107 protein-coding genes, 1 tRNA gene, 1 pseudogene and 1 riboswitch are annotated in these 115,343 nt (G+C 31.0%); of the genes and pseudogenes, 85 read left to right on the top strand and 24 right to left on the bottom strand.

Features of this window, described 5'->3' with window-relative positions; translation table 11 throughout:
- The first annotated feature begins 83 nt into the window (after positions 1-83).
- The 4 genes from C1I91_RS22040 to C1I91_RS22025 all read left to right on the top strand — a co-directional run bounded on the left by C1I91_RS22040 (position 84) and on the right by C1I91_RS22025 (position 5,524).
- Entirely contained in the window at positions 84-2,090 is a 2,007-nt protein-coding gene (locus tag C1I91_RS22040) for an ATP-dependent helicase (RefSeq protein ID WP_128214818.1), read from the top strand.
- 87 nt (positions 2,091-2,177) lie between these two features.
- Positions 2,178-3,128, top strand: coding sequence for a tyrosine-type recombinase/integrase (locus C1I91_RS22035; protein ID WP_128214817.1), 951 nt, complete (start codon positions 2,178-2,180; stop codon positions 3,126-3,128).
- Between the two features lie 346 nt (positions 3,129-3,474).
- Positions 3,475-4,242 (top strand): FxLYD domain-containing protein, encoded by a 768-nt coding sequence (locus tag C1I91_RS22030; RefSeq protein WP_128214816.1) that lies wholly within the window; start codon positions 3,475-3,477, stop codon positions 4,240-4,242.
- 490 nt (positions 4,243-4,732) lie between these two features.
- Positions 4,733-5,524: an HNH endonuclease gene (locus C1I91_RS22025; RefSeq protein WP_128214815.1), complete on the top strand. Its 792-nt coding sequence runs from the start codon at positions 4,733-4,735 to the stop codon at positions 5,522-5,524.
- Between the two features lie 285 nt (positions 5,525-5,809).
- Here C1I91_RS22025 and C1I91_RS22020 read toward each other — a convergent pair whose 3' ends face one another.
- The 4 genes from C1I91_RS22020 to istA (C1I91_RS22005) form a co-directional block, all read right to left on the bottom strand.
- The gene (locus C1I91_RS22020) at positions 5,810-6,736 is read right to left on the bottom strand and encodes a hypothetical protein (RefSeq protein ID WP_128214814.1); all 927 of its coding nucleotides are present in this window, start codon (positions 6,734-6,736) and stop codon (positions 5,810-5,812) included.
- A gap of 554 nt (positions 6,737-7,290) precedes the next feature.
- Positions 7,291-7,737 (bottom strand): hypothetical protein, encoded by a 447-nt coding sequence (locus C1I91_RS22015; RefSeq protein WP_128214214.1) that lies wholly within the window; start codon positions 7,735-7,737, stop codon positions 7,291-7,293.
- 17 nt (positions 7,738-7,754) lie between these two features.
- The gene (gene istB / locus C1I91_RS22010) at positions 7,755-8,501 is read right to left on the bottom strand and encodes an IS21-like element helper ATPase IstB (protein ID WP_128214813.1); all 747 of its coding nucleotides are present in this window, start codon (positions 8,499-8,501) and stop codon (positions 7,755-7,757) included.
- A 2-nt stretch (positions 8,502-8,503) separates the two neighbouring features.
- Complete coding sequence (gene istA / locus C1I91_RS22005) at positions 8,504-9,970, bottom strand: IS21 family transposase (protein ID WP_128214812.1); 1,467 nt, start codon at positions 9,968-9,970, stop codon at positions 8,504-8,506.
- A 152-nt stretch (positions 9,971-10,122) separates the two neighbouring features.
- On the opposite strand from istA (C1I91_RS22005), the gene C1I91_RS22000 reads away from it, so the two are divergent.
- Positions 10,123-11,241, top strand: coding sequence for an ankyrin repeat domain-containing protein (locus tag C1I91_RS22000; protein ID WP_128214811.1), 1,119 nt, complete (start codon positions 10,123-10,125; stop codon positions 11,239-11,241).
- Between the two features lie 116 nt (positions 11,242-11,357).
- Here the strand turns inward: C1I91_RS22000 and C1I91_RS21995 are convergent, their stop codons facing one another.
- Positions 11,358-13,001, bottom strand: coding sequence for a DUF262 domain-containing protein (locus tag C1I91_RS21995; RefSeq protein WP_128214810.1), 1,644 nt, complete (start codon positions 12,999-13,001; stop codon positions 11,358-11,360).
- A 220-nt stretch (positions 13,002-13,221) separates the two neighbouring features.
- On the opposite strand from C1I91_RS21995, the gene C1I91_RS21990 reads away from it, so the two are divergent.
- Together C1I91_RS21990 and C1I91_RS21985 are read left to right on the top strand one after the other, a co-directional pair.
- Complete coding sequence (locus tag C1I91_RS21990; protein WP_128214809.1) at positions 13,222-13,452, top strand: methionyl-tRNA formyltransferase; 231 nt, start codon at positions 13,222-13,224, stop codon at positions 13,450-13,452.
- 533 nt (positions 13,453-13,985) lie between these two features.
- Complete coding sequence (locus tag C1I91_RS21985; RefSeq protein WP_128214808.1) at positions 13,986-14,381, top strand: 3'-5' exonuclease; 396 nt, start codon at positions 13,986-13,988, stop codon at positions 14,379-14,381.
- 456 nt (positions 14,382-14,837) lie between these two features.
- Here C1I91_RS21985 and C1I91_RS21980 read toward each other — a convergent pair whose 3' ends face one another.
- On the bottom strand, positions 14,838-15,401 hold the full coding sequence (locus tag C1I91_RS21980) for a TetR/AcrR family transcriptional regulator (protein ID WP_128214807.1): 564 nt from the start codon (positions 15,399-15,401) through the stop codon (positions 14,838-14,840).
- A gap of 194 nt (positions 15,402-15,595) precedes the next feature.
- Here C1I91_RS21980 and C1I91_RS21975 point away from each other — a divergent pair, with 194 nt between their 5' ends.
- Positions 15,596-17,944: a YhgE/Pip family protein gene (locus tag C1I91_RS21975; RefSeq protein ID WP_128214806.1), complete on the top strand. Its 2,349-nt coding sequence runs from the start codon at positions 15,596-15,598 to the stop codon at positions 17,942-17,944.
- 199 nt (positions 17,945-18,143) lie between these two features.
- On the top strand, positions 18,144-19,046 hold the full coding sequence (gene murB, locus C1I91_RS21970; protein ID WP_128214805.1) for a UDP-N-acetylmuramate dehydrogenase: 903 nt from the start codon (positions 18,144-18,146) through the stop codon (positions 19,044-19,046).
- A 188-nt stretch (positions 19,047-19,234) separates the two neighbouring features.
- Here the strand turns inward: murB and C1I91_RS21965 are convergent, their stop codons facing one another.
- Positions 19,235-20,059, bottom strand: coding sequence for an alpha/beta fold hydrolase (locus tag C1I91_RS21965; RefSeq protein ID WP_128214804.1), 825 nt, complete (start codon positions 20,057-20,059; stop codon positions 19,235-19,237).
- A 677-nt stretch (positions 20,060-20,736) separates the two neighbouring features.
- Here C1I91_RS21965 and C1I91_RS21960 point away from each other — a divergent pair.
- The 10 genes from C1I91_RS21960 to C1I91_RS21915 all read left to right on the top strand — a co-directional run bounded on the left by C1I91_RS21960 (position 20,737) and on the right by C1I91_RS21915 (position 31,479).
- The gene (locus C1I91_RS21960) at positions 20,737-21,069 is read left to right on the top strand and encodes a PadR family transcriptional regulator (protein WP_128214803.1); all 333 of its coding nucleotides are present in this window, start codon (positions 20,737-20,739) and stop codon (positions 21,067-21,069) included.
- A gap of 2 nt (positions 21,070-21,071) precedes the next feature.
- The gene (locus tag C1I91_RS21955; protein WP_128214802.1) at positions 21,072-21,944 is read left to right on the top strand and encodes a permease prefix domain 1-containing protein; all 873 of its coding nucleotides are present in this window, start codon (positions 21,072-21,074) and stop codon (positions 21,942-21,944) included.
- A gap of 97 nt (positions 21,945-22,041) precedes the next feature.
- Positions 22,042-22,923: a permease prefix domain 1-containing protein gene (locus C1I91_RS21950; RefSeq protein WP_128214801.1), complete on the top strand. Its 882-nt coding sequence runs from the start codon at positions 22,042-22,044 to the stop codon at positions 22,921-22,923.
- A 209-nt stretch (positions 22,924-23,132) separates the two neighbouring features.
- Positions 23,133-23,477: a PadR family transcriptional regulator gene (locus C1I91_RS21945; protein WP_128214800.1), complete on the top strand. Its 345-nt coding sequence runs from the start codon at positions 23,133-23,135 to the stop codon at positions 23,475-23,477.
- Complete coding sequence (locus C1I91_RS21940) at positions 23,467-24,321, top strand: permease prefix domain 1-containing protein (protein WP_128214799.1); 855 nt, start codon at positions 23,467-23,469, stop codon at positions 24,319-24,321. Before C1I91_RS21945 ends, C1I91_RS21940 begins: the two co-directional genes overlap by 11 nt.
- Before the next feature lie 229 nt (positions 24,322-24,550).
- The gene (locus C1I91_RS21935) at positions 24,551-25,417 is read left to right on the top strand and encodes a permease prefix domain 1-containing protein (RefSeq protein ID WP_128214798.1); all 867 of its coding nucleotides are present in this window, start codon (positions 24,551-24,553) and stop codon (positions 25,415-25,417) included.
- Between the two features lie 222 nt (positions 25,418-25,639).
- Positions 25,640-27,631 carry a cell division protein FtsA gene (locus tag C1I91_RS21930; protein WP_238475865.1) on the top strand — a complete coding sequence of 664 codons (1,992 nt, stop codon included), beginning with the start codon at positions 25,640-25,642 and terminating at the stop codon, positions 27,629-27,631.
- 15 nt (positions 27,632-27,646) lie between these two features.
- Entirely contained in the window at positions 27,647-28,837 is a 1,191-nt protein-coding gene (locus C1I91_RS21925; RefSeq protein ID WP_128214796.1) for a M20 metallopeptidase family protein, read from the top strand.
- Between the two features lie 52 nt (positions 28,838-28,889).
- On the top strand, positions 28,890-29,855 hold the full coding sequence (locus tag C1I91_RS21920) for an RluA family pseudouridine synthase (RefSeq protein WP_128214795.1): 966 nt from the start codon (positions 28,890-28,892) through the stop codon (positions 29,853-29,855).
- A gap of 13 nt (positions 29,856-29,868) precedes the next feature.
- Positions 29,869-31,479, top strand: a complete 1,611-nt coding sequence (locus C1I91_RS21915) for a putative polysaccharide biosynthesis protein (protein WP_128214794.1) — start codon at positions 29,869-29,871, stop codon at positions 31,477-31,479.
- 235 nt (positions 31,480-31,714) lie between these two features.
- Here C1I91_RS21915 and spoVB read toward each other — a convergent pair whose 3' ends face one another.
- A complete protein-coding gene (gene spoVB / locus C1I91_RS21910) occupies positions 31,715-33,211 on the bottom strand; it encodes a stage V sporulation protein B (RefSeq protein ID WP_128214793.1) in 1,497 nt (498 codons plus the stop codon).
- Positions 33,212-33,337: 126 nt separating this feature from the next.
- Here spoVB and C1I91_RS21905 point away from each other — a divergent pair, with 126 nt between their 5' ends.
- From C1I91_RS21905 to def, 22 genes are all read left to right on the top strand, one after another.
- The gene (locus tag C1I91_RS21905; RefSeq protein ID WP_128214792.1) at positions 33,338-34,618 is read left to right on the top strand and encodes a PQQ-dependent sugar dehydrogenase family protein; all 1,281 of its coding nucleotides are present in this window, start codon (positions 33,338-33,340) and stop codon (positions 34,616-34,618) included.
- A 153-nt stretch (positions 34,619-34,771) separates the two neighbouring features.
- Positions 34,772-35,497, top strand: coding sequence for a zinc dependent phospholipase C family protein (locus tag C1I91_RS21900; RefSeq protein ID WP_128214791.1), 726 nt, complete (start codon positions 34,772-34,774; stop codon positions 35,495-35,497).
- A 90-nt stretch (positions 35,498-35,587) separates the two neighbouring features.
- Positions 35,588-36,136 (top strand): hypothetical protein, encoded by a 549-nt coding sequence (locus C1I91_RS21895; RefSeq protein WP_128214790.1) that lies wholly within the window; start codon positions 35,588-35,590, stop codon positions 36,134-36,136.
- Positions 36,093-37,772, top strand: a complete 1,680-nt coding sequence (locus C1I91_RS21890) for a B12-binding domain-containing radical SAM protein (protein WP_128214789.1) — start codon at positions 36,093-36,095, stop codon at positions 37,770-37,772. Before C1I91_RS21895 ends, C1I91_RS21890 begins: the two co-directional genes overlap by 44 nt.
- Positions 37,773-38,213: 441 nt before the next feature.
- The gene (locus C1I91_RS21885) at positions 38,214-38,543 is read left to right on the top strand and encodes an ATPase (protein ID WP_128214788.1); all 330 of its coding nucleotides are present in this window, start codon (positions 38,214-38,216) and stop codon (positions 38,541-38,543) included.
- Positions 38,530-40,479 carry a V-type ATP synthase subunit I gene (locus C1I91_RS21880; protein WP_128214787.1) on the top strand — a complete coding sequence of 650 codons (1,950 nt, stop codon included), beginning with the start codon at positions 38,530-38,532 and terminating at the stop codon, positions 40,477-40,479. Before C1I91_RS21885 ends, C1I91_RS21880 begins: the two co-directional genes overlap by 14 nt.
- A gap of 20 nt (positions 40,480-40,499) precedes the next feature.
- A complete protein-coding gene (locus C1I91_RS21875) occupies positions 40,500-40,994 on the top strand; it encodes a V-type ATP synthase subunit K (protein ID WP_128214786.1) in 495 nt (164 codons plus the stop codon).
- A gap of 40 nt (positions 40,995-41,034) precedes the next feature.
- Positions 41,035-41,631 (top strand): V-type ATP synthase subunit E, encoded by a 597-nt coding sequence (locus C1I91_RS21870; RefSeq protein WP_128214785.1) that lies wholly within the window; start codon positions 41,035-41,037, stop codon positions 41,629-41,631.
- A gap of 18 nt (positions 41,632-41,649) precedes the next feature.
- Entirely contained in the window at positions 41,650-42,651 is a 1,002-nt protein-coding gene (locus C1I91_RS21865) for a V-type ATP synthase subunit C (protein ID WP_128214784.1), read from the top strand.
- Positions 42,644-42,955, top strand: coding sequence for a V-type ATP synthase subunit F (locus C1I91_RS21860; protein ID WP_128214783.1), 312 nt, complete (start codon positions 42,644-42,646; stop codon positions 42,953-42,955). The genes C1I91_RS21865 and C1I91_RS21860 overlap by 8 nt, the downstream gene beginning before the upstream one ends.
- A 17-nt stretch (positions 42,956-42,972) precedes the next feature.
- A complete protein-coding gene (locus C1I91_RS21855) occupies positions 42,973-44,748 on the top strand; it encodes a V-type ATP synthase subunit A (protein WP_128214782.1) in 1,776 nt (591 codons plus the stop codon).
- Positions 44,741-46,123: a V-type ATP synthase subunit B gene (locus tag C1I91_RS21850; protein ID WP_128214781.1), complete on the top strand. Its 1,383-nt coding sequence runs from the start codon at positions 44,741-44,743 to the stop codon at positions 46,121-46,123. Before C1I91_RS21855 ends, C1I91_RS21850 begins: the two co-directional genes overlap by 8 nt.
- A 3-nt stretch (positions 46,124-46,126) precedes the next feature.
- The gene (locus tag C1I91_RS21845; protein WP_128214780.1) at positions 46,127-46,768 is read left to right on the top strand and encodes a V-type ATP synthase subunit D; all 642 of its coding nucleotides are present in this window, start codon (positions 46,127-46,129) and stop codon (positions 46,766-46,768) included.
- 350 nt (positions 46,769-47,118) lie between these two features.
- Positions 47,119-47,715 (top strand): hypothetical protein, encoded by a 597-nt coding sequence (locus C1I91_RS21840; RefSeq protein ID WP_128214779.1) that lies wholly within the window; start codon positions 47,119-47,121, stop codon positions 47,713-47,715.
- 25 nt (positions 47,716-47,740) lie between these two features.
- Positions 47,741-48,313, top strand: coding sequence for an ArsR/SmtB family transcription factor (locus C1I91_RS21835; RefSeq protein WP_128214778.1), 573 nt, complete (start codon positions 47,741-47,743; stop codon positions 48,311-48,313).
- A gap of 78 nt (positions 48,314-48,391) precedes the next feature.
- Positions 48,392-48,601: a hypothetical protein gene (locus C1I91_RS21830; protein ID WP_128214777.1), complete on the top strand. Its 210-nt coding sequence runs from the start codon at positions 48,392-48,394 to the stop codon at positions 48,599-48,601.
- 114 nt (positions 48,602-48,715) lie between these two features.
- Positions 48,716-49,669 carry an MraY family glycosyltransferase gene (locus C1I91_RS21825; protein WP_128214776.1) on the top strand — a complete coding sequence of 318 codons (954 nt, stop codon included), beginning with the start codon at positions 48,716-48,718 and terminating at the stop codon, positions 49,667-49,669.
- A gap of 267 nt (positions 49,670-49,936) precedes the next feature.
- A riboswitch (SAM riboswitch) is annotated at positions 49,937-50,116 on the top strand.
- Positions 50,117-50,345: 229 nt separating this feature from the next.
- Positions 50,346-51,230 carry a methylenetetrahydrofolate reductase [NAD(P)H] gene (gene metF, locus C1I91_RS21820; RefSeq protein WP_128214775.1) on the top strand — a complete coding sequence of 295 codons (885 nt, stop codon included), beginning with the start codon at positions 50,346-50,348 and terminating at the stop codon, positions 51,228-51,230.
- 375 nt (positions 51,231-51,605) lie between these two features.
- Positions 51,606-51,755 (top strand): hypothetical protein, encoded by a 150-nt coding sequence (locus tag C1I91_RS28360; RefSeq protein WP_164880618.1) that lies wholly within the window; start codon positions 51,606-51,608, stop codon positions 51,753-51,755.
- A gap of 460 nt (positions 51,756-52,215) precedes the next feature.
- Entirely contained in the window at positions 52,216-52,956 is a 741-nt protein-coding gene (locus C1I91_RS21815) for a hypothetical protein (RefSeq protein ID WP_128214774.1), read from the top strand.
- A gap of 2 nt (positions 52,957-52,958) precedes the next feature.
- Positions 52,959-54,233: a DUF4097 family beta strand repeat-containing protein gene (locus C1I91_RS21810; protein WP_128214773.1), complete on the top strand. Its 1,275-nt coding sequence runs from the start codon at positions 52,959-52,961 to the stop codon at positions 54,231-54,233.
- A 181-nt stretch (positions 54,234-54,414) separates the two neighbouring features.
- On the top strand, positions 54,415-54,900 hold the full coding sequence (def, locus tag C1I91_RS21805) for a peptide deformylase (RefSeq protein WP_128214772.1): 486 nt from the start codon (positions 54,415-54,417) through the stop codon (positions 54,898-54,900).
- Positions 54,901-55,040: 140 nt separating this feature from the next.
- Here def and C1I91_RS21800 read toward each other — a convergent pair whose 3' ends face one another.
- On the bottom strand, positions 55,041-55,502 hold the full coding sequence (locus C1I91_RS21800) for a DUF2383 domain-containing protein (RefSeq protein ID WP_164880617.1): 462 nt from the start codon (positions 55,500-55,502) through the stop codon (positions 55,041-55,043).
- Positions 55,503-55,846: 344 nt separating this feature from the next.
- On the opposite strand from C1I91_RS21800, the gene C1I91_RS21795 reads away from it, so the two are divergent.
- Positions 55,847-56,368 (top strand): ECF transporter S component, encoded by a 522-nt coding sequence (locus C1I91_RS21795; RefSeq protein ID WP_128214770.1) that lies wholly within the window; start codon positions 55,847-55,849, stop codon positions 56,366-56,368.
- 43 nt (positions 56,369-56,411) lie between these two features.
- Here C1I91_RS21795 and C1I91_RS21790 read toward each other — a convergent pair whose 3' ends face one another.
- Positions 56,412-57,248: an SDR family oxidoreductase gene (locus C1I91_RS21790; RefSeq protein WP_128214769.1), complete on the bottom strand. Its 837-nt coding sequence runs from the start codon at positions 57,246-57,248 to the stop codon at positions 56,412-56,414.
- A 242-nt stretch (positions 57,249-57,490) separates the two neighbouring features.
- Here C1I91_RS21790 and helD point away from each other — a divergent pair, with 242 nt between their 5' ends.
- The 5 genes from helD (at position 57,491) to C1I91_RS21765 (ending at position 62,503) form a co-directional block, all read left to right on the top strand.
- Positions 57,491-59,785, top strand: coding sequence for an RNA polymerase recycling motor HelD (gene helD / locus C1I91_RS21785; protein WP_128214768.1), 2,295 nt, complete (start codon positions 57,491-57,493; stop codon positions 59,783-59,785).
- 64 nt (positions 59,786-59,849) lie between these two features.
- The gene (locus C1I91_RS21780) at positions 59,850-60,080 is read left to right on the top strand and encodes a hypothetical protein (protein WP_128214767.1); all 231 of its coding nucleotides are present in this window, start codon (positions 59,850-59,852) and stop codon (positions 60,078-60,080) included.
- A gap of 128 nt (positions 60,081-60,208) precedes the next feature.
- Positions 60,209-61,375 (top strand): FprA family A-type flavoprotein, encoded by a 1,167-nt coding sequence (locus C1I91_RS21775; RefSeq protein ID WP_128214766.1) that lies wholly within the window; start codon positions 60,209-60,211, stop codon positions 61,373-61,375.
- Between the two features lie 461 nt (positions 61,376-61,836).
- Positions 61,837-62,094 carry a DUF1292 domain-containing protein gene (locus C1I91_RS21770; protein WP_128214765.1) on the top strand — a complete coding sequence of 86 codons (258 nt, stop codon included), beginning with the start codon at positions 61,837-61,839 and terminating at the stop codon, positions 62,092-62,094.
- Positions 62,095-62,107: 13 nt separating this feature from the next.
- Positions 62,108-62,503, top strand: a complete 396-nt coding sequence (locus tag C1I91_RS21765; RefSeq protein WP_128214764.1) for a hypothetical protein — start codon at positions 62,108-62,110, stop codon at positions 62,501-62,503.
- 143 nt (positions 62,504-62,646) lie between these two features.
- Here C1I91_RS21765 and C1I91_RS21760 read toward each other — a convergent pair whose 3' ends face one another.
- Positions 62,647-62,835 carry a hypothetical protein gene (locus tag C1I91_RS21760; RefSeq protein WP_128214763.1) on the bottom strand — a complete coding sequence of 63 codons (189 nt, stop codon included), beginning with the start codon at positions 62,833-62,835 and terminating at the stop codon, positions 62,647-62,649.
- A 349-nt stretch (positions 62,836-63,184) separates the two neighbouring features.
- On the opposite strand from C1I91_RS21760, the gene C1I91_RS21755 reads away from it, so the two are divergent.
- The 5 genes from C1I91_RS21755 to C1I91_RS21735 all read left to right on the top strand — a co-directional run bounded on the left by C1I91_RS21755 (position 63,185) and on the right by C1I91_RS21735 (position 67,431).
- Entirely contained in the window at positions 63,185-63,382 is a 198-nt protein-coding gene (locus tag C1I91_RS21755; protein ID WP_128214762.1) for a DUF896 domain-containing protein, read from the top strand.
- Positions 63,383-63,397: 15 nt separating this feature from the next.
- Positions 63,398-64,309: an HPr(Ser) kinase/phosphatase gene (hprK, locus tag C1I91_RS21750; RefSeq protein ID WP_128214761.1), complete on the top strand. Its 912-nt coding sequence runs from the start codon at positions 63,398-63,400 to the stop codon at positions 64,307-64,309.
- Between the two features lie 61 nt (positions 64,310-64,370).
- Positions 64,371-65,300, top strand: coding sequence for a magnesium transporter CorA family protein (locus tag C1I91_RS21745; RefSeq protein WP_128214760.1), 930 nt, complete (start codon positions 64,371-64,373; stop codon positions 65,298-65,300).
- A 240-nt stretch (positions 65,301-65,540) separates the two neighbouring features.
- The gene (locus tag C1I91_RS21740) at positions 65,541-66,944 is read left to right on the top strand and encodes an aminopeptidase (protein ID WP_128214759.1); all 1,404 of its coding nucleotides are present in this window, start codon (positions 65,541-65,543) and stop codon (positions 66,942-66,944) included.
- Between the two features lie 202 nt (positions 66,945-67,146).
- On the top strand, positions 67,147-67,431 hold the full coding sequence (locus C1I91_RS21735) for a phage holin (RefSeq protein WP_128214758.1): 285 nt from the start codon (positions 67,147-67,149) through the stop codon (positions 67,429-67,431).
- A 303-nt stretch (positions 67,432-67,734) separates the two neighbouring features.
- Here C1I91_RS21735 and C1I91_RS21730 read toward each other — a convergent pair whose 3' ends face one another.
- Entirely contained in the window at positions 67,735-68,583 is an 849-nt protein-coding gene (locus tag C1I91_RS21730; protein ID WP_128214757.1) for a PHP domain-containing protein, read from the bottom strand.
- A gap of 317 nt (positions 68,584-68,900) precedes the next feature.
- Between C1I91_RS21730 and folE the strand changes: the two genes are divergently transcribed.
- The 4 genes from folE to folK all read left to right on the top strand — a co-directional run bounded on the left by folE (position 68,901) and on the right by folK (position 71,789).
- The gene (folE, locus tag C1I91_RS21725; protein ID WP_128214756.1) at positions 68,901-69,458 is read left to right on the top strand and encodes a GTP cyclohydrolase I FolE; all 558 of its coding nucleotides are present in this window, start codon (positions 68,901-68,903) and stop codon (positions 69,456-69,458) included.
- A gap of 145 nt (positions 69,459-69,603) precedes the next feature.
- Positions 69,604-70,077 carry an HD domain-containing protein gene (locus C1I91_RS21720; protein WP_128214755.1) on the top strand — a complete coding sequence of 158 codons (474 nt, stop codon included), beginning with the start codon at positions 69,604-69,606 and terminating at the stop codon, positions 70,075-70,077.
- A gap of 63 nt (positions 70,078-70,140) precedes the next feature.
- The gene (gene folP / locus C1I91_RS21715) at positions 70,141-70,947 is read left to right on the top strand and encodes a dihydropteroate synthase (RefSeq protein WP_128214754.1); all 807 of its coding nucleotides are present in this window, start codon (positions 70,141-70,143) and stop codon (positions 70,945-70,947) included.
- Between the two features lie 17 nt (positions 70,948-70,964).
- Positions 70,965-71,789, top strand: coding sequence for a 2-amino-4-hydroxy-6-hydroxymethyldihydropteridine diphosphokinase (folK, locus tag C1I91_RS21710; protein WP_128214753.1), 825 nt, complete (start codon positions 70,965-70,967; stop codon positions 71,787-71,789).
- Positions 71,790-71,880: 91 nt separating this feature from the next.
- Here the strand turns inward: folK and C1I91_RS21705 are convergent, their stop codons facing one another.
- Complete coding sequence (locus C1I91_RS21705) at positions 71,881-72,345, bottom strand: DUF4883 family protein (RefSeq protein ID WP_128214752.1); 465 nt, start codon at positions 72,343-72,345, stop codon at positions 71,881-71,883.
- Positions 72,346-72,539: 194 nt separating this feature from the next.
- On the opposite strand from C1I91_RS21705, the gene C1I91_RS21700 reads away from it, so the two are divergent.
- Complete coding sequence (locus tag C1I91_RS21700) at positions 72,540-72,983, top strand: hypothetical protein (RefSeq protein WP_128214751.1); 444 nt, start codon at positions 72,540-72,542, stop codon at positions 72,981-72,983.
- Between the two features lie 108 nt (positions 72,984-73,091).
- Here C1I91_RS21700 and C1I91_RS21695 read toward each other — a convergent pair whose 3' ends face one another.
- Positions 73,092-73,544 (bottom strand): hypothetical protein, encoded by a 453-nt coding sequence (locus tag C1I91_RS21695; RefSeq protein WP_128214750.1) that lies wholly within the window; start codon positions 73,542-73,544, stop codon positions 73,092-73,094.
- A 120-nt stretch (positions 73,545-73,664) separates the two neighbouring features.
- On the opposite strand from C1I91_RS21695, the gene C1I91_RS21690 reads away from it, so the two are divergent.
- The 6 genes from C1I91_RS21690 to C1I91_RS21665 all read left to right on the top strand — a co-directional run bounded on the left by C1I91_RS21690 (position 73,665) and on the right by C1I91_RS21665 (position 82,144).
- Positions 73,665-74,702, top strand: coding sequence for a pyruvate kinase (locus C1I91_RS21690; RefSeq protein ID WP_128214749.1), 1,038 nt, complete (start codon positions 73,665-73,667; stop codon positions 74,700-74,702).
- A 74-nt stretch (positions 74,703-74,776) separates the two neighbouring features.
- Positions 74,777-75,193: a bacteriohemerythrin gene (locus C1I91_RS21685; protein ID WP_128214748.1), complete on the top strand. Its 417-nt coding sequence runs from the start codon at positions 74,777-74,779 to the stop codon at positions 75,191-75,193.
- Positions 75,194-76,236: 1,043 nt separating this feature from the next.
- Entirely contained in the window at positions 76,237-77,487 is a 1,251-nt protein-coding gene (locus tag C1I91_RS21680; RefSeq protein ID WP_128214747.1) for a DUF445 domain-containing protein, read from the top strand.
- A gap of 108 nt (positions 77,488-77,595) precedes the next feature.
- Entirely contained in the window at positions 77,596-77,964 is a 369-nt protein-coding gene (locus C1I91_RS21675; protein WP_128214746.1) for a hypothetical protein, read from the top strand.
- Between the two features lie 411 nt (positions 77,965-78,375).
- Positions 78,376-80,163, top strand: a complete 1,788-nt coding sequence (locus C1I91_RS21670) for a GGDEF domain-containing protein (RefSeq protein ID WP_128214745.1) — start codon at positions 78,376-78,378, stop codon at positions 80,161-80,163.
- Between the two features lie 130 nt (positions 80,164-80,293).
- Positions 80,294-82,144, top strand: a complete 1,851-nt coding sequence (locus C1I91_RS21665) for a glycoside hydrolase family 13 protein (RefSeq protein ID WP_238475864.1) — start codon at positions 80,294-80,296, stop codon at positions 82,142-82,144.
- Between the two features lie 8 nt (positions 82,145-82,152).
- Here the strand turns inward: C1I91_RS21665 and C1I91_RS21660 are convergent, their stop codons facing one another.
- Complete coding sequence (locus C1I91_RS21660) at positions 82,153-82,821, bottom strand: helix-turn-helix domain-containing protein (RefSeq protein ID WP_128214743.1); 669 nt, start codon at positions 82,819-82,821, stop codon at positions 82,153-82,155.
- A 1,045-nt stretch (positions 82,822-83,866) separates the two neighbouring features.
- Here C1I91_RS21660 and C1I91_RS21655 point away from each other — a divergent pair.
- Complete coding sequence (locus C1I91_RS21655) at positions 83,867-85,897, top strand: amylo-alpha-1,6-glucosidase (protein ID WP_128214742.1); 2,031 nt, start codon at positions 83,867-83,869, stop codon at positions 85,895-85,897.
- Positions 85,898-86,175: 278 nt separating this feature from the next.
- Here C1I91_RS21655 and C1I91_RS21650 read toward each other — a convergent pair.
- Positions 86,176-86,257 (bottom strand) — tRNA-Leu (locus C1I91_RS21650).
- A gap of 909 nt (positions 86,258-87,166) precedes the next feature.
- Between C1I91_RS21650 and C1I91_RS21645 the strand changes: the two genes are divergently transcribed.
- From C1I91_RS21645 to C1I91_RS21635, 3 genes are all read left to right on the top strand, one after another.
- A complete protein-coding gene (locus C1I91_RS21645) occupies positions 87,167-87,859 on the top strand; it encodes an iron-sulfur cluster assembly scaffold protein (RefSeq protein WP_128214741.1) in 693 nt (230 codons plus the stop codon).
- 26 nt (positions 87,860-87,885) lie between these two features.
- Entirely contained in the window at positions 87,886-88,887 is a 1,002-nt protein-coding gene (locus tag C1I91_RS21640) for a GGGtGRT protein (protein ID WP_128214740.1), read from the top strand.
- A gap of 266 nt (positions 88,888-89,153) precedes the next feature.
- The gene (locus tag C1I91_RS21635) at positions 89,154-90,371 is read left to right on the top strand and encodes an acyltransferase family protein (RefSeq protein ID WP_128214739.1); all 1,218 of its coding nucleotides are present in this window, start codon (positions 89,154-89,156) and stop codon (positions 90,369-90,371) included.
- Between the two features lie 1,013 nt (positions 90,372-91,384).
- On the opposite strand, the gene C1I91_RS21630 is transcribed toward C1I91_RS21635, so the two are convergent.
- Complete coding sequence (locus tag C1I91_RS21630) at positions 91,385-91,801, bottom strand: Lrp/AsnC family transcriptional regulator (protein ID WP_128214738.1); 417 nt, start codon at positions 91,799-91,801, stop codon at positions 91,385-91,387.
- Between the two features lie 125 nt (positions 91,802-91,926).
- On the opposite strand from C1I91_RS21630, the gene C1I91_RS21625 reads away from it, so the two are divergent.
- On the top strand, positions 91,927-92,469 hold the full coding sequence (locus tag C1I91_RS21625) for a cysteine hydrolase family protein (protein WP_128214737.1): 543 nt from the start codon (positions 91,927-91,929) through the stop codon (positions 92,467-92,469).
- A gap of 102 nt (positions 92,470-92,571) precedes the next feature.
- Here C1I91_RS21625 and C1I91_RS28355 read toward each other — a convergent pair whose 3' ends face one another.
- Positions 92,572-92,709 carry a hypothetical protein gene (locus tag C1I91_RS28355; protein WP_164880616.1) on the bottom strand — a complete coding sequence of 46 codons (138 nt, stop codon included), beginning with the start codon at positions 92,707-92,709 and terminating at the stop codon, positions 92,572-92,574.
- Positions 92,710-93,188: 479 nt separating this feature from the next.
- On the opposite strand from C1I91_RS28355, the pseudogene C1I91_RS21620 reads away from it, so the two are divergent.
- A pseudogene (locus tag C1I91_RS21620) lies at positions 93,189-94,250 on the top strand (IS630 family transposase).
- Positions 94,251-94,275: 25 nt separating this feature from the next.
- On the top strand, positions 94,276-94,566 hold the full coding sequence (locus C1I91_RS21615; RefSeq protein WP_128216070.1) for a DUF3784 domain-containing protein: 291 nt from the start codon (positions 94,276-94,278) through the stop codon (positions 94,564-94,566).
- Between the two features lie 57 nt (positions 94,567-94,623).
- On the opposite strand, the gene C1I91_RS21610 is transcribed toward C1I91_RS21615, so the two are convergent.
- On the bottom strand, positions 94,624-94,815 hold the full coding sequence (locus C1I91_RS21610; protein WP_128214736.1) for a hypothetical protein: 192 nt from the start codon (positions 94,813-94,815) through the stop codon (positions 94,624-94,626).
- Positions 94,816-94,949: 134 nt separating this feature from the next.
- Here C1I91_RS21610 and C1I91_RS21605 point away from each other — a divergent pair, with 134 nt between their 5' ends.
- The gene (locus tag C1I91_RS21605; RefSeq protein ID WP_128214735.1) at positions 94,950-95,150 is read left to right on the top strand and encodes a hypothetical protein; all 201 of its coding nucleotides are present in this window, start codon (positions 94,950-94,952) and stop codon (positions 95,148-95,150) included.
- A 58-nt stretch (positions 95,151-95,208) separates the two neighbouring features.
- On the top strand, positions 95,209-95,394 hold the full coding sequence (locus C1I91_RS21600) for a hypothetical protein (protein ID WP_128214734.1): 186 nt from the start codon (positions 95,209-95,211) through the stop codon (positions 95,392-95,394).
- 343 nt (positions 95,395-95,737) lie between these two features.
- On the opposite strand, the gene istB (C1I91_RS21595) is transcribed toward C1I91_RS21600, so the two are convergent.
- Entirely contained in the window at positions 95,738-96,481 is a 744-nt protein-coding gene (gene istB, locus C1I91_RS21595; RefSeq protein ID WP_128214733.1) for an IS21-like element helper ATPase IstB, read from the bottom strand.
- Positions 96,469-98,031, bottom strand: coding sequence for an IS21 family transposase (istA, locus tag C1I91_RS21590; RefSeq protein WP_238475863.1), 1,563 nt, complete (start codon positions 98,029-98,031; stop codon positions 96,469-96,471). Before istA (C1I91_RS21590) ends, istB (C1I91_RS21595) begins: the two co-directional genes overlap by 13 nt.
- A 307-nt stretch (positions 98,032-98,338) precedes the next feature.
- Between istA (C1I91_RS21590) and C1I91_RS21585 the strand changes: the two genes are divergently transcribed.
- The 9 genes from C1I91_RS21585 (at position 98,339) to C1I91_RS21550 (ending at position 108,256) form a co-directional block, all read left to right on the top strand.
- Complete coding sequence (locus C1I91_RS21585; protein WP_128214732.1) at positions 98,339-99,616, top strand: helix-turn-helix transcriptional regulator; 1,278 nt, start codon at positions 98,339-98,341, stop codon at positions 99,614-99,616.
- A gap of 78 nt (positions 99,617-99,694) precedes the next feature.
- Positions 99,695-99,835 (top strand): hypothetical protein, encoded by a 141-nt coding sequence (locus tag C1I91_RS28350; protein ID WP_164880615.1) that lies wholly within the window; start codon positions 99,695-99,697, stop codon positions 99,833-99,835.
- Between the two features lie 261 nt (positions 99,836-100,096).
- Complete coding sequence (locus tag C1I91_RS21580) at positions 100,097-100,576, top strand: hypothetical protein (RefSeq protein ID WP_128214731.1); 480 nt, start codon at positions 100,097-100,099, stop codon at positions 100,574-100,576.
- Between the two features lie 586 nt (positions 100,577-101,162).
- Positions 101,163-101,855 (top strand): FadR/GntR family transcriptional regulator, encoded by a 693-nt coding sequence (locus tag C1I91_RS21575; RefSeq protein ID WP_128214730.1) that lies wholly within the window; start codon positions 101,163-101,165, stop codon positions 101,853-101,855.
- A 456-nt stretch (positions 101,856-102,311) separates the two neighbouring features.
- Positions 102,312-103,100 carry an electron transfer flavoprotein subunit beta/FixA family protein gene (locus C1I91_RS21570; RefSeq protein WP_128214729.1) on the top strand — a complete coding sequence of 263 codons (789 nt, stop codon included), beginning with the start codon at positions 102,312-102,314 and terminating at the stop codon, positions 103,098-103,100.
- A 33-nt stretch (positions 103,101-103,133) separates the two neighbouring features.
- Positions 103,134-104,312, top strand: coding sequence for an electron transfer flavoprotein subunit alpha (locus C1I91_RS21565; protein ID WP_128214728.1), 1,179 nt, complete (start codon positions 103,134-103,136; stop codon positions 104,310-104,312).
- Between the two features lie 39 nt (positions 104,313-104,351).
- The gene (locus C1I91_RS21560; RefSeq protein ID WP_420808441.1) at positions 104,352-105,758 is read left to right on the top strand and encodes an FAD-binding oxidoreductase; all 1,407 of its coding nucleotides are present in this window, start codon (positions 104,352-104,354) and stop codon (positions 105,756-105,758) included.
- Positions 105,759-106,209: 451 nt separating this feature from the next.
- Positions 106,210-106,557, top strand: coding sequence for a carboxymuconolactone decarboxylase family protein (locus C1I91_RS21555; protein ID WP_128214727.1), 348 nt, complete (start codon positions 106,210-106,212; stop codon positions 106,555-106,557).
- Between the two features lie 229 nt (positions 106,558-106,786).
- Positions 106,787-108,256, top strand: coding sequence for a leucine-rich repeat domain-containing protein (locus C1I91_RS21550; protein ID WP_128214726.1), 1,470 nt, complete (start codon positions 106,787-106,789; stop codon positions 108,254-108,256).
- A gap of 222 nt (positions 108,257-108,478) precedes the next feature.
- Here the strand turns inward: C1I91_RS21550 and C1I91_RS21545 are convergent, their stop codons facing one another.
- Complete coding sequence (locus C1I91_RS21545) at positions 108,479-110,161, bottom strand: GH3 auxin-responsive promoter family protein (RefSeq protein WP_128214725.1); 1,683 nt, start codon at positions 110,159-110,161, stop codon at positions 108,479-108,481.
- A gap of 314 nt (positions 110,162-110,475) precedes the next feature.
- Here C1I91_RS21545 and C1I91_RS21540 point away from each other — a divergent pair, with 314 nt between their 5' ends.
- A complete protein-coding gene (locus tag C1I91_RS21540) occupies positions 110,476-111,102 on the top strand; it encodes a class I SAM-dependent methyltransferase (RefSeq protein WP_128214724.1) in 627 nt (208 codons plus the stop codon).
- Positions 111,103-111,412: 310 nt separating this feature from the next.
- Entirely contained in the window at positions 111,413-111,853 is a 441-nt protein-coding gene (locus C1I91_RS21535) for a MarR family winged helix-turn-helix transcriptional regulator (protein WP_128214723.1), read from the top strand.
- 249 nt (positions 111,854-112,102) lie between these two features.
- Here the strand turns inward: C1I91_RS21535 and C1I91_RS21530 are convergent, their stop codons facing one another.
- Positions 112,103-112,729 (bottom strand): flavodoxin family protein, encoded by a 627-nt coding sequence (locus C1I91_RS21530; protein WP_128214722.1) that lies wholly within the window; start codon positions 112,727-112,729, stop codon positions 112,103-112,105.
- 315 nt (positions 112,730-113,044) lie between these two features.
- On the opposite strand from C1I91_RS21530, the gene C1I91_RS21525 reads away from it, so the two are divergent.
- Positions 113,045-113,581: a PTS sugar transporter subunit IIA gene (locus tag C1I91_RS21525; protein WP_128214721.1), complete on the top strand. Its 537-nt coding sequence runs from the start codon at positions 113,045-113,047 to the stop codon at positions 113,579-113,581.
- A gap of 152 nt (positions 113,582-113,733) precedes the next feature.
- Here C1I91_RS21525 and C1I91_RS21520 read toward each other — a convergent pair whose 3' ends face one another.
- Positions 113,734-114,285, bottom strand: a complete 552-nt coding sequence (locus C1I91_RS21520) for a GNAT family N-acetyltransferase (RefSeq protein WP_128214720.1) — start codon at positions 114,283-114,285, stop codon at positions 113,734-113,736.
- A gap of 302 nt (positions 114,286-114,587) precedes the next feature.
- On the opposite strand from C1I91_RS21520, the gene C1I91_RS21515 reads away from it, so the two are divergent.
- On the top strand, positions 114,588-115,313 hold the full coding sequence (locus tag C1I91_RS21515) for a hypothetical protein (protein ID WP_128214719.1): 726 nt from the start codon (positions 114,588-114,590) through the stop codon (positions 115,311-115,313).
- Positions 115,314-115,343: the final 30 nt, after the last annotated feature.

The following is a 115,343-nucleotide window of genomic DNA, read 5'->3' as shown; positions in this document are numbered from 1 at the left end:
AACCATATAGTAGTTCTGAAAATAGATTTTTATATAAGGTGCACATATACCAATAGAAATGAATTAACAAAGGTAGGAGAACAGTGACTAATTTAGATGAATTTCAAGAACAAGCGGTTAGATGTAATAGTAGAAATACCTTAGTAATTGCTGCTCCTGGCAGTGGAAAGACTATGGTTATAATAAATAGAATAAAGTTCCTAATAGAACAAAAAAAGGTAGACCCAAGTAACATTGTAGTAATAACCTTTACTAGAGCTGCGGCACAAAACATGAAGGATAGGTTTACTAAGCTTTGTAAGTTAAACAATTATCCGTTTTTTGGTACCTTTCATGGGCTTTTTTATAAGATATTGAAAAGACATCAAAGAAATGTAGATTTGATTAATCCTAGCGAGGGTTATAGGCTGATAAATAAGGTGTTATTAGAAAAGCTTGATGAAGTAGGAGAGGAAAAAGTTAAGGAAGTTTTAAATAATATCTCTATCTTCAAAACCTCTAATACCTCAATAGATGAATTTGAAACTTCTATAAGCAAGGAAGTATTTATAGAATGCTATGAAAAGTATGAGGATTACAAAAAGCAAAGAAATCTTATGGATTTCGATGATTTGCAGCTTAGATGTAAAGAACTTTTCTTAAGAGAACCAAAAATATTGAATGGTTACAGAAAACTCTTTAGATATATATTAGTAGATGAGTTTCAAGACTGTGATGATCTACAGATAAGCCTTTTAAAACTTTTAAACAATAGCAATTCGGTATTTGCAGTTGGGGATGAAGATCAATGTATTTATACCTTTAGAGGCTCAAAGCCTGAGTATATGGTTGAGTTTCACAATAATTTTGAACAAGGAGAAAAGTTTTATTTAAATTATAATTATAGAAGTACTAGTAATATAGTAGATTTGTCCAAGGAGATAATAGTAAATAATAAGAACAGGAATAACAAGAAAATCCAATACTTCAGGAAGGAAACTGGAAGATTGGAAGTGGTTATCCCCTTTAATGAAAGTGCACAAATTGAGGATATTATTGGAAAGATCAAAGGATTTAAGAACAGTGGAGACAGATATAAAGATAATGCCATACTTTATAGGACCAACATGGAGTCAAGAAGTATTATAGATGGATTCATTAGACATAAGATTCCCTTTAAGCTTCTAGATAAGGAATATAACTTTTTCCATCACTTCATATGTAAAGACATACTTGCTTATTTGAAGTTATCCATAGATCCTTGGGACATGGAGAGCTTTGCTAGAGTAATAAATAAACCCTTTAGATATATATCAAAGTCTAACTTAGAAAAGGTCAGTGCCTCTAGAATTAAAGAAAGTAATTTCAAGAAGCTTATGGAACTAGGAGACATACATCCTTTTCAGCTTAAGAAAATTGACGAGCTTCAAAGAGATGTAGCTAATTTGAATAAGATGACCCTAAGTAGCGCCATAGACTTTATACTATTCGAATTAGAATATTATAGCTATCTGAGAGAATACAGTGACAAGTTCAAGCAAAGCATCAATGAACTTGATGAAATAGTGGAAGAATTTAAGGAAATAAGCAGAGAATTCAAATCCATAATAACTCTTTTAGCCCATGTGGAAACTGTAGAAGAAAATATAAAAAACAGCATAAGAAAGAGTGAAGACGATTCTGTGATCTTAAGCACTATTCACGGCGTAAAAGGTATGGAGTTTAAAAATGTATATGTTATTGATGTCAATGAAGACATCATTCCTCACAAGAATGCAGAGGAAGATGCCGAAGAGGAAAGAAGACTATTCTATGTAGGAGTTACAAGAGCTAAAGATAATCTATTTATATACTCTCCAAAGATGTTAAGAGGAAAATTCAAAGGTAGATCAAGATTCTTAGAGGAGATAGCCATAGAGGAATATATCGTAAGAGAAGATTATGGATTTAACACTGGGGATAGAGTGTTCCATAAGAGTTTCGGTAGTGGAACTGTTAAAGGCACCACTGAAGACAATATAGAGATTACCTTTGATGATGGAATGGTTAGAGGGTTCTCTATAAAAATATTGGTGGAAAATATGCTTATAAGTAAGATTGATAAGCAATAGGAATAATGGGCAAATTGACGATTAAAATAGTGTGATTCATTCCATTCATTTAACAACAAAAAAATCGTTGGAGGAATGGAATAAAAAATGGTTAAAATGAAGCTTAAAAACATGAGAAAAGAAAGTAGTAAAACAGTTAATGAGGTGTATTTAGAATACTTAGATTATTGTATTACTATAGGTCAAAGAGAAAGAACTATTGATAGTAAAGAAAGATTCAGAAGATACGAACTCAAAAAGGTTGTAGACTTGGATAATAATATTTCTGAACTTAAAAAAGAAAAGATAGAGAAACATGTTAAGAATATGATTACTAAAGGATACAAGGGAAACTATTATCAGACTTATGTTATTAAAATTAGAGCTTTTCTTACCTATTGTTTTAACAATCATTATTTAGAAAAATTTGAGGTAAAGATACCAAATGTTGATTTAGAGAAAAAAATAGTATATACAGAAGATGAGTTAACAAAACTTCTTAAAAAGCCAAATTTAAAACAATGCCTAATAGGCGACTACAAAGGATTTGTTACTATAAATTTTTTATTAGGAACAGGGTGTAGAAGTGAAACATTATTAAATGTAAGAGTAGAAGATATAGATTTTTCAACAGAGATGATACTGTTTAGACATATGAAGACTAGAAAGCAGATCAGTGTACCACTTTCTCAAACATTAAAAACTGTTTTAAGAGAATATATACAAGTTTTAGCACTTAGTAAGGGGGATCTACTTTTTCCTAAACTAAATGGAGAAAAGATGTCCTATGATACATTACATCAAAATCTCTCAAACTATTTTATGAATAGAAAGGTGAAAATGAGAGGTGTAAATACATTTAGAAACACCTTTGCAACTATGTTTATTAGAAATAAAGGTGATATATACCGTCTTAAATCAATTCTAGGACATTCTAACATAAAAACAACAGAGAGGTATATAAATATGCTTCCATTGGATTTAAAGGCTGATATGAACGAATATAACCCATTAGATGTTTTGAGTAAGCAAAATAGAAGAATAAAAATTAATAAGTGATTATAGTGTTGTAGCCTATTTAGTACTATGGTATTAAATAGGCTACTATTAATTTGTTATCTCAATTATGACCTCTAACCAGTTTCATTGAAAATTCAGTTATAAAATACCCCTTCTGTGTTTCGTTGTATATACAATATTCTAAGGTTAGGCATTTCCAATAGGATAGTATAAATTTGGTGATTTACTATAGAATTACTAGATTCAAAATAAGAAAAAGTTCATTAATGAAGCTATTATAAATTTAAAATTGGCATAGGTGTTTTGATTTTACGGATTGTATTGTATAATAATGGAAGTAAAATGAGTTGTTATTAAGTAATATTTAGGGGAAGAAGGATATATTATGAAGCGTTTATCAATTGTTATTATAATTCTATGCTTAAGCCTATCTGTTGTAGGGTGTAGTAATGGTTATCAGAACTCTAATAAACAACCTATACAAACAGATTCTACAGCAAATAAGCAAGAAGAAACCGAATTTACTAAAGCTATGAACGATTGTATTAAAATATTTTCGAACACAGGTAAACCACTATCAGATGAAGAATTATATTCAATCGCTGATTTTTGCCAAAAGTATGAAAACAAACAAGAATTTAAAGATAAATTTATCCCAGAGATTCAGAGGATAGGAGAAGAAGCGCTAAATACAAGTGATAGAACATATGTAGAACGAGTGACTAAAGCTGTTGGAATGGTTAGGTTTGGACGTGATGAATTAGTAAAAATTAATGATAATTTAGAACGAAAAGTTATTGAAATAGGAGGTAGTATAGCCACTGCAAATGTAGGGCAACAAAATAATGCTAACACAATAAATACTCAACAACAAAATAATAAATTAACTTCTGAAGATGGAAACTTAACATTACAAGATTATAGCAGTGGTGGTGGCTATGTAATTGGAACTATTTTAAACAATTCAAAATATGTTTATAGTTATGTAGAAGTGGATATAAACCTATATGATAAAAATGGCAATTTACTAAGCAGTACGATATCTAATGTAGAGAATTTGGATGCATTTAAGAATTGGAAGTTTAAAGCTCCAGTTGTAGATGAAAAGAATGTAGCTAAGTTCCAAGTAATGAAGATCGTAGGACGGAAATAAACAAATATAAGTCTAATTTAAGTGTTTATGGTATTTCTTAAATTACAAGAATATTGTAGGCGCTTTTTTATTTAATTACAATAAAAAAGTAGGGAGAAGTAATGAAGGAGAAGTAGTTGGTAAAAGGTCATGGCAAAATCAAAGAATCAAATAGCGTTATAATGCTAAAACAGTAGCTATGATAAATGTGATAGATGATATTGCGCCTAATATCAATAAAAAAGAGAGTTATTTTAAAAAGAGATAACTCTGAAGTCTATTTAGTACTTTTGTATTAAATAGACTTTTTGACATTGTTAAATTAATGTAAGTTTTGCATTAAGACCAGTTATCTGCATCAGTATAAATCAATATTGATCCTTGCTAGAAAAATGGTATTGAGAGTGCTTAATTTGTAGATATATACATTATTGTGGAAAAGTAACACATAATAATGAGAAGTTACTAATTAATTATACTTTAAATAATTTAGAGGAAAGAGGTTGGGTTAATGAATTATTGTGATGGGTGCGATAAAAGGGAAAATTATTGCTATGAGAAATATAAAAATGAGAGTAATTTTTATTTTTGGGAATTTGGAATCGTTGATTTCATTACTAAAGATCCGAAAAAGTTTGACCAAATAATGATTGAAAGTAATATAAAAGAGAGTTGCTATTTAGCATATGCAGAGTATCTTATACCCAAAATGAGTAATAATCCATATTTAAGTTCAAGTAAGCATGTAAGAGATGGTCATTTTCAAGCTTTAGTATATTATTTGAGTAAAAGATATGGAGATCCGAAAGGAGAAGTTTTTAAAAAGCAGATATTAGATGAAATACATTCTGAACATAAATGTAATTGTGATTTTGACGATAACAAAGTGTATATAAATACTAAAAATACAGAAAAGACGATTGAATCTAAGGCTAGAGTTGGACAGGAAAATCTAAGAAAAGAATGTTTGAAATTATACAATAGTAAGTGTGTACTATGCAATATAAATAATCCTAGTTATTTGGTTACAAGTCACATTAAACCTTGGAGTGAATGTAATGATTATGAAAAGTTAGATAAATATAACACATTACTTCTATGTGAAATACATGATAAGGGGTTTGAATTAGGTGATATTAGTTTTAATACCAGTGGAGAGCTAGTTATTTCAAATTATTTGCTAAATAATATTGATGATTATAATTTGAAAATTAAGGATGTGGGTTCGATAATAAATACACTAAATAAAGAGAGTTATAAATACTTAAAGTGGCATTTAAAAAATAAATTTATAAAAGAATAATGAAATAGAATTAATGTCTATTTCTCTGAGTAAGGTTATAGAAACTTATTAAATGAGAGTTTAGTTATTTATGATGTTTTATTCTTGAATTACGACGAAAAATACCCCTAAATCTAATACTGAATAGTGCGATGATTTAGAAGAATATTATATTTATTGCTTTTTCGTTAAATAAGAAAATTACAAATTATCTAAACGACAAAATGAAATTTGCCCATATGATATTATAAATAAAATGGGCAGTTTAATTAATTCCAAAAAAGGTGAAATTAAAACAGCTCCTAGCTAACTCATAAGCTTATGATTTTCCAATTCTTTTTTTGAAAGAAATACTGTGTTAGTTAACATATAAGTTGTAATATATTTTTGTATTATAGTTTGTGCGTTATCAGTAAACTTACCGGAAATGGCGATAATCATTTTAGATATATATACCTCTTTACCATTTATAAGCTTATATGGTATTTTAAATGCATTTTCTATTTGATTTGATATCTCAGTTATATTAGAATTAGCAGATCCTCTCATATCTCCAGCTTTTGCTTGAACACCGTAGTATTCTGTTTCTCCAAATATATTCTTCGTTACCAAAACATAATCCTTACCATATTCATTCTTTCCATGATTAAAAATGACTTGTTCAAAACCAATTTTCTTAAAAAATGGTGTCAAGTACATATTACAAAACATCATTTCATCTTTCTCAAATTCTGGTATCCAATAACTTCCTTTTAACTTTCTCTCAATTATTTTTTCTATATTATTACAATATTCATGACAATATTTAAAAATCTTTTCATAAAACTTGAAATCATCTATATTAAATATAAATGAAATAAAAAAAGCTCTAAACATTGGATCTTCATCATCATATTCATAGTTATTTACATAAATTCCGTCCATTAAGTTACATATTTCATACATAGTACTCATATACTTCTTCATTGCCCAATCTTTATAAAATCCATTATAATCGCCTAATTTTTGTAATTCAACCCATAGTATATTCCCAAAACGACAAACATTAATTTGTTCAAAAAATCCATCAAAACAATTACCTGACCAAACAACATTTTCTTCAAAATCGAAGTTTAATATTTCAGAAACATTTTCATCAACAAAACCAATAATTTCTCCAGATGCCCTTTCTCTAATTTTATATGCTAAATTGCAATATTCTTTAATTTTTATCTTATCAATGTCGCTATTCAATTGGGCTTCCCCCTATTCATATGATATATTTTCTTTAGATCTTAACTTCTAGTTATTGATATGATTTTATCTTTTAAATCTTCAAAATAGATATTTATCTATTTGTTTTTTAATAATCTTTATTTTGCCTTATTTTATTATCTCGTCTTAATTTTAGGATAATTATAACATATCTTACATGGATTATCACAATATTGAAACTAAATTATACTTGAAAAAATTTTCTTAATACCTCGCTATTCAATTTTCGAAGAACACACACCTAATATCTAATATTTATTTTAAAGCCTGTCAATAATCTTTATACAGATCCCGATATCCATAATTACGCATCTACAGTGCTCTTATATGATTGCCCTATAATTTTCTTGTATTGCGACATAAAAACATCAAAAAATTCAATTCTAAATAATGCGGTACTGCAAAGTAATATTCGGTTTTTATTGTTATGAAGTTAAATGATAATAATTTACTGTATATAAATAGACTAAACCAAATTGTAGATTGTCAAGTACTTTTGACCCACTTTCTCACACAAAATTGACCCACTACTATTAGCTTATTAATTCTATGTCGTACCCGCCTTCGCGTAGGCGAATAAGGTTTATTTCAATAGACTTGGTACTTGATTTGATTTTTATATATTTCGATAGCTCTATTAATCTATCTTGAAGAAGATCTAAATTCAATTCATCGAGTGGATCCTTGTAGTATATAGCCTTAGGGATAGATGCTACAATACTTGTAGCATTATCCTTAGGTTTATTTAATAAATCATCAATACTCATAAATTGAGATTCAGTAGCTTTTAACAATTCAAACTTTTTTGATTCTTTATTATACTGATAACCTGTATATCTCTTAACTAGTTTTATAAAATAATCATAATTAAATGGAATATGTTCTTTAACATAATCCCTAGCGCTTTTGCGGCCTTCAGTATTAAATATTTCTATAAACTTCATATAATCTAAATCTCTATGATCGTGTTTTCTCTTCATTAGGAAGTTCCTCCTTATCATTTACCCTTTACTCTATAGCTATCTCCTGTTATACTTATTAAGTGACAATGATGAATTAATCTATCTAGAATTGCTGTTGCAGCAAGTTTACTAGAAAAGATTTTATCCCAATTACCTAATGGTACATTGGTAGTTATGATTAGAGAGCCTTTTTCGTATCGTTGGCGGATGATTTGAAAAAATATGCTCTCTTTTTCTTTATCCATCTGGAAATGCCCCAACTCATCAATTATTAAAACTTCTATCTTTCTAATTGCTTTGAATGTAGAATCTAGAGTGCCATTCATATAACTTTTATAAAGCTTATCTATGAATTCTTGTGCAGTTGTAAAAAGAACTTTAAACCCTTTCTTACAAGCTAATACCCCAAGACTTATCCCAATATGACTTTTACCAACACCAGGAGGACCTATTAATATTACGTTCTCTTTATTTTCAATAAAGGAAAGAGTTTCTAAATCTCTAATTTTTGATTCGTTTATTTTCTCAGGAAAAGAAAAATCAAATCCATCTAAAGTTTTAATTCCTTCGAACCTTGCTGCTTTTATATTTTTTTCAACATTTCTTTCTCTTTTACCTTCCGCCTCTATTTCTAGAAGTCTCACTAAAAATTCTCTATGTCCAATATTATTTTCGATAGCGTATGCTATTTCGCTTTCATAATTTGTTTGGATGTCAATCAATTTAAATTGTTTTAAAAGCCTAGCGATATGGTCTGGTGATGTGTTAATAGTACTTTTCATACCTAAAATTGACCCTCCTCGTAGTAAGATAATTCACGGCTAGTTTCACTAAGCGTCAAAAGCTCGTCCTTTGCAGAAATACCCTTTACTATATCTAAATATTTAGTCTTTAAAATATTCTTTATATCATTTATGTTATATATATTCTCCTCAATACAATAGCGAAGAAGCAGCTCTAAAGAATCGTTATCATAAAGTTCCTTAAGCTTAATTATTTTACGCAAGTGGTAACTAGGTTGATTTAGGTGAGCAATGCAGTTTTTATAGAATAGACTTCCACTAGGGAAGGTACTTTCGAATTGCCTAACAATTTCAGGAATAGATTTTGGAGCAATATTATTTAACGCTCCGTAATGATCATCTACTGTAACCATCTTACCTTTTTGCGTAATGATTTCGTGAGTTGCAATTATATCTAAGGCTGAGTTATAAACTTCCAATTTATAGCCTAAGGTTATTCTAAAAACTACTTTTTTTCCAACATACTCAATCGGCACGCTGTATTTTACAGCGTCAACGGATATAAATGAATCTAAACTTACTTTTCTTTCTTTCAAATCAGTTATTATAAAAGGCTTGTCTTTAACAGGAGCTAAATAAGGTATTTCTTCTGTAAAATATTCATTAGTGATACGTAAAGTTGTACCATGTTTTAGATTGTTAGAATCCTCTATAAATGCTTCAGCAGCTTTATTGAGGTGAGTCATAGAGTCAAATTTATTACCTTTAACAAACTGTTCTTCTATGTACTGAAAAGGCTTTTCAATCTTACCTTTCGTTCTTGGTCTGTAGGGATTACAGGCATTCAATGAAATTCCTAAGTGATGAGCTAATCTCAAGGCGTTAATATTGAAATTGACTTCTTCTTCTGGATGATTTGATACAACCAAAGCCTTAGGATTATCTATTAATAACTCTTTAGTAACACCACCAATTCTTTTAAATAATAAATGTATAGATTCGTAAATGGCTTCGCCGTCGCAAGACTTTGCAAATATAATAGCTTTCTTTCTAGACGCTGCAAGAATTAATGAATAGCAGTAGACTTTAATTTTTTCTCCTCCAACCCACATTAAATATTCAGCCCAATCAAATTGAGCTTGATCTCCCAACGGCGTTTCGATACGCTTTGTTGCCTTAAGTGGAAGACTCCTTTTTTCTTCTTTTAGGCTATTTAAATATCTATATAAAGGAGATATACTACCGTTATAACCTAATTGTTTAAGTTCTCTAAATATCCTAGTCCCTATAAAGTTATACTCTGGTTCCAAATACCACCTTTTAATATCTTCATGAAAATGATCAATTTTAGTTGAATATTTACGCTTTTTGTATTTAGGTTCTTCATCTAATTTTATTAACCTCTTAACAGTATTTCTTGAAACTTTTAACTCTTTAGCAATTTGTCGTATTGGAACGCCTCTCTCATACATCCTTTTTATTGTTATCCAATCTTTCACATCTTTCACCTTTGTTCCTCCTAATCTCTTCTAAAAGATTAGGATAATTTATTAACTTTGGTGGGTCAAGTTTACTTGCAAAATGTGGGTCAGTTTTAAGTATAAATCAATAATAAAATTATCGTTGGGCAATACAATAAGTGGGATGTGAGGGGATAGTAGTGAGAAAAAGAAAAATATTTTCTGTATTCATATGTTTCTTTATGGTTACATTAGTTAGCTGTAGCACAAATAATAATAATAAAATTAGTAAGTATGACAGTAAGACATATTTTACAGCTATAGAGAGTAATGATATTAAACTTGTAGAAAGTGTAATTGATCAAGGGGTAGATAAAAATAGTAAAAATGAAGATGAAAGAACACCTTTAATATATTCTCTATTAAAGGGTAGAAATGAAATAGCAAAACTGCTTATTGATAAAGGAGCAGATGTTAATGCCATAGATAAATATAAAGATACAGCATTAAATGAAGCAATTTTGAATGTTGCAAGAACTAATAAGAACGAAGGTAATATTGATATAATTAAGATGCTCCTAGATAAAGGGGCTGATTTAAATAGCCCCAAAGTTGATAAAACACCACTACAATGGGCTAGTGAAACTAATGTAGATGTAGTTAAATTACTTCTAGACTATAAAGCAGATGTGAATATCTCTTTCAAAAGTGAAGCAATGATGAATAGTGATAAGCCATTATATATTGCTGTAAAAAAGGACAAAGTAGACATAGCTAAATTGCTTATAGAAAGAGGTGCTGATATAAATATAAAAGTATCTTATTATAATCATAATTATACTTTATGTCAAAATCTACTTGAAGTGGCAGTAGATAAGAAAGAAAAAAATATGATTGAATTATTATTAAGTAACAATATTAATGTAAATATTCAAGATGAAAATGGTGTAACCCCTCTAATCATAGTTGCTCAAAATAAAGATGAAGACATGTTTAATTTTTTAGTTTCAAAAGGTGCTAATCAAAATATTAAAGATAAAGAAGGAATTACTGCTTTAGAAATCAAAAAACAAACAGAACAAATGGATGCTCGTGCAAAATCAAGAGCTACCGAAGAAGCTAAAAATCCACCTCCAAAAATATTGGAAGAACCTAGAATTGGAATGAGTGCAGAAGAGGTTGAGAAATCTTCATGGGGGAAACCTAAAAGTGTGAATAGAACTACTACAAAGTTAGGGACAAAAGAGCAATGGGTTTATTCGGGAGATTGCTATATATATTTAGAGAATGGTATTGTTACAGCTATACAAGACCATTAAGAATTAAAATGAAACAATGCATTAAGGAAAGCAAGCAAATAAGCTTGCTTTTTCCTATAATAGTTTAATGATTATATGGATGTATTTAGAATAGTAATAACTTTAAATGGCTATAGCTAGTTTAATAATAGATTTAAAATGTTTTTTTGACGATCTTCAAGCACTTTTGGTGTCCAGTCAGAATAGGAAAGTATTTTTTGACTTCTAACTAGATCGCTTATCTTTCTTTTAAAATATTTTTCTTTCTTATTACTAAATTCATAATTGCTAGCAGATGAATTTTTTCTTTTACTCAAAAGTATTAGATTTGAAATTTTATGTTTCCAATATCTATGATCAGTATCCTTAAATAGAGTTCTCCAAGTACTTTTCTCGCTTATGGTTTGGGGTAAAATATGCTCAACACTTATTGTGCTATATTTTCTTTCAATATTATGCTCAGATTCTAAGTATTCTAACTTCAGCAGTAAGTATTTGCAATAGGTTTCATTGTAAATATCTCCATTAAGTTTTTCTTTTAAATTAATAATATCAAATTTCATTACTTCACTAGATATAATTTCCTCTGCTTTACTTGACATTTCAATTTTTCTAAGAATTGAGTTCATATTGACAACTCTTTTAGTTGATGTAACACCAAGAATCCAATCAGCAACATATTTTTTTTCTAATGCTTCTATAAAATCAAATATACTATCTTCTTTAAAACGTTTGTAATAATATAAAAATGGAGGAATCCAATCTGTTGATGGCAAAAAGTCTGTCATTATATTTATTAAGTTTTTATATTCTATCTCTTTTAAATGACCAGTCAATATTGACTTATCTAACAATAACTTTTCGTAAATGGTTTTATAATCTTTTAAATATTCTATAAAATCCTTACCTTTCAAAATCCTATTTTTGCCAAAAATTAGATTTTCATATTCTTTTAATATATCATCTTTAGCCTTTTCTTTTACTTCAATTGTTCTAATATATGAAATAAGTTTTTCAAATAATTCAGTACCTAAGTCTTCTTCTATTTGTTCCCAAATTAGTGCATATTTTTTTATATCAGTATCGTTCATAATTTCAGGGGAGATATTTATTGCTTTTAATATGTCAATCCTTCTTAGTTGTAATCCTCTGTCATTTACAATAGTAAAAAGCTTAAATGCATCTTCAAATTCCTTAGTTGCAATATATATAATAATACATCTTTGGGATATATGTTGAATGAGTGATTGTATTTGAAATTGGGTTAGATCTAGAAGTTTATCTTTAAAAACATTAATTGCATTTATCATATTAACTTGCTGAAAGTTTTCGCAATTAATTCCTTTAATTAGATTTGTACCATTTTCTTGCTGAACATATTTTTTGAAAAATAAGCTCTCTTTAACTTCTAAACGAACTTTTTCGGGTATACCATCAGCAAGATTTTCTTTTTGAAAAATTTTGCATTGATTTGCGTTTTTATATTGAGCATCAGTGACGCGATCGCGTAAGCAGGCTAATAAGATTTGAAGTGTTGTTATTCTTTGCTGACCATCGATTATAGCATACTTTTTTCCAGTACCTATGTTTTCAATTTCTTGAAGTATTATTGTACCTAAGAAATATTCACTTTCTCTATTGGATTCGTAAATATCATCAAATAATTGTTCGCAATTTTCTTCTAACCAAGAATAAGGTCTTTGGTATTCTGGGATCATAAAGAAAAATTCATCACTAAAAAGTTTCTTTATAGAAATTTTTTCACCTATTATAACAGACATATGTATTCCTCCTACTGTATTTTATTAGAAAACCTAAAGTCTATATTAATAATTACTATATCAAGGTATAGACTATTCCTAAAATCAAAACAATTAATGAATTTAAGAATAAATAAGTTGGCTATAAGAACAATATAGGAAAAATTGGGCAATAGCGGTTTTGATAATGGTAGAAGTTTAATTTAAAATGAATATATAAAATATAAAGGGGGATTAATATATGACAAAAGTAAGTAAGATTGAAAAAATTGAGAAAACAAAAAATTCAGTTCATCCTGATGTAGGATGTACATACTGTGTATTTCAAGATTCAGGTGAAAAGTATTTGCAAATAGATACATACAAGATAGGGGATATAGGTATGGCTGAACAATCAACTCAAAAAATTCAATTTGATAAAGAGTTTGCAGTTAAATTAATAGAGATACTAAAAAGTGAGTTTAATTTATAAGTTATATTTTTATAGGAATTTGAATAAAGTAATTGGTAAAACTGAAAAATGAGAATGGATGGCAATAATATACGGAATTATGTTATATTACAGTAAATATAAATTATAAGTAATGTATCGAAGATACATATTATTAAGTATTTAAAGGAATCATTAACCTCTATCGGAGTATTATTTTGAAATTCACATTATATAAAATAAGTACAAGAATAATTAACTAAGCTAAATAAATGAACTGTAATTTGAATGATTGATTAATATTAATTTGTTGAAAAATACTCCTATTAGAAGTTCAAAAGTTGTATCATAATATTAAAGTTTTTATATGAATAGTTATTGTAATAGAAAAAATTTTAGATAATAAGTTATAATAAAGCAAGTTTAATTTACTTGCTTTATTATATATAGAATAATTAGCATTTAGTGGTATAATTTTATTTAGTGAATGGAATGAATCAAACCTAATTTAATGGAATCCTATATATAATCAGTGCTAACAGTTTTGAAGCCTTTAAATCCACGGAGTAAAAGGTATGGAGTTTAAAAACGTATATGTCATAGATGTTAATGAAGATATTATCCCACATAAAAACGCAGAGGAAGACGGGGAAGAGGAAAGAAGACTTTTCTACGTTGGAGTAACCAGAGCAAAGGATAATCTGTTTATATACTCTCCAAAAATGCTAAGAGGAAAGTTTAAAGAAAGATCAAAGTTCTTAAACGAGATAGCTGTAGACAAGTATATTGTGAGAGAAGACTACGGCTTTAATGCTGGAGATAGGGTGTTCCATAAAAGCTTTGGAGCAGGCTTTGTTAAGGAAACCACTGCGGATAATATAGAGATTACCTTTGATGATGGAATGGTTAGAGGATTCAATTTAAAGATATTAGTGGAAAACAAGCTTTTGAGTAAGATTGAGAAGCTTTAAGTTAGTAAGATGTTAAGAGTTAGCAGAGTAAAAATAAAACCTCTTTAATGTTAGTTGCATTAAAGAGGTCGTTTTCTCATATATAAAGTTATCATATTTAAGGTATTGTTAATGCCACTAAAGTCTTAGAAATAAAATAGGAGGACGCAACATGAAAATTGTAGACAAGCTTGTTACGTCCTTCTAAAAGTTTTGGGTAACTTCACTTGTAATTATATGTATAAAAGTGAATATAATCAAGTGTTACAATAAAAATAAAGGTACTTTTTTCTTAAAATACAATATCTGCTTGTAATAAGAATAGCTTCATTTTTAGATTTTAAATCGTTTAAGCAAGAAATTTAGATATATTTAATAAAAATTAAATTGATATTTTAACAAGAAATAATATTTTCTATTTTTTAAGAGTTACATTAATATTTTTTGAAATTACATATTTAGTACAAAAACTAGTAATTATAAATTCTTAGTTATGTTTTGAATCATATCTGAAACAATTAGAGCCATTTCCTTTGGAGGAACATTTAGATCATCTTCCAACCATTGTTGTATTACTCCTATGCAGCCAGATATTAAGAATGGTCTTACAAAATGTACCTTTATCTTAGGTATAGTTTCTCCAAAAGGCGGTTTCTTTTGAACAATAGCTTTCTTGAATTTTTCTATAAAAGAATAATCCCCATCTGGACCAAGTAGTATCTTGCACATCTCACCATTATCCTGTACATATTCAAATATATGAGTATAAAAGGATAAGAAATTAGAGTAGTTATTGGCATCCTTTGAAAATTCATCAAAGGCGTCATTGAAATCCTCTAACATTTCATTTTCTATTTGCTCAACCATGTCGAATATATCCTTATAGTATAGATAAAAAGTAGATCTATTAACATCAGCTAAATCAGTAAGTTCTTTTACTGTAATTTCACTTATTTTCTTTTTAGACATAAGATCCGTTAAAGAATGAAGGAGGGTAGCTTTAGTCTTCCTAACACGTCTGTCGATTTTTTCTTCTCTCATATTTAATAACACCTCGTAAATTTTTCTTTTCAAATATAATAGACAGTTGTCGATTACATGTCTAATAATCGTCAAAATCATAGATATTAATGATTGAAATTATGCAACACACATCTTATAATACACATATGTCGATTAAAAAACAAGTGTTTAGGTAATTGTATTACCAATCAATAGTAATAGGAGGTAGCAAAATGCAATTAAAAAAAGCAAAAGATAATAGGAAGCTTACATTAGTTATTATATCTATATTAGTAGTTGCAGTTATGTTTGTACCAATGCTATATTCCTCTATCTATCTTGGAAGCGTATGGGATGTCTATGGAAGACTTGATAGTGTACCAGTAGCCTTTGTAAACTTAGACAAGTCGGTTACAAAGGATGGAAAAGAATATGCTATAGGTAAGGAAGTAGAAGATAAGCTTAAAGATAACAATAAAGTAGGCTGGCGTTTTGTAAGTCATGAAGATGCTATGGATGGAGTTAAGGGATCTAAGTATTATGCAGTAATAGAGATACCTGAAAACTTTTCCCAAAGTATTTCAAATGCACAAGACGGAAAGTTTAATAATCCAGAGATAACTTATACTGCAAACAAGGGAAAGAACTTTGTATTTTCGCAAGTTTCCTCAAAGGTTGCTGAGGGTATTAAAACTGAAGTGAGTTCTAGCATACAGAAAGAAATTTCAAAAGCTTTGGTAGATAGTTTATATGACGTAAAGGTATCTATTAAGGATGCAGGAGATGGAGCTTCTAAGCTTCAAGATGGTACACAAAAGCTACTTGACGGTGGTAAAACTTTAACAGATGGTCTTGGAACAGCAGCTAGTGGCTCTTCTAAACTAGAAGATGGATTAAAGCAAGCAGCCAGTGGAGGTCAATCACTTCAAGCCGGCACAAAGCAGCTATATGAAGGTAGTAATACTCTTTCTAGTGGAATTGCTCAAGCTTCCAATGGATCAAATGACTTGAAAAATGGTTTGTCTACACTGGCTTCTGGAGAATATCAAGTTTTAGATGGAGCAGGTAAGCTAATTACTGGATTAGATACACTTAAGCAAAGTTTAACCGCTAAGAATGACAAACTTCCACTGTTAGTAAATGGTGCTTCTCAATTAAGTGATAAAACTAGCGAACTAGCACAAAAAACTGCTGATTTGAATTATGCTAATTTTAGTGCTTTAGCTTATGGAACAAGTCAAACAGAACAAGCTATTAGCAGTGCCAATAGTGCAATTAGTCCAGAATTAGTTGCCTCTATTGATAGCTCCAATATGAGTGAAGCAGATAAAGCAAAAATAAAACAAATAGTTGGTACAGTGCAAAAGGTAGATGCAGTAAATAAAACTGCGAAGATATCTGGACATCTTTCAGCTATGGCTGAAGGAGTTAAGCAATTACCTAGTGCGATGGAACAGTTAAAGCAAGGAAGCAAAAATCTTTCAGATGGAATAAATCAATTGGTAAATGGTCTATCAGATACACAAAATAAAGCTTCAGAGGGTGTAGATCAGTTATTAGCTGGAGCAAAGGCACTTCAAAGTGGAAGCTCCGCTTTATATAGTGGTTTAAGCACAGCAGCTAGCAAAACTGGAGAACTTACTAAGGGCTTACAACAGTTAAATACTGGTTCTATGGCTTTAAGTGATGGATTAAAAACTGCCAATGCTGGAGCAGTAAGTTTAAGTGAAGGCTTAAATACTGCAGCAAGTAAAACTGAAGATTTGACTAATGGACTTAATAAGCTTAGCAGCGGAGCAAATACTTTGACTAACGGTTTAAATGATGCTAATGATGGTACTAACAAACTTAAGGATGGACTAAACAGTGGCTATGATAAGATGAGTAATAAGCTTAAATTCAATTCTGACAATATGTCTCAGTTTATATCCGAGCCTATATCTCTTAAAGATAGCTCTATAAATGATGTAAAATACTATGGAGAAGGCTTGGCACCATATTTCATGTCCTTATCCTTATGGTTAGGTGCAATGTTTATGAGTTTAATACTTTCCATTGCAAAATCAAAGAATTTATTTAAGAGTAAATTAATGAACAGTTTCTTTGGCAAGTTTATAGTTGGTTCAGGTCTTGTAACTATGCAAGCTATAATATTGAGTTTAACTGTTACAAAGGGGTTAGGAATAAGTCCAGCAAACATAGTCGAATTTTATGGAACCAATATATTGATTTCAGTAGCATTTTTCAGTGTGATGTATGGGGTGTCTCATGCTATAGGAGTTGTTGGTGGAGCTGTTATGTTTATTGTATTGTTACTACAACTAGCTTCTTCTGGAGGAACCTTCCCAATAGAAACTGCTCCTTTATTTTATAGAGTTATTAATAAGGTTGTTCCTATGACTTACTCAGTAAGTACGCTTAGAATGACCATATCAGGTATAAATCAATCAGTTCTTAATAGTAATATGGGAGGATTATTGATTTTTATATTAGTATTTTTAAGTGGAGGATTTATAGTAAGAGCATTAATGGATCTTGGTAAAAATAAGAAGCAGAAAATTAGAGAGGCTGAGGCCGCATAAATTTAATAAAATATCTGCTTATGATAGGGACTATTTAGCGAAAGTTAAATAGTCCTTTTATAATTTAATAGTTAGTAGTATACTTTTATATTGAAAATAAATGTAAGCAATTATATAATCTGTTATAGAATATAGGGAGACTGATAAAAAGGAGGATTCTAGTTCTTATGGTTTTATATCATATTAGCTAGATATCATTATGAAAACTGACCATATTGTTTCATGCTTGGAAGTATTACTTGATAAGAAGAATATTTTTGTAAATGAGCCTATGAGTAAGCATACGACTTTTCGTGTGGGAGGAAATGCAGATGTATTGGTAAGTCCAGCTAATATAGATGAACTTATATCAGTACTTGAATATTTAAGATTAAATAATGTAAAGCACATAGTTATAGGGAATGGAAGTAACGTGGTTGTAGAGGACAGTGGATATAGGGGAGTTATAGTTAAGACCTCAAAGTTGAATTCTATTAACATTAAAGAAAATGTACTTGAAGCAGGTTGTGGGGCATTTCTCTCAACCGTTAGTAAAATAGCACTAGAGCATGGGTTAGCTGGCACTGAATTTCTTTCAGGCATACCTGGTACTATTGGTGGGGCTATCACCATGAATGCAGGAGCCTACAATTCTGAAATAAGCGACATAATTGATTACGCTATGGTGTTAAAACAAGATAAGATAGAAAAGATAAGTAAATCAGAACTTATGCTTTCTTATAGAAACAGCATAATACAAAAGGAAAATTATACGGTTCTTTCTGCAGGGTTTAATTTAAAGAAAGATAGCTATGAAGCTATACACAGTAAGATGAGTGAGATACAAGCTAAAAGAATTTCATCTCAACCACTTAATTATCCTAATGCAGGTAGCATATTTAAGAGAATAAACGGCCATCCAGTTGGAGCTGTAATAGAAAATGCAGGACTAAAAAATGTAGCAATAGGCGGAGCAAAAGTTTCGGAGAAACATGCCAATTTTATCGTGAATACAGGAAATGCTACAGCAAAGGATATTAAGACTCTAATTGAACTTGTTAAGAAAACTGTTAAGGATAAGACCGATATAGATTTGGAAACTGAAGTTAAGTTTATTGGGTAAATTTTTAGAAAAATATTATAAAATCATAATGAAAGTAAAATACTTTGACGTCTATAAATCTAGAAGAGGGGTTCTTGAAAAGAAGAATCCCTTTTTTCTAAATTTTAATATTAATTATTTGCGCAAGTTTATCTAAGCATCGTATCACTGACTGCTTAATTTCAACGCAGTACGTTAACGGAGTGTAATTAAAAATCTATTTTTTCTATTCTCTCAAGCCATTCTTTAACTAGTGTATTAAAAACAGCTTCTTGTTCTATTTGCAGGTTATGGCCTGCCATATCTAAAACTGCAAAGGTTGCTCTGGGATAATTATCAAGGATGTTCCAGGCATCTTTATAACCTACACTGGAATCTTGACGACCTAAAAGCATAAGCGTAGGTTTATCATAGGCAGCTTCAAGTCTATCAACATCAAAAGAAAACTCATAGCCAGTATTTTTTAAGTTAGTTAAAAATTTATCATCTGCCATTTTTACTCCACATAATATTTCATCCCTATACCTTTGCCATATCTTTTCACTTTGTACTACAGCCATAGAGTTAAAGTCCTTAGCGTCAAATGCTTCAAGGGATGATAATAAGTCAGGATCTTCTTTTAACACTATATGTTGCGGATTATTACGTTTAGTATAATCTGCTACAATGCAAGGACATAGAAGAAATAATCCATCTACCTTTTTAGGAATCTTATAGGTAATACCTCTTGCTATATATCCTCCATAAGATTCACCGCAAAGGAGAAAATTCTCTTCAGGAATTACGATGTTTATAAACTCAATTACAATATCAAGCATCATGTCAGAGTTTTTGATCCAGCTTGCACTTTGAGACTGGCCCATTCCTGGCAAGTCAATATATATTCTTTTATAACCAGATAAATCACTGAAAATAGGTTCCATGCATCCAGACATAAGTCTATGATCAGGATAATATCCGTGAATCAAAACAATGGGCTTCCCCTCACCAATTATTTCATAATTAATATTTAAATTCTTTATTGATATTTTCATCAAACCGACCCCTTTAGGTAACAATATTACGAACATAGGTTCTAGGTAAGTTTACCATATATTAAATTTTGTGTAAATATGTATGGTGATTTTAGCTCGGCAATTCTAAGACATAACTCCGAAATGAAGTTATAAAATACGAAGACAGTTTTAAAGCATGTAAAGTTAGACGATGGTGAATACAGCACTACATAGTAAAGTTTTTATGGTATATAGGAATGTATTTAAAAAATGTTGTTACTAGATTTGTGGATTAAATACTAAGTTGAATAATGATAGATAAAGATATATCACTCCGTAATAAAATTCATGTTTTCACACTCTCATTTTGGAAACCAAGGAAGTTTTGAATATATATTTCTTATGGAAGCAGAACATATTTATTTGTTTTACAGTTTATTATCAGATATTAAGTTATGTATTTACTTTATAAATTCAGGTTATTGGGCTGATGATAGAATACACCAACATTTTTTAAATACATAGGCATATATAGAAAAAATAAAGTCTTCAAGTACAGATTAAGATTGTAAAAATTGTAGTTTAGAAGGCTGTACGTTAGATGAAAGACTTTATTCATTTGTATTGTAAAAAACATACAAAAATTTATTTTTATAGCATAAAGTACTTTATACCATAGAGTAGTATATGGTATAATATTACTGGAGGTGAACTATTTGGAATTAAGCAAGGAAATGATTAAAGGTTATATAGAAAGCATTATATTGACACTTTTAAAGCAAGAAGATCTATATGGCTATGAGATAGCAAAGAGAATCAGGAATACTAGCAAGGGAAGCTTTGAAATAAAAGAAGGAACAATGTATGTAGTACTTAAAAGACTTGAGAATAACGGACTTGTAACTACCTACTGGGATGATGGAGAAAGTGGAGGTGGCAGGAGGAGATACCATAAGATAACAGAAAAGGGCATTGAGTATCTTAAAGTAAAGAAAGAAGAATGGGTGTTTTTCAGAGATATATTAAACATCTTTTTTGAGGAGGTATAGTGGTGAAGGCTATAGATAACTATATAAATTCTATATATAAAAATGCAGATGATAACCTTGATGAGATAGAGGAAATGAAGCAGGATATGAGGCAGCATCTAATAGAGACTGTAGAAGAACTTAAGAGCGAAGGGAAAAGTGAATCGGAAAGTATAAAGATAGCTATAGAAAGATTTGGAGAGGCACCAAGTATAAAGGATGAACTTTCAAAGGTTATTCCTTTTACCAGAAAGCATTTTAGCATATCTCTATATGCTTCTTTGGTAATGATTGGGATACTGCTTGTAATTGTAATTACACTGGTAAATTATGCAGGTAATCAATTTGCATTTAATGGTACTATTTTATTAGCTTTTGCAATACCTATATACATTATAATAAGAGCCTCAAAATTAGAGAGTATGAGGAAAAACAATCAAAAAGCTGACTTAAAAAAAGAAGGAATAAGATTATTATTTGTAATTTCTATTTTTTATATAATAGGCTCTGCTATACTTCAGTTTGGAGTTTTCCCAAACTACAATAACAAAATAAATTACTCTATAAGATTTATACCTTTGAGCCACATACTAGATGTAATCAGTAGAGGTGTTCCTATATATGTGCCTATAATAAGCTGTGTAAAAATCTTTATTTCATACTTAGTAGTAGGGTTTTTATATACGATTGTAAGTAGTAAATATATAAAATTAAGTAGGTGTATAGGATTAGGAGTAACAATTTTCTTAGTAGCTACTGTGTTGAATTATTCTATGTCTATTTTTGGATTAACATTAGTAAGAGCTATTACATTTGATATAGATTACCTTATATCATGCATTTTAGGAATAGTGGTTGGCTGGTTTATATATAATCAAAAGATAAGAAACGCATAAGTATTTGTATAAATAGAGTTTTTTGGATGCTCAATGAAAATAGTACAATTTACTAAAGGGTATTTGTAGAGTAAACATCTTTTGAGGAGGTATGGTGGTGAAGGAGATAGATAACTATATAAATTCTATATACAAAAATGCAGATGATGATTTTGAAGAGATAGAAGAAATGAAGAGTGTTATGAGGCAGCATTTAATAGAGACTGTGGAAGAGCTTAAGAGAGAAGGAAAAAGTGAATCGGAAAGTATAAAGATAGCCATAGAAAGATTTGGAGAGGCACCAGGTATAAAGGATGAACTATCAAAGGTGATTCCTTTTACTAGAAAGCATTTTAGTGTAGGGCTGTTTGTAGTTTTGGGTATGATTGCTGTTTCATTTGCTTTTATATTTTGTATTGCCAATTATGTAAGGGATGAAGGAACAATAAAAGGTGTAATAATGATATTATCAGCTCCAATATACATTATTCTAAGAGCTATAAAACTTAAAGAGATTATAAAGAATAAAGAGTCAGTAAGCTTAAAGATTGAGTGGATAAGATTATTTTTTGTAATATATATAGCATATCTTGTAGGAAGTTACATTCAATATATACAAACCTTTTCTGATGCTTCTAAACAAATGTATTATTCAATAAACCTAATACCAATCATAGGTATACCTAATATATTAAAAGGGATGGCACTTAAAGGGCTAGGGATAAATATTTTTATAAGAATTGTATTAAAATATTTTTTTAGATATTTTCTTTTAGGTATTCTTGCACCTATTGCTTATAATGGCTTTAGAAAGCTTAACAATTGCATATTTTTAGGTATAACAATTTATATTGGAATATTTTTGTTAAATTGCACCTTTTCTTTCTTTGGTTTATCCTATCACAGGGAAATAGCTATAAATATAGATTTTCTTATAGTAGCTGTGCTAGGTGTAGTTATTGGTTATTTTATATCCAGTAAAAAACTAATAAAATCATAGTGTAACTTTTATATTTATAAAAATTAATAACATGACATACCAATAAAATATAAATTTATATAACAAAAGTGTCTTTTAAGACTAGCAGATTATCTGATTTAAGATAACTGTTAGTTTTTTTCTTTTAATCCAATAAAAATACAATTTATTATTAAGTACATTGCATTATTAGGTACTATATGATAATATGTTGGTGGAAGGTGAAAAATATGGAAATCGATAAAGAGATGCTTAAAGGGTATATAGATACCATATTGATGAGTTTAATTAAAGATAGCTCTATGTATGGGTATGAACTTGCGAAAAAGGTTAGGGAGATCAGTGAAGATACCTTTGAGCTAAAGGAAGGAACCTTATATCTATCGCTGAAGAGGTTAGAGAAAAATGGATATGTAAAGTCCTACTGGGATGATAGTGAAAGTGGTGGGGGAAGAAGGAAATACTACGCAATTACTGAAGAGGGCTTAGAGTATATACAGAAGAAAAACCAACAGTGGATTTTTATGAGAGACTTGATTGATAAGTTTATGGGAGGAAGTAAGAATGAAAGATAATTTACAACTAAGCAAAAAACTATTGAAGAAAATTGATAAATTTATTATAGGGATTTCTTCAGATTTATCAGAAAGTAAGGATACTATTAAGGATTTTAGAGAAGAAATGAAGGGGAATCTTATAGCCAGTTGTAGTGAGTTATTAAAGGAGGGATATAGTGAAGAAGAATCTTTTAGCCTTGCGGTGAATAAATTTGGTGATAGTGAAAATCTCAAAGAGGATTTGACTAGTGCTTTTAAAACAAGAGGTAAGACAAATAAAGTGTCCTTCTTTATTACAATATCAGCTTTGATATTAGCTTTAGCTTTCTTATTATTTCATAATATGTTTGAAAAGAAAATAACTTATTCTACACCTCATGCTTTAGAATATGCAACAAGTGTAAGTATTCAGCAAGGCATAGCACTTGATAATAACAAGATTGAAAACTTGATGAAAGAGTATAAAAAAGAGGTCAAACTAGTAGCTATTTATAAAGTGGAAGATGGCAAGTCTATATTAAAGAATGTTTATCCATCCAGTGAAGACAGTAGTGAAATTAACAAACTATCTGAAAGGTATTTAACATCATCGATAGCTTGCCAAAATCCAAGTTCAGAGCAATATTTTATTAAGATTATAGAAAACAGAATAGATACTCATAATATTGGTCACTATCTGTGGGTGTTCTTTTTCTTAGTATATTGGGTAGCCTTTGCTGTATGGGCATCTACCTACGCCTATTATATAAATAATTTGAATTTTGGCTGGTTATTAAGCTTTGTTCTTTTTAACATTTTGGCTTATGCAGTTTTTAGATTTACCAATAAGCTAAAATTAAGAAACAAGCTTATATTAGATTAATATAGCAGTTGTTTGCAAATTATATAAAGATGTACCACTTCAATCCTTAGACTCAAAATAAAGCTTTGAATGAAGCTACGAAGCTTTATATTGATAGATGTCATCTTGAAATAAGATGACTATACAATACTTTATATATGGACAAGATATAATAAAAATTATTCGATTATAAGAATTAAATAATCAGGTTAGGGAGATTGATTTTACTACATATTGGAGGAAATAAATTATGAAAGATGATATACAAATAAGTAAGCGTTTGAATAATAAAGTGGACAAATTTATAATGAATTTATCGTCTAGTTTATCAGAGGATAAGCAAACTGTTAAGGATTTTCAGGATGAGATGAAAGCAAACTTTACTATTAGTCTTTTGGAATTACTTAAAGCTGAGCATAGTGAAGATGAGGCCTTTAATATAGCTGTAGCTAGATTTGGAGATGTACACCAATTACAAAGAGATTTAACCGGGGTATTTAGTGTTAGAAATAAGGTGAGTAGAAGTGCTTTTATAGTTGCAATAATCTCTTTGCTTTTAGCTCTTGTTTGCTTCGGGGCACATAAAAAGATATCAGAATATAGATATATTAGTGTTCCTAATGATTTATTAAGTGAAACTAAAGCTAAAGTTAATAAAGGGATAAGTATGAATGAAGGTACTTTAGATAAATTATTGGAGAAGTACAAGAATAGATTTGAGTTTATAGCTTTGTATAAGAGAGAGAATAATACAAAGGTTCTAAAAAATATATATCCTTCTAACTTCGATATGGATAGATTTAGAGAAGTGACAGAAGTTGAGCAGAACTATCTTACTATATACTGCAATACTCCAGAAGAAGAGCAATATGATGTTGTAATCGGCTTTCAACCTATATATATTCCTTTTGATGAAATTAGTGTAGGAATAGGGCTACTTATAACCTATTGGATCTCCTTTGGAATATGGGCCACCACAAAGACTCACTATTCTAATAGATTTAATCTAGGGTGGGGCATATTATTCTTCATATTTAATATATTAGGTTACGGACTATTTGTCTTAGACGACAAATGCAAAAGTCTCCAAACTGGCTTAAACACAATAAATTCTTAACTTCTTATCAATTTAAAAGGTAAAGAAGTTAAGAAGTTTAAAATTAAACTTGTTAAAAATTTATTTTTTTCAACGCAGTACTTTAACAGAACCATATTTTTAAGAATGAAAAGTAAACATTGTAGCATTGGTAAAATTATAATATAATCATAAGTAAGTATAGGCTCATATTCATTAGAATATGAGCCTTTAGATTTTAACGTAAGAGGGGTTAAGTGAAATATGATTATGGATAATATAGTAGAGCAGGATGTCATATTTTCTTTAGATATTGGTACAAGAACAATTAAGGCTACCGTTGGAATGGTTAAGGATAAGAAGTTTCATGTTATTTGTGAAAGATTCTTAGAGCATGATGAAAGAGCCATGGTAGATGGACAGATTCACGATATAAATTTAGTTGCTTCAGGGGTAAGTAATGTTAAGAGAGAACTGGAAGAGGAGCTTGGCTTTAAGTTAAAAGAGGTTGCTATAGCAGCTGCTGGCAGATTTTTAAGAACTGTAGAAAGCAAAGCAGAAATGGAACTTAATGATGAGGAGATAAACAAGGATACTCTTAGGAGTCTTGAGATGACTGCGGTGTTAAAGGCTGAAGAGGAAATCAACAAGACTACTGATGGTAAGTTGTATTGCGTAGGGTATAGCGTTAAGAACTATTATTTAAATGGTTATATCATATCAAATTTATTAGGTCATAAGGGAGAGAATATAGCTGTAGAAGTTATATCTACCTTCTTACCAAGGTCTGTAGTGGACAGCCTTTACTCCGTAATGAATAAAGTTAATCTAAATGTGGTTAATTTAACCTTAGAACCTATTGCTGCGATGGAAGCAGTAGTTCCTCAAAACCTAAGACTTCTTAACATAGCTCTTGTGGATGTTGGAGCAGGAACTTCAGATATAGCCATATGCAATAAGGAAAGCGTAGTTGCTTATGGTATGGTTCCACTTGCTGGTGATGAGGTGACAGAAGCTATAGCACAAACTTATCTTGTAGACTTTAACACTGCAGAGAGAATGAAAAAAGAGTCTACTGAGAAGGATCAGATATCCTATACTGATATAATCGGTTTTGAAAATACTGTAGGTAAGGATGAAATCTTTAAGCTGGTAGAACCAATAGTTCAAAAAATAGCTGAAGAGGTTTCTAGAAAGATAATAGATTTAAATGGATCTAAAGCTCCGAGCGCTGTCTTTTTAGTAGGTGGTGGAGCACATACTCCATATTTGAAGGAATTAATCAGTGAAAAGCTAAATATACCTATACAGAGAATAGGTATAAAGGGAAGAGATGCTGTTACAGATTGTGTTTGTACAGATCTTACGCCAGGAAGCTCTGGAGTTACAGTGCTTGGTATAGCCTTATTGTCAATAAAGAGCTTAGGGCACAACTTTATAGATGTAGCTTTAAATGATAGCTTAATAAGCTTGTTTAACTCGCACAAGCACAATGTTATGGATGTTTTACTTCATGCTAATATCAATCCTAAGATTTTGATTGGTAAGAATGGAAAAAACATAAGATTTACTATCAATGGTTCAAAAAGAATGGCTTTTGGTGAATTAGGAATCAACGCTAGGTTAAAAATAAATGATGAAGATGCAACTCTTGAAACATTAGTATCCGATGGTGATAAGATAAATATAGAGTATGCTCAAGAGGGAAAAGATGCTGCGCCAAGGATTATGGACTATATGACTGATATAGAAGACTTAACTTGCTACTATAACGATCAGCTTATAACAATAGAACCAGTAATATTAATAAATGGTGAAAAAGCAAGCTTAGATTCTGTAATAAAAAATAACGATGAAGTAAACATAATTTATCCTAGAACTTTAAAAGGAATAAAAAAATACATATTAAAGCTTGAAGATAGCATAATCTTAAGTATAAATGGTGAAATAGAGCCAGAAGGATATGAAGTTAAAAATGGCGACAGAATAGCTATAGTTGAAGAAAAAGTTAAAGATATGGAAGAGAATAATTCTACTAAAAAAGTAGAACAAGGAATAACCTTAAAGGTATTTGCAAATGGAGAGCCTAAGGAGCTACAAGGTAAGAAAGATTATGTTTTTGTTGATATATTCAATTACATTGAATTCGATCTTACCGTAGTAAAAGGCACGCTTAATCTATTGTTAAATGGTAAAAATGCAGCTTATACTGATAAATTAAACGAGGGCGACAAAATAGAAGTATTTTGGAATTAAGAGGTGAATAAATTAATGGGGCTAGACTTTTATAAAGAAGCATTATCAATAAATGATGAGCTTGTAAGCTTAAGAAGAGATTTTCATGAAAATCCAGAGCTAGATTTTGATTTGCATAGAACTTCAGGTAAGGTAAAAGAGTTTTTAGAAAAAGAAGGTATACCTTATGAAGTTTATGCAGGCACAGGAGTGTGCGGGATTATAGAAGGAACCGCAGAAGGAGCAAAGCAAGGTAAGACTGTTGCATTAAGAGGCGATATGGATGCACTTCCTATACAAGATAAAAAGTCTTGTGATTACAGCTCAAAGGTAGCTGGCAAGATGCATGCCTGTGGTCATGATGCACATACTACCATACTTTTAGGGGCAGCTAAGCTTTTAAATGAAAACAAGCATCTTCTAAAGGGAACAGTAAAGCTAATATTCGAACCAGCAGAAGAAACCACTGGTGGATCAAGAGTTATGATAGCTGAAGGAGTACTAGAAAGTCCTAAGGTAGATGCAGTATTTGGACTTCATGTAACTGAAGACTTAGAAGCAGGAAAGATAATGGTTAAAGATGGAGTAGTCAACGCAGCTTCAAATCCTTTTACCATAAAGATTAAAGGTAAAGGTGGTCATGGAGCAGCACCAAATAACGCTGTGGATCCAGTGGTTATGGCTGCTCAGGTTGTATTGGCGATGCAAACTATAGTAAGCAGAGAGATAAACCCTTTTAACCCAGCTGTTGTTACTATAGGAAGCATACAAGGCGGTACAGCACAAAACATTATTCCTGATGAAGTTAAGCTAACAGGAATAATTAGAACCATGTCTTCAGAAGATAGATTAAATACAAAATTAAGACTAGAAGAAATAGTTAAAGGCATATGTACAGCAATGAGAGGAAGCTATGAGATAGACATAGAAGAAAGCTATCCTTGTTTATACAATGATGATGACATGGTTGAACTTTTAAGAGCTTCTGCCAAAGATGCAATAGGTGAGGAAAATGTTTTAATTCAACCAGTGCCAAGAATGTGGGTGGAGAGCTTTGCTTACTTTGCAAACGAAAGACCAGCTTGCTTTTATATGTTAGGCTGCGGCAATGCAGAGAAAGGTATTGTAGCTCCAATCCATAATGCAAACTTCGATATTGATGAGCAGTGTTTACCTGTTGGAGTAGCGGTACAATGTCAAACCGTATTTAATTATTTGACAAGATAATGAAATAATATTAAGCTAAACAATGGAAGAAACTTAATTAGGAGTTGATTATGTGAAAATAGAGATAGGAACAAATGAAGCAGGTCAAAGATTGGATAAATTTCTTAGAAAGCTTTTAAAGGATGTTCCACTTAGTGCTATATTTAAAGCACTTAGAAAAGGTGACGTTAAAGTAAACGGCAAGAAAGAAAAAGAGAAGTATTCTCTTCAAGTTGGAGATATCATAGAGATAAAATACATAGAGTCTAAGAGGGAAAAGGCTGACACTTTTCAGCTTGTTGATCCTAAGTCAATAAAGATAACCTATGAAGATGAAAATATGGTTTTAGTGGAGAAGTGGCCAGGAGTACTTGTTCATTCAGATAAAAAGAACGGAGAACCTACTCTTACAGATTATGTATTGTCATACCTACACAAAAAGGGAGATTATACGCCAGAGAAGGAACTTACCTTTACACCAGCTCCATGCAACAGACTAGATAGAAATACTTCAGGAATAGTTTTCTTTGGAAAGAACTTTGAGTCTTTAAAGCTTCTTAATGAGATGATAAGAGAAAGAAATATTCAAAAGTACTATACTGCTTTGGTTAAAGGCAGAATTAAAGACGGTAGATATGAGGCTTATATATCTAAGGATGATGAAAACAACACTGCTACAGTGTATGACAAGTATGCTCCAGATACTAAGAAGATAGCTATGGATGTTAAGACTATTCAAAGTAATGGTGCATATTCACTTGTAGAATTGGAGTTAATTACAGGTAGAAGTCATCAACTAAGAGCTCATTTAGCACATTTGAACAATCCTATTATAGGTGATCCTAAATACGGTGACAAAAAGCTAAATAATTTCTTTGAAAATAAATTTGGCCTTACCTATCAATTTTTATATGCTTATAAAGTTATATTTAGGGAAGTTCCAGAGAAATTTAGCTACCTTAACAATAAAACTATAGCAGAAGGACTTCCTCCTATGTTCAAGAAGGTTAAAAAGGACGTATTTAAATTTGTTATTTAGATAGGGGTAGATCATGAAAGAGCAATCAACCACCAAAGGATTTGCCATACTTTCATTAGCAGGCATATTAGCAAAGCTTTTGTCTTTGCTATATGTACCTCTGCTACAAGCTATAATTGGGACTGGAGGATATGGCATATATCAAAAGACTTATGAAATTTTCACTTTCCTATACGCGGTATTAAATCTAGGTATACAAACAGCTGTGGCAAAATACATATCTGAGCTTATGGCCATGAATAACCATAGAGATGCACAAAGAACTTTTAGATTGGCTAGAACGCTTCTTTTATTAGTTGGAACTGGAATATCAATCATACTTATAGTTAGTGCTAAGTTTATAGCTGTAAATACTGGAAGCCCAAGAATATTTATGGGACTTATAACTTTAGCACCTGCTATAGCGTTAACTTCAGTTTTATGCGTTTATAGGGGGTATTTTCAAGGAAAAGGAATTATGACGCCCTTAGCTGTGTCTCAAGTAGTGGAACAATTTATGAATGTAGCTGCAAGTTTGTTATTTGCCTATATATTTATAAAATATGGCGTTGAAAAAGGAAGTGCAGGAGGAACTGTAGGAACTTCTTTAGGTGCATTTATAGCAATAGTTTATCTAATATACATAGCAGCAATTGAGAGAATAGACAGGAAAGTTTATAATCAAGATAAGGACATAAAGAGAGTAAGAACTAAGACAATAATTAAGAAGCTTGGTATGTATGGGCTTCCAATAGCCTTAAGTGCAGGACTACAGAACTTCGGAGCTGTAGTTGACATGACTAATGTTACTAAAAGACTACTATATGCGGGCTTTACAGAGGATCAAGGAAATGTTTTATATGGTATATTAGGATATTATAAGACACTTTTATATGTTCCTTTAACAATAATAACTGCCTTAGCTACAGCAGTTATGCCAGCAATAGTTAGAGCACTGGTAGTTAAAGATAAGAAGACAATGAAGGAAAAAATCTTATTTGCTATTAGAATAAGTTATGATGTAGCAATTCCAGCGGCATTCGGACTAGCTATACTAAGCAGTGAGATTTATAAGGTCTTATTTGGAAAGACCACAGGTTCACAGCTTATGCTTTACGGATCCATTGTAGTTGTATTTATGGCTATAGTTCAAATACAGAATACTATACTACAGGCAGTAAATAAGTTTTATTTTGTAGTTGGGTCCTTATGCATAGGTATAGTTCTTAAGATAGTATCAAACTATATTTTGATTGGTTATAAAGATATAAATATACAGGGAGCTGTAGTAGGAGGAGTGCTTTGTTTCTTCGTACCTATGATATTGAATCATAGAAAGATGTGTAAGACTCTTAAGTTCAAGTTCTCATTACTTAGAGTGGCATCTAAACCTATATTAAGTTCACTTGCTATGACCATAGTTATCTTGCTTTTAAAGATATCAGTTTTTGGCATAATGAATACTTATTTAGGTGAAGGAAGAATAGTAAACTCTATTATTCTGTTTATAGCTATAGCTTTAGGCGGCATAACATACTTATACGCAATGATATCTACTGGAGGTATCACTAAAAAGGAGATGGATTCACTCTCTCCAAAAGTATCTAGGATGATGCCTGGATTTTTAAAAAGACGTCTGAGATAATATATAAGAAAATCCATAAATAGTTCTTGCTTAGTGAAAATTTCAAGCCAGTGTATTTTACTAAGTTTTACAGAGAACAAATAAGGGGTGAGCCTTCTTACAGCTCATCCCTTATTTATCGTAAATTTTATGAAAAACTTTAATAAAATTGTAACTTTTATTAAAACATTGGATCGATGGATTATTAATTTTTACATTGTACGTTAACAGAACCAAGTTCTTAAATATATAAACATTAATCTATCCTCAGTTTTACAGAAACTCCTATAAAGAAGGTAAAGCAAGCAACTATTAATATAATATTCTTTAGTATTATATTAATGCCAGAAAGTAAAGGCAATAATATAGACAATAGGTAGAAGGTTAATACTCCTATAAGTACGAAAATAATTACTGCTCCAAAGGATAGGTTTAGTTCGATGTTCTTATTAACCTCATATAAGTTTAATATAAGACTTAGGCTTGAAACCACCAATGCAGTTATAGCATAGCCATAAACATTTATAGAAGGTATTCCTGTTAAGATATATAGACAGATAAGCTCTATAACTTCAATAATTATTGAGTTTCTAAGTATTACATTTTGTTTTCCTAAGCCGTTAAGTATACCAAACATAGTGCCTGAAGTAAAAGAAAGTGGTGTACAGAAAGCGGCTATTTTTATGTAATCACCTAAGTCATTTCTTCTAAAGAACATTTGTCCTAAAGAGTCAGGAATCAATATGCATATAACAGAAGTACAGATACCTATCAGGAAAACTAGTTTTATGACTTCTTTTATTCTCCTAGCAGCTGAATAATAATCCTTTTTATTCATGGATTGAGATAAGTCTGGTATAAGCAAAGTATTTAGAGATTGTATTATAAGAAAAGGAAAGGTTACTATGGTTAAGGCCATTCCGTTATACTTACCAATCATGGATAAAGCAGTACTATATTCAAAACCAGCTTGTACAAGTCTTCTTGGTACAACTAAAGCGGACATGGTATAAAATATACTTGTTAAAAAGCCAGTAATGCAAAGTGGAACAGATACAACTAATACATCAAATAGAAGTTGAGCTCGTCCTTCTTTTTTTGATGGTACAATCATAATTTTTCTTGTGAGGCTTTTATAATATACATAAAGTAAAGCCAAACTTTGGAACTCACCTATGCAAAGAGCAATGTATGCTACGGTGACCAAGGAAGAAAGAGAATTTGCTTTGAAAAAATAAATCAGTAAGGCAATTACAAAAATTCTCATACCCTTCTCTAATATGTCTATGAAAGCTGGCATAACTATCTTTGAACTTCCATAAAAGTAGCCCTTTAGTATGTTTGAAAGAGCAATAAAAACCATAGCAGGGCAAGTAATCTTTATGGCGTTTATTGTTCTAGGGTCTTTAACCCAGTAAGCTCCAATAGCTGGTGCAGCTAGATATACTAAAATTCCAACGATAGTAGCCCAGATAAGATTGAAGATAGCTACAGTTCGAATTGTTTTAAACAGATTTCCAAAATCATTCTTTGAAGAATAAACTGCTGATACCTTAGAAATAGCTGCCACAATTCCTGCAGTCATCAGACATATAAAAAGATTATAAATAGGCATTACTAAACCATAAAGTCCCATTCCTTCAGGTCCCAATACCTTTGAAAGATAAATAGAAAATATAAATCCTAACATTCCCGTGGTTAGGTTGGCTACAGTTAAAAGAATAGAATTCTTATAAAAACTATTTTGCTCCAATAAAATCACTCCTCTAAGCCTCAATAATAAAAATTATTCAAAAAAGTGGACAAATATTCATTGGTTATCATTATTTGTGTTAACTAAAAATATATTTAACTTAGAAACCTTATGATGGAGGATGGTATGAGAGGAACAAAAATTATAATCGGTATTATAATACTGTCAATTTTAGGTGGTGCTTTGCTTTTTACAAATGCCATGAGGGTTAATGTATCTTTGATTGGCTCTGGGTTAGGAACAGAAATAAAAGTAAAGGGGATTAAAGAAGCTAACTGCTTTACCTTTGATGAAAACAAGAATATATATTTTGGCTCAGATAATGGCATCGAATTATATAGAACAGATGGCAAGAGTGAATACATAATAAAAGAAAACAATATAAATATTAATTCCATAGGGTATGAGGATGGAAAGCTTTATTATGTAGAAGGTAGTAAGCTAATAGCTTATGATATTGAAAATAAGATAAAAAGTGAATTAATTAATAACTTGCCAGATAAAGGCGATTACAACAAATGTAAGTTAATCATTTGTAAAGATGATATATATATATCCATTGGTGCAGCAACTAATTCGGGAATGGTAAGTGGTATAGAAGCTGTTCCTGATATGTCTCCTATTGATGTAACCTTAAAAGGAAGTAATTATGGAGAAGAACCTACAGGAGCTTTCTCTAAGTATGGTGTTAAAACGAAAAATGGACAGGTTATCAAGAAGAATTTTCCTGGTAACGCATCGGTATTGAAATACGATATTAAAAATAAGAAAGCAGAACTATTTGCCTCAGGAATAAGAAATATTGAAGGCTGGGACTACAATTCTGAGGGTTCGCTAATGGCCATAGTAGGAGGTATGGAGGATAGAGGCCTAAGGCCAATTCAAGGAGATACAGATTATATATATGAGCTTAAAAAGGATATATGGTATGGATGGCCGGATTTTAGTGGAGGAGATCCTTTGGATTCAGCAAAGTTTACTGATGATAAGGGCAAAGCCGTAAAACTGCTTCTAAGTAAATGGCCTATGGTTAATCCGCCTGCACCAGTATATGTATATAAAGATGTAGGCGCTATTAGCTCTTTGGCTATAGATAAGGATGGAATTATTAAGGAAAAGGACTCAAGTTTCTTTTACGATAAAAAGGAACAGGTTATATATAACCTAGATAAAAATGGACTTATTAATAAGGTATTTAAATTTAAAAATAGTGCTCAAATAAAAGATATAAAGCTTATAGACAAATCTCTTTATATTTTAGATAAAAATAACGGCATACTATACGAGGCAAGAAAACAGCAAAAAAGTTTGATAAGTGGTTCCAACGGTTTATTGTTTTTTTCACTTTGTGTAATAATATTAGCTATGGGCATAATAATAGTTAAATTTAGTATTAAGAAAAAGTAAATTGATAGTTGAAGGTGGTTACCTATAGGTATCTTTTACGAAAACTTAATTTATGTATGTTCAATAATCCCGGTTTCTGGGGATTATTGGGTATATATAAATTAATAGTTGAAGTTGATACCTATATATGCAGGTATAAACAAGGAGAAAATTATGAGAAGACAGATGGAAAGAACTTATGGAAGGATGGCCAGAGGAGTTATGGTTGCAGTGAATCCTGTGAAGAAAATGGCTGTGAAAACTCATTGTGTTGTCCATAAATATATAAATATACAGGCTGTAGAGATATTGAAAAATGATGGCTATGATGATGCCTATATGTTCTATAAAAAACATATAAAGCATTTAAATGATGGAGTAACTTGGGCGGATCAAGACTTTAAAAGTACCAATCATTTTTATCATTACAAATTAGAAAGAGGCTTATATGGATTTTCAAATGCACTAGTTGAGTGCCAAAAGTACTATGAAGAGTCTATAAGGCTTATAAAGAATGGAGAAGAACATAAAGGAGTGTTTTTCTTAGGAGCTTCAGCACACTTGATTCAAGACATGACTGTTCCTCATCATGTCAATAATAGGCTATTAAAAAGTCATAGAAAGTTTGAGCTTTGGATTATAGATAGATTATTTAAACAATATAATTTTTCCATAATGGCTGGGACCAAAAGGTATAATAGTGTGGAGGAATTTATCAAAAATAATGCTAAGTTTGCTAATAGTGTACATCATAAGTATATGGAAATCGAAGATAGAGAGCAGAGATACTACAAGGTATCAAAAGAGATTTTAAGAGAAGCTCAAATAACTACAGCAGGGTATTTGCTTTTCTATTATGATACAGTAATTATGAATTATGATAAAGAAAAAGACTTGTAGAATACTAAAAAAGAATTCCGGTGATTTAGAGGAATTCTTTTTTTTATGTAGAATACTAATTTAAGATAATATTAACAAAGGTGGTATTATATGGAATATACTTTAGATTTAAGAGAGATAAATTTAGATGGAGATTTACTTGATATAGGAAAAGAAAACTATGGTATAATATATAATTTGAAAAAGAATATGGATGATGAGATCTCAGTGGATTATTATAGCGATAGTAAAACTCTAGCTGAAGAGGAAAAAGTATTTTACGATGGTGCAGTTTTATTTTTTACCATGGGTAAAATTTATACTAATAGCGAAAGAAGAGGTATAATAAAACATGTGTGGGATTTAGTAAAGAATGATGGTTATCTTTATATATGGGATTATGATAAAAAATCAAAAGAGATAGTAAATGCTAAGATAAATGTGCTACTTCCAGGAGAAAAAACTAAATCCTTTAAATATAGAGATCTAAATCCTATCAATCAACTTAATATTGATCTTTTAAAAAAAGTTGTAGAAAGTTATTTTGAAATAGAAAAAGTTGATTTTTATGATAAAATTTACTTTGTGAAAGCAAAAAGAAGGGAAAGAACAGCGGATGAAAATATTATTAACAGGGGTAAATTCAAAATACATACATAGTAACTTAGCTATACGTTATCTTAAAGCCTATACTGAAGAGTTACCATGTGAATGCAAGATAAGAGAGTTTAGCATTAATGACAGAATTGAAATAATACTAGAGCAGATAATGACAGAAAAGGCAGATGTGGTGGCGTTTTCTTGCTATATCTGGAATATGGAATATGTAAATAAGCTGGCAAATCTAATAAAGCTAGTTGATAGCAATATAGAGATATTATATGGTGGACCCGAGGTTTCCTATGACAGCGAAAATTTTCTTAAAGAGAACTTAGGGGAGTATGTAATTGCTGGTGAAGGGGAAGAGACTTTCAAGGAATTTGTAGAATATAAACTTGGTTTAAGAGACATAAGAACAATTAGAGGCCTTTATTATAGGGCTGAAGATGGTATTCTATTTAATGGTATAAGACCTCAGATGAATATGAATAACTTAATATTTCCTTATAAAGAAGGTGATAAGGAGATTCATAATAAGATTGTATACTATGAGGCTTCTAGAGGATGTCCTTTTAAATGTAAATACTGTTTATCCTCTACAGCAGATGGAGTTAGATTTTTAGATATAGACAGAGTAAAGAAAGAGCTAAAGTTCTTTATAGATGAAAAAGTAAGGCTTGTGAAGTTTGTTGATAGAACCTTTAACTGCAAGCATGATTTTGTTAAGGAGATATGGAACTTTCTCATAGAGCAGGATACTGAAACAACTTTTCACTTTGAAATATCAGCAGATCTATTGAGAGATGATGAGATAGAGCTACTTAACAAAGCACCTAAGGGAAGAATTCAGCTTGAGGTTGGAGTTCAAACAACTAACAATCAGGTCTTAAATAATATAAATAGATATGTTGGTTTTGAAACCCTAAAGGATAAGGTTGTAGGAATAGCTAAGGCAAATAACGTAAAGCAGCATCTAGATCTAATTGCAGGTTTACCAGGAGAGGATTTTGAATCTTTTAAAGCTTCCTTCAATGACGTGCATTCTATAAGACCTGATGAAATACAGCTTGGCTTCTTAAAACTTCTAAAGGGATCTTCTATGAGAGAAGAAGCTGAAAAGTGGGGGATAGTCTATGCACCTTACGCGCCATATGAAATATTAAAATCTAAGGATGTAAGCTACGAAGAGCTTTTAGAGCTTAAGAAAGTAGAAGAGATAGTAGATAAATATTATAACTCTCAAAAGTTTAATACTATATTAAAGTATTTTTTGAGTAAGTTTGAAAGTCCTTTTGACTTCTATCATGAAATGGGTAAGTATTTTTATGATAGAGGATACTTTAATATAAATATAGGAAACACGGAATATTATAGAGCCTTTGTAGATTTTAATAATTACAAATTTGGCGGAGAAAATGATAAGGAAGTAAGAGAGATAATAAAATATGATTATCTAAGATATAATAAGAAAAAGTGGCTTCCTGAATTCTTGAATAGAGATATTACCAAGGAAGAGGAGAGAATAATAAAAGACAATTTAAAAGAGGATATTAATTTAAAGAGAGCTCATATAGAAAAGTTTGATTTAGATGTTAAAAAGTATATAGAAAATAATCAGTTGTCTATGGAAACTAATTACATAATATTTGACTTAGATGATGCAGATAATATGATATATCTTCAGGGGGAATATTAAAAATAAAGACGCTGTTTAAGTACTGTGTTGAATTTAAGTGGTCAGTCATCCGATGGTTAAATGGGCTTGCGCTAATAGCTCGCTAATATAGCATCTTCTTCATGTCCACTTAATTTCAACGATGTTATTAAATATAGGTAAAAGAGAAAAAGTGCCACTTCTATTTGGAAAGGTAATCCGAATAGAAGTGGTGCTTTTTTGTAAATAATAGTAAATAAGTATAATTAGAATAGCTGATACTTTATATCTAAGTAAAAAATATATATTCGTAAAAACAATCCTTATCATTTTTTAATGTATAAAAAGTTCGTTGATAGATGTAAAAAAAATGAAGATGAGTTGAAAAATAACTGAAAACATGGTATCCTTTAATAACAAAGCGTTATTTAATAACTTATAAAGCATTAATGTATATTGGTGGTATAGAGGAGGGATGACATATTGGCACTAGAAGTAATTAAAGAAATAACCAATGCTGAGAATAGGGCAGAGGAACTTGTAAGAGAAGCTAACAAAAAAAGTAAGGAAATAATAGATAGTGCTATAAAAATTGGTGAAGAAGAATATAAGAAAGTTTTGATACGAAGTAAACAAGAAGCTGAGATAATAATAAATTATGCTACAGAAAAGGCTACTAAGGAAATTGAAGCTATTAGTATAAAGGGAAATAATGAGTTGAATGGAATAAAGGAAGGCCTTGAGGAAGAGAAAAAATACAGTGCAGTGAGATTAATAATTGAGAGGATAGTGGGTATTCATGGCAATAGTTAAGATGAATAAATTTACATTACTCTCTATCAAATCTGACAAAGATAAGCTTTTAAGTGCACTGCAAAAACTACAAAAGGTGCAATTTATTAATCTTCAAGCTGAAGAGAAGTTAGAAGATGATATTAGTAATAAAAGTCTCTTGAAATATAACGTAGGAGAAGAGTACGAAGGTTATGAACAGTGCCTTTCGAAAATAACATTTTCATTAGACTTTATAAATAAGTTTTTCCCAGAAAAGAAACCTTTACTTTCAATGCTTCAGGATAAAAAAGAAATTACCATCAATGAGCTAGAAGCTATTGTTAAAGCTTGTGATTGGCATGAAGTTTATGAAGAGCTTAAGGCTAAAGAGATATCTTTAAGTGATTTAGATAATAAAATCAATTCACTTAAGGGAGAGATTGGAGAAATGGAAAGTTGGGTATCTTTAGATGTTGCACCTTCAAGCTTTAAACAATTGAAAGCTTCCAAGGCTATATTAGGAACTATATCAAAGCAATATGAAAGCAATGCTTTAAAAGAGCTAGAAGAAAAGCTTAATTATTCATATGTAGAAGTATTACAAAGAACAAATCAGGACCTATATATATTGGTCATAACCCATAATTGCGAAATTGAGCTTACAGAGGAAATTTTGAAAAACTACGGGTTCACATCTTTTACTTCAGATATAAAAAATACTCCAAAAGAATATATAGAAAATAATTTAAGACAGATAGAAGAGATAAGAGCAGAGGAAAAAGACATAATAGCAGCTGTAGCTGAGCTTCAAGATAAAAGAGAAGAATTGTTGTTTGCATATGAATACTATAATAATCTTATAACTAAACTGAGAGCTGCTAACAACTTCTTAAAAACTAGAAATGTAATAGCTATTTCTGGGTGGAATCCTGTTGACGCTAATGATGAATTGAAGAGGGCCATAGAAGAAGCTATTGGAGCAGATTATTATATAGAGTTTGAACAAATAAGAGAAGAAGAGGTAGAGCAGGTTCCAATAAAGCTTAAAAACAATAAGTTCGGAGCTTCCTTTGAGGGCGTCATTGAAATGTATAGCATGCCTACCTATTCTGAGGTAGATCCTACGCCAATACTTTCCATATTCTATTTCTTATTCTTCGGTATGATGCTGTCAGATGCAGGCTATGGTTTGATTATAGTTGCAGCGGCCAGTTTTGCTCTCTATAGGGTAAAGGATGAGGAAAAGAGAAAAAGTTATAAAATGTTCCTTTTAGCTGGATTATCTACGGTTATATGGGGAGCCATATATGGAGGCTGGTTTGGAGATCTTCCAAGCTACTTTGGAATAGTTCCGCCTAAGCTTTTAGATAGTACAGGAGATATAACAACTATATTCATAATGTCCTTAGGCTTTGGTATAGTACACATATTTATAGGTCTTGGTATTAAAGCCTATATGCTTATAAAAGCAGGAGATATAAAGGCTGCTATATATGATGTATTAACTTGGTATATAACACTAGTAGGAATACTTTTAGCTATTTTAGGTATAGGCGGAAAATTAGGTTTAATAATGATAGTAGTAGGTTTAATAGGTCTATTACTTACGCAAGGTAGAAGTGCACCTACTGTAGCAGGAAAAATAGGATGGGGTGTATATGGAGTTTATGGCATAACAAGTTACTTAGGAGATATAGTTTCCTATTCTAGATTGTTAGCCTTAGGACTGGCTACTGGATTTATAGCTAATGCACTAAATCTTATAATTAGCTTGATTCCATCACCTTACAAATATGTATTAGCTCCATTCTTATTTGTAGGCTTGCATACTTTTAATTTATTGGTAAATGCCTTAGGTTCTTATGTCCATGCAGCAAGACTTCAGTATCTAGAGTTCTTTAACAAGTTTTATGAAGGTGGGGGTAAGAAGTTTACTCCGTACAGCTTTTCAAATAAATATATAAAGATTAAATAATAAGGAGAGGGAATAAAATTATGAATACATGGGTAGAGTTTTTTCAATCAACAAGTAACGGTTTGATAATGGCACTATTAGGAGCTGCACTGGCAGTAGGACTAGCAGGTATAGGTTCTGCACAGGGAATAGGGATTGCAGGTCAAGCAGCAGCAGGGCTTATGACAGAAGAACCAGAAAAGTTTGGTAAGACTTTTATATTAGTAGCACTTCCTGGTACACAGGGGTTATATGGATTTGTTATAGCTTTATTACTATTTACTAAGATAGGGATTTTTGGCGGTGATGCGCCTAGCTTATCTTTAGGACTAAAGTACTTCATGGCTTGTCTTCCTGTTGCTATAGCAGGCTGGAGATCAGCCATATGGCAAGGGAAGGTTGCTGCAGCTGGAATACAAATCTTAGCCAAGAGACCTAATGATGTAATGAAGGGTGTAATATATGCGGTTATGGTTGAAACCTATGCAGTTTTGGGCTTCGTAGCATCACTATTTATGGTTTTATTTGTTAAATAGTAAGAGGAAGATACATCCTTAAGGATTTGGAGTGATAGAAATGTCTAAAATAGAGCATTTAGTTAATAAAATACTGGAAGATGCTGAAAGTGAGAGCAAAAGAATCTTAGAAGAAGCTGAAGCAGAGAAAGAGCTGATTTTAAGAAAAAAGCTTGAAGAGGCAAAAAAGGTAGAAAAAACTATAATAGATAAAGCTAACGAGGAGGCTGCATTAAAGAGAGAAAGGATGCTATCAAATGTAGCATTAAAATTAAGAAATGAGAAGCTTGAGGTTAAGCAGAAAATAATAGATGAGGTGTTTGAGCAAGCTTTAAATGACCTTTGTTCTATGAGTAAGGAAGCTTTTTTAACATATTTAAAATCAGAAATACTAAAAGTAGATATTAAAGGTGATGAGAAGCTTATACTTAATTCTTATGGAAAGAACATTGTTAGTATTTCTTTCGTTGATGAAGTTAATACAGAGCTTTTAAGCATGGGTAAGGTTGGACGACTGACAATAAGTGAAGAAACCAGAAACTTTAGAGGTGGTTTTATACTGGAGAAGGATGGAGTAGAAATAAATAATACCTTTGAAGCTCTAATAAGTTCCTATAGAGAGGAATTAGAACCTGAGGTAGTAAGTATTCTGTTTTAATTAAGGAGGATGAGAGACATGGAGGCTATGGATTTTACCCAAGTTATTCCCAGGATTAGAGTGCTTGAAAACAGACTCCTTGATAAAGCTAAAATTGATAGGATGGTTGATGCAGCTTCTATAGAAGAGGTATTAAAGATACTTCAGGAAACTGAATATAGTAACGTTTCAAATAACTCAAACAATCCCCGGGCTTATGAGGTAATGTTGAGTGATGAATTGAAAAGAGTATTTAACCTAATGTATGAGGTTAGTCCCTATAGAGAAATAGTTGACATAATGAGCATAAAGTATGACTTTCATAATATAAAGGTTCTGATTAAAAGCAAAGTTTCTAAAAAGGATATGAAGGATATATTAATTAATATAGGAACTGTAGAGCTTCATAAGCTAAGTGATGCCGTAATGAATGACAGTTATAGAGATATACCTAAGGTTATGGCAAAGGCAATAGAGGAAGTGTTTTTAGATTTCTCAAAGGAAAAAGATCCTCAGAGGATAGATTTAATATTAGATAGATACCAATACCAAGCAGTAGAGGATATTTCAGAAAGATTAAAGAATCCTTTCATAGAAAGATATGTAGATTTTTTAATAGATCTAAGCAATATAAGAACCTTACTAAGAGTAAAAAAGCAGAAAAAAGGAAAAGACTTTTTAAAAGAAACCTTACTAACTGGAGGAAAACTAGATAGGGATAAGATACTTATACTATTAAATGAATCTCCAGAAAATATATATAACAAGCTAGCTCATACTGACTATGCCCCGGTGCTTAAGAGTGGCATTGAGGATTATATAAAAACGCAATCTGCTAGTAAGCTGGAAAAGCTTAGTGATAACTATCTAATGAACTTTATGAAGGATGCCAAGTATGTAACTTTTGGACCAGAGCCTATCTTAGCTTATATATATGCAAAAGAAAGTGAGATAAAGAATATAAGGATTATAATGGTTGGAAAGTTAAATAATATTTCTTCAGAAGTTATAAGAGAAAGGCTGCGTGAGGTCTATGTATAAAGGGATAGCAGTTGTAGGAGATAAGGATTCAGTACTTGCTTTTAAAGCCCTAGGACTAGAGGTGTTTCCAGTTTTTGAAGTGGAAGAAGCGAGAAAAACTATAGATAGACTAGCTATGAAAGATTATGGTGTTATTTTCGTTACGGAACAAGTGGCAAAGGATATTGAAGACACAATAGAGAGATATAATAAACAAACACTCCCTGCAGTTATACTTATTCCAAGCAACCAAGGCTCTTTAAATATAGGACTAAGAAGAATCAGAGATAATGTGGAGAAAGCAGTAGGAGTAAACATTTTATAGGAAGGTAGGTTGGTATATTGAAGACAGGAAGGATAATAAAGGTTTCTGGACCTTTGGTTGTTGCTGAAGGAATGGAAGAGGCCAACCTTTATGATGTAGTTAAGGTTGGGGTTAAAGGGTTAATTGGAGAAATAATTGAGATGAGACAAGATAGAGCTTCAATACAAGTGTATGAAGAAACAGCAGGTATAGGACCAGGAGATCCGGTAATATCAACTGGAGAACCTCTTTCTGTAGAGCTAGGTCCTGGATTGATAGAATCCATGTTTGATGGAATTCAGAGACCCTTAGATGCCTTTATGAAGGCTTCTAACAGTGCGTTTCTTGTAAAAGGACTGTCTATTAAAGCTCTTAATAGAGAAAGAATATGGAGCTTTAAAGCAGTAGCGAAGATAGGTGATAGAGTTTTACCAGGTGATATCTTAGGGACGGTACAAGAAACTTCAGTTATAGAACAAAAAATATTAGTTCCATATGGTGTTGAGGGTGTTATTAAGGATATAAACACCGGAGAGTTTACTGTAGAAGAAAAAATCTGTGTTATAGAAACTAACAATGGACTTAAGGAAATCACTATGCTTCAGAAGTGGCCGGTAAGAAAGGGGAGACCCTATAGCAGAAAGCTAAACCCAGTAGAGCCTATGGTTACTGGGCAAAGAGTAATAGATACGTTCTTTCCAGTTGCAAAAGGTGGAGCGGCAGCAGTTCCAGGACCTTTCGGGGCAGGAAAAACAGTGGTTCAGCATCAAATAGCAAAATGGGGTGATGCAGAAATTGTAGTATATGTAGGTTGTGGTGAGCGTGGCAATGAGATGACGGACGTTCTTAATGAGTTCCCTGAACTTAAAGATCCTAAAACCGGAGAGAGCTTAATGAAACGTACAGTGCTTATAGCTAACACTTCAAATATGCCTGTAGCGGCAAGAGAGGCTTCTATATATACTGGAATAACCATAGCAGAATATTTTAGAGATATGGGATATTCGGTTTCAATAATGGCAGATTCTACATCAAGATGGGCAGAAGCTTTAAGAGAAATGTCAGGAAGACTTGAAGAGATGCCTGGTGATGAAGGATATCCAGCTTATTTAGGCTCTAGACTAGCAGATTACTATGAAAGGGCAGGAAAAGTTGTATGTCTAGGTTCTGAAAAAAGACAAGGAAGTATCACTGCTATAGGGGCAGTATCTCCTCCAGGGGGAGATATATCAGAGCCAGTATCTCAAGCTACTTTAAGAATTGTAAAAGTGTTCTGGGGATTGGACGCTCAGCTTGCCTATAAAAGACATTTTCCAGCTATAAATTGGCTAAATTCATATTCCTTATATGCGGATAGAGTTGGTCAATGGATGGATAAAAATATAGATGAGCAGTGGTCAGCTTTGAGAACAGAAGCTATGGCATTACTTCAGGAGGAAGCAAATCTCCAGGAAATTGTTAGATTAGTAGGTATAGATGCATTATCAGAAGCTGACAGATTGAAGCTTGAGGTAGCTAAGTCCATAAGAGAAGACTATCTTCAGCAAAATGCCTTCCATGAAGAAGATGCCTATACTACGTTAACTAAGCAATATAAGATGCTTAAGTTAGTGTTAAGTTTTAAGAAAGAGGCTGAAAGAGCACTTGCCAATGGGATATATCTTGAGAAAATACTTAGTATTCCTTCAAGAGAAAGAATTTCTAGAAGTAAGTATATATCAGAAAATGAAATTTCAAAAATAGATGATATATTGGAAACACTTAAGGTAGACATAGATAAGCTCATAGCAGAAGGAGGTGTATTAGATGCTTAAAGAGTATAGAACAGTTACAGAAGTAGTAGGTCCTTTGATGATTGTGGACAATGTTGAGGGAATTAAATATGATGAGCTTGTAGAAATAGAATTGCATACTGGAGAAAAAAGAAGAGGTAAAGTGCTGGAAGTACATGAGAAAAAAGCAATGGTACAGCTTTTTGAAGGGTCTTCAGGGATAAATCTAAATAAAACTAAAGTAAAGTTTTTAGGTAGACCCTTAGAGATTGGAGTTTCTGAAGATATGCTAGGGAGAATATTTGATGGTATGGGAAGACCTAAGGATGGAGGCCCTAAGATAATAGCAGAAAAAAGACTTGATATAGCTGGAGAGGCTATCAATCCAGTGGCAAGAAACTACCCATCTGAATTTATTCAAACAGGGATATCCGCTATTGATGGATTAAATACATTGGTTAGAGGGCAGAAGCTTCCTGTGTTTTCAGGTTCAGGACTTCCACATGCGGAACTTGCTGCACAAATAGCTAGACAGGCGAAGGTTCTAAACTCCGATTCAAAGTTTGCAGTTGTATTTGCAGCTATAGGAATAACCTTTGAAGAGGCGGAGTTCTTTGTAGAAGAATTCACTGACACTGGTGCCATAGATAGATCTGTACTGTTTATGAACCTTGCATCAGATCCAGCCATAGAAAGAATAGCAACACCAAGAATGGCTCTTACTACTGCGGAGTATTTAGCTTATGAGAAGGGAATGCATGTACTTGTTATAATGACAGATATAACTAATTATTGTGAAGCACTTAGAGAAGTATCTGCGGCTAGAAAAGAAGTTCCAGGAAGAAGAGGCTATCCTGGATACCTTTATACAGATTTGTCTACCCTTTATGAAAGAGCAGGAAGAATAAAAGGAAAGGAAGGGTCTATAACTCAGATTCCTATTCTGACAATGCCAGAAGATGATAAGACTCATCCAATTCCAGACCTAACAGGTTATATAACAGAAGGACAAATAATTCTTTCAAGGGAATTGTATAAAAAAGGTGTTATGCCTCCAATTGATGTACTACCATCTCTTTCAAGACTAAAGGATAAAGGAATAGGGAAAGGAAAGACAAGAGAAGATCATTCTGATACCTTAAATCAATTATTTTCAGCCTATGCCCAAGGTAAGGAGGCAAAGGAACTTGCAACTATCCTTGGAGAATCAGCTCTATCAGAAGTAGATAAAAGTTTTGCTAAGTTTGCGGAGGCTTTTGAAAAAAAGTACGTAGCACAAGGATTTTATTCCAATAGGACTATAGAAGAAACCTTAAATATTGGGTGGGAATTGCTAAGAATACTTCCTAAGAGCGAGCTTAAAAGAATCAGAGAAGAATATTTAGAAAAATATTTGCCTTTAGGAGATGGTGAATAGTTTATGACAACACTTAATGTTAATCCTACAAGAATGGAGCTTACAAAGCTGAAAAAGAGATTATCTACAGCAACTAGAGGTCATAAGCTTTTGAAGGATAAACAAGATGAGCTTATGAGGCAGTTTATAAGTCAAGTAAAGTACAACAATGAGCTTAGAAAAGAAGTAGAGCAGGAACTTTGCGGCTCCTTAAAAGATTTTGTTATGGCAAGTGCAGTAATGAGTCAGGAATTTTTAGAAGAAGCAGTTGCTTATCCTAAAGAGCATATAACCGTTGATATAAAAAGCAAGAACATAATGAGTGTTAATGTACCGGTGATGGACTTTAAGAGAGAGTTAGAAGGAGATGAAGGAAGTATATTCCCTTACGGCTTTGCCAGCACATCTTCAGATCTTGATGATTCTATAAGTCAATTGTATAGTGTACTACCTAAGCTTCTGAAGTTAGCAGAGATTGAGAAAAGCTGCCAGCTTATGGCCGATGAGATAGAAAAGACAAGAAGAAGGGTTAATGCACTTGAGTATAGGACAATACCAGAACTTGAAGAAACTATAAAGTATATCAGAATGAAGCTTGAAGAAAATGAGAGAAGTGCATTAACTAGGCTGATGAAGGTTAAAGAAATAATTTCTGAGAAAAATTAATTAAATCGTATATTTGCTAAAGTGATTTCTGCATGTTGCGGAGGTCACATTTTTTTATTATATATAATATTTAGATATATATTATATATAAGTATGGTTTTATAATAAATTAAATGCAGTGAATTAGAAAGTGATATATGTCTATTTTTGACTAGTTAAGCATTAATACATGTTTTTAAAGTACGGCATACAGTAAAAGTTTTATGATTATAAGCATACATAATAATAAATATTAAATTTTATTTATCAATAAAATAATATGAGTTTAAATTGAAGAAATGCTATATTTATTTGTTTATAATATATAAATAATATGGTATAATACAAAAAAAGGTTTTAGGAGAAGTACTATGGGGAAAATAGATATTAAAAAGATTTTGTTGTTCACTATAGTATCAGTTATAGTCATCACTTTTGCAGTATTATTGTGGACAAGTGTTTCTGGTTACTCTTCAAGCCTGAAAGATAATGAGCAGGATTTTGAGAGTTATATCGAAAAAACTGTTGGATATGATGTTAACATATTAACAATAAAAGAACAAGAAAATTATAAATATATAATGTTTACTAAAAAAGGGTCTAATGATGCAAACCTCTTTGCTTTTAAAAAATGGCATTTTAATAGATTTATTGATGCTGGCGCAACTTTTCACTCCAAGGCTATGGAGCAAGGTGAATCCAGTAAGTCACTATTTGGAGCACTTAAGATTAGTGAAGAAAAAAATAATCAAAAGTATATAATTTTTGGAATTAATTCTTTAGATATAGCAAAGTATTATACTGTAGTTATAAATGATAAGCAGTTTAAAAAGGATATTAAAGAAGCCTATTTTATAGACATTTTAGATTTTCATGAATCAAAAGCGTTAGGTCTAGGAGACATAAAGTTTTATGGTAAGCATGATGAAGATGTGACAGACAAACTTATAATTAAAGATGAAAATTGACAATAAACCAGTAGAGGTGAAAGTAATGAAAGATAAGGTTAAATTAACCACTTTAGAGCAAATCAAAGCGTATTCGGATCCGTATAGGTTGAGAATACTTACTTTGTTAAGAAATAGGGGAGATGCTGCAACTGTTAAGGAAATAGCTGATGAACTAGGAGAAGTACCAGCTAAAGTACATTATCACATAAAGAAGCTAGAGAAAGCAGGTATTGTCGAGCTAATTAGAACAAAAGAAGTTAAAGGGATAATTGCAAAATATTATTATCTTACTGCTGATAGATTTGAGATTGTTGGAGAAAATATAGGTGAACAGGCAAAACAAATCTATAAATCAGAAGTTCTTAATTTAGTAAGTGATTATTATCAAAATTCTAGAACTGATGTAATTGGTGCACTCAGCTCAAGAATAGAAGAGCATAGCGATGAGTTTAATATATCTCTTACCTCAAGAACTTTATACTTAACTAAGGAAGAGTTCGATGAGCTTAATACTATCACAAGAGAACTATTTGCTAAGTATGAAAACAAGCGAGAAGGAACAATATCCTGCCACGGCTTTTCAGTATTATGCAAGATGGAAGATGATAAAAAGTAAGCATTTACATAAAGTTAACAATCATAAATTAAATATTCTCATATCATATATAGATATTATGTGATAGGAGTAACGGTGATGAGGATTGTTATAGATATAGATATACTTAATCATTCAGAAATATTAGAAAGACATAAAGGTGGATTTGCTAGTTTGCTTGGTAATAGTAGCTTTGTAAGAGAGCAGGTGGAGCGAGAAGTAAAGAAGCAGATCTTAGGAAAGTTGTCTAAATCTTTAAAAGAAGGGTTATCAGAAAATGGAGTGAAGGCAAGGATAAGAATAGATTAAAATGGGGCTCTATATGAGACCCTTTCTTTTTCTTTTTGTAACCAAATTTTCTTTGAATGTCTTTAAGAATATTATATAATATTGTTGTGTCTTAGGATAAAAGGAGAGATTTTAATGTTTAATTATATTATAGGAGTTATAGTATCTTCCTTAATTGTAGTACTTATAATTCCATCCTTAATGAAGATTGCTGAAAAAATAGAATTTACTGATAAACCTACCAAGAGGAAAATACATGATAGGCCTATTCCTATAATCGGCGGAGTGGCTATGTTCATAGGTTTTTTTATAGGATACTTTTTACTGGTTAAAAACGATAGAATCGGAAGCTTATATTTGTTTATTTCATCTATTATGATTTTAAGCATTGGTTTATTAGATGACTATTACAAAACAAGAGGAAAAGAATTCATGATTCTTCCAAGAGTAATTATTCAAGTGTTAGCAGCTACATTAGTATACAAGTCAGGAATAGTTTTTAATGGCATAACAAATCCTTTCAATGGAAGTTATGTGGAGTTGCCAACTATACTTAGGTATTTACTTACTATCACTTGGATATTTGGTGTTACAACTGTTATCAATTGGTCTGATGGTATGGATGGAGTAGCTGGAGGAATATCTGCTATATCAGCCACAACACTTTTTGTAGTGGCATTGGCAAAAGGCCAAACAGATTCTGCTTTGATGGCTATAATTTTAGTGGGTTCAATACTTGGTTTCTTAAAATACAATAGGCATCCAGCAAGAATATTTATGGGAGATTCTGGAGCTAACTTTATAGGATTTACGCTAGCAATAATAGCTTTAGATGGTGCCTTTAAGCAAGCTACAGTCATGTCTATATTTATACCATTTTTAGCTTTAGGAGTACCTATATTTGATAATTTATTTGTTATATTTAAGAGATTTATAGAAGGTAAACCAGTTTATCAAGCTGATAGAAGTCAGATACATTATAGACTTGAACAAAAGGGCATGAATACAAGACAGGTAGTTTCATATATATGCTTAATAAGTACATGTCTAAGTCTTATTTCTATATTAATATTATTGTTAAGGTTATAGTTATATGTAGTTAATCTTTTTATCCATTGAGGAGTCCTCAATGAATCCTAAAGTCCTCACAGAATTATAATGAAAAAGTTTGTCTTTTTCGTAGGGAATTATAAATTAATATACTAGGTATAAAATAAATAAAATATAGTATTATAATAATAGGAATATCAATAAAGCTTTTTGTAGTTAGATATGACTTTTACGGATACTTATAACAAAGTCATTTACATAAATTTATTAATAATATATAATAAAGTAATTAAAACTGAATATTCATTCTTATCAAGAGTGGTGGAGGGACTGGCCCTATGAAACCCGGCAACCTTATATACAGGTTTTTTGATAGACTTAGCTTACATATTTTATATTGTATATATAGAATATATAAGCTATCAGACTATAGAAGCTAGAAATATAAAGGTGCTAAATCCTGCAGTTTTTACTGGAAGATAGGATATACTTTGGATTTAACCTAGAGGTATATTCTCTAGGTTTTTTTATTTTTGAATAATCCATCATCAAATATAAAACTGTGGGAAAATTATAATAAAAAAACTTGTCTTTTTCTAGGAGATTTATCTTGGATAAAGTTTTGGATAAGTATGATTCTATGGACTAAAAGTGCATAAAGAAGAAAGAATAAAAAAGAAAATTTATTAAATAATATTGAAAAGGAAGATTATATATGTTTATAAAAGATTTATTTAAACAGAAAAGATTAGTATACTCTTTTGAAATATTCCCTCCAAAATTAACATCACCAATTGATACGGTGTACAAGACTATTGAGGAGTTAGCGATTCTAAATCCAGATTACATAAGTGTAACTTACGGTGCTGGTGGCAGTGTAAACAATAATAGGACCTGCGAGTTGAGTTCTTTAGTTAAAAATAAGTATGGTATAGAAGCTCTGGCTCATCTTACTTGTATAAACTCTGACGAAGAAAAGATAACTAAGATTGTAGATAGTTTGAATAAAAATAACGTGAAAAATATATTAGCACTTAGAGGAGATGTAAATGGAGAACAAAATCTTGAGGACAGCTATAAGTATGCATATCAGCTTATAGAATACTTAAAGGAAAGAGGAAATGTATGTTTGGGAGCAGCCTGTTATCCTGAAGGACATATACAAAGTGATAATATAGATAAAGATATAATGCATTTAAAAAACAAAGTTGATGCAGGAGCAGATTTCTTAATATCTCAATTGTTTTTTGATAATAGTCTTTATTATAATTTCTTAGACAAAGCCTATAAAAAGGGTATAAATGTGCCTATACAAGCTGGTATTATGCCAGTTACTAATAAGAAGCAAATAGAGAGAATTGCATCTTTATCAGGCGCATATCTCCCAGAAAAGTTTATAAAAATAATGGATAAATATGAATATAATCCAGAAGCCTTAAGAGATGCAGGAATTGCTTATGCTACAGAACAAATTGTTGATCTAGTTTCTAGTGGAGTAAATGGCATTCATCTTTATACAATGAATAATCCATATATAGCAAATAAAATAACTACAAGCATTTCTTCATTAATTAATCACATTAATAAAGAGGCTATATAGAGAGATGTACTACTTCAATCATAAATCTATTTTTAAAACTCCTCTATGTTCTGAGAGGAGAATTTGATAATATAAACTTTAATACTAAGAGGAACTTCTATAATACAAGCAACCTTAACAATAATTTCAACGAATATGATCCCTCTATATAAAGCAAAATAAATATATCCCAAATACCTATAACTTTAGAATATCTATTAAAAACTTAGATGATATTAAAGGTTCAGTGTTTAAATTAAGTGTTTATACATTTTCAATATAACTCTTAATCCAAACAACATCTAAAAAATAGCCAAGAATTTAAATTATTTATCATTAGTAGTGAAGGATATAAATTCAGAGATAGGGTTATTTAATTAATAAGGAGGGTAAGTCATGGGAGTTAGCGAGAAAGATCATGCATATGAAGTTGCTAAAAAGATGATTATAGATGGTGAGTCCTGGGATAAAATCATGGATGAAACTAGACTAAGATTAAAAGACCTAAAAAGAATTCAAAGAGAAGAAATAACTCCACATATGTAATTTATAAGTAGTTAGACTTGTGCAATAGCAGGCCTAGCTGCTTTTTTTGTACAGGAAATTATAATTTTTTATTTATACTTAAATCTGGCAAAATTATATTAATTCTTTGCATAAGCTATAGATAAACAGATGGGTCGCTTCGATACTTAAACTATTTTGAAAAAAACTTACAGGTTTTGGTTAATTAATTTAAAATGTACATTTATTACGAAGTGATATATCTATAATTAAAGCATCGGATGACTAGTAACTTAATTTCAACAGGTCACTTTAACAGAGCATAATTTTGAGGCATTGGTTTAAATATAAGATTTATGGTAAAATTTAGTATATATATATTTGTTTCTGCTATATTTTAAATTAAAATAAGGATTAAGAAAAAGTTAAGAATTTATTAACTATAATCTTAAGTTTTTATATTTATTATAGGAGTATAAGCTTTGATAGGAGGAATTATCAAATGAAAAGTAAAACAAAGGCATTTTTTCTTTCATTTATCCCAGGACTTGGACACATATACTTAGGAGAAAATAATAGAGGTTTAATTTTTCTAGGAGGTTTATTATCTTATCTATTTACAGTAGGCTTCTTGGATAGATCCTATGACATGATAGGCGACTATGGCAGGGTATTTAATGCTGCAATACCTATATTATGGGCATTTAACATACTAGATTGTATGATCAATGCTGATAAGATAAACAAAGGAATGATCAATTTAGCTGACGAAAATAATATTGAGGCAGATAGAAAGCTTATAGCATATATGCTTTCAGTACTTCCAGGTTTAGGTCAACTTTATCTAGGGGAAAAAGAGAAAGGACAGAAATTATTTTGTGTGTTTTTAGTAATTTATGTTATTTCATCCTTAGTAAATATCGATATATTAAAAATTGGAGTGCCAGCAGTAATAATTTATTCCATTCTTGATTTGATGAATGTAAGAGCAACAAACGGTATTGCAGAAATAAACTTTTCAGGTAAGTGGTTTGAGAATTGGGTAAAGATTCTTGGATTTATATTCATAGCAGCAGGTATTATTACTCTTGGCAACAGATTCTTAGGTCAGTTTGTAGACACTAGAATTGAGTACATGATAAGAGATTATACTAAAGTTATTTTATCTTCTGTAGTATTAATAGGCTTTGGTATTAAGATGTTATTTATGGGAAAACCAAAGGATATCAGCAGGGAGGATTAATTATGAAACAATGGAAGATTGGAAGGCTTTCTGCAGGTATTGGACTTATTTTACTAGGGGTACTGCTTATAATTGCAAGGATACAAAGTCTTTACTATTTTGAGATGTTAGAAAAATGGTGGCCCGTTTTAATAATATGTCTAGGGATAGAATTAGTAGTAGGTGCATTCTTAGCAGGAAACTCCAATATAACAGTAACTGTTGATGGTAAGAGCGTTTTTATAGCTGTACTAATAGTAATTTTCGTATTTGTTGGTAGTGGAATAAGCTTTGCTGCAAGAAATAAAGGTGCATTTCTAAATTGGGATGGATTATCCTTTAACTCTTATAGTAATGAAAAGACTGTGTCTAATAAAATGGAGTTTCAAGGAAAGAAGTCAATAACTATAGAAAACAAACAAGGGAAAGTTTCAATCGATAAAAGTGATAGTGATAAGATACAGGTTGAGGCTAATATAGTCATAGCATATAATGATGAGTCGACTATTAGTGATCTGCAAAAGCAGGCAATTCAGTTTGCAGATGGCGAGGACTTAGTAGTAAGTACAAGCAATCAATCTGGAAAAGATGGAGCTGTAAGAAAAGTTGATTATACAATAAAACTTCCTGCTTCAGTAAGATATGATGTTGAAAGTGCGTATGGCGATGTGTCAATATCAAACATATCTAGTGATGGCAAGAGTAGTCAATCCAATGGTAGTACTAATATAACAAATGTTAAAGGAAATACAGAAATAACTAATAAGTATGGATCAGTTAAGATAGATACTCTAGAAGGAAATCTTCAACTAAGCTGCAATAATGGTGATATTAACCTCTTTAATATAAAAGGAAAAATTACCGCTTCAAATGCTTATGGGGCTACCAATGCAGAAAACATAATTGATGATATAGACTTCAAAGGGTCAAATGGAGCTTTTACAGGAAAGAATATAGGTGGATTTGCTAAGGTTACTAGCAAATATGGAGATGTGACTCTTATCAATCCTTCAAAGGGACTAAATGTTGAAGCTAACAATGGTACGATTAAAGTTGATTGTAATAAGCCTATAGAGGGAGATGTAACTATATATAGCAATTATGGAAGTATAAACACTAAGATAGTTAAGGATCAATCAGCAAAGTTTAATTGCTCTTCAAGAAACGGCTCTATTACTAATGGTTTAGGACTTTCTGGTGATAATAAAAATAGAAATAGCACCTTAGGTGGGGAAATAAACGGCGGCAAATACTTGTTCATGATGGAAACAAAGAATGGCTCCATAAGTATAAATTAATTGGAGTAATTGTAATTTAAAGTGCTACCACTTCATTTGAAATATAAATTTTAATATGAAGTGGTACATTTATATAAAGTCATAATATTGGTGACTTCTTGGAATCTATAAATTTTAGTTGAAGTATTTAGCTTCCGTGTGTAATAATGTTTTTAGATAGATTTTGAAAGGAGTTACCTTTATGGCAATTAGAAAGATAGTTCAATTAGGTGATGAGCATTTAAAAAAAATATCAACACCTGTTAAAGAAATAAACGGAGAAGTATTAGCTCTTGTTAAGGATTTAAAGGATACTTTATACTCAGTAGATGGAGTAGGACTTGCTGCTCCTCAGATAGCAGTAAATAAAAGAGTGGTATTTATAGATTTAAGAGATGGCTCTGAGCCAATTGTTTTAATAAATCCAGAGATAACTAAAAGAGAAGGTAAAGAAGAAGGCTATGAGGGGTGCTTAAGCTACGTTGGCTATGAGGGACTAGTAGAAAGACCTAAAAAGGTTAGCGTTAAGGCTCTTAACGAAAAAGGTAAGGTTGTTGAGTATGAAGCAACTGGACTTTTGGCAAGATGCTTCTGTCATGAGATAGATCATTTAGATGGAATAATGTACGTTGATCAAGCTATTGAAATGTATGAGCTTGTTGATGAAGAAGAAGAAGAAGAAGAATAGTTTGAAAAATAGGACTTAGCAAAAATGCTGAGTCCTATTTTTTTACTTTATAGAGAAATTTAAGTTTTTCCTTAGCTCAACCTAGGAATATAAGCGCTTTTCAGTAGCTATTTATGGGAAACAGTAAAAATGAAATTATGCTAAAACTTACTTTGACTTATTTTGTTTAAAAATATCTGAGCAAGATCCTTATTGTCTTGAATTATTTTTTCAATGATCTCTCGACTGGTTGAATCTAGGTTATCATTATCTTCTATAAATCTATCTCCCATAGTAAAACCGGTTTTGCAAGCCTTGTAGGCTTCATTAAGAACTTGTTCATCTGAATCAACAGTTAAATTCTTTATGTTTTCATATATTTGAGATAATGTTCCTATAAGTCCTACCTGTTCTTTTGGAACGCCTCCAAGTTGATTAATTCTTTCTTTTAGTATATTGCTATGCATTAGGTAGGTAGCTTGAACTTGTAAGAAAATTTGTTTTAAACTATTATCTTTTGCTTTTTTTTGAAGATTTTCAAAGGCTTCAAGGCCCATTTGAGTTCCTTTTAATACACGGTTTAATTCTATCACTATTTCTTTTGGTGGAGCTTGAATAGACATATGCATCATCACTCCTTTATATAATAGATCTTAAAAATAGGTGGAACATCTTTATATACAATCCATAAATTTTCTACGTTCAGCTCTAATATTTATATTGATACTAGAAGATACTATATATAAAGTTATATTCATTTCATAGTTTAATCAAAAAGTAAAGATTTATACTTAAGTGCTTAAGAACTTGGTTTTATAAATGTTATTAAAGATATACCATTTTAATTTGAAAATATAAATTTTATTATGAAGAAGCACAGCTATACATTTATAGTAAAATAAATTATTTACTGATGCTTATTATTATTGTATACTGATGTATATACACTAAAGGGAGATGAATTACTATGAATAAAACTAAGAATTTAACTTATATTGCAGTACTTGCAGCACTAGCTATATTAATACCTATTACCTTTGGCTTCGCATCAATAACTCTAGGACCATTTACAGCAACTTTAGGAGCTCATGTTCCTATTTTTCTAAGTATGTTTGTATCGCCTTTTGCAGCAATTGCAGTTGGTATCTGTAATGCAATTGGATTCTTTATAGCAGGAAAACCTATATGGGTAGTTTTAAGAGCTTTTATGCATGTATTTGTTGGACTTGCTGGAGCACTTATGATTAAGAAAGGTGTTTCTTATGGAAAAACAGTAGCATTTACTTCTCCAATTCACGCTACATTAGAATCACTTGCAGTTATGCCTTTTCCAGGTTTTAATTTCAAGGGAATACTAATTACTGTTTTTATAGGTACTTTAATCCACCATTTCGTTGATGGTACTATAACATACGTATTAGTTGAAGCCATATCAAAGGCTACTAGAAAAGATTTTAGAAAGGTCTTGGCAGGATCTACTGATAGATAATTTAAGATAAGTAAAAGGTCACCTAACAAGGTGGCCTTTTACTTTATTTAATTGATATTGTACCTAAGTAGTTTTTTACACTATCTTGCCATGAAGGCATCTTTATATTGAAACAGTTATATAAAAGACAGGTATTCATAGCAGTATAGCTTGGTCTTGGAGCTATATTGGTTATGGCCTCAGTAGCAAGAGGTAAAACATTCTTTTGAAGATTAAAATACTCAAATACATATTTAATAACATCAACCTTTGAAACAGCACCTTCATTTACGCAATTGTACACTCCGTAAAAGTCAGAGGCTATAATTTGAGAAACAGAACTACATAGATCTTCAATATAAGTTGGATTTATAACAGCGTTGGATATTAAAAATATAGGTGTATTAGACTGAGATAAAGCTTTTTTTATATAGCAGTCATTTCCTCCAAAGCACCAAGAGGTTCTTATTATAAAATATTTACTACATATGGTACGAATAAGCTTTTCTGCCGCTAGCTTAGACTTGCCATATATATTTATTGGAGTACATTTATCGGTTTCAAAGTATGGAGAGTGCTTTTCACCTCCGTAAACATAAGCAGAAGAAATGTATACAATAGGAATTGATAGGCTATTACAAGCATAAGCTACGTTTAGTGTTCCTAGAGTATTTACGGTATAAGATTCAGTCTCGTGGTTTTCGCAAAAGTCTATGTCTGACAATCCAGCAGCTTGTATAACTACGTCAGGTGAATACGATTGTACTTGTTGAAGAACTAAGTCTTTATCAGTTATATCCAAATTATCTTTATCTAGGGCTATGACTTGATGTTGTTTCTTTAAATAGTTAGATAGATAGTTTCCTATATTACCGCTAGAGCCTAAAACCATTATTTTCATAAACTCACCTCATTCCATTTGTTATGGATGTACCACTTCATAATTAAAGCTATATTTTCAAAACCTCAAATTATGGGAGGATGAAAACAGTTTTAGGATTGCAGTTGTACATCTTTAATAAACTTAATTTTCACTAAAAACATAAATTCACATTAAATTATATGAAAAACACCATATGTTTATTGACAACAATTGTATAAAATTAATATAATTTTTATTTAGAGACCAAAGGTGGTGAAGATATGATTAAAGAAGAGGAATTAAATTATGAGAAGGGACATCTTAGAGAAACTAAACAGTGGCTAGAAGATGCTGCTTCTGTACAGGGCGAGGAAGAACAAAAACTTTTAGATAAGATAGGAAAGCTAAAAAAGGCGTCTAAGGGAAAATACAATGAAGAGCTAGAGACTGAAGAGAAGATATATAATATTGTTCATAAAAATGTTGAAAAGTATAGAGAATCTATAGAGCAACCATACTTTGCTAGAATTGATTTTAGAGAATACAGAAAAAAGGAAGAGGTATTCTACATAGGTAAGTTTGGATTAGGGGATATGACTAAGGGTGAGGAATTAGTTATTGACTGGAGAGCTCCTATAGCTGATTTATACTATAGTGGAACTCAAGGAGATGCCTATTATAGAGCACCTGCAGGAGTAATACAAGGGAACCTTTCTTTAAAAAGAAAATTTCTCTTTGAGGATGGAGATATAAAAGATATCTTTGATGAGGGAATTAACGAAATTATACTTAAGAATGCTATGGATGACAGTGGAGATAATGCTTTAATAGATGAATTCTTAAAAATTAATTTGGAGCAAAGCACTGGTAGGAAGCTTAAGGAAGTAGTTGCTACCATACAAAAAGAGCAGAATGATATAATCAGAGCGGAAAAAAACGCTCCTATAATAGTTCAAGGTTCAGCTGGATCAGGAAAGACTACTGTGGCCCTTCACAGGCTGGCATATCTGCTTTATAGATATAAGGATAAGCTAAGCGGTCAGGATATATTGGTTATAGCTCCTAATAAGCTTTTCTTGGACTATATATCTGAAGTTTTACCTACTTTGGGAGTAGGTGAAGTGCTTCAAAAAACTTTTGAAGATTTTGCACAAGACTTTTTAAAGCTAAAGGGAAAGGTATATTCTAAAGATAAAAAGCTTCAACAAGTGTTAGAAAGTGAAGATACAGAGGAAGTTAAATATATAACTAATTCTAGTAAAGTAAAAGGTTCCATGGTGTTTAAGGCAATCTTGGATAGGTTCCTTTTAATACTAGAGAGAGAATCAGCAGATATTAAAGATATAAAGATTCAGGGCTTTACTGTGTTTGAAGAGAAAGAAATTAAAAGGTTGTATGTAAAAGATATGAAGCATATGCCTATCAATAGGAGAAAAGACGAAATTAAGAGATATTTTCTATTGAAGTTAAACGAAAAGCTGATGAAGGTTATTGAAAAGATAGATTTTCAGTATGAGTATCAAATATCAAGAATAAAAAAGCAGATGGATGATTGCCAAGAAAGAAGAGAAAAGCTCATAGAGATCTATGACGAAAGGGATAAATTTAAAAATAAGATCAGAACAGAGGGCAGAAGTGAATTTGATGCTTATTTTGATAATTGGAAGGGAATTGATACAAAAGATTTATATAGAAGACTATTTACTGAAGAGGGATTATTTGATGAGTTGACAGATAGTGTTGTACCTAAAAAACTTTGGGATTATATTAGTGATAAGCTTCAAAAGGATGATGAAGAGGGAGTCTTAGATAGTGATGATATTGCTGCTATGCTTTATCTAAAATTGATGGTCGAAGGAGTTCCAGAAGATAAAAAGTATAAGCATATAGTTATAGACGAAGCTCAGGACTATTCGCCACTTCAGATGTGCGTAGCTTCAATGCTTGCGCTAGGCAATTCTATGACTATAGTAGGAGATATAGGTCAAGGTATATATTATTATAAGGGAATTGATCAATGGGAAAAATTAATCGAAGACGTATTTAATGGTGAGTGCAGCTATATACCATTGACTCAAAGCTATAGATCCACTATTGAAATAATAAATTTTGCAAATAAGGTGCTTAAAAAACAAAAAAATAATTTGAAGCCTGCCACTCCAGTATTAAGGCATGGGGAGGAACCAAAGGTAATACAATATGAAGATAATAAAGAGTTTGCACAGCAAGCAGATGCTATTGTAGAAAAAGTTTTAGAAAGTGGTAAGAACAGCGTTGCTATAATAGGCCGTACTTTTGAAGAGTGTAAAAAGATTAGAGACATAATGAAGAAAAACTCTAAACATCAATGGACGCTTATCAAAGAAGCTGATAAGAATATAAAGCTTGATAAGATAATAATACCATCTTATCTTACGAAAGGTTTAGAGTTTGACTGTTCCATAGTGTTTAACTGTAATGATGAAATTTATGGAGATAGTGAACTTAATAAAAAGCTGCTGTATGTAGTTTTGACAAGAGCCCTTCATTATCAATATGTGTTCTATAATGGCAATGTTAGTAATCTGTTAGAATAATAAAAGAGTTTATATGCTTAATTAATACTTGTTTGAAAATCCAGGATTCTATGGATTTTTGGAAATGTATAAATCATTAGGTGAGCTAAGAACTTTGCATATAGGTAACCTTTATGAAAACTTAAGTTATGCATGTTCGGAAATCGTGGGTACTGGGGATTTTTACGGCATGCATAACTTAATAGTTGAAGTTGTAACCATAAGGCTGTATCATTTCATAATAAAATTTATAGTTTCAAAATTTTCTATGAAACCAAAGAACTTTGAAAGTAGATTTTGTACCGATGTGGTATAACTTTAAAGTAGGTTTAGTAAAAGGGATAATATGGATAAGATTGTAAAATACAAGTGGCTATGGTACAATTTATGTGGTTTTTATTTTATTCTTTAGAAAATTTTCATTATATGTTTGGAGGTAGTAAAATGAGTACAGAAAAGATCAAAGATAATATATATTGGGTTGGTGTTAAAGACGCTGAATTAAGAGTATTTGATATCATAATGGAAACCAAAAAAGGTACAACCTATAATGCCTATTTAATAGAAGATGATAAGATAGCTGTAGTTGACAGCGTAAAAAATGGATTTTATGAAGAGTTTAAAAGTAACATAAAAGCAGTAATCGGCGATAAAGCTATAGACTATATAGTAGTTCAACATACAGAATTAGATCATAGCGGATCTGTGATAAGATTAATGGAAGATTATCCAGAAGCAAAGGTAGTTGGTTCAAGAGCAGCTATTAACTATCTTAAGAATATAGTGAATAGACCATTTGAAGCTATTGAAGCAAAGGAAGACTTAAGCTTAGGAAACACAACTCTAAAGTTTATATCAGCTCCTAATCTACACTGGCCAGATACAATATTCACTTATGTAGAAGAAAAAGCGCTTCTATTTACTTGTGACTTTACAGGATGCCACTATTGCCCAGAAGGAAATATAACAGATAGCTTTTCTGATGACTACTTTGAAGAGATGAAGTATTATTTTGAAGTGATAATGGGGCCATTTAAGAAGTTCGTAAAGCAAGGATTAGCTAAGATAGATGGACTTAAGATTGATATAATAGCACCAAGCCATGGGCCATTACATGTTTCAGATGCAAGCAAATATTTGAAACTTTATGATGAATGGGCAACTGTAGCACCAGTTGAGAAAAATGTACAAGTGTTCTACATATCAGCTTATGGAAATACAGAAGCTATTGCTAAATATGTAACAGAAAAGATTGGTGAAAAGGGAGTAAGAGTAGAAGTCCATGAGATAACTTCTATGTCCTTAGAAAAAGCTGCAGAGTTAATAGATAACAGTTCAGCTTTCCTTATAGGATCACCAACAATAAATCAAGATGCAGTTAAGCCATCATGGGATCTTTTATCTCTAGTTAATCCAATTGTTAACAGAGCAAAGCCTGCTGCTGCTTTTGGTTCATTTGGATGGAGTGGTGAAGGTGTACCAATGCTTACAGAAAGACTTAAGAGTCTAAAGCTAAAAACTATAGATGGACTTAAGGTTAATTTTGTACCATCAGAAGAAGACTTTAAAAATGCAGACCAATTTGTTGAAAGCTTTATGAGTTTGGTTTAGGAACTATATATAGAGTTCCTAACTCAACTATTAATTTATACATGTGAGAAAATCGATAGAACCCGGGATTTTCGAACAAGTAGAAATTAAGTTTCAATCCAGGAACTTTTTATATGTACCACTTCATAATGAAATTAATATTTTCAGATTGAAGTGGTACAGTTTGTTTAGGTGATATCTAAATATGTACTGAAATTAAGTGGTTAGTCATCCGATGCTTAGATGAGCTTACGCTAGTTGCTCGCTCATATAGCATCTCCTTCAGAACCACTTAATTTCAAAAATATTATTAGATATCTCCTAAATATATAAATTCGAAGCATCTTTATATAAATTACAGGAGTTCTGAAGATATATTTAAGATGTAGGTAATACATAGGTAGTAGTGTTATTAAGAATAGATATTTAAGTTGAAGCAATAATAATTTATATATAAACTTATTAGTATAAGGAGATTTTTTATGAGCGATTTAGATGAAAAAGAAATAATGTCTTTCAGAGATGAAAACGGAAATAAAGTTGATTTTGAAGCAGTTGCGAGAATATTTTTAGAAGAACAGGAATATTTAATATTGTCACCTCTTGAAGAAGGTGCTGATGAAGAAGATGCATTTGTCTTTAGAGTTGATGAAGTAGAAGGAAAAGAAGAATATAATCTTGTAGAAGACGATAATGAATTTGAAGCAGTAAAGAAAGAATACAAAAAACTATTATATTAATGGAGGTGCAAAGGTGAATAAGTCAGGAATTATTAAGTTTTTAAATGAAAATGAACTGTCAGATATTCAAGAGATTGAATACAAAGAAGGTCTTGTATTAAGATTTTTCTATGATTTCGATGATGTTGAATTAGATGGAGCGAAAGCATATTCAAATGAAGAAAGTGACTACGAAGAAGAAAGTGCAGAGTGGTACTCTGAATTTTTCTTACCATACTTAAACGATACAGCTATTGACAATGTAACCGATATTGTAGACGAATTGAATGAAGAGTTTGGTGTGGAAACTCAATTCATTTCTTATGATATAGATTCTTCTAACTATAGTTATAATGAGTTTGTTGCAGTATTCTTCGAAGGTGACAAAAAAATTGATATTGATGATGTTATGGATGAGTTAGGATTATAATAGTATAGTTCTTTTATCGAATAATTTATTATCTAAGGCCTCTTTAGTATTTTTCTAAAGAGGCCTTTTAATGTCCCAAAAATATAATGTTCATATAAAACTCCAACATTAATTAAGCAATGCTTCTATAAAATATATTACGTCTATTTTTCAAAAAAATTATTTTTTATCATGTGCTTCTTTAAAAGACTCTTTTGCTGCTTTACAACTAGCTTGTCCCAATTCTCACTTAATTTCAGTACAAAGAAATTAGTAGGGGATAGAAAGTTAAGACATAGGTTGAGCAAAAATTTTCTTCTATTAATCCTTTTTTCTAGTCTAGAGCAGTACATATATTTATCCTCCAAATTCTTTAAATTATTAACTTATGCGAAGTGTAATATTATTATAACAAATTTTGTATGTTTGTAAAAAAGATTTGTAAGTCAAATTCTTACAATTAATGCTATAAAAACTTATCAAAATACTACAAAGTGCATAAAGTAACATATGGTAATATATGTAATAATGCTGTAAATGTAGAATTTTACATAAATGTAATTATATGAGAATGTAGAATTAAGTCTAAAGAATTGTTGTTGATTAATGCATGGGAGAAAGGTAAAATAAATTTTAGACATATAATTAATTTTTTAGCATAATTACGAAATATGATAATTTAACTGAAGAAGGAGAATATTAATGAACATTGACCAGTTAATTGCAAGAATCAATTTTTTATATAAGAAAAGTAAAGAAGAAGGTTTAAGTGAGGAAGAAAAGAAGGAACAAGAGGAATTAAGAAGAGATTATATAGACAGAGTTAAAAGTAACTTTAAATCTCAATTAAATACGATTAAACCAAACAAACCTAGTAAACCTAAAAATATTAAAAATTAATAAAGGATGATATTTATGGGCGTTGTAACCGTTGAAACATTAGTGAAAGATTTCGAATTTGAAGTGTTAGTAGAAGGTGAAAAGAATATACCTATAACAGTTAGCGATATAAATAGACCTGGACTTCAGCTAGCTGGATTTTATAATTACTTTGCGCCTGAAAGGATACAGGTCATTGGAAAAGCTGAGTGGAGCTTTTTGGATGATATGGGGGTAGATCTAAGAAAGAAAAGAGTAAATAAATTTTTTAGCTTTAATGTAAGTTGTCTTGTAATTACTAGAAATCTAGATCCCCATGAAGAACTGATAAAAGCAGCACAGAAGAATAAAACTTGGGTTCTTAGAACTTCCATGATGACTACAAAGTTTATGAGTAAAACTACTATTTATTTAGCAGATAAGATGGCTCCTGAAACTAGACTTCATGGAGTGCTTGTAGATGTATATGGAATAGGTATTTTAATAACAGGTGAAAGTGGAATAGGTAAGAGTGAAACTGCTTTAGAGCTTATTAAAAGAGGTCACAGACTGGTTACAGATGATGCTGTAGACATAAAAGAGATAGACGAAGACTTAATAGGAACATCACCTCATATAACCTTCGGCATGTTAGAGGTTAGAGGTATGGGAATTATAGATGTTTCGGCACTTTATGGATTAAGTTCTGTCCTAGCCTCTAAAGAAATAAAGCTAATAATTCATCTAGAGCATTGGAGAGATGATGGAGACTACGATAGATTAGGAATAAATGCTGAGTTTATGGATATATTAGGTGTTCCTATAAGAAAGATGAGGGTTCCAATAAGACCAGGTAGAAATATTGCTGTTATAATCGAAGCAGCGGCAGCCAACTATAGATATAACCTCATGTCTGATACTACACCAGTTGATGTAATAGAGAGCAGAATGAGCAGAGGTGTTGACTAATTCACATAAAAGTACATGATCATGCACATAATAAATAAATCATTGAAAAAAGGTGATATTTATGATTGTGTATGATATTTGTAATAATTTAGATGTTGTCCAGGAATGGGAACTTGAGAGATCTTATTATTGGATTTGTTGCAACCAAAAAGAAGTACATGAACTTGAGGTTATTTTTTCTAAGGAAACTATAGAGGAGTGCCAAAACTTTAGACAGTATCCTAGGATTGATTATTATAAAAACTATACCTTTATGGTGTTTAACGCACTAGACAATGAAAGTTTAAAGATAATACCTAGGGAAATTGATATTTATTTAAGTAAAAGCTTTATCATTACTGTTTATAAAAATGAAGTAGAACTTATATCTAAGCTTTTAGAGGATATAGGAAGAGATAAGAACTGTTTTATATTAAAAGAAATTTGTAAACCTTACATAATATTGTATTATATTCTTGATAGGCTTATAATAAATAATTATAACATTATAGCAGATTTAGAAACAGAAGCTGATAAAATAGAGTTAGATATATTAAAGTCTCCTAAATCGAAGCATATAAATAAAATTGTTTCCTTGAGAAGAGAAAGCTATAAGTTAAGAAAACTGTTGAATCCACTTCGCTACATAGGTGATGCACTTCTATTAAACGAAAATAATGTGATTGAAGAAGAGAAAATGTACTTATTTAAGAATTTAAATGATAAGATAGAAAAGTTATTGTCATCGATGGAAAGTTTAGGACAGGACCTTGCAATGGTAAGGGAAGCCTATGAAGCAGAGATTGCCAATAGGACTAATGATCTTATGAAGGTATTTACTATAATAACTGCAGTTTTCTTACCTTTACAACTTATAACTGCAATTTTTGGAATGAGTTTCGAACATATACCTTTTAAATATGAGAAATATGCTTTTGAAGGATTGATTGGTACCATGGCTTTTCTTGTGGTAATACTTATGGGGATATTTAAGTGGAAAAAGTATTTATAGTATATTGCTAAAGTTTACTAAAGATATATATGAATATATCTGAAATAAGACTTTATGTGTATTTACGTGTATTAAGTTTTTGATATCTAAATAACTATATTCTATAATAATATAAAAGAGACATATACTATGATAATAGGACGTAAAAAATTAGAATTGCAAGAGTTGATTTAGACATTGCAAAAAATACTAGTGAAGGTCGTATTAGCGATTTTTATAGATATATGAGGAGAGGTTAGAATGACTAAAAAAGTACTTACTAGAGAGTTCCCAAATGCTTGGGATAAATATTCAGATGAAGATGTTACTAAGGTTTTTGAAGTGAGTGAAAGATATAAGAATTTTATGTCTAAGTGCAAAACTGAAAGAGAATGTGTTACAGAATTTATAAGAATGGCTGAAGAAAAAGGCTATAGAGATATAAAAGAAATTATATCAAAAGGTGAAACACTAAAAGCTGGTGATAAGGTTTATGCTAACAATATGGGCAAAACTTTAGCAATGTTTGTTATAGGAAAAGAGCCTTTAGAAAAAGGTCTTACCATACTAGGTGCACATGTAGATTCACCTAGACTTGATGTAAAGCAAAACCCACTTTATGAGGATACAGATTTAGCCCTTTTAGAAACTCATTATTACGGTGGAGTTAAAAAGTATCAATGGGTAGCAATTCCTCTAGCTATACATGGAGTAGTTGTAAAGAAAGATGGTACTGTTGTAGATGTAGTTATAGGTGAGGATGATAATGATCCAGTGGTTGGAATATCTGATTTACTTATACATTTGTCCGCTGATCAATTAGGTAAAAAAGGGGACAAAGTTGTTGAGGGAGAGGATCTCAATCTTTTAGTTGGAAGCAGACCTATAAAAGATAAAGATGCTAAGGAAAAAGTAAAAGAAAATATACTTGTTATACTTAATGAAAAGTACGATATAACAGAAGAGGATTTTGTTTCAGCAGAGCTTGAAATAGTTCCAGCAGGGAAGGCTAGAGATTATGGTCTAGATAGAAGTATGGTAATGGCATATGGACATGATGATAGAATTTGTGCATTTACTTCTTTTGAAGCAATAGTTAAGTTAGAAGAAGTTGATAAAACTTGTGTTGCTTTATTTGTAGACAAAGAAGAGATAGGTAGTGTAGGTGCTACTGGAATGCACTCAAAATTCTTTGAAAACATAGTAGCAGAAGTTATGGATAGAGTAGGAGATTATAGCGAGCTTAAGCTTAGAAGATGCTTAACTAATTCAAAGATGCTTTCTTCTGACGTTAGTGCAGCTTTTGATCCTAACTACCCTGCAGTAATGGAAAAGAAGAATTCTGCTTTCTTTGGTAAAGGAGTAGTATTTAATAAATATACTGGTTCAAGAGGTAAAGGTGGTTGCAATGATGCCAATCCAGAGTTTATAGCACAAATAAGAGCTATTATGGATAAGCATAATGTAGCTTGGCAGACAGCAGAATTAGGAAAAGTAGATCAAGGCGGCGGTGGTACAATTGCCTATATACTTGCAGAGTACAATATGGAAGTAATTGACTGTGGTATAGCACTTCAAAATATGCATGCGCCTTGGGAAGTTGCATCTAAAGCAGATATCTATGAAGCTGTAAGAGGTTATGAAGCATTCTTGCTAGAAGCTTAATGCCGATTTACTGATAAATATAGAAAGTAATTGAAGATATAGATACAATGATAAGAGACATAGATGATCTTTAAGATTGTCTGTGTCTTTTTTACTGTCAAGAATCCTTATGATGGCAAAATCCATCGTAAAATTATAATGAAATACACAATAATTTGTATTTTGAATATAATGAAGTATAACAGATGAAGGAGGGGAAGTTATGGACAAATCAAGATTTAGAAATTACGGTTTATGGGTAGCAATAGCTGCATTAATCCCTATGGTTTTGCAGGGCTTTGGATTAGATATACTTCCTTCTAATTATAAGGATATAATAAATGCAATTTTGTCTATACTTGTAATGGCTGGTATTTTAAACGATCCAACAACTGCTGCAAAGTGGTTTTTAGATGATAAAAAGAAAGCTAAGGCTGAAAAGTCAGAAGAAGCCTATGATGAAATTACTCAGGCTACCATATCAAGAGAAAATGAAGAGAAAAAATAATTAAGGTTCTGTTAAAGTGCCTTGCTGAAATTAAGTGGTCAGTCATCCGATGCTTAGATGAGCTTGCACTAATTGCTCGCTCATATAGCATCACCTTCATAACCACTTAATTTTAACAATATTATTAAACATTGCCATAATTAATGATGCAATATAGCAGAATAATCATGATAAGATAAATATAGGAGATTCCTCAAGTATAGGAATCTCCGTTTTATTGCATAGAAACTTTTTACTGCAAAACAAAAAATACAATTTTTAAGTTCCATAAACCTAGTAATATCAGAAGTTTGGTATAGCTTGCTAATATATACAGTAGTCTTTATTGTAAGAATTCATGAAATTGTTAAAGTCAGCTGTGTCAATAGACATATCACCGATATCTCCATGTTTATTATCACCTTCAGTAATACCGTGGAAGTCAGAACCACAGGTGAAAAGAAGTGATTTATTTCTACATAAACTTATCAAGCGATCCTCATCTTTTTTAAAATTCATAAAGTATATGGCTTCTAAACCGTCAAAACCAAACTTTATTAAATCCTCAGGAGTGTTTTTCTTTAGAAGAACCGGATGAGCAAGTACTACAACAGCATTGTACTTCTTTAAAAGAGCTACTCCTTCTTCAACAGTTATTATTTTATTAGGCACGTATGCAGGACAATCATTACCTATTATTTTATCAAATATATATTCCCAGGAGTAATCATAACCTGCATCTATTATGCTTTGAGCAATGTGAGGACGGGCCACTACTCCTTCACCTTTTGCTAGAACTTTTTCATAATCTAGTTCAATATCAAAATAAGTTTTTAATTTATCTACTATGCTTTTAGCTCTTTCCACTCTAGAATTCTTAAGGTTTCTTAAAAACTTTTGTAAACTCTCATCTTTATAAGAAGCATCTCTAAAATATCCTAACACATGGACGCTTTCTTTATTGTGGTTGCAGGAAAGCTCTATACCAGGTATTATATTAATGCCATAAGTCTTTGAAGCTTCAATTGCCGCCTCAATTCCTTCAGTGTTGTCATGATCTGTGATAGCTAAGAATTGTATTCCTTTTATACTTGCACGTTGTACAACTTCTGTGGGAGACATTTTTCCGTCAGAAGAAGTTGTATGACAGTGAAATTCTGCTTTTATATTCAAAAGAGTATCATTCCTTTCAAAACCATATATTTTAAGATGTAACACTTCAATCCGAAATTCATTATCAAAACTCCTCTGGGTTCTTAGAGGAGAATTTGATAATATAAATTTTATTATGAAGTGGTACATCTAAAGATGTAACACTTCAGTCCGAAATCAATTATCAAAACTCCTCTGGGTTTTGAGAGGAGAGTTTGATAATATAAATTTTATTATGAAGTGGTACATCTATATCGGTATTTTTTGATATAATGATTTTAACATACATTTATGAAGAAGTTAAAATAATTTTATTGAGTACGTTGCAGGAGGAAATGATGGTAGACAAAGAAAAGATAAAGCAAGCTGCAAGGATGATAATAGAAGCTATAGGCGAAGATGTAAATAGAGAAGGCCTAGTAGAAACTCCTGACAGAATAGCTAGGATGTATGAAGAGATTTTTTCAGGTATTGGGAAGGATGCTAAAGAATATCTTTCAAAACAATTTACTGTGGAAGGAAATGATTTAGTATTAGAGAAGGATATTAATTTTTATTCTATGTGTGAACATCATTTTTTACCCTTCTATGGTAAAGTTCATATAGCTTATATACCAAATGGCAAGGTCACAGGGTTATCTAAGTTAGCGAGAACTGTAGATGTTTATGCTAAGAAACCTCAGCTTCAGGAGAGACTCACAGAGGAAATAGCTGATGCTATAATGAAATTCCTAGATGCAAGTGGAGTTATGGTGGTTATAGAAGCAGAGCACATGTGCATGAGTATGAGAGGGATAAAGAAAGCTGGCAGTTGTACTGTTACAACTACATATAGAGGAGATTTTGCTAATAATAATGAATTGAAGAATGAAGTTTTAACTCTTATAAGGCTTTAAATAAATCTCTTCATTATTTTTTGAAAAAGCATATCGCCTGCCAGAAATTTTTTACATAGGTTTAGAAAAGGCAGATGCGTAAAATAATTCAATAAAGAAGATCGCTTTAGCAAATTTTTTATTATTAAGAAACTATGGTGATATTATGGATAAAGTAAATTATATACTAAAAAGCTTGAAATATAATGAATGTTTAACTAAGATTAGAACCTATGAGGCTGATAGAATATTTTGTAAGCATGATTTAGACCATTTTTTAGATGTAGCAAGAATAGCGAATATAATGGTTTTAGAAGAAAAGCTAGATATTTCCAAGGAAATAGTTTATGCTACAGCATTGCTCCATGATATAGGAAGATTTAAGCAGTATGAAGATGGTACACCACATCATGAAGCTTCCTATAAAATAGCTGAGGAGCTTTTAAAAGAAGCTGGCTTTGATGAGAGAGAGCAAAACATAGTATTAGAAGCTATAATTAAACATAGAAATTCAGATGAAAATAATTTTAATAAGATATTTTATAGAAGTGACAAGCTTTCAAGAGATTGCTATAATTGCAAAGCAACACTTTTATGTAACTGGAATGAAGAAAAAAGAAATATGAAAATAACATATTAAACATAACTTAATGCTACTGTTTTGTAGTTTAATTAAGATATTTTCTGCATAAAGGAGTAAAGTATGTACATAGGAAGTAAAGAATTTGTCTTGGGTAAGAGGACTTATATAATGGGAATATTAAACTTGACACCAGATTCGTTTTCTGATGGAGGAAAGTTTAATTGCAACGATAATGCTATAGAGCATGCTAAGTTAATGCTTGACCAAGGAGCAGATATAATTGATATAGGTGGAGAGTCTACAAGACCTAATCATGAGCCTGTTGGAGAAGAGGAAGAATTAAAAAGAGTTATACCTATTATTAAAGCTATAAGACAAAGATTTGATGTGCCTATTTCTATAGATACCTATAAGGGAAAGGTAGCAGAAGAAGCTATTAAAGCTGGAGCGAACCTAATCAATGATGTTTGTGGATTTAAGAAGGATCCATATATTGCTAAGGTTGCAGCAAAATATGAGGTGCCTTGTTGTCTTATGCACAACAGGGATAATACTGACTATGAAAATATAATAGAAGATATGATAAAAGAGCTTAAAGAGTCTATAGATATAGCCCTTGAGGCAGGGGTTAAAAGAGATAATATAATCCTTGATCCAGGAATAGGCTTCGGAAAGACCTATGAGCAAAACCTATATGTGATGAATAACTTGGAAAAACTTAATGTGTTAGGTTATCCAATGCTTTTAGGAACTTCAAGAAAATCAATGATAGGAAATACTCTAAATCTACCGACCAATGAACGAGTAGAAGGAACTGTGGCTACAACAGTTATAGGTATAATGAAAAAATATGATTTTGTTAGAGTACACGATGTTAAAGAAAACAAAAGAGCAGCAGTTATGACTGATGCTATTGTAAGAGGTTAGCTTTAGGGGGAATTATTTTGGATAAACTTTATATTGAAAATCTAGAGATATTTGCAAAGCATGGTGTCTTTGGAGAAGAAAAGACCTTAGGTCAAAAATTTGTAATATCATTAGAACTTTTCTTTGATGCAAGAGAAGCTGCAATAACTGGTGATTTAACTAAATCAGTTCATTACGGAGAGCTTTGTCATAAGCTTGAAAAAGAATTTCAAAGAGAAAGTTATGATCTAATAGAAACCGCTGCTGAGAAAACTGCAGAGTTTATATTAAAAGAGTATGATATCTTGAAAGCTGTAAAAGTAATGATAAAGAAGCCGTGGGCACCTATTGGAAAACATCTTGAATATGCTGCTATTGAAATATATAGGCAATGGCATAAGGTATTTATAGCACTAGGATCAAATATGGGGGACAAAAACTCTAATCTGACAGCAGCTATAGATAAGCTTAAAGAGTCGAAACACACTAAGGTAATCAAGGTATCTAACTTTATAACTACCGAACCATGGGGCTATGAAAGTCAAGATAAGTTCTTGAATGGAGTGGCTGAAATATCAACAATACTTTCTCCTATAGAACTGATAAATTACCTTCTAGAAGTAGAAAAAGAATTGAAGAGAGAAAGAATAATAAAGTGGGGACCTAGAACTATAGATCTAGATGTACTTCTTTACGATGACATAATATCCTCTGAGGAAGCAATAGTTATTCCTCATCCTAGGATGCATGAAAGATTGTTTGTGATAGAACCATTAGCTGAAATAGCTCCTTATGAATTTCATCCTGTTTTGAGAAAAAGAATTTTTGAAATTAAAGAGGAACTTTTAAGTAAGAGAAATTAATATATAAAAGTATAAAGCAGTATCACTTCTTAATGAAATTTTCATTATTAAAGGCTCCTCTAATAGCTCAGAGGAGCCTTTAATAAAAATCCTATTTGTTAAAAACATATTTACAAAAAGAATCCAATCTATAAGCAAGGGGAACCTTGTCCATATTGATAAAATCTTCTTCAAAAACTCCATCCCAAGGAAATATCGAGATAATATTATCATCATATATATTTATGACATACTTATCTTTTGAGGTTTTTATAAACATTTTAAACTTTGGTTTGTCAGGAAGGTTATCTGGCTTATTTATAAAGTTAGTGCTTTTTAGAGATTTTACGAAGTCTAGTAATATTTTATCATCTTCTTCTTTAGGGTGAAGCTCTTTGTATACGTCAGTATCAAAAGCAGAAATGCTAAACTTTTCAGTACTAATAAGCTTGTACATTTCTTCGGTATAATAATGATTAGATGGCTTTTTCTTTAAATTTATGTACTGAGCATTAGAACATCCAATAAAAGTAGATGAAATAATTAAAACAAGAATTAGTGATAGAAGTTTTTTCATGAGACCTCCAATATCATAGTATTACCTTAAAATAATATGTATCTTTTTAGTTTAATAGAACATTTTATTAGTTTTTGAGTAATATATAGAGACTCAAATTTTTTATTATTTAGGAAATTATATCTCCTGCCAGATTTTTCGTATATACATTCAGGAAGGCAGATGGGCAAAAAATATATAAGGAGGAGCTCAGGTTGAAGTATGGACTAGATATAGAGAATAAAGACATTTCTTCTTTTGTAAATGATATGCTTATGAAAAATGGACATGCAACTGTAAATTTCACTTTTGATAAAAATATGAAGTTTGGAGAGATGTTATTTAAAAAAGCACTGCTTGCCAACCAAACTAGAGTTGATTTATATTTAAATATTAAAGATGAAGTAAAAGATGTTGATGTAATAGATGTATATGTAAGCAATGAAGATGAACTATTGACATTCTTGCATATATTTAAAAGAAAGATGGAGGAAATAGGCTTCCAAGAAGTATGTATAAGAGATGGATCAGAATTATATCTATGTAAAAAGGTTGAAGCGCCTACTGTAATAATGAATATCAAATCTCATTTGATAGACATATCTAAAGGAGAATTTTGTAAAGCACTATCTGAATGTTTAATTAACATAAGCTCATAACACAGATTAATAAGTATAGGTAAAATATAATTAAAAAAGATACCCACTTTTCATATGCTGTATCGTTAGAAAATTCAAGACTTAACATTGAGTGGGTATCATTAATTATCATTTTTTTTGATCACATTCACAATTATCTTTCTCTTTAGCATCATCTTTATCTGGCTTATTATCACTCTTAACTCTGCTAATTAGAAATCCTACGGTAGAAAACAAAATGTTTCTGATTTCTCCTACTGCTGAATTAGTCTCATCTATGCTTGTCCAATAACCTATAATGCAGACAGTCAAAGATAATACTGCCATAAATCCAGCCACTAAAACTTGAAATTTTTTATTTTTTATATTGTTATTGGGTATAATCTGATTACCAAATATATATCCAAATATAGATGACATCACTGATCTTATGGTTTCATTCGAGGATGCGGAAAAGCTACCATTTGTAAAAATAGTGATGCATGTGTGAATAAAGGCAGTGAATCCTAGTAGAGTTAAAAACCTCATTGCTAGACACTGAGAAAGCCAAAGCTTCTTTAATTTCACTATTTGTTTAAACATAGGCATCACCTTCTTAGATATAATATGTTCCACAATAATATTTTGTTACTGATTTTTGACATAAATAAATGTTTTTTTAAATATTATAAAATTGAATTAATTTAATCTAGAAGGGGTTATATGCTAACAATCGCTACAATAGGACCTAAAGTAAGGACAAGACAAGATATAAAAAGGATTATAGGAGAAGGGGCAAACAGTATAAGAATAAATTTTTCACATTGTGACTATGACAATGTAGGAGAGATAATTAAATACATAAAGGGAAGTTTTCCTAAGATATCTATAATTGGTGATATACAAGGTCATAAAGTAAGGGTAGGAAGATGCTTTGACAAGGTAATAAAAGTAACAAATGATAATATAATATATTTCTGTTCAGAAGATAGGTATAGTGACATCTTAGAATTTTGGCAGCATAGAAACGAATTACTTGTTCCCCTTAATATAGAGGAACAGGACTTACTTGAATGCTCAGTAAAAACTGTATTTATGAAAGATGGAAGTATGGAATTTGAAGTATTAAGTAAGCAAAGTGGAATATTACAATGCAGAACAGTATGTGGAGGAGTAATTAGGGCGGAAAAAGGCTGCAACTTGCCAGGGTTAAATAGGAAATCAAAAGAAGTAAATAAGAAAGACTTTAAGGATATAAAGTTTTGCATAGATAGTAAGGTAGACATTATTGTATATTCTTATGTATATGATGAAAAAGATATTGATAACTTTATAGGAGTTGTAAAAGAGCTTAATAAAGAACAAAAATATAATCCTAGGTTGTGGGCGAAAATAGAGACAGAAAAGGCCATAAACAACATAAAGTTAATATCCTCAAAGGTAGATGGAGTTGTGTTAGGGCGGGGGGACTTGCTTCCAGAAACTAACATATATAAAATGGCTCTTTATCAGCATAACTTTATAAGAGCTATGAAGAATAGCTCTAAGGATGTTATAATAGCAACTCATGTACTAGATTCGCTAAAAGAAGAAGAAAAGCCAACAGTAAATGAAATGAATGATATTTTTTATTGTATTGGTGGAGGTGTAAGTGGATTTATGCTTACCGGGGAGACATCTGTAGGGAGAGATCCCGTAAATGCAATAAGAGTACTGAAAAGAGCAACAGAGTTTTATTCCAAGGTATTCAAGAAAAGCTAATAAGTATACACTTATTAATGAACAGTCGTTCTGTTATAATGAGTTTATTAGTATTAATCAGGAGGAATTAAATTATGTTGCAATGGAAAGATTCTTATAGCGTAAATGTACAAGAAATAGACGATCAACATAAACAGTTATTTGCTATTGCAGGAAAACTAATGGATTTAATTAAGAGTAGTTCAGAGGAAGAAGATCGTTATGAAGAAATAAGAGAAGTGTTAAATGAGTTGAAGAACTACACTGAATACCACTTTGATTATGAAGAACAGCTTTTGCGTAGAAATGGATATGATATAGTTGATGATCATAAAGTGCAACATGAGGAGTTCATAGGAAAACTTTCTGACTTACAAAAGCAAGACATCTACATAAAGCAAAAGAATGCTATGATGAACATATTGACATTTCTAATTGATTGGATAAGTGAGCATATAGTTAAAGAAGATATAAGGTATGGCAAGTTTTTAAATGAAAAAGGCGTATTCTAATAAATATTAAATCATGGCTCTGTTAAAGTGCCCTGTTGAAATTAAGTGGTCAGTCATCCGATGCTTAGATGATAGATGTATCACTTCGTAATAAAATTTATATTTTTAAATTCTCTCACCAAAACCAGTGAGAGCTTTAAAAATGGTTTAAGGATCGAAGTGATACATCTGTTCAGCTGAATAGATAAACTACTTCAATCCTTGAACTCAAAATAAAGCTTTCGATGAATCTGCGAAGTTTTATTTTGACAAATTTCAATATGAAGTAGTTTATCTCTAGCTTGCACAACGAATTAATATTTTTAAACATAGCCTAAATTATATGAAATCACTGAAGGAGTTTGCTTCAGTGATTTTTTTGTTTTATTCATAATAATTTATTTTAGAGTATGAAGAATGAGAGTATAATGTATCTTAATGGAATTTATTATAGAATAAGAGATAATATAATAAGGCTCTGTTAAAGTACTGTGTTGAAATTAAGAGGTCAGTCATTCGATGCTTAGATGATAGATGTATCACTTCGTAATAAAATTTATATTTTTAAATTCTCTCACCAAAACCAGTGAGAGCTTTAAAAATGGTTTAAGGATCGAAGTGATACATCTGTTCAGCTGAATAGATAAACTACTTCAATCCTTGAACTCAAAATAAAGCTTTCGATGAATCTGCGAAGTTTTATTTTGACAAATTTCAATATGAAGTAGTTTATCTCTAGCTTGCGCTAATTGCTCGCTCATATAGCATCTCCTTCATGACCACTTAATTTCAACAATATTATTAAACATAGCTTATAATAAAATGAAGTTTGTATATTGATAGAATTAAAGGTTTCTATATCGAAACTTAATTTATGCTTGTTCTAAAATCTTGGCTTCTGGGAATTTTCGGTTATGTATAAATTAATAGTTGAGTTAGGAACCTATAGCGAACCTATATGAAAACTTAATTTATACTTGTTATAAAATCCCGGCTTCTAGTGATTTTTGGCATGTATAAATTAGTAGTTGAAGTCGGTTCCCTATATAAGAAGGAGTATAAATATGAAGATAAAAACTTACCAAAAGGCTTCCATATCATTAGTTATAATGCTTATTGGATTTATAGCAACCATATTTTTTAATAATAACTCAATAATCTTTTTGCTTCAAAGCGGTTTTGAAGCGGGCTTAGTAGGAGGGCTTGCTGACTGGTTTGCGGTAACAGCACTTTTCCGTCATCCATTAGGGGTGCCTATTCCACATACTGCGCTTTTGCCGAAGAATAGAGAACGTATAACCATGGCTTTAGTTTCAATAGTAAAAGATGATTTGCTAAGTAAAGCTAGTGTAATCCAAAGAGTAGAAAAAGTTAATTTTTCTCAAAAGGTCTTAGGTATATGTAGAAAAGGCATATATACAGAGCAATTTAGAGTAGGCTTACTCAGTATAATAGAAAGAGTTAAGAATTCAGTTGAAGTAGAAGAAATTTCAATACATATAAATAAATATATAAGTGATTATTTATCTAAGGTAGATACTAAAAATGTTGTTGAAGAATTGGTAGAGGAAGGATTAAGTCATGACTATCAGGATAAGCTTGTAGATATTCTTATAGAAAAGGTTAGAGAAGCAGTAAATAGGGAAGAGGTAAGAAGAGAAATAGCGGCAACATCTGTCAATGCTGTTAAGAAGGTTCAAAAAAAAGGTATGCTACAGTTTACGCTTAATACAGTAGTTGGAATTGTTGGAGAAGATAAGATTGGAAGTACCATTCAAGAATTTATATTGCTTATACTTAAAGAACTAGAGGATATCAAAAATCCTACCAGGGTAATGCTTATCCAGTCTATTAATGATAATGTGAGACAACTTACTGACGATGACAGCTTTATAGAAAAGATAGATAATTATAAGATGGAACTAAGCAGTAGTGATAGGTTTAAAGAAATTTCCTTGAGTATATTAAAAGATGCTGAGGATAAGATTTTGTATTATTTTAATGATGAAGTATCAATGAAGGAAAATATATTGCCTTTTATCGATAACCTACTCATAAACATATCAGAAGATAAGGACCTCATAGACAAACTAGAAAAAAATATACGCAGCCAAATATCAACCTATATACATACAAATCATGAAAAGATAGGACTGCTAGTTAAAGAAAATATAGAAAAGCTAGATACAGAAACATTGATTGATTTGATTGAAGATAAAGTTGGAAGCGACTTGCAATGGATAAGAATCAATGGCGCAATCTGCGGCTTTTTAATAGGCCTAGTGCTTGGAGGAATCAAACTACTTGTTATTTAGAGTTTTATAAAATATATTTTTCTCCCTAGTAAACATGTTAAGTTAGAAATCATTGCTTACGATAAAAAAAGTAATTTAATATATAACTTTAAGGGAGAGTTAATTATTATGAAGTTTGTTCCAATAATAGGAATTGTATTAACTGATGGATATATAGAAAGTTATGACTATGAAACAGCGGTAAAAAATGATTTTCATCATACTTTCATTATGTGTTCGCAAGACAAGAAGGAAATAGATTATGATAGTGCCTTGAGATTTGTGAAGCTTAGAGAAGAACCATTTTATACTTTAGAAGGAGAGCCAGCCCTTGAACCATATGCTGCAGGCAAAGAGCAGATTGTTATATTTGCTACTCATTGTATAAAAAATGGAGTCGACCCTAATACAAAAGTTATGATTAGGGATCATAAGTTAGGGACTAAATATGAAGGATCCTTTATTGGTAGCTTAAGGGACTTTTATAAAGAGATTTAAGGAAAAATAAAATATTTCACAATTATTTATGAAGAAAGAGGCTATGCTAAGAAGGAAGATAAATACCTTCATTAGCATAGCCTATACTTATTATTTAGTAATTCGCCCTGAAGGGTTAATCACCTAAAGTATAATGGAAAAGAGAAATTATGTCTCATGTTAGAATTTACTCATATACGTTCAAAAAAGACAGATACTAATAGCAACTTCTTTTAAATTAACTTTTTTTACATGAAATTAACTTAAATAACAATAAGCCTTAATGAAGGTATGGTAGATTTTAAATGTATTGAAAAAATAGTAGGTTTCTAAAATATCTGACAGCACTATTGGAACTATAATAGAATGTTCTTTATGTATAGATTGTTGTTTTGAGAAACCTTAATGAAAACCTATGAGGAGATTACTTATATGATAAATGAGTTAGTGGAGATTTCAAATTATAGTGAGGTGGATGAATTGGACAGTATACTTGACAATAAAGATATTTACACAGTATATCAACCTATTGTTTCACTGTTAGATGCTACTATCATAGGCTATGAGGCTTTGAGTAGAGGCCCTGAGGAGTCACCTTTGCAGAGTCCAGATAAACTATTTAAAGCTGCTCAAACTTACAAAAAGACTTGGGAACTAGAACAACTATGCAGAATAAAAGCTATTGAACGTGCTTCTAATATTGAAAAAGATAGGCATCTTTTTATAAATGTAGATCCTCATATTTTTAAGGATGAGAAATTTAAGAAAGGTTTTACTAAGGAATTTCTTTTAGCAAACAATGTATCACCGGATTGTATAGTATTTGAAATAACTGAAAAAACCTGTATAGAAGATTACAAAGGATTTAGACAAGCTCTTGATAATTATGTGGATCAAGGTTATAAAATTGCAGTTGATGATACTGGTTCAGGCTATTCTGGCCTTAAAATGTTAAACGAGACTAAGCCACATTTTATTAAAATTGATACGGATTTAATCAGAAACGTAAACACTGATTCTTTTAAACAATCTTTAATAGAGTGTTTTGTAAAGCTTTCTGAAGCAACTAATATGAAGCTTATAGCTGAAGGTATAGAAACAGAAGAGGAATTGAAGACTCTAATAAGCTTAGGGGTATATGCGGGACAAGGCTTTTTTATAGCGAGACCAGCTGGAACCTTTTTAGATATTTCTAGCTCTGTAAGGGAGCTTATCTTAAGATGTAATAAGCTTAAAAGTAATATACATAATAGCAATTACTCCAATCACATAGGTGAAATAGTTAGATACGACAAGCCTTTTAGTCCTGACACACATTGTAAAGTGGTTAAAGAGTACTTTGATGAAAATGACATTACCGGTGCTTGCATAGTGGAGGATCAAGTTCCAGTTGGACTTATTATGAAGCATACCTTAGATTCTGCTCTTGCTACCCAATTTGGAGTTGCTGTCTTTACTAAGAGGCCAGTTTCCTTGGTTATGGATGATAACCCACTGATAGTAGACTATTATACCCCAGTTAATGAAGTGTCTAGATTGGCTATGGCTAGAAAAACTAAGAATATATACGATTATATAATTGTAACTAATAATGGTAAGTATAGCGGAATTGTTTCTATAAAGTCTTTGCTTAACTATAATATGATGCTGGAATGCAATTATGCAAGACAGCTTAATCCTCTTACAGAACTACCTGGAAACATGGTTATAGAAAATACTATAAATAATGTTATCAAGACTGAGCGAACATACTGCATTCTTTATTTAGATTTGGATAACTTCAAAGTATACAATGATACATATGGATTTGAAAACGGAGATAAAATTATTAAATTTGCAGCTCAATTGATAAACTCTAAAATAAAAGAGCTTTTCCCCTACAACGGATTTGTTGGCCATATTGGTGGAGATGATTTTGTATGTATAATAGAAAACCCCATTGAGGAGTGTAAAAAGATATGCGAAGAAATCGTAACTAGTTTTGACAAAGGAGTGCTAAATTATTTCAATGAGAAAGATAAGAACAATAAATATATAGAAGCAGTTAGTAGAAGTGGTAACACTGAAAAGCTTCCTATTACCTCTTTATCCATTGCGGGGTTATTTGGAAGATTTAATAGGTTTTCTAATCCTGAAGAAGTGGGGCTTTATGTAGCGTCTATAAAAAAAGAGGTTAAGCGAGTTGCTGGTAGTTGCTATTTAATTAAAGAGGTAACTTAAAATAAAGGTTCCGAAAGAAAAATAAAAATAAAACTTGCATTAAATATATACAATAAATATTACTAATATACAAATCACTGTTGATTATTTTGCTAGAATGAAGGTGAAAAAAATAATCAGGGGTGATTTTATGAGTATGAAAGAAAGTATAACTAAAGAGGCAATATATCATTTACCAAAAAGTAATTTTAGTTATGGATATGATAGAGAAACTCTTCATTTAAGAATTAGAACTAAAAAAGGTGAGGTAAAAAAAGCCTTTTTAAGAGTAGGAGATCCTTATATATGGGAAGCCGGTGGAGCTGATGGCGGTAACTTAAATGCAAAGGGCTCTGTTTGGTCAAGCGCAGAAAACTTTGAGATGACAAAAGAGGCTGAAACAGAATATTTCGATTACTGGTTTGCTGAATACAAACCTCCATATAAGCGTTCAAGATACGCATTTATATTAGAGAATGATTCAGAAAGATTATTATTCACTGAGAGAAAGATATTTAATCTTCCAATTGGTGAGTTAGGTGAAGATATAGAAGTTTTATCTAATCCAATGAACTTTTTCTGTTTCCCTTACTTAAATGGAATAGATGTAGCCAATACTCCAAAATGGGTTAAGGATACAGTATGGTATCAGATATTTCCTGATAGGTTTGCCAATGGAGATCATTCTATAGATCCTGAAGATGTAGTTCCATGGGGGACTGAGCCTACCTCCAATAATTTTATGGGTGGAGACCTAAGAGGTGTAATAGATAAGCTTGATTACCTAAAAGACTTAGGTATAAACGGTATTTACTTCTGTCCAATATTTACTGCAAGCGCTAATCATAGATATGACACAATAGATTATATGGAAATAGATCCAAGCTTGGGAACTAAAGAAACCTTTAAAGAATTAGTAGAAGAGGCACATAAAAGAGGAATAAAGATAATGCTTGATGCTGTATTTAACCATGCTGGCTTTTTATCTAAACAGTGGCAGGATGTGCTTAAAAATGAAGAAAATTCACAGTATAAGGATTGGTTCCATATAAAGAAGTTCCCAGTGAAGGAAGGGCTAGTTGAGGGAAATATAAATGGCAAGAAGTTGAACTACGAGACTTTTGGTACTGTATTTGCTATGCCAAAGCTAGATACAGAAAACCCAGAGGTTAAAGAGTACTTGCTCGAAGTAGGTAGATATTGGGTTAGGGAATTTGATATTGATGCTTGGAGATTAGATGTTGCCAATGAAGTAGATCATTCCTTTTGGAGAGATTTTAGAAATGAACTTAGAAAGATCAAAGATGATGTTTACATCTTAGGTGAAATATGGCATGACAGTCTACCATGGGTAATGGGAGATCAGTTTGATGCGGTAATGAACTATAAGCTTACTGATGGAATAAATGGATTCTTTTGTGAAGATACATTTAATGCAGAAGAGTTTAAGCATACAGTAAATCAAGTGCTTATAAGCTATCCTAGACAAGTAAATGAAGTTAATTTTAATTTGCTAGACAGTCATGATACTTCAAGAATTCTTTCTATAGCAAAAGGAAATAAAGCTAAAGCAAAATTAGCATATCTATTTATGTTTACTCAACCAGGTTCGCCTTGTATATACTACGGTGATGAAATTGGGTTAGACGGCGAAAAAGGTCATTACTCTGACCTAAATAGAAGATGCATGATATGGGAAGAAGAAAAACAAGATAAAGAATTATATGCCTTTATAAAAAAATTAATAGAACTAAGAGCAAAAACACCAGAGTTTAAAATCATAGATATAGATTGGTTAGAAGCTGGCAGTGCAACAAAATTTGTAGCTTATAGAAAAGGTGCTGTTAGTGTTATTATTAATAACTCCAATGAAGCTACAGCATATAAGCTACCTAATGACCTTAGAAATACATCAGTTCATGATTTGTATTTAGATAGAGCAACTGAGTTAGAAGATGAAATAATATTAAAGCCTTATGAGTTTAGAATTTTTAAAAAGTAGTGAAATAATTAGTAGTTTTTATTCCTAAACTCAGTAGGAGATACACCGACAAGTGTTTTAAAGGTTTTACTAAAATGGCTTTGATCGTAAAAGCCTAATAAGGAGCCTATTTCTAAAATGCTTTTGTCGGTGTTTAATAATAGATGCTTAGCCCTATCTATCTTAATCTCTTTTGCGTATTTCATGATAGATGTGCCCATATATTTATTGAAACTTTCAGAAGCATAGCCAATAGATATTCCTAAGGCCTTTGATAAAGTATCAAGAGAAACGTAGCTTTCAATATTGATATGTAGGTATTGAAGAATTTTATTAACTATGAAGTTATCTTTTATCTCTACATCATTTATCATAATGTCTAGATAGGTGTCTATAAAATCAAGTTCTAATTGCTGCAGCTCAAGTAGGGTGGATAGAGTGTGAATTTTATCATAGTATTTATTGTAAACCGTATGAAGATACTTCTTTGAAACTCCACTCTTAACTATTTCTCTTATATATACTGCATTCCATATCAATAAATCATTTCTCTTATCTTCTACTGATAAAGAAATTTCTTTTTCATTAAGATGCTTCTCACTTATTTTTTCAAGAATCTCCGGCTTAGCTTTGCAGTCGATAAGGAAAAATATATCGTCGATGAAAAGATAAATATCAGATCTGAAAAATTCATCCATTAATGCTCCAACCTTTCTTTAAAATACATATTAATTACTTTTAAAAGCACATAAATCATTTAAATGATTAAATTCAAGTTTGAAAATTCATAAATATATATAGTATTGTTTGTACAATATTGAAAGATACTAAAAATTATTTTAGCTATTAATTATATGTTTATTGATTTATATATTTTATCTTGATTTGGTATGCTTTTAAATTAAGTTATATTATAAATATACAAAAAGAATTAAAAATATACAACTACCTAAAAATATATTTAGTAGAATGAAGATAATGATAACTTTAGGTATGTTAAAGTATTGTGCTTAGATTAAGGAATTAATTATCTGATGCTTTAACTAGCTTATCTTGATTATAGGTATAAGTTATTAGGGAACCAACTTCAACTATTAATTTATAAATGCCACAAAATCCCCAGAAGCCGGGATTTTATAACAAGTATAAATTAAGTTTTCGTATAGGTTCCCTATAATTGAAAACTTAGATATGTAGCTAAGTTCTAATAAGTTTATTTATGGCTCTGTTAAAGTACCGTGTTGAAATTAAGTAGTCAGTCATCCGACGCTTAGATGAGCTTGCGCAAAGAATTAATATGATTTTGTCATATTCCATGGCTAAAACTGTAAACTCACTACGTTCAAACAGTACAGTTTTACTCTTTAGCTATTGTAATCTTTATAAAAATTTTATATCTTAATTTAAATATAAATAATATAAGATGTTTTGATTGCAAAGAGTAAAGAGTAAAAAATATGTCGCCTGCCAGAATTTCTTCACATACGTTCAGAAAAGGCAGATGCGCAAAAAAATCACTAATGAAGAGCAATTAGTGATTTTTTGAGGCCATTCCATCTGAAAAAATCATTTAATTCTAGTAGCTCGCTCATATAGCATCTCCTTCATGACCACTTAATTTCAACAATATTATTAAACATAGCCTTATTTATAAAAGCATTAAAATAAGAAAACTACAATCAGCCAATTGATGAAGCAAATTAAATATAACTTATATAAGGATTTATGAGAGGAGTAATAGATATGAAAAAATATAGGTTTGGTAAAAGTAATTGGAGAAAATTAAGTGAGGGAATAGAAAAAGAGTGGCTACTTACCAATGGTATTGGTGGTTTTGCTAATGGGACAATAGTTGGAGATAACAGCAGAATCTTTAGTGGATATCTTATAGCATCTTTAAACCCTCCAGTAGATAGAAAGAACATATTAGCTAAAACTCAAGAAAGAGTTATAGTAAATGGCAAAGAGATTGACTTGGCTTGCCAACAATATGTGGGATATGAAAAAGAGGGACATAAATATCTTGAGAGCTTTGAACTGGATATAGTTCCTACCTTTAGGTATCAGGTGGACGACATAAGCATTAAGAAGACCATTGCAATGGAATATGGTAAAAATACAGCTGTAGTTTGTTATGAAGTTGAAAATGGAATAGATGAGATAGAGTTCAAAGTTACGCCTCTCTTTGCTTGTAGAGATTTTGGAAGTACCAATGAAAGAGCTGATTTAAAGTTCGATGTTAAGCTAGAGAAGAATACTCTTTTTCTTAAGAAGCAATCTGAAGCTGAGCTTGATGTGAAGTTCTATTCTTCTTGTGGTACTTATTATGATAGAAGTAATATACCAACAAGCATGGCTACTCCTAACTATCTTATAGAGGAGAATCAACTTTATGCTATAGACAATAGAAATGGATTCTTAGGCTTAGACAATCATTTTACTCCTTATGATATCGTTGTAACCATGAAACCTAGAGAAATAAAGAAGTTCTTTGTAAAATGTACTATAGAAGAATTGGATGATAAAGATGGATTTGATATATTAGAAGCTTATAAAAATAGAATTAATGGATTAATTGATAAGCAAAATTGCAAGGATGACTTTGCTAACAGGCTAGCACAAGCAGCAGATCAGTTTATTGTAAAAAGAGAATCCACAGGTCTTAAAACTGTACTTGCAGGTTTCCCTTGGTTTGCAGACTGGGGAAGAGATACAATGATAGCACTTCAGGGACTAACCTTGTGTACTGGAAGGTTTGAAGACAATAAAGAAATACTAGAGTCCTTTTCCTTATATGTAAAGAACGGATTAATACCAAATGTATTTCCTAATGATTCTAAAGAACAGCCTGGATACAACACTGTAGACGCATCCTTATGGTATTTTTATTCTGTAGATAAATTTCTTAACTATACTGGTAAAGACGAGGATTATGGATTTATCAGAGAAAAAATCTATCCTAAACTAAAAGAAATAATAGAAGCCTATAAAAATGGAACAGATTTCTCAATTAAGATGGATGAAGATGGTCTAATATGTGCAGGAAGTAATCTGGATCAAGTTACTTGGATGGATGTTAGAGTAGGAGACTGGGTAGTAACCCCAAGACATGGTAAACCAGTGGAAATAAATGCTCTATGGTATAATGCTTTGAAGGTTATGGAAAAGTTGTCAAAGTACTTTGGAGATGAGGCTTTGAGTGATAAATACTTGGAGCTTTCAGAAAAAGTAAAGAAGTCTTTCAATGAAAAGTTTTGGAATGAAAAAGAAAAATGCCTTTATGATGTAGTTGACGAAAATGATTCTAAGATAAGACCTAATCAGATTTGGGCAGTTTCTTTACCTTATACAATGCTAGACAGTGAAAAGGAAAGAAGCATTGTTGAAACAGTATATAAGTATCTTTATACAAGTTACGGGTTACGCTCCTTAGCTTATACAGATGAAGAGTACAAACCACAGTATATAGGAAAGCTAATAAACCGTGATTCAGCTTATCATATGGGAACTAGCTGGGCATTTCCAATAGGAGGCTTTATAACAGCTTATTGTAAGGTATATGATCATTCTCCTAAAGCAATTGAAAGAGCTAATGAAATGTGTAAGCTTTTTGATGATCATATGCATGATGGCTGTATAAATGGAATCGCAGAAATATTTGATGGTAGCTTTACCTGTACAAGTAGAGGCTGTTACAGTCAAGCTTGGAGCGTAGGAGAAGTTCTAAGGGCTTATATGGAAGATGTACTACCTTTTTTGGATAGTAACAGCTAGCTCATATAACATATCCTTCATGAGTATTTAATTTCAATAATATTATACTTAATTTGAATAATATTTTTTAGTACACTAAAATCTACATTTTAAAGCAGCCGCTCAGAAGCAAGAGAAGGTTTGGAAATAGATTTCTGATTGAATAGATGTATATTTACAATTAATTGCTAAATTTGAAATGTTAAGTCTCTGAGTGAGTAGATAGAGACTTAACATTTCCTTTATTCTTTAGGAAATAAAACAAAAAAGAGAAAGTGAATATATCACTTTCTCTTTTTTGGTGCCGATGGTGGGATTCGAACCCACATGGTTTCCCGCTCGATTTTGAGTCGAGTGCGTCTGCCGTTCCGCCACATCGGCAAGCAACATGATTATATTATCATAGAATTTAACATAGTGCAACATTTTTTTGTTCTTTAGTGAATTATATTTTAAATAAAACTGTAATTAGGCATATTAAATAGGCTTAATTACTATATAGGGAACCAACTTTAACTAATAATTTATATATGCCACAAAATCGCTAGAAGCGGCGATTTTATAACAAGTATTAATTAAGGTCTCATAAAGATTCCCTATAGGAATCAAACTTCAACTATTAGTTTATATATGCCTGTTGATACTCAGAATCAGGAATAATATAATGCCAAGAACTCGGGATTTTCGAACAAATATAAATTAAGCTTGTATAAAGGTTCTCTATAGAATGTGAGAATAAAAATATTAATCTAATTTAGATCAACAGATACAAAATGGTGAAATTATAAATAACCATTCTAATAATTGTAAATTTAGTCTGTTATATAATGAGTTTAATGGAATATAATAGGTGATATATTCTATAAAATAATGCTTTTATAAATTGTAAATACTTAGTCTAGTTAGGTTAAACACTGCAATAAGCGAAATTTGTGGAAAAATTTTTAGAAATATATTGTTACTAAGGGTTAGTTTTGCTAGAATATATGTGGGGAACGAAATATATCCCAGTGGGATCTTTTTTAACCCGGTATTAAGAGTGCCTTGGTATTTTTTTAACAGCCCAGTTTTGAAATGCCGATATAAGAGGCTTAGAATCTTAGGTAGCTAATTAATTATTTTTATTTGAGATGGACAAGTTATGCGTTTAGATCAGTTTTCAGTTTAAATATTTGCTTAAAGCGAATAAGTTATTTTGAGAATAGGTTATAAAATGTAATATGTCTATCTAGATAGAGGCTACAACAAGCGTTTGAAATTCTTTATTAATATTAAGGAGGAGAAAACAAAATGATGTATTCAAAAGAAGTTGAAGAAATGTGTGTAGTTGCAAAAGGCCCTAACCACGGAGCAGCTCCAATTCCTGTAGAAGGAAAATGGGTACAAGCAAAAGAAGTTACAGATATATCAGCATTAACTCACGGAGTAGGCTGGTGTGCACCTCAACAAGGAGCTTGTAAATTAACTTTAAACGTTAAGGATGGTATAATCCAAGAAGCTTTAGTTGAAACAATAGGATGTTCAGGTATGACTCACTCAGCTGCTATGGCATCTGAAATATTACCTGGAAAGACTATATTAGAAGCATTAAACACAGACTTAGTTTGTGATGCTATAAATACAGCAATGAGAGAATTATTCCTTCAAATAGTTTACGGAAGATCACAAAGTGCTTTCTCAGAAGGCGGACTTCCAATAGGTGCAGGTCTTGAAGACCTAGGAAAAGGACTTAGAAGCCAAGTTGGTACTATGTACGGAACATTAGCTAAGGGTCCAAGATACCTTGAAATGGCTGAAGGTTATGTTACAAATGTAGCTCTAGATGAAGCTGGAGAAATAATCGGATACAAGTTTGTTAACCTTGGAAAAATGATGGAAGCTGTAGCTAAGGGAACTGACGCTCAAGCTGCTTTAGAAGGTGCAACAGGACAATACGGAAGATTCGATGAAGCTGCTAAAGTAATTGACCCAAGACATGCATAATTAAGTGGATGAAGGAGGAGAAAGAAATGGCATTATTTGAAAGTTATGAAAGAAGAATAGGACAAATAACACCTGTATTAGAAAAGTATGGTATGAAATCATTAGAAGAAGCTAGACAACTTTGTGTTGATTTAGGGTTCGATCCATATACAATAGTAAGAGAAACTCAACCAATAGCATTTGAAAACGCTGGTTGGGCATATGTATTAGGTGCTGCTATAGCAATAAAATCAAACTGCACAAAAGCTGCTGATGCTTCAAAAGCAATCGGTGAAGGTCTTCAAGCATTCTGTATCCCTGGATCAGTTGCTGATGACAGAAAAGTTGGTTTAGGACATGGTAACCTAGGATCAATGCTTTTAAGCGAAGAAACTAAATGTTTTGCTTTCTTAGCAGGACATGAATCATTTGCTGCTGCAGAAGGTGCTATAAAGATAGCTGAAAAAGCTAACAAAGTAAGAAAAGAGCCATTAAGAGTTATACTTAACGGTCTTGGAAAAGATGCAGCTCAAATAATATCAAGAATCAATGGATTCACATACGTTCAAACTAAGTTTGACTACTACACTGGAGAATTAGCAATAGTTAGAGAAGTTGCTTACTCAAAGGGACCAAGAGCTAAGGTTAGATGCTACGGTGCAGATGACGTTAGAGAAGGTGTTGCTATAATGCACAAAGAGGGCGTTGACGTATCAATAACTGGTAACTCAACTAACCCAACAAGATTCCAACATCCAGTTGCTGGAACTTACAAGAAAGAAATGATTGATCTAGGAAAGAAATACTTCTCAGTTGCATCAGGTGGTGGTACTGGAAGAACTCTTCACCCAGACAACATGGCAGCAGGTCCAGCTTCATACGGTATGACAGATACTATGGGAAGAATGCACTCAGATGCACAATTCGCAGGATCATCATCAGTTCCAGCTCACGTTGAAATGATGGGTCTTATCGGAATGGGTAACAACCCAATGGTTGGAGCTACAGTTGCTGTTGCAGTTGCTGTTGAAGAAGCTTTAACTAAGTAATTAGTAAATATATAAGGTCTTGTATTTAGCCCTAAACAGGCTTTATACAAGGCTTTTTTTTATATAAATAAATATACTCAAAACCTCATGAAATCTCTTGAAATTATATAGATAATACACACGTAATACACAGAGATAATACACAAGAATAGACTCAAAATAATGGAGGCTTATTAATTGTTATAATAAATTTTTAGTAGTCAAAAGTCTCACTCTTTATTTATCTAAGTTATATTGATATAATCAATAAGATATGAGGTGATTAAATGATTTACATAGTTAAAAGAATCTTTAGAATAAGTAATAATAATATAAGAGAATTGGACGGGTTAAGAGGAATAGCAGTATTAATGGTTTTCTTCTATCATATAAAAAGTGTTTTAAATATAAAGGAGTTATATATAGCAAACTTTAACATAGGACCCTATTTGATGTGGGGACATTTAGGGGTAAATGTATTTTATATATTGAGCGGTTTCCTCTTGTTTATACCGTTTGCAAAGGCTTACTATACAAATAGTAGTATTAACTTAACAGAGTATTCAATAAAAAGAGCATTAAGAATTTTACCAGCATTTTATTTTTTTCTTATTATTTTTGTATTCTGTGTTAAGCCGGAATTGATTACAAAGCAAGGTATAAGATCATTAATTGGAAACATGCTCTTTCTGCAGAAATATAGTATATTTAACATACAATCTTATAACGATACTGTTTGGACGTTAGCTGTTGAGGTTCAGTTTTATATATTAATTCCGTTTGTTGCTAGGTTTTTCGTGGATAATAAATATAAAAAGTCCATATTAGTTTCCATATTATTTGTTTTACTGTATAGATTAGTTATAATGTGGTTTTTGAAGCCTAATATGATTAGTATTAATAGAGACTATTATGTAGATTGTGAATACAATATTTTAGGCTGTTTTGACAATTTTGCAATAGGTATAGTAATTGCTAATTTATATATTCAAGAAAAATTAGGAAAACAAAATATTAATATTAAGAGAGTTATACTTATTAGTAAAAAGATTGCAGCTTTTTCTCCAATTCTAATACTATTTTTGATGAATAATTATTACAACTGGAATTATAATAATTCAAAATTTCATAATATATTCTTTAGTTTCTTTTTTGATATAGTTTTTTATATTTGTATTGGCTCAATTTTAATATTAGTATTGTTTTCTAGGAGTAAATTAAATAGCATACTAAGTAATTTTTTCTTGGTATTTATTGGCGCTATAAGCTATAGCATATATATATGGCATTTGTTTTTTCAAGCAAGGTTAGTTAATATTTCTGTAATAGCTAGATCTCATTCAATAACAACAAGGTACTTAATACTTATAGCTGTTTCAATATTATTCATTATTCCATTCTCAACATTAATGTATATATTGGTTGAGAGGCCTTTTATAGATTTGTCTAAAAGACTGTTTAAAATCGATAAAATATATAATAATGAAGTTAAATCAATGCAATAATAGATACATATTATGTCTTGAGAACATCATGCTAAGAGATATTTTAAATAAAAGTAACTATTCAGAGATAGTATAAAATTTTATATATGACAAATAGGGAAATCAAAATTCTTAATACTCATTAAATAATCTTAGCTAAGCTAATATAGGATTAACTGGATTTTCTATAAATATAGATTTTATACACTTAAGTGTATTCATGCCTTGCTTTCGTATAGTGGATACATATCCATGAATATGAGTAAATTCTTTGGTGCCACTACCACTGCTAAAGGCTCCAGAGTTTTTTGTTTAATCTTGGCATTGGCAATCTCGATCTGTTAGATTATTATCAAAAGGTATATCAAAGTCATACATGAGAGCAAGTATCTGTTTTCTATAAGTACTTAATCTATTTAATAAATTAAGGCCAATACTTTTCTTTGCTTTCTTTTTAGCTTAAGACTCACTATTAGCAATATAATATTTTTTGAAGACATAATCTAAGATTTGATCATATCTTTCCTCGAAGGTTTCTATATGACTTGACTTAATTCTTGATTATATATTTCAATTACTTTTCCTTTGCTCATGAACATAAGAGCATTATCATTAGTTTTTTTCAAGATATGATATATAATATCAATAACTAAAGATAATAGAAATGGGTTTACGAAAATTAGTTCTATAATGTTTATCAAATTATTTGAACAGCTGAATAGTTACAAAGAAAAGTAGATTTACATAAAGTGAGTTATAAGGGCTTAAGTTTATAAAGTTATATCAATTATTTATTATTGGAACAGCAGCATCACATGTATGTGTAAGGAATTAAAGTCTCTTGGATTTATACGTAAGAACTTAGATTAAATATAGGTTCTTTTTGTTATGAGCTAAAAATAGTGATAATGTAAAACTTGGCTTATAACATAATCTTCACAATTAATGAACATAGGTCATAGGTTAAATTCTAACAAAACTTGTATTAAGAGATATACAATTATCTGGTTTGAAATAAATATTAAGTATAATATCTATCCAGTAATTGTAGAAGTAGATAAATTCAATCTGTAAGTACCATATTCCATAATATTATCAAGTAATAAATTAATTTCATCCATATTAGAACATACCACTTTAAGTAAGTAACAGCCATCACCACTAATTCTATGAGCCTCAGTTATAATTGTATTTGCTCTTATAAACTTGACCAAGTTATCGTGTTTTGTAGTTTTCATAAAGATGGTGATAAATGCAGTGATATTTTTACCAAGTAAAGAATTGTTAGTGCATATAGTATACTGAGTTATAATACCTAAGTCTTGAAGGCGTATGATTCGGTTGGATACTCCTTGTGGGGTTAGATGTACACGCTCACCAATTTCTTTAAGGGATATCTTTGAGTTAATCTTTAATATATCTAAAATTTTCAAATCTATTTCATCAAACATAATGCAAAATATCCTTTCATTTTTAAAGGAAAACCAATGGATTCCTTTCACATTTCAACCTTAATTTAAGATAACATTAGTATAACAGATGTGATCAAATCATTAAATGTAAAGGTGGAATAAAAATGAAAAAAGCATTACTTGTAATTGATGTCCAAAATGAATATTTTACTGGGAAGCTAAAGGTAACTTACCCTACTAACAGTCTTGATAATATACTAAAAGTCATGGATTATGCAAAAGAAAATAATATGGTTATTATAATTATTCAGCATACAGCTATTTCAGGAGATACCTTCATTAGAAATTCAAATGAATGGCAGATACACCCAAGGATTTTAGAGAAGCCTTATGACTATCTTATTGAAAAAACTAAGCCAAGCAGTTTTCATGAAACAAATTTAGAAGAAATATTGAAAAAAGAGAATATAACAGGAGTTATTGTTTCAGGATATATGACTCAAATGTGCTGCGATACAACAGCAAGGGAAGCCTTCCATAAAGGATACCATGTTGAATTCTTATCAGATGCTACTGGAACTATAGATGTAAATAATGAAGTTGGCACTGTAAGCAGCGAGGAGCTTCATAAAGTAACCTTGATCACTCAAAGTTTAAAATTTAGTAATGTAATAAGTAGTGATGAATGGATGAAATTAAATTCATGATGTTATGTTAAAATCAGTTGCCAATAGTAGGTGATCTTATGTTTCGCTTTCTAATATTAGGTAAATATAAAAGCACTTACTAGTTTTAATTAGCAAGTGCTTTTAATATTCATATTCCATATCATTCAATTCTTTAAGCATCTTTTTAGCTTTTTCAATGGTTAAAGGCGTATCATCTATTTCAGCAATTTTATTTGGCTTTTCTTCGTATTCTTTATTTGCTTTATTAGTATTTTTCATAGTTAATACCAACTCCTTTAGCATTTTCAATAATCTATTTTGCAAATTGATATTCATTAATTTCAACATTGTATATACTTGTTAAGAATACTATTTGAAAGACTATTTGTATGACAATATGTAGATTTTTATCCTCTTGTTAAAGGTATTACAGTGCGCTGATTAGTTGCAACTGTTATGGTATTAATTATACCAAATCTAATAATAGCTAGTATTACACTAAAAAAATATATGATATAACTGAATAGTTGTCAATTTAAATCAATGGTATATAATTAAATAAATAGATAATTTTGTTTAGAAAAGAATCCATAACAATTTATTTTTCGTAAGAATAAGGTATATGTATGTTTGTATTTATATATATGTTGCAAGATGAAAATTTCGATATGATATTTAGGTAAGAACATCCATTAATATAAGATAACTAAAATATCCAAACTAGAATATAAAATAAAAATTATAGCGAGGTTTTAAATATGGATATTTTGATTCTTAATAAGATTGCTGGGCATGAAGATGATATAAACGAGTTAAAATCAGCTTTAAAAAAGACTAAAAACACAAGGTTATATAAAAGATATTCTGTTTTACTTAAGCATTTTGATGGATTTACAAATAGAAAAATAGCTGAAATGGAGAATCTAGAAGAACATACTGTTTCTACATATATAAAAAATTATAAATCAAAAGGAATAGATGGATTAAATATTGGCCACGGCGGCGGAGCGCAAAGAAAATCAATTCACTTCAAGAGAAGCTCATTGTAGAAACTATAACTACAAAAACTCCAGAAGATGTAGGCTTCGAATCTAAAATGAATTGGACTATTGAATTAGTGAGGCAATGGGTTATTAAAGAATTTAATATAAATATGTCACATAGAGGAATAGCATATGTACTTCATAGATTAAATTTAAGTTATACTAGACCTACTTACGTCTTAGCGAAAGCTGATAAAGAAAAGCAAGAAATTTTTAAAAGTGACTTTAAAGCTTTAAAAAAAATGCCTCAATGGCTTAGTTGATACCATCTTATTTGAAGATGAATCAATGATTAGAGATTATCAAGCAATTCAAAAGAGCTGGTTTATAAGAGGACAACAAAGGAAAATTCCTACGTTCGGTAAAAATGCAGGTGTTAAACTTATGGGAATATTGGATTACGAGACTGGTAACGTATATTGCGAGGAACATGAAAGATATGACGCTAAGATATTTAATGACTTTTTAGAAAACGTACTTAAGCAGTATCCAAAAGGAAAAATTGTTGTGGTATTAGACAATGCTAAGATTCATCATGCAAAGCTGATTCAGCCATTTCTTAATAGAGTTAAAGATAGGCTTGAATTGATGTTTTTACCACCGTATAGTCCAGAAATGAATCTTATAGAGGGGTTATGGGGATGGCTAAAGGCATCTGTTATTAACAATGTCTTTTATAAATCTCTGCCACAAGTTAGAACTGCAATTCAAAAGTTTATAAGTAACATAAATAAGGTTCCTACTCAAACAATAGACAGGCTATGTGTTAGATTGTAGAAACCAATTTGCAATATATATATTAATGATTTTTATAGGATTACTGAGTATATTTTTAGGATGGCGCATTTGGAAAAAAGAGCAAATAACGTTAATTCACGATTATCACTATGCAAGAGTCTCTGAAAAAGATAAAAAAACTTATACAGAAAAAATGGGTAAGGCATGTATTATAGGGATTGGATGTATACTAATGGGTATTATTACTTTTATATCAAGAGTGAGATACGGGGTAATCTGCTTGGTAATATTCCTTATATGGGGTCTGATTATGATGTATTTGGCTCAGAAAAAATATAATGGGGGAGTTGTATAATTTTCTCCTTTACATGATAAACTAGACATCTCAAACTACTATTACTTACTAAGTACTCTATATTCCTTGAAAGTATTCTAGAACACAATTATCGGTGTCACATCTAACTTCATATGAATTATCATATTGAATTAACTTCATAGGTTTTCCGCAATGTAAACAAACTTTATTAGTTTGGCTATTTTCTTTATAATCTTCAAGTACAGCATCAATTAATTTAAAATCATCATCAGATAATTTAATACTCATATAACATCCTCCTCATAAAGTCATTATATATTATTGATACTTCTAAAGCTATAGAATTATTACAATGCAGCAGACAAAACCTTGACTATCTTTATAAAAAACCATCTAATCATATAAATACAAGGAGGCTTAATATGTGTACTGTAATTGCAGAATTTAGAATTAACAATTATGCGGTTTTGAGATTAGACAAAGATATACTATTCAGAAAATATTCTAAGTATTTAATAGATGGAGTAGAGTTTCATATTGTACCAATATATGATTTGACAAGATGTATAGCAATAGAATCAGATAAAAGTTTTTTAAATAAAGAAGTTAAATTTATAGAATAATCAATAAAAATAAAATCATAAATCAAATTTATAAAATTTTAAAGGAGATATGTGAATAATGTATAACGGAAAAATGACAGATGAATTAAAGGATTTAATTAAACAACACTATAAGTTATTTGGCGATGATCCAACTAGTGATATGGAACTGGAATATGGTGCAAATGGCTATTATGACTTGGTATCAGATATTAAAATAGCTATAAAAGAGAATAAACCAATATGTGAAGTTGTAGAATATTAAGCACTTATTAAGAAATAAATAGTAAGTGCTTTTATTATGTCTAAAAATTATAGGCTAGAGTGGAGTAAGCATTAGAAATAAGACTTTTTCTTTTGTCTGGAATGATGTTAAACTACACGTTTTGGGGGTTTTAAACCGAGTAATGTTAAGTAAACTATAAGTTGAAGAATTTTCATTGAAGATCAAGATGAGGTTTAGAATATAGGATGTAATATGTTAAATAAAGTATTAATTCAATAAGATGCTGTAGTTAATAATGGATTTAAAGCTTTTTGTTACTGGCAAGTACTTTTGGAGAAATTTCGGCAAATAATTTTACTGATATTTTTCCATTTTTCATATCTTATAATATAGATTGCCTATGCTCAAGCCTATAACTTTTACCTGTCATATTAAAGAGTTCGCACTTGTGTACAAGTCTATCAAGAACTGCCGTTGTTAAAGCATCATCTCCAAGAAGTTCAGCCCAATCCTCAAAGCCTTTATTAGAGGTGACTATTATTGAAGCCTGTTCATGAAGGGCAGATATTAACTGAAAGAACATATTAGCTTCTTCTTTTGTTATTGGAAGGTATCCTAATTCATCTATTATGACAAGGCTTGAAGAGAGTATGCTATTAACCTTTCCCTTGCTTTTTCTTGATATATCTTGAGTTTTAAGTACATGCATAAGATTGTCCATAGAAACAAAACTAACTTTATACCCAGCCTCAACGGCTTTTAAGCCCATTGCGATAGCAAGGTGGGTTTTTCCGACACCGGGAGGCCCAAGGAAGATAAGATTGAACATCCTATCTATCCATTCTAATTCTATAAGTCTATTAATTTGTTTACTTGTTATAGACTTCTGGAAATTAAAATCAAACTCTTCTATTTGCTTTATTACTGGAAAACCTGCGTTTTTAAGCAACCTTTCCTGTGATTTTGTTTCTTTTAGGATAATCTCATTTTTTAGTATATTTAAGAGCAAATCTTGATAGGATAAGTCCTTAATATCAGCATCTTCTATGAGATTTGAAGCATTAGTATTTAAATAGTTAAGTTTAAGAGTTTTTGCATAATCCTTTATTAATTCTAGTTTTTCCATGTTATTTTATCTCCCTTCAAAGCATTTGTATATTCACTGATGGCTCTAACTTCTGTTTTTACACCTTTGCACTTTGAAGGAATGGTAGCATTATTCAAATTAGGTTTATTGTTTTTTCCTTGGCTAGTTTTAAGATTTAAATGTTCGAGAGTGTCTTTAAACATGCCTGCACTCCAAAGCCTACGGCGGACGCAATACTCAACAGCCTTCTCTATAATGTCAAAATCATAGTTTGGTGCAGCCTTAACTATTACACCTAGTTGATCCTTAATATATCTTGATCGTTCTCTCTTTATGTTGTCTAAAAGAACTCTTGCAATCTCCGTATCACCAAGCACGTTGAGTGCTTTACCGTACATCTCTTCAGTGGTTTTGCTTATCTGTCTTTCTGGATGATTAAGTTTAACTAATTCTCCTTTTTTATTGCTTAAAGCATGATGCGCTATAATTTCTCCTGACTCTAAATCCACTATATCCATTGAAGTATCTTTAATAACTAGTTTAACCTGTTTCCCAGGCTCATATATACCCTTAGGAACCTGGTATCTATTCTGTTTATAAAAAACTGTATTGTTTTTTCTCACGGCATAGTTTAAACTAGTATCATCGGATTTTTTTCTAATCGATTGAGGTACTTGTTGTAAGTGTTGACTCTCCAAAGCAAACACTTCTGCTGGTACTTTTTTCGTTATATCGTGCAATTTTCCATTTCCAGTTCTCTCAAGCCATTTTAGGCAATCCTCATTAAAAGAATCTATATCCACAAATGTCCTATGTATTGCAAAATTGTATTTAACAAACTTAACTACGGCTTCAATTTTACCTTTACTTTCTGGGTCATATGCTCGACAGAGTCTAGTCTTGAAACGCATTATATTAATGTAGTTTTGAAAATCTTGAGTATAAATAACATCTCCAAAGTTTTCATCTACTGCAAGAACTCTATCCTGATCGTATACTATTTCTTTCGGCATTCCCTTAAAATATTCAAATGCTCTGTCATGAGCTTCTATGAAAGATTCTGTTGTAAAAGGCTTATCGAGCCAATGCACAAATTTAAATCTAGAGTGAGATAGCACCATTGCGAAACAATAAAGTTTTATCCTCGAACCGTCAGGCTTATGCTGCCAAGTCTGTCCAAAATCTACTTGTGCTTGGTATCCCATAGGCAATTCAGGAACCTCAATATATTGCCTTTTATAGGCAGCTTTCGGCAGATTATGATTTGCTCTTAACTTATTAACATACCATCGTAAGGTTCTCTCCTTAAAATCTAACATACCATATTTTTCTTGTAACCAATCATAAATTTGAGCAGTAGATATATCATCAAATTCTCTAATCCATTCAAGTACATCTTTCTTGTACATATCTACTTTCTTGGTTCTACTTTTTGCTTTTTTCATTAATTCTGCATATTCCTCAGGTGTCATGTCCCAATATTTCATTATTGTCTTATAATTTATCCCCATTATCCTTTCTACTTGAGATTTTTTAAATCCTTTATTCTTTAATTCAATTATTTCTGCAAACACTTTCCATTCCTTCATTCCGTATCCTCCTCTGATGAACAACGATTCTATTCTATCAAAGGTAGGAGTATTATTGAACTATACTGGTAATTTTTCTCCCTTTTTGTTTGCCGAAATATCTCCATTTTATTTTACCATTTACACTTTTTCAACCTCATAAATTTTATTTACATTTTAAACGGTACAAATGATGATTTTTTGAAGAATAAGTGAAAAAACTTAACCAGTAAATGTAAAATATTATGCAATTTGCAATTAATTAGGTTATAATAAAAATTAAGATTGTATAAAGTTGATACAGTATTGTAGTATAGGGGTGAGAAAATTGGAGTTTTATAATCCAAGTGAAAAAATCAAACTTATGAGAAAAAAATTTAGAGTTAATCAAGCTGAATTAGAAGGTTTAAATATGACAAGAGCCTTCATTAGCATGATGGAAAGCGGAAAGAGAACTGTAAGTAAAGCAAGTTCTAAAGCTCTAGCAGAAAAATTTAATAATATAGCAAAAAGAATATCTGTTAACTTAGACTTAGATGATGAGTATTTTTCAAGAACACCTAAAGAAGATGCAAGATTCTATTGTGAGGAACAGTTAAAGAAGGAGTTAGATTTTAATCAGTTACAAGAGCTTATTAAAATAGCAAAAGAGTTTGAATTAGATGACTTATTAGCTCAAGTTTATAAGGTTTTAGGGGACAAGCGTTATAAGAAGAAAGAGTATGTGGAAGCCGCTTTATACTTACGTAAGGCACTAGGAAAATTTAAGGAACTTAGAGATGATAAATCACAAATTAAAGTGTATTTTTCATTGGGGCTATGCAAGAGAAACAATGGAGAATATGAAGATGCTATACAGTATTTTGAAGATTCAATAACGTATGCTTTAGATGAGAGAGATATGAAAACATATTATAAATCTAACGTTAACATAGCGACAACATACTGCCAACTAAATGAATTTGATAAATGCCTGTACATAATTGATAATAGCATATTAAATCATAGTAGTGAGATAGAATTTGAGATATTATGCTTTGCAAAGATAACTAAAGCTACTGTTTTGTATAAATTAGAAGAGTATGAAGGAGCTCTTAAAGAGTTTTTTAATTTAGTAGATTTAGTTAATGGAAAGGATGATTCTAATTTAGCTAAAATATATAATGATATAGCAGAATGTTACTATTCTTTAGGTGAGTACGATAATAGCTTAAAGTATATAGAAAAGTCACAACAGGTTACACTTAAAATTGATAAGGCATCTCTTCCATATACTTTAAATACAAAGGGTAAGATACTATTTAAAAATAATCTATATTCAGAAAGTATATTAATTTTAAATTTAGCTATTGATATAGCCGAGCAGTATAAGAATATAGATGCTCTTTTGCAGAGCTACAAGGATTTAGTTAAGGTATATGAATCTAAGCAAGACTACACAAGTATAACAAAAGTAATGAATAAATTATTAGAAACCTTAGATAATTTTGATACTAGCTTAGGAAGATCTTATGCTATGCTAAAATTAACAGAAGCATCAGTTCACCTAGACGATAAAGAGGAGGCTGTAAGCTTGTTAAATAAATTGGAAAACTTAATGGTATAAATTTTATTACACATATATTGTAAATATATGTGTATAATATAGTATAATTAGTTTATAAATGTAAGGAGGTCTGTAACTATGAAAAAAAGTTTCTTTAAAGCTATAGTAACTATTATGTTTATTGGTATGTTTTTGGTTCCAATTGTAGGGAATAATTTTTCAATTCACAATGGGACAATCAGTGCAACAGGGATTCAAGATCCAGGAGTTATAGAATAAGAAATTAGAAAAGCTAGGTGAATCATTTAATGAGTTCATCTAGCTTTTTTAGTTATATTTAAAAACGAAGACTATCATTGAAATCTTCAATAAAATATTTGGTGCTTTTACTACTTCATAAAGTAGTTGTCTATTTAATAATAAGTTAAATAATTTTCATTACAGAGGTATGAATCTATTACTGTTATGAAAATTACTACCACTAATGGTTGATTGAGAAACTCTGTAGCGTTAACCTATATAATAGGGGAGGGATTCATTATGAAGAAACATATAAAGTTAAAAGTATTTATTTTAATTATTGTTTTATTATTTGCTAGCTTTGCGTTAATTAGATCTTATATAAACAAAACTAAAGATATAACATATATAATCAGTACTAACTGGAAAGTTGAGCTACCTAAACCTATACAAAAGACTGAGGTATTATCAGATGAAATAGGTGGTTTTACTGGTGATGGCACGCAGCTTGTAAAATTTACATATGATAAACCTATATTCGATAAATTAATTAAAAAAGTTGATTTTATACCAGCAGATGGCAAGTTTTATTCTAAGTATGATTTATTTCTTAAATCAGTAAATAAGAAAAGTGAAATAAATGAGTTAGTTGATGTAACTAATAATAATACCAATATCAAATATAAGATTGTAGAAGCTCCTTCAGGTTTTTTTATTATGTTAATAGATGGTAGTAAATCTAAGGATTTTACATTATATTGTTTAACATGTACTAAATAAATCCGTTAGTTTTAGAGAAAAATGTTGTTATTGTAATTTTAATAGTTGAAATTGAATATATTTTTATATATAATGTAATAGTTGGTTTTTTGTTAAATATTTGTGAAGATGTTTATGAGTTTAGTAGTAAACTTATAAATATACAAGTTCCATGGCAAATAATTGTTTTGCTAAATAATAGGTGCCATAAAAAATTTATCTAAGTTATAAATATTAATTAGTATATAAGGTCTCACGGCTTACGTAAGGGGTTTGTCGTGGGGCTTTTTTATATTTAGATTAGTATAAAATCTTTTGATGTATAAATCTAGTAACTTCAAGGATTTAGAACAGATATTTAGGGCAAACAGTAAAAAAGATTATGTAGATTGATAGAATCTCTTCATATAAATACAGATAAGGCAGATGCGCAAAAAAGTTCACTAAAGAAGGTGGCTATAGCAAATTTTTATCTACTATAATGCTGTTTGAGTTGATACTCTCAGTTTTATCCTTAAGTATATATAGAGCAGTTGTTAATGTTTGTATAATCGAGTAAAATTAATGTAATATAATTTGATTTTGGTTTAGTGAGGAGATAAAGAAAGTGTTTACTCAAGTTAAGAATACAAAAGTATATGAGCAGATAATAGAACAGTTCAAGACTATGATTGCAGAGGGAACTCTAAAGAAGGGGGATAAATTACCTTCTGAAAGGGATTTAGTAGAGCAATTAGGGGTAAGTAGAGCAGCTATAAGAGAGGCTTTAAGTGCATTACAAATTATAGGACTTGTAGAGGCTAGACAGGGTGAAGGGAATTTTATAAAGGAAAACTTTGAAGAAAGTCTTGTAGATCCTTTTTTGCTTATTTTTATGTTAAATGGCAGTAACAAAGAACAGATATTAGAACTAAGAAGAGTTATTGAGATTGAGACTGTTGCCTTAGCGGCTATGAAAATAACTGAAGAGGAGATAACTGAGCTTGAACAATGTCTTACTAGCTTAAATGAGTCTGAAGATGAGGCCTCAAAGGTTAAGTGGGATAAGAGTTTTCATTATAATATAGCTAAGGCATCTAAAAATATTCTTATAATTAATATGATGAATGCAGTTTCTTCTTTAATGGATTCTTTCATCAGTGACGCTAGAGGAAGTATTTTAATGATCAGTGATAATAGAAGTATCTTGATGAAACAGCATGAAGCTATATTACAGGGGCTAAAGGATCATAATCCTAATATAGCAGCAGAAGCTATGAGACAGCACCTAGATTTGATACAGGAATACATAGTGAAATAACACTGGCATATATTAAAGTTTTATATATGTTTCGCAATTAAGATAATTAGAATATTTAAATTGAGTAAATAAGATTTCTTAAAGGTATGTTAACTAGTTTTAGGTATCCAACTGCAACTATGAATTTATGCATGACCGATAATCCCCAGAAGCCGGGATTATGGAACCTGTATAAATTAAGTTTTCGTAAAGGATATCTATAGTTAACATACCTTTATTTTATATAAGTTACAAAATCTAACCTTATTTAATATTAATAAGGACAAGTGCTGTGGATTGCAGATTAGATAAGCTATAGTAAGAGTATTAGTCTAAAGTAGTAAAATAGAAAATCTATTTCCTATAAGAAATTAAATAAAAACCTAGCAATATTTAGTAAAGTATGGTATTTTATAGTTATACTGGTCAGACCATAATACCAGTAGACGTAATAGTGTGATAGAGGGAGGAAGTCTTATGGAAATATTAGTATGCATTAAACAGGTTCCGGGAACAAGTAAAGTTAAGGTTGATGAAAAGACAGGAGTTTTGAAACGAGATGGCGTTGCTTCAAAAATAAATCCATATGATTTATATGCTTTAGAAACAGCCTTAAGGATTAAAGCTAAAGTAGGTGGAAGGGTTACAGTTATTAGTATGGGACCGCCACAAGCTGAATTGATTATAAAAGAAGCTTATATGATGGGGGCTGATGAAGGAGTTCTCATATCTGATAGAAGGTTTGCTGGTGCAGATGTGTTGGCAACTTCTTATACGATTTCACAGGGAATAAAAAAAGCTGGTAATTTTGATCTGATTTTGTGTGGTAAGCAGACAACAGATGGAGATACAGCACAGGTTGGTCCAGAGGTTGCCGAATACTTAAAGGTTCCTCATGTGGCTAATGTGAAAAATATTATTGATATCAAGGAAAGTTCCATCATATTAGAAGCTGACTTGACAAATGTATTGGAGAAGTTAGAGATCAAATATCCTTGTTTACTAACTATTGAAAAGGATATCTTTGAACCGAGACTTCCTTCTTATAAAAAGAAGCTTGAAACTAAAGATAGAGAAATAAGGACATATTGTTTAGATGATTTGGAAGATAAAGATGAAAAAATGTATGGTCTAAGCGGTTCTCCTACTCAAGTGGAAAGAATATTTCCACCAGAAGTAAATCTAGCCAAGGAAATATGGCAGGGAACTTCAGAAGATATCTGTGATAAGCTTTTTGAAAAATTAAAAGATATGAGATATGTATAGTTTTAAGGTATTTAAGAGGAGGAAGGAGAAAAAATGGGTAGATTAGTTGTTAATGAAGATAAATTAAATGATAAAGTTATTGATGAATTAGTAAAGCTATGTCCCTTTGGGGCAATAGAAAAAGCAGGAGATAAAGTTCAGATATCAGCTGCCTGTAAGATGTGCAGATTATGTGTTAGAAAAGGTCCTGCTGGGGTTATGGAGTTTGTGGAAGAAGAGAAAAAGTCCATAGATAAAAGTGAATGGAAAGGTGTAGCAGTATATGTGGAACACTTAGAAGGGGATATACATCCAGTAACTTTGGAGTTGATAGGAAAAGCTAGGGAACTAGCAAGTAAAATAAATCACCCTGTTTATGCTGTGTTTATTGGAAGTAATATTAAAGATAAGGCAGAGGAATTGCTTCATTATGGGGTGGATGAAGTATTTGTATATGATGATGAGGCTCTTAAATATTTTAGAATAGAGCCATATACAAAGGTTTTCGAGAATTTTATAAACTATAAAAAACCTTCAACAGTACTAGTAGGAGCTACAGCTATCGGTAGATCCTTAGCTCCAAGAATAGCTGCTAGATTTAGGACAGGACTTACAGCAGATTGTACCATCCTTGATATGAAAGAAAATACAGATTTGATTCAGATAAGACCTGCTTTTGGTGGAAATATAATGGCTCAGATAATAAATCCTAATAATAGACCTCAGCTAGCAACTGTAAGATACAAGGTTATGAATGCACCAGATAGAGGAGAAAAAAGAGGCAAACTGACTATATGTCCAGTAGGAGAATTATTCTCAAGCATTGAAGTGTTAGATATGGCTAAAAAGGATGTTGGTGTAAGTATATCAGATGCAGAAGTAATAGTTTCAGTGGGACGTGGTGTTAAGTCTAAAAAAGATATGGAACTAGTTAAAGAATTTGCAACTTTGCTAGATGGGAAAATAGGTGGAACAAGGCCTCTTGTAGAAGCAGGCTTGATAGATGTGAAAGATCAAATTGGTTTAAGTGGAAGAACTGTAAAACCTAAATTAATATTTTCAATAGGTATTTCAGGAGCAGTACAATATACCGCTGGCATGAACAATTCTGACTGCATAATAGCTATTAATAATGATGCTGATGCACCTATCTTTAATATTGCACATTATGGTATTGTTGGAGACTTTTACGAAATAATACCTAAGCTAATTGAAAAGATAAAAAGCAAATAATATCCATTCATTAAATAATTAGATATAGGAGTGATTACTGTGGAGTTAGATAGATATAAGGCTATAGATGAGGAAGATATTAAGTATTTCATAAATTTATTAGGTGAGAAAAGAGTTTTTTCAGGCGACGATATAAGTGAAGATCTTAGCCATGATGAGTTAGGTGGAATAAGTAAGTTTCCTGAAGTTGTAGTAGAAGTTTTGAACACTGAGGAAGTTTCAAGGATTGTGGCTTATGCTTATGAAAATAATATCCCAGTGGTTCCAAGAGGAGCTGGAACAGGACTTGTAGGAGCTTCTGTACCTGTGCATGGCGGAATAATGATAAACATGTGTAGAATGAATAAAATTCTTGAACTAGATGAGGAAAACTTAACATTGACTGTGGAACCTGGAGTTCTACTTATGGATATAGGAGATTTCGTTAAAGAGTATGATTTATTTTATCCACCAGATCCAGGTGAAAAGTCAGCTACTATAGCAGGGAATATAAACACAAATGCAGGCGGGATGAGAGCGGTTAAGTATGGTGTTACTAGGGATTACGTTAAGGGATTAGAGCTAGTGCTTCCAACTGGAGAGATAGTGGAAGTTGGAGGAAAGGTAGTTAAGAATAGTTCTGGCTATAACATAAAAGACCTAATATGTGGTTCTGAAGGAACCTTAGCCATAGTAACAAAAGCTATATTAAAACTAATACCTCTACCTAAGGAGAGTGTAAGTATTTTAGCTCCATTTAATAATTTATCAGAAGCTATAGGTGCTGTTCCTAATATAGTAAAATCAAAAACTAATCCAACCTCCATAGAATTTATGGAAAGAGATGTTATTTTGGCTGCTGAAGAATTTTTAGGTAAGAAGTTTCCAGACAATACAGCAGATGCATATCTTTTACTAACCTTTGATGGCAACAGCAAGGAAGAAGTAGAAGAGCATTATACTAGCATAGCCAATATTTTATTAAAGGAAGGTGCTCTAGATATATTAATAGCTGACACTGATGAAAGAAAAGAAGCTATATGGTCAGCTAGAGGTGCTTTTCTTGAAGCAATAAAAGCATCAACAACTGAAATGGATGAATGTGATGTTTGCGTACCTATAAGTAAGGTAGCGGAATTTGTGAATTATACTTATAAACTTCAGCAAGAATTTGATATAAGAATAAAGAACTTTGGACATGCTGGTGATGGAAACTTGCATGTATATATATTGAGAGATGATAAGGCAGAAGAGGAATGGAATCACAAGTTATCAGAAGTATTTAGATGCATGTACGATAAGTCAAAGGAGTTAAAAGGACAAGTATCTGGAGAACATGGTATAGGTTATGCAAAGAAGCAGTACTTAAGTGGACAATTAGGAGAAGTAAGTTTAGATTTACTAAGAAGAATTAAACTTGCCTTTGATCCTAAGAACATATTGAACCCAGGGAAGGTATGTCAGTAAGACTAATTAACCAGAAAATAATCTTATTTGGATGAGTTTATTATTAAAATCTAATATAAATTTAGCTTAGTATTGTAGGATATAAATTTTAGATGTTTTTTACTTAATATGTAATCAGATAATAAATATAGGAAGAACGCTTGTTTTGGTGTTCTTCCTATATTTGTTTAGTTATTGTAGAAATGAATTTTCGTACTATTAATACTATATTCTGTGCAAGACTAAAATCGTTTAACACGAATTTAATATTGCAATGAAGAATTTACTTTTTCATTTTATAAATTATTTGTGTTTATAGTATTGACTTGGAGTTAACTCCAGATGTTAGTATTAATTAGTAGAGGTAATATAAGGAAAATATATTGCTAAATAAAAGAGTATTGAAATAATACAACCTTATATGTTTAGAATGAAATAGTAAAAATATAATTAAGTGGAGGTAGAAAGCAAAATGGATAATGAAAGATTTGAAAGAGGATGTAAAAAGTTATCAGAAGTAGATGGACAGGTGGGAGAAGAAGTGGTAGCACCATTAGGAGATCTAGGAAAATATATAGTAGAGTTTGCTTTTGGCGATATATATTCTAGGGAGGGACTTAGCTTAAGAGAAAGAGAAATTGCTACAATTGCTATGCTGGCAAGCAGAAGTGGAGTAGAACCTCAGTTAAGAGTTCATATTAAAGCTGGATTTAATGTGGGCTTAAGTAAAGAGGAGATAGAAGAGATTATTATTCAAACTGTCCCTTACTCAGGGTTTCCTACAGCGATTAATGCATTAAATGTATTAAAGGAATTTTAGTGATATCAAAATACTAGATTAGAAACCTGGAAAGCCTGATTATTACTATATATTTATATGATTTTATAAATATATGATTATATGAATTTATATTTTAGATAAAACTGTGGATTAGTTAACAGAAATGGCTTAAAGAAAAAACAGTTAAACTTTACCGTAAAATAAGCATTAATTCCTTAATTTAGGCAGAAAATAAGGTTGTTATTAATGTTTATAGGAGTGATAAAGTTTGATTAAATTCAGAGTAGGTTTGAGTAATTTAGTAATGATTTTTATTATATGTTCCTTTAACACGAAGGCGTATGGTGAGGAAAATATAAAGTGCAGGAACAGTGCTTTGTTTTCAGTAGAAGCTCCAATTGCTATAAAGTTTAAAGACCGCAACCTTGAAGCAGCTATAAGAGAAATAATAAAAAAGCCTGAAGGGAATATAAACAACAAAGATATTATGGCCATTGAGGAAGTAAACTTGAGCAGAAAAAATATATTTTCTATAGAGGGGTTGGAAGCTTTCACTAATCTTAAAAGCTTGAATTTATTATTTAATAATATTATGGACATAAAGCCCTTAGAGACACTAAACAAATTGGAAGATTTAAATTTAGGATATAATCAGATAGAGCGTATAGAGTCTTTAAGTAATTTAACAAAGTTAAAACAACTTACTTTAACAAGTAATAAGATAACTAATATAGAACCTTTAAGTAGGCTTACTAACTTAAAGTCGCTATACTTAGGATATAATTCAGTAAGCGATGTGAGACCAATATCAGAAATAGATGGTATAGTTCATCTGGATCTTTGGGCAAATAATATAGAAGATATAAAACCACTTAGAAATTTGGTCAATTTAAAAAGTTTATTTTTAGGAAGAAATAGCATAAAAGATATAAGTGGTATCAAAACTTTAAAAAAGCTTATGGAGTTAGACTTAAGTGAAAATAAGTTAAGATATATAAAAACTATAAGTAACTTCAATGAACTGACTTATCTAAACTTAACCCGAAATGACATAGAGGATATTGATGCTATAAGCAATGCTAAAAAGTTAGTAAGGTTATTTCTATCAGAAAATAAAATTAAGGATATTGGAGTGTTAGGCAAACTTGCCAATCTACAATTTGTTGATTTAGATAACAATAGAGTGAATGATCTGAAAGGTATACATTCAGCTAAAAACTTGCAATCACTAAGGCTTGATTACAATAATATTACTTCAGTAGAGGAAATAGGTGAACTTAAGAAGCTAAAATACTTAGGACTTAGAAATAATAATTTAAAGGATATTACTCCATTAGCTAGTTTATATAGATTAAACAGATTAGATATTGCAAATAATAATATAAAAGATTTATGCCCAGTAAGAACTTTGCCAAAATTATCTTTAACTAACATTGATTTTTCAAGTAATCCAGTACCAAAGTATGTTTTTAAAGATAAGCTAAATGAACAATTTATTCTAGATACTTTATCCCCCTATATAAGTGAAGCTATAAACAAATACTTTGGTGAACCAAGGCAATATAATAATGATGAAATAGTTGATATTTATAAGTTAGAAGGTAAATATATTGTAAAAGTTAAAGTAGATACTTTTGTAGGTCCACACAATCCACCATATGGAGTAGAAAATATAACTATAAGTAAAGATTATTCTGGTATAAAGGTTGAGGAATTTATTCATTCTCCAGTAAGTTAAGGTTAATACAGTATAATTATAAAACTAAGTTATCAATTCTAAATGCACTGATAACTTAGTTTTTATATAAGAGAATATATTTTACTTTATCACGCTCTTTTAACAGTAACTATACTTAATTCCATAGTACTGCTATAGATATAACATTTTCTAATAAGAACTCTCATGTTAGAAATCATAGTAGATTTAAAGATAGGTTTGTAGTAGAAATCTAATCTCTAATTAAGTTAATAGAATATTTTTAGATATTATATCAAATACATTCTTATTATTGATAAGTACTCTAGGGATTTTGATTTGATTTTTAGATATTCCTTTTTTAAATAGAGCTTCTTTTACTGAATTAAAGGTGTTTGGTGCTAGAAGTACTATTTTAATTTGTGCTAATTTATTGCTGGCTCTTGCTCTGTCATAAGCAGGGTTTGATATTCTAAGCTCAGTGTCCAAAGTACTCTCTAATTCTTTCAATTTAGATTTTGATATAATATTTTTTAATTCAAAATAAAAGACATATTTTCCAGGAGTCACTGAGTTGTCAGGTAAGGTAGTATAATCTATTAGACTTAAATTTGATATTTTTAAAGTGCTGCTTATAGCGCTAGTAAGATGTTCTTCGTTTGTTTTTTCAGCTACCATATTAAGGACTTGATTCTTCCTATATAAAAATTCAATTTCTGGACAGTTATTATAAAAACCAACGACTTTAACCACATCGCCAAGCTTATATCTATAAAGCCCTGCATAATTGGTGATAACAACTTCATATTTCTTCCCGAGAAGTATTTCATCTATGCAAAGGGTATCTTGTGATGTTTTATTATCCTCGCTAATGGGAAGAAATTCATAGAAAACTGTATTAGGAATAACAACATAACGTATTTTATTAGCGTAAGGATTTATTCCAATCATAGCTTCTGTTGAAGCGTATACTGGTGAATAAATAGGTAGCCAATCAGTATAATAATTTACCTTATCATCATAGATAGAAAAATTTGCACCTGTCACTGTTACTATATAAGATAAACTTGGCCATACTCTTCGGACTATACCTTTGAAACCTTTCTTAAATTCCTGCTCTAAATAATCTGCTCTAGTAGCATTAGGAGAGAGTAACTTATTTAAACGCTGTCTAGTGATATCATCAATATCTAGACTATTGTTAACACGGCCTTTTCTGATGTCTCTTACAAGGTCTTGCCAGCTACTCTCTAATACCCTTAGCAGATCTAATACATTGGAAATAAAAACTCCGCTAATATAGGATAAGGTAACTTCCTTTAAAGCAAACAATAGATGAAGATAAGATGAAATTTTTTTATCCTTTATTTTCATTACCTCAATTGGAGAGGTGTATAGATAAGGAAGTATATGCTTTATGCTGTTCATTCCGCCGGATGTAGCAGAGCAAATAGGTATTCCTGCACTGGTATAGGTTGTCATTACCATATCAGCTATCATTAATCCTTTTCCATAACTCCAAGTATCTTTAAAATTGTCGTAGCAAAACTTATTTGTGAGGAACGCCATATATTTAGAGGCATATTTTTTACTTGCCTTAGTAGAAGGAATAAGTTTCTGTTTTCCTGTAGTACCAGAAGTATGACCAAAATATTGAACCTTTTCACGTGTTAAAATATTGGATTCTCCTTTAGACATTCTGTCTATGTAACTTTCGTAATAACTATATTCAGTTAGTGGGACCTTCTTTTTAAAATCATCTATAGATGCTATAGCTTCGAAGTTTAATTTAATTCCTAGTTCACTTTTGGAGTTTTTCTTAAGAATATCAAATAATACTTTTTCATTTTCTTGTTTGCAGTTTTTAGTATATTTATTAAATTTATTTTTATATAATGCTCCTCCTTCTATGGTTATCTTGTATAATGCAGTACTTATTATACTCATAATCTTATACTCCTGAAATATTTCCTATATAAATATATGTCATATAAAATTCTGTTATGTGGTTTCAAAAGTCATGTTTTCTAATGTGCTTATATAAAGATGTACCACTTCAATCCTTAAATTCAAAATAAAGCTTTCGATGAATATAGGAAGCTTTATTTTTATAAATTTCATTTTGAAGTAGTATGTCTATATCAACAAAATCCATATATAGCTTTTGAAAAAGTCTTTGGTATGTATTGACAGAAATGTTCTGAAGGTGTAAAGTTTATATATAATAAAGTACGTAAGTCGTACTAAAGGAGAGAAATAATATGAGAAATAAAGAAATATATAAGGAAAAAACTAAAGAAACTTTTGATAAACAAGCAAAGATCTATGATGCAACCTATTATGGAAAGCATGCTAGTAAGTTATATACTAAAGTAATAGATAAGGTTGAAGGATTAAACTGCAGCAATGTTCTTGATGTAGGCTGTGGTACAGGAAATATTCTTTCGTTATTGGCTAATGAAGATAATCTAAAGCTATTTGGAATGGATTTTTCTCAGGCTATGTTAGATAAGGCAAAAGAAAAATTAAAGGATAGAGCAGAGCTTAAATTTGGAGATTCTGAGCATATTCCTTGGGAGGACAATCATTTTGATGGGTTAATTTGCACAGATTCTTTTCATCACTATACAGAACCGAAGAAAGTTTTAAAGGAGATGGCAAGGGTACTTAGACCTAATGGAAGCTTAATTATAGGGGATCCATGGCTAATATCTCCTTTTAAAACCATTGGAAATTGGTCTTTGAAGTTTAGTAAAGGTGGAGATTATAGGATATATTCCAAAAAAGAGATAACTGAACTTCTCATAGACTGTGGCTTTGACTGCATTGATTGGAAGCTTGTGAATCTAAATTCTTTTATCCTATCAGCTAAAATAATAAAATATTAAAGAATCTTTATTCTAATTATGGGATGATAAAAATAATAAAGTATGGTATTATGGGAGTAATAATATGGAATTAATTGCGATTAAACTACAGAGAAATATGTACAAAAATATAAAAAGAAATATGGTAACATGGGTATTCTTTATTAAGACTTAATTTACACTTGTTATACAATCTTGGTTTCTTGGGATTAGATGATCCAGATTTCTGGGGATCATCAGGCATGTATAAATTAATACTTTAAGTTGGTTCCATATAGTATATCCTTATACCAATGATTTCTTTATATTTTAAGGTTATGGAGGAAAACTTATGGACAGCGATATAAAGCAAATTGAGGAGTTTAGTGAGCTATGGCATGTTATGATGAAGAAAAGTAAATTCCATGACATAGAAGATCAATTTCCTAGAATAAAGGGTTTAACCACCACCGAGATTAGTATAATAAGTATAGTTTCTAAAAAACCTGAAGTTATATTAGGAGAGATTTGCTCAGAGCTAGATATACCCAAAAGTACTTTGACAAGCGCTATTGATAGACTAGAAAAACGTGAATATATAAACAGGGTAATAAGTAAAAGAGATAGAAGATCCTATGGGCTTGAACTTACAGAGGAAGGTTTATTAGCCCAAAAGGAGCATATAGACTTCGAATATAAGATATATGGAAAAATCCTGAAATCACTTACCTCCTATGATGAAAGAGCTGAACTTATAAGACTGCTTAAAACTATTGTGACCAATATAGATTAGTTAATAAGCCTCTTTGGCTACTGAGAGAGTAATAATTGAAAAGTACGTATAATACTAAATAAAAAATAAAGCTTATATTTTGATAAATAAGCTTTATTTTTCTTATGATATTTTTAACTTTAGGCTATATTTAAGAATGTTGTTGAAGTTAAGTGGTCATTAAAGCATCTGATGACTAAATGCTTAATTTCAACAGGGCACTTTAACAGAGCCTGATTTTAATATTCTGAATTATTGATGCCTATATAATTAACGTATAAAGTTAGTTACTGCTCTTTCTTCTTCTTTTTCAGGTATGTTAATTCCTGCCTCTTTTCCAGCTTGTATACATTTTAGTAACCAAGCCATGTTCTTTCCTAGAGTTCTCATTGTCTGCATACCTTCTAAATCTTGCTTTACTTCCTCTGGAGTATTACCATGAACCATATTCCAATATTGAGAAGATACCACTGGCATATTTGCTATTGTAAAATATTTATTTAGTTGCTCGAAAGCAGCTGTGGAACCACCACGCCTACAGCTAACTACTGCAGCTCCAGGTTTATATTGGAAACCGTCACCAGCGTAGAAGAATCTATCTAAGAATGCTGTTATTTGTCCTGATGCTGCAGCATAATGAACTGGAGATCCAAAGATAAAACCATCAGCTTCTTTAGCTTTTTCTAAGGCTATATTTACCGTATCATCATTAAATACACATCTTCCATCAGTCTTATAACAGCCTCCGCATGCCATACAACCACGAATTGGTTTATTTCCTACATGAAATATTTCTGTTTCTATGTTTGCTTTGTTTAATTCTTTTGCAACTTCACTTAAAGCAGTAAAAGTACATCCTTGGGCTTTAGGACTTCCGTTAATAAGTAAAACCTTCATTCTTACACCTCTTTAATATTATAAATGACTTATCCATTACAGATTGTAATTATTCTAATACTTCATTAATAAAATTAAATCTTAGGCTGCCTTTAATAATATTGTTGAAGCTAAAATGGTACATCTGCATGGTTACTATTAATAATATACAATGGAAAAGTAATAAAATAAATAGCTTACTTTTAAGTGTAATACTAACTTATTATTTAGTTAGTATTAAAAAGTACTAAGTCAATTTGTACCAAATAGTTATCATTTTTACTCCTCCGTAAGCATAACTTAATCTGAGTACAAAAGTTTTTAAGGAGGGGTTTAATGGGGATTAGGCAGCTATTTAAAAATATTTTCGGGTTAAATGATGATAGTATTATTAATGAGGAAGAGGAAAACTTAAAATTAGAAGAAGTTATATATAGTCCAATGATTGGACAAGTTAAAAAACTTAGTGAGGTAAGTGATCCAACATTTGGACAAGAGTTAATGGGGAAAGGCATTGCTATAGAACCAAAACAGGGCAGAGTAGTGTCACCAATTGAAGGCACAGTTAAGGCTATGGTCAGCACTAAGCATGCATTAGCCTTAAAGAGTAATGATGGAGTAGAGGTATTGATACATGTAGGAGTTGATACTGTAAACTTAGAGGGAAAATACTTTAGAGCTTATGTAGACCAAGGGTTTCATGTAAAGGTAGGAGATCTCTTAGTCGAATTTAATATTGAAGCAATAAAAAATGAAGGATATGATGTTATAACCTCTGTAGTAGTAAGTAATACTGAAGATTATAATATAGTCAATTTTACTGATAGAAAAGAGATAAAGGAAAGTGAACCATTAATTAATGTGGTTAGATAGTTTACTTAAAGTTGCCATCTAGATAACTTGAATATATTAGACTACAGATAGGAAAGAATAAAAATATGTTGCCTGCCAGATTTTCCTAATGTATATTCGGAAAGGCAGATGCGAAAAAAACTCACTGAAGAAGATCACTTCAGTGGGCTTTTTTAGTACTCATATAATTTGAACCATATAAGATTTGGAATATTTAATCCTAAATCCACAGTTGCTACATATTTAAAGCCACATTTTTCATATAATGCTATAGCTGGAGCGTTATGTATAGAAACATCAAGTCTTAGAGCTTTACAGCCTTGCTCTTTGAAATATTCTTTAGCAAAGTTTAAAAGTTTTTCACCAACACCGTTTCTTAAATACTTAGGATTGACAACAAAAGTATGAACTACCATAACCTCCTCATCTTTGGCTTGTACACCCCAATTAACTCCGTAATAGGCAGCCTCTTGATGATTATTAAGAATTATAGAACCTGCTATATCACCATTTACTCTTAATACAAATAAGTTTTCTTCATTAATACCGTTTATAGCATTTTCCCTTACTGGATATATTCCCTTTTTCCAACCGGCGTAGTTTATGGTTTCTCTTAGATAGTCATTAATGCTATCATACAATGCTTCTAATTCATCGACATCCTTTAGTGTAGCTTTTTCAATTATATATTCATTATTAGATAAGTCCGTAAAATTTGTGTCCATACTAAGCTCCTTTTGCAGTTTATGTAAATAATATACTATTATACCTTATTAATGCACTTTTGTATATTGACTTGAAAAATTCCGTGAGCTATATTGGGTATATATTATTAATTGGTAATGTTATGTCCTTACAAAGGAATTAAGCGGCATTTGGATAAGATGGGTACTTATAAAATGTTTGATATAGATATATCAAGTCGCAATAAAATTTATATTTTCAAGTTCTTATATGAGGGACCAGAGGAGTTGTGAAAATAGATTTAGGATCGAATAGGGACAAGCTTTAGAAGAGGAGTGGGTATATGTCAGAGGTAGCGTTATTAACAGTTATACACGATCCAAAAGGTAAGAACATAGATTTATGCGGGAAATTGGTACACAAACTGGACAATGTATATTCAGAGAAATATGTGACCATAAGTGATGAGACTTGTCCGCTATATACCAGTTTGCTCGAAGGTTATGGATTTAAGGTGAAAAAAATAAAAAAGAACGGGGCTGCAGATGCTAGGAGAAGAGTTGTGGAGTTTGGGTTAGAGGGAAATGATGAATTTTATCACTATTGCGATTTTGATAGGCTACTTACTTGGATTTCTTGTTATGAAGATGAACTAAAGGCTGTAGTTTCTGAAATTCCTAAAACTAGTTATTTGATATTTGGACGTACAGAAAGGGCTTTTCTTACTCATCCTTTAGAGTGGATTGAGACAGAAAAGATAAGTAATAAGATCTTTTCATTAGAATTTGGACAGGAAGTGGATATAACCGCTGGTTCCTGCGGTTTTTCAAGGGCCAGTGCTGAATATATAAATAGATATTCTAAGGATAAAATGACTGATGGAGAATGGCCTATGATTGTACATAGGATAGCTAAATCAATGATTTCCTATAGAGCTGTAGAAGGCTTAGAGTATCAGGATGAAGCTAATGAAAGTGCGAATCTAGTCACAAGCTCAGATAAACTTTTTATAAGACTTAAACTGGCCTACATAATAAGTGAATCTGCCAGGAATACAGGTAAGCAATAAGCAAGGGGTAGCTTTTTTAATTATTTGTAA

The sequence above is a fragment of the Clostridium manihotivorum genome (genome assembly GCF_004015185.1).
Lineage (GTDB): Bacteria > Bacillota > Clostridia > Clostridiales > Clostridiaceae > Clostridium_AR > Clostridium_AR manihotivorum.
This window is presented reverse-complemented; position numbering and strand designations above follow the sequence as displayed.

Excerpts from the sequence above, each read along its gene's own strand:
- C1I91_RS22035 (WP_128214817.1), top strand. The coding sequence starts at position 2,178 with ATGGTTAAAATGAAGCTTAAAAACATGAGAAAAGAAAGTAGTAAAACA.
- C1I91_RS22030 (WP_128214816.1), top strand. The coding sequence starts at position 3,475 with ATGAAGCGTTTATCAATTGTTATTATAATTCTATGCTTAAGCCTATCT.
- C1I91_RS22025 (WP_128214815.1), top strand. The coding sequence starts at position 4,733 with ATGAATTATTGTGATGGGTGCGATAAAAGGGAAAATTATTGCTATGAG.
- C1I91_RS22015 (WP_128214214.1), bottom strand. The coding sequence starts at position 7,737 with ATGAAGAGAAAACACGATCATAGAGATTTAGATTATATGAAGTTTATA.
- istB (WP_128214813.1), bottom strand. The coding sequence starts at position 8,501 with ATGAAAAGTACTATTAACACATCACCAGACCATATCGCTAGGCTTTTA.
- C1I91_RS21995 (WP_128214810.1), bottom strand. The coding sequence starts at position 13,001 with ATGTCTGTTATAATAGGTGAAAAAATTTCTATAAAGAAACTTTTTAGT.
- C1I91_RS21990 (WP_128214809.1), top strand. The coding sequence starts at position 13,222 with ATGACAAAAGTAAGTAAGATTGAAAAAATTGAGAAAACAAAAAATTCA.
- C1I91_RS21985 (WP_128214808.1), top strand. The coding sequence starts at position 13,986 with ATGGAGTTTAAAAACGTATATGTCATAGATGTTAATGAAGATATTATC.
- C1I91_RS21980 (WP_128214807.1), bottom strand. The coding sequence starts at position 15,401 with ATGAGAGAAGAAAAAATCGACAGACGTGTTAGGAAGACTAAAGCTACC.
- C1I91_RS21975 (WP_128214806.1), top strand. The coding sequence starts at position 15,596 with ATGCAATTAAAAAAAGCAAAAGATAATAGGAAGCTTACATTAGTTATT.
- murB (WP_128214805.1), top strand. The coding sequence starts at position 18,144 with ATGAAAACTGACCATATTGTTTCATGCTTGGAAGTATTACTTGATAAG.
- C1I91_RS21965 (WP_128214804.1), bottom strand. The coding sequence starts at position 20,059 with ATGAAAATATCAATAAAGAATTTAAATATTAATTATGAAATAATTGGT.
- C1I91_RS21945 (WP_128214800.1), top strand. The coding sequence starts at position 23,133 with ATGGAAATCGATAAAGAGATGCTTAAAGGGTATATAGATACCATATTG.
- C1I91_RS21940 (WP_128214799.1), top strand. The coding sequence starts at position 23,467 with ATGAAAGATAATTTACAACTAAGCAAAAAACTATTGAAGAAAATTGAT.
- C1I91_RS21935 (WP_128214798.1), top strand. The coding sequence starts at position 24,551 with ATGAAAGATGATATACAAATAAGTAAGCGTTTGAATAATAAAGTGGAC.
- C1I91_RS21930 (WP_238475865.1), top strand. The coding sequence starts at position 25,640 with ATGATTATGGATAATATAGTAGAGCAGGATGTCATATTTTCTTTAGAT.
- C1I91_RS21925 (WP_128214796.1), top strand. The coding sequence starts at position 27,647 with ATGGGGCTAGACTTTTATAAAGAAGCATTATCAATAAATGATGAGCTT.
- C1I91_RS21915 (WP_128214794.1), top strand. The coding sequence starts at position 29,869 with ATGAAAGAGCAATCAACCACCAAAGGATTTGCCATACTTTCATTAGCA.
- C1I91_RS21905 (WP_128214792.1), top strand. The coding sequence starts at position 33,338 with ATGAGAGGAACAAAAATTATAATCGGTATTATAATACTGTCAATTTTA.
- C1I91_RS21900 (WP_128214791.1), top strand. The coding sequence starts at position 34,772 with ATGAGAAGACAGATGGAAAGAACTTATGGAAGGATGGCCAGAGGAGTT.
- C1I91_RS21895 (WP_128214790.1), top strand. The coding sequence starts at position 35,588 with ATGGAATATACTTTAGATTTAAGAGAGATAAATTTAGATGGAGATTTA.
- C1I91_RS21890 (WP_128214789.1), top strand. The coding sequence starts at position 36,093 with ATGAAAATATTATTAACAGGGGTAAATTCAAAATACATACATAGTAAC.
- C1I91_RS21880 (WP_128214787.1), top strand. The coding sequence starts at position 38,530 with ATGGCAATAGTTAAGATGAATAAATTTACATTACTCTCTATCAAATCT.
- C1I91_RS21875 (WP_128214786.1), top strand. The coding sequence starts at position 40,500 with ATGAATACATGGGTAGAGTTTTTTCAATCAACAAGTAACGGTTTGATA.
- C1I91_RS21870 (WP_128214785.1), top strand. The coding sequence starts at position 41,035 with ATGTCTAAAATAGAGCATTTAGTTAATAAAATACTGGAAGATGCTGAA.
- C1I91_RS21865 (WP_128214784.1), top strand. The coding sequence starts at position 41,650 with ATGGAGGCTATGGATTTTACCCAAGTTATTCCCAGGATTAGAGTGCTT.
- C1I91_RS21860 (WP_128214783.1), top strand. The coding sequence starts at position 42,644 with ATGTATAAAGGGATAGCAGTTGTAGGAGATAAGGATTCAGTACTTGCT.
- C1I91_RS21850 (WP_128214781.1), top strand. The coding sequence starts at position 44,741 with ATGCTTAAAGAGTATAGAACAGTTACAGAAGTAGTAGGTCCTTTGATG.
- C1I91_RS21845 (WP_128214780.1), top strand. The coding sequence starts at position 46,127 with ATGACAACACTTAATGTTAATCCTACAAGAATGGAGCTTACAAAGCTG.
- C1I91_RS21840 (WP_128214779.1), top strand. The coding sequence starts at position 47,119 with ATGGGGAAAATAGATATTAAAAAGATTTTGTTGTTCACTATAGTATCA.
- C1I91_RS21835 (WP_128214778.1), top strand. The coding sequence starts at position 47,741 with ATGAAAGATAAGGTTAAATTAACCACTTTAGAGCAAATCAAAGCGTAT.
- C1I91_RS21830 (WP_128214777.1), top strand. The coding sequence starts at position 48,392 with ATGAGGATTGTTATAGATATAGATATACTTAATCATTCAGAAATATTA.
- C1I91_RS21825 (WP_128214776.1), top strand. The coding sequence starts at position 48,716 with ATGTTTAATTATATTATAGGAGTTATAGTATCTTCCTTAATTGTAGTA.
- metF (WP_128214775.1), top strand. The coding sequence starts at position 50,346 with ATGTTTATAAAAGATTTATTTAAACAGAAAAGATTAGTATACTCTTTT.
- C1I91_RS28360 (WP_164880618.1), top strand. The coding sequence starts at position 51,606 with ATGGGAGTTAGCGAGAAAGATCATGCATATGAAGTTGCTAAAAAGATG.
- C1I91_RS21815 (WP_128214774.1), top strand. The coding sequence starts at position 52,216 with ATGAAAAGTAAAACAAAGGCATTTTTTCTTTCATTTATCCCAGGACTT.
- C1I91_RS21810 (WP_128214773.1), top strand. The coding sequence starts at position 52,959 with ATGAAACAATGGAAGATTGGAAGGCTTTCTGCAGGTATTGGACTTATT.
- def (WP_128214772.1), top strand. The coding sequence starts at position 54,415 with ATGGCAATTAGAAAGATAGTTCAATTAGGTGATGAGCATTTAAAAAAA.
- C1I91_RS21800 (WP_164880617.1), bottom strand. The coding sequence starts at position 55,502 with ATGTCTATTCAAGCTCCACCAAAAGAAATAGTGATAGAATTAAACCGT.
- C1I91_RS21795 (WP_128214770.1), top strand. The coding sequence starts at position 55,847 with ATGAATAAAACTAAGAATTTAACTTATATTGCAGTACTTGCAGCACTA.
- C1I91_RS21790 (WP_128214769.1), bottom strand. The coding sequence starts at position 57,248 with ATGAAAATAATGGTTTTAGGCTCTAGCGGTAATATAGGAAACTATCTA.
- helD (WP_128214768.1), top strand. The coding sequence starts at position 57,491 with ATGATTAAAGAAGAGGAATTAAATTATGAGAAGGGACATCTTAGAGAA.
- C1I91_RS21780 (WP_128214767.1), top strand. The coding sequence starts at position 59,850 with ATGTATAAATCATTAGGTGAGCTAAGAACTTTGCATATAGGTAACCTT.
- C1I91_RS21775 (WP_128214766.1), top strand. The coding sequence starts at position 60,209 with ATGAGTACAGAAAAGATCAAAGATAATATATATTGGGTTGGTGTTAAA.
- C1I91_RS21770 (WP_128214765.1), top strand. The coding sequence starts at position 61,837 with ATGAGCGATTTAGATGAAAAAGAAATAATGTCTTTCAGAGATGAAAAC.
- C1I91_RS21760 (WP_128214763.1), bottom strand. The coding sequence starts at position 62,835 with ATGTACTGCTCTAGACTAGAAAAAAGGATTAATAGAAGAAAATTTTTG.
- C1I91_RS21755 (WP_128214762.1), top strand. The coding sequence starts at position 63,185 with ATGAACATTGACCAGTTAATTGCAAGAATCAATTTTTTATATAAGAAA.
- hprK (WP_128214761.1), top strand. The coding sequence starts at position 63,398 with ATGGGCGTTGTAACCGTTGAAACATTAGTGAAAGATTTCGAATTTGAA.
- C1I91_RS21745 (WP_128214760.1), top strand. The coding sequence starts at position 64,371 with ATGATTGTGTATGATATTTGTAATAATTTAGATGTTGTCCAGGAATGG.
- C1I91_RS21740 (WP_128214759.1), top strand. The coding sequence starts at position 65,541 with ATGACTAAAAAAGTACTTACTAGAGAGTTCCCAAATGCTTGGGATAAA.
- C1I91_RS21735 (WP_128214758.1), top strand. The coding sequence starts at position 67,147 with ATGGACAAATCAAGATTTAGAAATTACGGTTTATGGGTAGCAATAGCT.
- folE (WP_128214756.1), top strand. The coding sequence starts at position 68,901 with ATGGTAGACAAAGAAAAGATAAAGCAAGCTGCAAGGATGATAATAGAA.
- C1I91_RS21720 (WP_128214755.1), top strand. The coding sequence starts at position 69,604 with ATGGATAAAGTAAATTATATACTAAAAAGCTTGAAATATAATGAATGT.
- folP (WP_128214754.1), top strand. The coding sequence starts at position 70,141 with ATGTACATAGGAAGTAAAGAATTTGTCTTGGGTAAGAGGACTTATATA.
- C1I91_RS21705 (WP_128214752.1), bottom strand. The coding sequence starts at position 72,345 with ATGAAAAAACTTCTATCACTAATTCTTGTTTTAATTATTTCATCTACT.
- C1I91_RS21695 (WP_128214750.1), bottom strand. The coding sequence starts at position 73,544 with ATGTTTAAACAAATAGTGAAATTAAAGAAGCTTTGGCTTTCTCAGTGT.
- C1I91_RS21690 (WP_128214749.1), top strand. The coding sequence starts at position 73,665 with ATGCTAACAATCGCTACAATAGGACCTAAAGTAAGGACAAGACAAGAT.
- C1I91_RS21685 (WP_128214748.1), top strand. The coding sequence starts at position 74,777 with ATGTTGCAATGGAAAGATTCTTATAGCGTAAATGTACAAGAAATAGAC.
- C1I91_RS21680 (WP_128214747.1), top strand. The coding sequence starts at position 76,237 with ATGAAGATAAAAACTTACCAAAAGGCTTCCATATCATTAGTTATAATG.
- C1I91_RS21675 (WP_128214746.1), top strand. The coding sequence starts at position 77,596 with ATGAAGTTTGTTCCAATAATAGGAATTGTATTAACTGATGGATATATA.
- C1I91_RS21670 (WP_128214745.1), top strand. The coding sequence starts at position 78,376 with ATGATAAATGAGTTAGTGGAGATTTCAAATTATAGTGAGGTGGATGAA.
- C1I91_RS21665 (WP_238475864.1), top strand. The coding sequence starts at position 80,294 with ATGAGTATGAAAGAAAGTATAACTAAAGAGGCAATATATCATTTACCA.
- C1I91_RS21660 (WP_128214743.1), bottom strand. The coding sequence starts at position 82,821 with ATGGATGAATTTTTCAGATCTGATATTTATCTTTTCATCGACGATATA.
- C1I91_RS21655 (WP_128214742.1), top strand. The coding sequence starts at position 83,867 with ATGAAAAAATATAGGTTTGGTAAAAGTAATTGGAGAAAATTAAGTGAG.
- C1I91_RS21645 (WP_128214741.1), top strand. The coding sequence starts at position 87,167 with ATGATGTATTCAAAAGAAGTTGAAGAAATGTGTGTAGTTGCAAAAGGC.
- C1I91_RS21640 (WP_128214740.1), top strand. The coding sequence starts at position 87,886 with ATGGCATTATTTGAAAGTTATGAAAGAAGAATAGGACAAATAACACCT.
- C1I91_RS21635 (WP_128214739.1), top strand. The coding sequence starts at position 89,154 with ATGATTTACATAGTTAAAAGAATCTTTAGAATAAGTAATAATAATATA.
- C1I91_RS21630 (WP_128214738.1), bottom strand. The coding sequence starts at position 91,801 with ATGTTTGATGAAATAGATTTGAAAATTTTAGATATATTAAAGATTAAC.
- C1I91_RS21625 (WP_128214737.1), top strand. The coding sequence starts at position 91,927 with ATGAAAAAAGCATTACTTGTAATTGATGTCCAAAATGAATATTTTACT.
- C1I91_RS28355 (WP_164880616.1), bottom strand. The coding sequence starts at position 92,709 with ATGAAAAATACTAATAAAGCAAATAAAGAATACGAAGAAAAGCCAAAT.
- C1I91_RS21615 (WP_128216070.1), top strand. The coding sequence starts at position 94,276 with ATGATTTTTATAGGATTACTGAGTATATTTTTAGGATGGCGCATTTGG.
- C1I91_RS21610 (WP_128214736.1), bottom strand. The coding sequence starts at position 94,815 with ATGAGTATTAAATTATCTGATGATGATTTTAAATTAATTGATGCTGTA.
- C1I91_RS21605 (WP_128214735.1), top strand. The coding sequence starts at position 94,950 with ATGTGTACTGTAATTGCAGAATTTAGAATTAACAATTATGCGGTTTTG.
- C1I91_RS21600 (WP_128214734.1), top strand. The coding sequence starts at position 95,209 with ATGTATAACGGAAAAATGACAGATGAATTAAAGGATTTAATTAAACAA.
- istB (WP_128214733.1), bottom strand. The coding sequence starts at position 96,481 with ATGGAAAAACTAGAATTAATAAAGGATTATGCAAAAACTCTTAAACTT.
- istA (WP_238475863.1), bottom strand. The coding sequence starts at position 98,031 with ATGAAGGAATGGAAAGTGTTTGCAGAAATAATTGAATTAAAGAATAAA.
- C1I91_RS28350 (WP_164880615.1), top strand. The coding sequence starts at position 99,695 with ATGAAAAAAAGTTTCTTTAAAGCTATAGTAACTATTATGTTTATTGGT.
- C1I91_RS21580 (WP_128214731.1), top strand. The coding sequence starts at position 100,097 with ATGAAGAAACATATAAAGTTAAAAGTATTTATTTTAATTATTGTTTTA.
- C1I91_RS21570 (WP_128214729.1), top strand. The coding sequence starts at position 102,312 with ATGGAAATATTAGTATGCATTAAACAGGTTCCGGGAACAAGTAAAGTT.
- C1I91_RS21565 (WP_128214728.1), top strand. The coding sequence starts at position 103,134 with ATGGGTAGATTAGTTGTTAATGAAGATAAATTAAATGATAAAGTTATT.
- C1I91_RS21555 (WP_128214727.1), top strand. The coding sequence starts at position 106,210 with ATGGATAATGAAAGATTTGAAAGAGGATGTAAAAAGTTATCAGAAGTA.
- C1I91_RS21545 (WP_128214725.1), bottom strand. The coding sequence starts at position 110,161 with ATGAGTATAATAAGTACTGCATTATACAAGATAACCATAGAAGGAGGA.
- C1I91_RS21540 (WP_128214724.1), top strand. The coding sequence starts at position 110,476 with ATGAGAAATAAAGAAATATATAAGGAAAAAACTAAAGAAACTTTTGAT.
- C1I91_RS21535 (WP_128214723.1), top strand. The coding sequence starts at position 111,413 with ATGGACAGCGATATAAAGCAAATTGAGGAGTTTAGTGAGCTATGGCAT.
- C1I91_RS21530 (WP_128214722.1), bottom strand. The coding sequence starts at position 112,729 with ATGAAGGTTTTACTTATTAACGGAAGTCCTAAAGCCCAAGGATGTACT.
- C1I91_RS21525 (WP_128214721.1), top strand. The coding sequence starts at position 113,045 with ATGGGGATTAGGCAGCTATTTAAAAATATTTTCGGGTTAAATGATGAT.
- C1I91_RS21520 (WP_128214720.1), bottom strand. The coding sequence starts at position 114,285 with ATGGACACAAATTTTACGGACTTATCTAATAATGAATATATAATTGAA.
- C1I91_RS21515 (WP_128214719.1), top strand. The coding sequence starts at position 114,588 with ATGTCAGAGGTAGCGTTATTAACAGTTATACACGATCCAAAAGGTAAG.